An 88120-nucleotide genomic window follows, 5' to 3' on the forward strand; every position below is an offset into this window, starting at 1 on the left:
GGCGTACCGGTGCGTCGTTCTCCCCGCCAGCCACCGTACCGCCCCCTTGCCCCGGGTGGTGGTCGCGCGCGTCGGGGGCACAGGGCAGGATGGGTGGCATGAGCGAGCGGAGCGGCGTGCCCGGCCAGGGGCTGGCGAAGGGGCTGGCGGTAACGCTGAAGACGATGACCCGCCGTTCGACCACCCAGCAGTACCCGGACGTGGCCCCCGAGCTGCCACCCCGCTCGCGCGGGGTGATCGCGCTGCTGACGGAGAACTGCACGGTCTGCATGCTCTGCGCCCGGGAGTGCCCGGACTGGTGCATCTACATCGACTCCCACAAGGAGGAGGTGGCGGTGCCCGGCGCCGCCCGCCCCCGCCAGCGCAACGTGCTCGACCGGTTCGACATCGACTTCTCGCTCTGCATGTACTGCGGCATCTGCGTCGAGGTCTGTCCGTTCGACGCGCTCTACTGGTCCCCGGAGTTCGAGTACGCCGAGTACGACATCAAGGACCTGCTGCACGACAAGGACCACCTCGGCGAGTGGATGGCCACCGTCCCGCCGCCGGCGGCCCACGACCCGCAGGGCGAACCGTCCAAGGAGGAGACCACCGCCGCCCGCAAGGCGGCGTCCCCCGCCGCGCGTCCGGCCCCTTCCCCGGCGCGGTCCGAGCCCCGCGCCGAGCAGGGCGGAGGCGCGACCTCATGACCGGTGCGGACGTGCTGCTGCTCGCCCTCGGTGCGGTGGCGGTCGGGGCCGGCGCGCTGGTGGTGGGCACCCGGCACCTGGTCCGGGCCGGCCTCTGGCTGGTGGTCTGCCTGGGCGCGCTGGCCGGTGACTACCTGGTGCTCACCGCCGAGCTGGTCGCCTGGGTGCAGGTGCTGATCTATGTCGGCGCGGTGGTGGTGCTGCTGCTCTTCGCGGTGATGCTGACCCGGGCCCCGATCGGCGCCTCGGACGACCTGGACCGGCCCGGCTGGCCGGCCGCGCTGATCGGCGGCGGCAGCGGGTTGGGCCTGGCCGTGCTGCTGGTCGACGCGTTCCGCTGGTCCCGGGTCGAGCTGCCCGCCGCGGGCACCGCCGACCGCCTGGGCGAACAGGTGTTCCGTTCCTGGGTGCTGCCGTTCGAGGTGCTCTCGGTGCTGCTGCTCGCCGCGCTGGTCGGTGCGATCGTGCTCTCCCGCACCGACATCGGCCGGCCCGGCACGACGACGGCCGGCGCCCCGGCCGGTCACGGCCGGCCGTCGGGCGGCCCGCCCGTGCGGCGCGAGCCGACCGACGCCAAGGTCACCGTCGGCGACGAGGGCGGTCGCGCGTGAGGCCGGTCATCCCGTATGTCACCGCCGCGCTGCTCTTCGGCCTCGGCGTCTACGGCGTGCTGCGCCGGCGCAACGCCGTCCTGGTGCTGATGGCCGTCGAGCTGATGCTGAACGCGGTCAACCTGATCCTGGTCACCGCCGACACCATGGTCCGGGCCCAGCTCCCGCACGCCGGCCAGGTTTTCGCGCTCTTCGTGATCGTGCTCGCCGCCGCCGAGATCGGCGTCGGGCTGGCCATCGTGCTCCAGCTCTACCGGCTGCGGGCCAGCGTCGCGGTGGACGACGTGCCGTTGGCCGAGCCGCCGCTGCCCGTGTCCACCGGAGGGGCGGTGCCGGGAGCGGCCGTCGACGGGCCGGAGGGAGACAAGTGACCGGACTGCTCGCGGTGGCGCTGCCGGGCGTACCCCTGCTCGTGGGTCTGATCGGGCTGCTGCTGCCACCGTCGCCGCGCGGCGCGACGACCGGCGAGGACCCGGCCCGGCGAGTGGCGATCGCGCTCGGCGTGTCCGGCGCGGCGGTGGCCCTGCTGGCGGCGGTGGTGCTGCTGGTCCGGGTGGGTCACCCGGTCGAGGGCTCCACCACCTGGGTGGACCTGGGCGGGCCGGCGGTCACCTTCGGCTACCGGCTGGACGGGGTGGCGGTGCTGGTCGCCACGGCGGTGACCGCGGTGGCCCTGGCCGTGCAGGTCTATTCGATCGGCTACCTGAAGCGCGGCCCGCACGACGACGTCGAGGTGGACCACCGCTACCCGCCGTACGCCGCGCAGATCAGCCTCTTCACCGCCGCGATGCTGACCGTGGTGGTCTCCGGCGACCTGATCCTGCTGCTGGTCGGCTGGGAGGTGATGGGCATCTGTTCCTATCTGCTCATCGCCCACGACCGGCGGCTGGCCGAGGCACCGGCCGCCGCGGTGAAGGCGTTCCTGGTGACCCGGGTCGGTGACGTCGGTTTCCTGCTCGGCATCGCGCTGCTCGGCGTCGGCGCCGGCAGCTTCCGGATCTCCGACGTGCTCGCCCACGACTACCCGGCCGGAATCCTCACCGCCGCCTGCCTGCTGCTGCTCGCCGGGGTGGCCGGCAAGAGCGCCCAGTTCCCGCTGCACACCTGGCTGCCGGACGCGATGGCCGGCCCCACGCCGATCTCCGCCCTGATCCACGCCGCCACCATGGTCGCCGCCGGGGTGTACGTGGTGGCCCGGCTCTTCCCGCTCTTCGAGCGGGCCCCGGCCGCCCTCGCCGTGCTCGGGGTGATGGCGGCGGTCACCCTGCTGCTGGGCGCGTTCGCCGCCACCGCACAGGACGACATCAAGCGGGTGCTGGCCTGGTCGACGGTCTCCCAGATCGGTTACATGACCGGGGCGCTCGCCGTCGGCGCGCCCGCCGCGGCACTGTTCCACCTGCTCACCCACGCCGCGTTCAAGGCGCTGCTCTTCCTCGCCGCAGGCGTGGTGATCCACGCCGTCGGCACCACCCTGATGTCGCGGATGGGCGGCCTGCGGACCGCCATGCCGATCACCTTCTGGTGCATGGTGATCGGTCTCGGCGCGCTCGCCGGGCTGCCGCCGCTCTCCGGTTTCTGGAGCAAGGACGGCGTGCTCGCCGCTGCCGAGGCCACCGCACTGGAGGGCACCGGCCCGAGCTACGCCTGGGTCGGCTGGCTGGTCTGGCTGGCCGGGCTGCTCGGCGTCGCGGTCACCGCCTGGTACGCCACCCGCCTGCTGCTGCGTACCTTCTTCGGCGTGGCCCGGCTGCCGCTGACCCACCCGCACGACCCGCCGGCGGTGCTGCGCTGGCCGGTGCTGCTGCTCGCGGTCCCCGCCGCGCTGCTCGGCCTGGCCGCCTTCGCGCCGTGGTTCGCCGACCGCCTCCGCGTTCCGGCCGACCGCACCGGGGAGGCCGTCGAGCTGGTCCACCTCGCGCCGAACCTGGTGCTGCCGCTGGTGCTGCTGCTGGTCGGGTCGGGCGTCGCCTGGGCCGGCTGGCGGCGCGACCCGGCCGCCGACCCGGCCCGCTTCCTGGGTCCGCTGCGGCCGGTCTTCGCCCGGGCGTTCCGGCTCGACGACGTCCAGGACGCCCTCGTCGTACGCCCGACGACCGCGCTCGCCCGAGCCGTGCGCACCGGGGACGAGCTGGGGGTGGACGGCCTGGTGGAGGGGAGCGGCCACGCCGCCGTGGGGCTGGGCGGCGGGCTGGCCGCGCTGCACCGGGCGGCGCTGCCCCGCGCGGCGGCCGGCGTGCTGGCCGGTGCGCTGCTGATCGGCCTCGCCGTCGCACTGATCGGGGTGGCGACATGAGTTTCGGAGAGTTCCTGCTGGTCGCGGTGCTCGCGGTGCCCGCGCTGGGTGCGGTCGCGACCGTCGCCACCCCGGGCGACCGGGCCGGCCGGCTGGCGGGCACGGCCGCCGCCGCACTGACCCTGCTCGCCACGCTGCCGCTGGTCGGCGGTGACCACGGCTGGTTCGGTTACGGCCCCCGGCCGGCCGTGCAGCCCTGGCACCAGCTCGACCTGCCCTGGGTGCCCGGCCTGGACCTGCGTTTCCACCTCGGCGTGGACGGAATCTCCTGGCCGCTGGTGGTGCTCACCGCGCTGCTCACCCTGCTCTGCTGCGGATACACGCTGTGGCGGGTGCCCGAGGGTGGCGGCAGCGGCCGGGCCCTGGTCGCGCTGCTGCTGGTGGTCGAGGTGGGCATCCTGGGCACCTTCCTCGCCCTCGACCTGGTGCTCTTCTTCCTCTTCTTCGAGGTCGTCCTGCTGCCGATGTACGCGATCATCGCCGGCTGGGGCGGCGACGACCGGCGACGGGCGGCCCGCAAGTTCGCCCTCTACACCCTCTTCGGCTCGGTGCTGCTGCTGGTCGGTGTCTACGTGGTGGTGGCCGCCGCCGGCACCGCCGACCTGGTGGCGCTGACCGGCGGCGCGGGGCTCTCCCGGGGCACCCAGCTCGCCGCGTTCACTTTGCTGGCGCTCGCCTTCGCGGTGAAGAGCCCGCTCTGGCCGCTGCACTCCTGGCTGCCCGACGCGCACACCCAGGCGCCCACCGTCGGCAGCGTGATCCTCGCCGGGGTGCTGCTCAAGATGGGCACGTACGGCCTGATCCGGGTCGCGGTCGGGGTGGCCCCGGAGGGCGCCCGCTGGGCCGCCCCGGTGCTCGGGGTGCTCGCCGTCGCGGCGATCCTCGTCGGCGGCCTGGTCTGCCTCGCGCAGGACGAGCTGAAGCGGCTGATCGCCTACTCCAGCGTCGGACACATGGGCTTCGTGCTGCTCGGGGTGGCCACGCTCACCGCCACCGGCCTGGAGGCCGCGCTGATCGGCAACATCGCGCACGGCGTGATCACCGGCCTGCTCTTCTTCCTGGCCGGGGCGATCAAGGACCGTACGCACACCGGATCGCTCGCCGAGCTGTCCGGGCTCCGGGAGACCGCGCCCCGGCTGGCCGGGCTGCTCGGCTTCGCGGCGGTCGCCTCGCTGGGGCTGCCCGGGCTGGCCGGCTTCTGGGGGGAGGCGTTCGCCGTGGTCGCCGCCGTCCGGCGGGGAGGTGGGTTCTGGGTCACCCTCGCGGTGCTGGCCGCGCTCGGCGGGGCGCTGGCGGCCGCGTACTTCCTGCGGCTGCTGCGCCGGGTCAGTCACGGTCGGCCCAGCCCGGCGGTCGGGCGGCTCGCGCCGGGGCTGGCCGGGGCGGAGCTGACCGCCTGGGCTCCGCTGGTGCTGCTCGCCCTGGCCGTCGGCCTGGCCCCGGCACTCGTGCTGTCCTACGCCGCCGGCCCGGTCAACGCCCTGCTGGCGGTCTTCGATTGAGCGCGAGGAGTGCGGCGCAGCGGAGCCCCGCGGCCGCGAACGAAGGTGAGCTCCCATGAGTCTCGTGCAGAGCGTTGACCACGTGGCGCTGCTGCCGGCATACCTGGCCGGCGGCACGGCCGTGCTCGTGCTCCTGGCCGACCTGCTGGTGGCCCGCGCCGCTGCCACCGTGGCCGTGGCCGCGGCCGGCGCGGCGGCCACCGCGCTCGGCGCGGCCCTGGTCGGCACGGGCGGCGAGCGGCGCACCTTCTGCGTCGGCGCCGACTGCTCGTACGTGTACGGCGGCAGGGCCGCCCTGGTCGCGACGGTCTTCGCCCTGCTCACCCTCGGCGTGCTGGCGCTGTCGGTCCCGCTGCTGCGGGCCGGCCGGACCCCGGTGGGGGAATACTGCTTCCTGCTCGCCTGCGCGATGGCCGGCGGCGTGGTGCTCGGCGCGGCCGGCGATCTGATCACCCTGATCGTCGCCCTGGAGACGCTCACCCTGCCGCTCTACGTGCTGGTCGGGCTGCGCCGCGGCAGCCTGGCCGGGGCCGAGGCGGCGGTCACCTTCTTCGTGGTCAGTGTGGTGGCCGCCACGGTGGCCCTGCTCGGCGCGGCGCTGCTCTACGCGCTGACCGGGGCCCTGCACCTGGACCGGCTCGGCGCCATCCTGGCCGGCCGGGAGGACCTGCGCGACCTGCCGCTGACCGCGGTCGCGGTGGCGCTGCTGGTGGCCGGGCTGGCGTTCAAGATCGCCGCGGTGCCGTTCCACGCCTGGGCGCCCGCCACGTACGACGGCGCGCCGCTACCGGTGGCCGCGTACCTGTCGACCGCCTCGAAGCTGGGCGGCGTGGTGGCTCTGCTCGCGGTGGTGCAGCGGGCGCTGCCGGCCACCGTGACCGGCCCGGTGCTCGCCGCGCTCGCGGTGCTCACCATGACGGTCGGCAACCTGGTGGCGCTGCGCCAGCGGCGCACGGTCCGGCTGCTCGCCTGGTCCTCGGTGGCCCAGGCCGGCTACATCCTCGCCCCGCTGGGCGCGCTCGCGCTGGCCGGCGGTCGCACCGCCGACGCCCGCGCCGAGGCGTACGCGGCGGCCGTTGCGTACGCTGTCTTCTTCGTCCTGCTGGAGCTGGCCGCCTTCGCGGCGGTGGTGGCGCTGCGCCCGGCGGACGGCGACGGTGGTGCCCTGGCCGACCTGCGCGGGGCGGCCCGCCGGCACCCGTGGGTGGGCGGCGCGTTCGCGCTCGCCCTGATCGGGCTGGCCGGCCTGCCGCCGGGCCTGGCCGGGTTGTTCGCCAAGGTGACCGTGGTCCGTGCGCTGCTGGCCGGGCACGCGGGCTGGCTCGCCCTGGTGGTGGCGTTGAACGCGGTCATCGGCCTGGCCTACTACCTGCGCCTGGCCGCCACCCTCTACGCGGCACCCGGACCGGTCCCGGCCCGCCCGGCGCGGGTGGTGGTCGTGGCCCTCGGGGTCGCCACCGCGCTGGCCGTGGTGGTCGGCTTCGCCCCGCAGTTGGTGCTCGACGCGGCGGTTCGCTGAGGCCCGGCTCAGCCTGTTCCCAGGAATTCCCAGCCAACTCTCAGCCATGGGCAGGATGGTTGACGGGTACCGGTGGTGTTGAACCGGTCAGCGGGTCCCCGCGCGGGTCCGCGCACCGAAGGAGCGATCGTGCATCACAACCGTCTGAAGACCGCAGCGCTGCTCGGCCTGTTGACCTCGCTGATCCTCGCGGTCGGCTACTGGTTCGGGGGGAGCGGCGGCCTCGTCATCGCCGTCGTCGTCTCGTTGCTGATGAACGGCGTCACCTACTTCTACTCCGACAAGCTCGCACTGCGCTCGATGGGGGCGCAACCGGTCAGCGAGGCACAGTTCCCCGAGCTGTACCGGATGGTCCGTGAGCTGTCGACCCAGGCGGGCCAGCCGATGCCCCGCCTCTACGTCAGCCCCACGTCGCAGCCCAACGCGTTCGCCACCGGGCGCAACCCGCAGAACGCGGCGGTCTGTGTGACCCAGGGGATCGTCGAGATCCTCGACTACCGCGAGCTGCGTGGCGTGATCGGGCACGAGTTGTCGCACGTCTACAACCGGGACATCCTGATCTCCAGCGTGGCGGCCGGTCTGGCCGGCATCATCACCATGCTGGCCAACATCGCCTGGTTCATCCCGCTGGGCTCGTCCGACGACGAGGACGGCCCGAACCCGGCGGTGCTGCTGCTCACCATGATCCTCGGCCCGATCGCGGCCACCCTGATCCAACTGGCGATCAGCCGCAGCCGTGAGTTCCAGGCCGACCAGTCCGGTGCCGAGCTGAGCCGGGACCCGCTGGCCCTGGCCAGCGCCCTGCGCAAGATCCACATGGGTACGCAGATGCGCCCGCTGCCCCCGCAGGGCCAGCTCACCAGCACCGCCCACCTGATGATCGACAACCCGTTCAAGCGGGGCGGCGGCATCGCCGCGCTGTTCGCCACCCACCCGCCGATGGAGCAGCGGGTGGCCCGGCTGGAGCAGATGGCTCGCAACAGCGGGCCGGTGCAGTTCCAGCGCTGACCGACCGACGACTGTGCCCGCGTCCCCCGGACGCGGGCACAGTCGTGTCTCAGGAGGTCGCCTCGGGCAACCGGTCCGGCCGGGTGAGCAGCACGGCGGCGAGCAGCACCACCCCCGCCACCAGGTAGGCGGCGGCTGGGCTGAACAGCTGGGCGGTGCTGCCGAGCAGGAAGATCCCGCAGCCGGCCACGACGATGTTGGCGGCCACGATGGTCGCCTCCACCTGCCCCATCCGCTCCCGCGGCGCCAGCCGGGCGAAGGTGGCCTGCGCCCCGATCAGCCAGCCGCCGCCGGCGCCGATCAGCGCGTTCGCCCCGGCCAGCGCCCAGGACGGCGCGTTGAGGCCGACCAGCGCGGCGGCCAGCAGCAGCGCCACGCCCAACCCGGCCGCGGCCGCCACCTGGCCGGTCACCCGGGCCAGCCAGGCCCGCCGCCCCGCCATCAGCACGAAGACCGCGCCACCGAGCGCCGAGGCGGCCAGCACGACCGGCCGCCACCCGTCGCGGGCCAGTTCCGGGGCCAGGGTCTCCGGCAACGCACCGGAGATCATCGTGGCGAGGGTGAGCACGGCGACGCCCCGCAGCACCGGGTGACCGACGATGGTGCGTACGCCGGCGTTGGCCGGCGGGCGGGCACGACGCTCGCCCCTGCCGGCCGGGAGTCCAGCCAGCACGACTGCGGCGATCAGGAACGACACCAGGTCGATCAGGAGCGCCACCCGGGCACCGAGCGCCACGGTCACGCTGGCCCCGGCGAGCAGGCCGGTCACCTGGCCCACCTGGTTGGCAAAGGCGGAGAGGCCGAACAGCGGCAGGCGCAGCGGGGTGTCCACCGCCTCGGCGGCGATCGCCACGTTGACGCTGGCGTACGCGGCCCGCACCGCGCCCAGCAGGCCGGCGGCGACGATCGCCGGCAGCGGCTGGGGCACCACGGTCGGAATCGCGATCACCACCGCGCCGGCCAGCGAGAGCCAGACCAGCATGGTGCGCCGGGCCGGCACGTCGAGCCAACCGCTGAACACGGTCGCGACCAGCAGCGCGGGCAGCGTCCGGGCGGCGTACACGGCGGCCGGGCCGAGCACCGAGTGGGTCTGGTCGTACGCCAGCAGCAGCAGCGCGGCCAGCCCGACGAAGTCGCCCAGCTCGGAGATGCCTCGTGCGGTGACCAGTCGCGACGCGACCGGGTGGCGGAACAGTGCCCGGTAGCCGGGCGGCGGTGCGAGTCGTTCGTCGGCGTCCGTCATCAGCTCGGCTGGTCCGCTTCCTCGGCTCCGATCGGCTGGTAGTTGGCGTTCTCCCGCAGCCGGCGGGCCTGCTCCCGCCGGTAGGTGCTGCGCAGTTCCGGGTCCTGGCGGCGGCGGCGCAGCGAGACGAGCTCACGCCACACGTCGTCCGGCCACTCCGCGAGGCCCTGCCCGGTCACCAGCTCGGCCTTGCGGCTCGCCTCCAGCACCGACCGGTGCACCGGTTGCAGGCACATGAGGGGGATGTTCCGATAGAAGCGCACCACCTGGCCGGGCTCGGTGAGGCGCATGATGGTCGGCAGGAACGAGGTGTACCAGTCGGTCTCCACCACGCCCTCGTAGAGCTGCACCCCGCGCTGGGCGGGCCAGTTGGGCACGCCCCGGGCCAGCAGGCACCAGCCCGGCGAGGTGCGGGCCACCACGCCGGTCACCATCTCGATCGTGTTCGAGGCCCGGGGGTCGGCGTCGAGGAACGGCAGGGTGCCGCCGTACCGGTCGAAGATGTCCAGGTCGGCCCGGAACCGCTCGGGGACGTCCGCCAGCTGGGTGGCCGCGTCGGGCAGCCGGGCGTCGTACCCGCCGGCCAGCGAGCGCCAGCCGACCGGCTCGTTCTCCTCCAGCGGGCTCCACTCGGTCTCGTGCCCGTCCCAGCACAGCGCGAAGTCCGCGGGCGGGTAGACGTACCAGCCGAGCCCGGACCCGGCCGCCACCGGAGGACAGTGCTGCACCGCCCGGACCGGCAGTGAACCCCGGACGCTGGAGGAGGCGGCCTCGGCGGGCCGGGCGTCGGGGTACAACGAGTAGATCTCTACCCGCAGCGGTTCGATGGCGGTGCCGGTCACCGGGGCCTCCGTGCGTCATCGGGGCGGAGCCTGTCCTGGCATGGACTCGGGTCGATCAGAAACTACCCTGTGACGCTCACGGGGGCAGCCCCGGTCCGGACCGGCGGTGTGAGCGAGCCGACCATCCCGGCGACGATCTGCGGCGTTAGGGTCGGAAGGGTTCCCACCCGTTACCTGTTCCGCACCGGAGGTGCACCCGTGGCCGCACTGCGCCAATATCTGGGGGTCTGGCGGATCCCCGGCGCGCCGATGCTGCTGGTCCTCGGCATCATCGGCCGGCTCGGGATCGGCATGACCCCGCTGGCGCTGCTGCTCGTGGTCGAGCAGGTGACCCACCGGTACTCTCTCGCCGCGATTGCCGGCGGCACCTACGCGCTCTGCGGTGCCGCGCTCAGCCCGGTCGCCGGACGGATCGCCGACCGCGTCGGCCCCACCCCGGTGCTGCTCGCCACCGCCGTCGCCCACCCGCTGGCCCTCTTCGGGCTGCTCTGGGCCAGCGGGTCCGGGGCCGGCAACCTCGCCCTGATCTACCTGGCGGCCGGGGTCGCCGGGGCCACCTACCCGCCGCTGACCGCCGCCATCCGAGGTGCCTGGAACGACCTCACCGCCCCCGCCTCCGGCCGGTCCCACCTGCGCAACACCGCGCTCGCCGCGGAGACCTCGCTCTTCGAGGTCGTCTTCGTGCTCGGCCCGCTGCTGGTGGCCGGGTTCGTGCTGTTCGCCGACGCCGCCGCCGCGCTGGTCGGGTCCGCCGTGGTCACCCTGGTCGGGACCACCGCCATCGCGCTCGGCCGGGTGATGCGGGGCTGGCGCCCGCACCCGCACGAGGACCACGCCAAGGGGCTCGGCCCGCTGCGGGTCGGCGGCTTCCCGGCCCTGCTGCTCTGCGTCGCCAGCCTCGGCGTGGCGTTCGGTGCCGCGGGCGTGATCGTCCCGGCGTTCGCCGGGACCGCCACCGCCGACGACCCGGAGAGCCTCGCCGGCGTGCTGCTCGCCGTCTGGGGCATCGGCAGCGCCGTCGGAGGCTTCTGGTTCGGCGTACGTCGGCCGGCCGCCAACATGACCCGCCAGTTCGCCTGGCTGCTCGGCGCGGTGGCGGCCGGCTTCGCCGTGTACGCGGTGATGCCCACGCCGCTGGCGCTCGGCGCCGCGCTGGTGCTCGGCGGTGCCACCATCGCCCCCGCGCTCACCCTGGAGAACACCCTGGTCGGCCGGATCGCCCCGGCCGGCATGCTGAACGAGGCGTACACCTGGGTGGTCACCATGTCGGTGGCGGCGAGCGCGGCCGGGGGCGCGGTGGCCGGGCTGATCGTCGACCACGCCGGCGGCGTGCCCTGGGCCTTCCTCTTCGCCGGGGCGGCGGTCGCCGTCGGGGCCGCCGTCGCCGCGCTGCCCGCCGGCCCGATCGCCCGCGCCGAGGCCGCAGCGGTACGCGTCGAGCAGTCGCTCGCCGCCTGACCGCTCACCGAGCGGCGGCGGGTCACCGGGGATCAACGCCGCCTCGGCGGGTACAACCCCGGAATGTTCGTCTTCTTCTCGAACCGGATCGGTTGCCTCGGCTCGATCCTGGTCAGCGCGATCATCACGGTGATCCTGCTGCTGATCTTCGCGCGCTGAGTCCGGCATCAGACCTCGGGCCGGCCGCGCTGGGGAGTGCCGCCCCTACGGTCTACCGCGAGACCCGTGAGATCTTCGAGCTGTCGGACGACCGAGTCGATCGGTGCCGAGGCGTCGATCTCAGTGGTGGCGGTGGCCCGCAGTTGCGGCTCGACGACGGCCAGGTGCTCCAGGATGGCGGCCCGTTCTTCGGGTCGCTTGCCGTAGGGGTTGTTCGTGCGGGTGGCGATGCGGGTCAGCAGCACGTCGGCGGGGGCGCTGAGCAGGACGATGTGGTCGAACTGCGGGTAGAACCTGCCCTGGTTGCTCTTGCAACCGGCCACGAACAGGTTGCCGGTGCGGTGGCGGGCGAGTAGGTCGCCGATGGCCTGCTCGCGCCAGATCCAGTCCGACGATCCGTCCGGCAGCGTCACCCAGTGGCTCCACTGGTCGGTGTCGGTATCGACGGTGCGGTGTCCGCGCGAGGCGAGGATCTGCAGCACGGTTGACTTGCCGGTGCCCGACATCCCGGTGATCAGGACCTTCGCCATGCCGTGAGCTCAGGCCGCTTGCGTTGACGAACCAGCCGGCTTCGCTCTGGCGGCCGGGGCCGGTCGTGCCAGTTCCCGTCGCATGGCGGGAAGCCCGTGGTCCAGCAGCGCGGCTACCACGCTCTTTCCGACTGCGTCTGGGTCGCTGTGCCGATCCAGCCGCCACCATTCATCCCGGCCAGAGGGCATGAGCCGCCCGATGCGGTGATTCCAGACCAACGGCCCGTAGAAGGTGTTCGGGGATGGCTCCTTGGGGAGATGCGGCCGCTCACGGCGAGCCGACTCCCACGCAAGCCTGCCGACGACGCAGAGGTTCACCGTGAACTCGACCAGATCGGCATGGTTGTATTGCGAAGACCGGAATCCGATCCGCGCCCACGTCGTCTCGCCATCCAGCCGATACCGCGTGCCGGAGCCCTTGAGACCGGCGCCTCGCAACGCCGGGGCCACGACCAGGCGCAGCATCTCCCGGAGCGTGTCCTGAGCAGGCGCCACTGCGCTGAACCTCCTGGTGCAGCCTTCGCCGGACGGCCGCTTCTGGCCGCCATCGGTCCGCGACCCACCTTGCCAGGCCGTCGCCAGGTCGTCGATCGTCAGTCAGTGATGACGAACGACGACCGTTGGCGACGATGCCCGCCGCCCAGGTCACAGTAGGTGACCGGACAGTGCGGTTGAGGCCTACCGGTAGTTGGTGAACTGAAGGGCGATTCCGAAGTCCTCGCCCTTGAGCAGCGCGATGACGGCCTGGAGGTCGTCCTTCTTCTTGCCGGTGACCCGGAGCTGGTCGCCCTGGATCTGCGCCTGGACGCCCTTCGGGCCCTCGTCCCGGATCTTCTTGCTGATCGACTTGGCCTTGTCCGAGTCGATGCCCTGGATCACCTTCGCATCGATCTTGAAGATCTTGCCCGAGGAGCGCGGGTCGCCGGCGTCCAGCGACTTGAGCGAGATGTTTCGCTTGACCAGCTTCTCCTTGAAGACGTCCAGGGCGGCCCGGACCCGCTCCTCGGTCTCCGCCTGGAGGCTGATCGCCTCCTCCCCCGACCAGGAGATCTCCGCCCCGGTGCCGCGGAAGTCGAACCGCGTCGCGAGCTCCTTCTCCGCCTGGCGGAGGGCGTTGTCGACCTCCTGCCGGTCGACCTTGCTCACGATGTCGAACGACGGGTTCGCTGCCATGCTCATGCTCCTGCTGTCCGGCGGTCTGTCCTGTTCCGTCCCCCGCTGACCAGCGGTGGGACCCCCTGACGGTACCCGGTTGCGGTAGTCCCGGGGGCAACCGCTATCCTTGCTTCCGCTGCCGCGTTCTACGCGGTGGCACGCCCTGGCGGGTTGCCCGAGCGGCCAATGGGAGCGGACTGTAAATCCGTCGCGAAAGCTACAGAGGTTCGAATCCTCTACCCGCCACCAGGGACTGGCAAAGGCCCCTGACCTGCGAAAACGCAAGTCAGGGGCCTTTGTCGTCTCTCGTCGCGGTTGACCGTTGTTGCCCCTGCTCGACCGGCCGATCGGGCACGCAACGGGCACGTTGGATCATCGGTTCCCCGAGAATCACGGATCACGCCCCCGGTACTCGATCTCGCGCGTGGCGGGGGGTGGGTCGCGGGGGACTTTCTCCATCCAGTCCCGGGATCGCTCCGGGGACCTTCCATACCCACCCCCCGTGGCCGCGCTGTCCCATGAAGGGTGGCTGAGACCGGCCGGGTTAGGAGCACAGGGTACGTGCGGTCTCCGACAATCAGCAGGCGGGTGCTGGTACCGGGCTTCGCCGGAGTGGGCTGCATTCAGTGCCGAAGGGGGGAGCCGTGATCGTCGACCACCTTGCCACGGCACTCGTCACAGCGATAACGACCTTGGTCGAGCAGCGGTTGCCGCGGAGCAGGCCTCATACACGTGGTACGACACCGACCATCGGCACGCCGGCCGGGTGTTCAGGAGGTCAGTTCTTGACGTCCACCGTCGGCGGGTTGTCGTTGGTGGTTTTCGATACGAGTACCAGCTGATACGTGGACAGCGTGCCCGGCGCGATCCACGACCACGGGCCATGCGGCTCCACCGCGCGCATCTCCTTGGCTAGGGCCTGCCCGGTGTCCGGGTCGATGATCAGACGCACCTCAAAGCGGCCGTTCCCGGGGCTGTCCTGCGTGAACGCGATCGCCTGCCCGGGCCGGCCGTGCATGTCGTGCACGACTCCCAGCCCGCGCACCCGGGGCAACGTGGCGAGCATGCGGTATGCGGCGGCGCGAACCTCGTTGCTGACTGGCAGGTCGATCACCACGTGGGCGGCGACGGTGAGCAGCCACTGGTCGCGGTCGGTGGGCATGTCGCTGCCTCCCCCGTCAAAGCGGCTGAGCAATGCGCCGCGGAGGGCAACCGGGTCAGTCGGCAGCGCATCGAGTTGTGCCTGCGACACGTTTCGGTCGCCGAGGGCGAAGAGGTGCGCTGCGTCGACCGTGTTGCCGTGGACCTTGCCTGGGGCGATCTGCAGGTCGAACGGCTTCGGCTTGGTGATCCTTATGACGGCCGGGGACCCGTTGCGGCGCCAGGCGGCCTCATCACTTGGCGTGGCGGGCGCAGCGCCGAGCGACTGCGCAATAACCCAACTGGGCGCGGCGCTGGAGCGGGCCAGCCAGTACTGGCTACCGCTCCTGTCGAACATGGTGTACGTGCCGTCGGCGGCCTCGATCGGCACCGCGAAGCCGCTCTCCGTCTGGATGGTCAGATAGCGCCCGCCGGCCGGCGGGGCTTTGTCGCTGCGTTCGGCTGCCACGAGCAACAACCGGCTAGCATCCATCGGCCTCTGCGGGGCCGGCGACGCCATACCGGGTGCGGCATCGGGTGCATTGCGAGGAGCGGCGCCTGGCACGGCCACGGCCACCGCGACGGCGGTGACGGCCGCCGCGGCCACCCCCACCGACCCGAGCAACGCCACCCGCCGACGCCTGGGCCTGCGGAGCTGGTCGAGCGCGGCGCGCCCTTCGGCGGCCGAATCGTTGGCCATGATGCCGGCAACGGCTCGTGCGGTGTGCTCGGCCCCGTTCGGTGGTGGGTCCAGTCGTGCCGGCCGGGCCTTGGCAAGCAGGTCCACAACATTTGGTGAGCGGCTCATCGGATGGACTCCTTTGGGACGAGTGTGGCGGCGGGTCGAGGCAATTCCGGTTCGGTGGCGGCAGCCATGGCGTCCTTCAAGTGACGCCGGGCGCGATGCAGTCGCACGTAGTACGTCGCTGTAGAGCAGCCGAGGACCCGAGCTGCGTGACCTGGCGCCAGCCCATGCCAGGCAACCAGCGTCAACAATTCGCGGTCGCCGTCGGACAATTGGGCCAGAGCCGTGAGCACCGCAGCCCGCTCGGCGACGCCGTCTGCCACGTCGGCGACGGAGAACTCCTCTTCGGTGATCCACGCGCGCATTTCGGCAGCGACGGCCTGCTGCCGTTCCTCCGCGCGGTATCGCTCACTCACGACGTTGCGGGCGACGGCAAGCAGCCATGGCAGCGGCGTTGCCCTCGGCAGCTCCGGCAGCCGCCGCCACGCCACCAGGAACGTCTCGGCCACGACCTCATCGGCCAGCTGACGACCGGCGCGCGTGACGGCATACGCATACACCTGCCGGTAGTGCGCCTGGTACACAGCGTTGAAATGATCGTCCGGTTGGGGATCTGGCACTGGCTTCGGCCCTTCCTGTCAGAGTTTCTCCGTCACCAGGAAATGTCTCGGGCGCGCCGTTTCTTACATCGGCCACCGTTTTCGACCCGGTCACCTCCGGGAGGTAGGCATCGGACCATGTCCTAGCCTGCTCTCCCCGTGTTGTCGGTGATCCTTCAGGCCGTCGCCTCGCTGATGATCTTGCGGACGTCGTGGGGGTGACATGCCGGGCAGGTTTGGATCCCAGTGGCCGTCCTGGGCCGCCCCTCCGTGAATTCGTTGCCCTGGCCGGCAGGGGTCTTCGATCGAAGGCATCCGCGGCGGAGACGGTCGGGGGTGAGTCGGTTGGACCGGCGGGGCTTCCAGGAGAGCCGCTGCGATATCTGATCGGGTGGGCACGGTGAGCGCGACTCCTGACTGACTCAGATGGCGCCGGTGAGCTGTGCCCTCCGGCATCCTGGTGCCCATGAACGTCGAGAACGGGTGAGAGCGTGTCCGCCTGGCCCTGGTCATCTCCGGACTCGTCACCGGGTCACCTCACTGGCCCAGGGGTGACGCGCGGGGCGGGGCGTGGGGTTCGGGCCGGCTGACTGTCCACCCGTGAGCTGCGTCGGTCGGGAATCCGGCCGCTGATCCTCGGCGGCCTGCTGTCGCTCACCGTCGCGGTCACCGGGCTCATGTTGCAGGCACTCTTCACGTGAGCCGAGCCGGCTCGCCGCGTCACGGCAGCCCGAGCCGGCAGGGCGTCACTCGCCCTCGTCCGGGTCGTTCGGCTCGTGCCAGCGGGCTCGGTAGGCGGCCTCGTGCGCCTCGTGGCTGGCCCGTTCCTCGAGGATCAGCCGGCGCAGCGCCGTCCTGCCTTCCCCGAAGATGACCACCTCGGCGGCCACCATGCCCACGCAGATGGCGGTCAGCAGTGCCATGGTTGCCAGCGCCGGTAGCCGGTCGACCAGCGGGGGGCAGATGGCAAGCAGCCCTAGCGTGGCCACCCGGGTCCAGCTCAGGGTGTGCAGGGTCCGCCACTGGAAGAGCATGTTGCCGACGAGATACAGGAACACGCCGCCGAAGAGCAGCGGCTCGGCGGGGCCGCGTGCTGGTAGCAAGTTGGATACGTTCGGGTTGGTGATCTGGCTGACGATCTCCTCGGCGCCGAGTGCGAAGAGGATGATGCCGGCGATCATCGGCAGGTAGCAGTACGCGTAGGCGTCCCGGGCCATGGTGACCCGGGGGTGACCCTGTGCCGCGTGCAGGGTGATCCGGGCGGATGGCCCGATCATGTCGTAGTGCGCCCACCAGAGCGCGGCGGTGAAGAAGATGCCGAGCACCGCCGCACCCACGGCCGCCGGTGTGGGCGGCTGCCCGATCAGGTTGCTCCCGACGCCGACCGAGATGACCGACTCGCCCAGGGCGATGATCAGGATCAGGTCGTACCGTTCGGTCCAGTGCTCGGCCGAGGCGACGTCCCAGCCCCAGGTGCCGAGTTGGCCGCCGCCGTATTGGAGCAGCACGACCAGGGCCCACAGCCCGTCCCGGACGAGTGGCGCCGCGGCGGAGCCGTCCAGGGCCGTAGGGATCAGCGCGGCGGCGAGCAGCAGCAGGGTGCTGCCCACCAACTCCGGGGCGAACCGCAAGAACTGCCGGCGATCGTTCGGGCTGTCCCGCACTGCGTAGAGGAAGAGCAGCAGGTGCACCAGGCGGAACACGATGTAGCTGACCGCAGCCACAATCGGCCCGGCGGCGCCCCGCACATCCCGGAACGCCTGTGGCAGCGACAGGGCGAAGGTGAACAGTGCCGCCATGCCGACTGTCATCAGCACCGGCACGAAACCCTCGCCGAGCCGGACCCGGGCGGCGACCAGGCTGTGCAACACCCACGCCCACCAGAGCACGGCGAGGACCAGCAGGGCGTGAAACAGCGCCCCGCCGGTGACCTCCCGCGCCGTGGACCGGGTGATGATGAAGAACGAGAAGACGAAGACCAGGTCGAAGAAGACCTCGAACCGGTCCACCCGGGCCGCGGGGGCCACCGGCACCGCCGGCCCGAGACTCCTCCCGAAGCCGCTCACCGGACGAGTCTTTCAGCGGCCGGGCGTACCCGCGTCGGATTCCGATACAACGAAGGGCGTCAGAGCCCCAGCTCGGCCTCGAAGTTGCCGGCCTCCAGCCGCTCCTTGACCGCGACGAGGAAGCGGGCCGCGTCCGCGCGGTCGATCAGCCGGTGGTCAGCGTGGACGAGGGCCTGGATGTCGTGCTGAACCTGCCAGATGTTCACGTCCATCCGGCGAGGACCCAGCCGGCAGGAATTAGTGCGAATCGGACTGGCGGGGCCGCCCTGTTGGCACTGAGCTGAGTCACCGCGGCTTGCCCCTCACGTCCTGGTTCTCATCGTTGGCAGCCGTCGGCCCCGCACGTGCACCCCGCACCACGGAGGCAGTTCGACGGACCACACACGCCACCCGCCGTTGTCCTTGCGCAGCTCCCACCGCTACGGATGATCGTCGCCTGCGAGCAGGTGCGGGTGGTGGTCGAGTAGCCGCACGAGCGCCGGCGGCACCGGCGCGTCTCGCGTGGCCGCCCTTGCTCGGTGTTTCAGCCCCCGGTCCTCGGCGGTGTCGTTCCCGTCGCCCACTCCCGGCCCGCGCCCACCGTCGAGCCGGTCTGGTGCAGCACGCCCCACCCCCGCGCGCTGGGCGGGCAGCTCGTCCTCGTCTTCCCGCAGGTGGAGCACTTCCTCCGGCCGCAGCGCGGCGTAGGACATGCATCCGAAGAACGCTTCCAGCTCGGGCACGGTGCGCCCACCTCGGGATCGATGGCTCTTCGTTGGCTGACGGCACCGGCCGGGGGATGGGCCGTTCGACGTGAATGAGTGGAACCATCCGCTGGTGCTCCGGTGATATCCAGGTATGGTGGTCTATGTGTCGGAGTCGACGGCGTCCTCCGACTGTGTGCCGCGGGATCGTGGCGCGGCGCCAGGGTGAGCAGGATTTTCATGGGGTTTGATCTGTTCGTGGTGAAGGTCGGATTCCGCAGTGGACGAAGTGGTTAGCGGCTCGTCGCCCCCTGATCTCGCTGGCCGTTCCCCCGGGACTCTGGACCGAACGGCGGAACCTTCGCGACGGTCGGTTCGGGGCTGCTTCCACAGCTTTTCTGGGTGCCGGCCCTGTGGCACGATCGTGGAACCTGCACCATCCCTGTGACTCATCCCCGACAGGAGCAAACATGTCTGGTCGTAGGCTGGGCCGGCTGATTGGCTCGTTCCTGACACTCACGGCTATACTCGGCGGCATCGTCGTGGCCGGTGGTGCCCAGGTGGGCGAGGCGCGGGCCTTGGACTTCGTCTGGAACATGCCTTCCCCTCGCTGACGGATCAGCTTCCCGCTGAGGCAGTCGAGGGGCCGACGAAGGGAACGGCATGACGGGACCGGGCACCAGGCGTTCCCGTTCGACGGATCACGCCTGGCTGATCACCGGCCCACTGTTCCTGTTTGCCGTCGTGTGCTCGACGGTCACGAGCCTGATCGCCCGCCCGCCGTTCGGTGACTGGCCGCTGGCTGTGCTGCTGCTGGTCGTGATGGTGGCTGCCGGGTTGCCGCTGCTCAACTTCACCGTCCGGCGCCAGTCGGTCGGTGTAGCCCTCACCGAGATCCCGCTCGTCCTCGCGTTCTATCTGATCCCACCGCTCACGGTCGTCGTCATCTACACCCTGGCGGCGGTCGCCACTCATCTGTGGCATCGGATGGGCACCACCAAGCTGTGGTTCAACGTGGCCCGGGCGGCCGCAGGGTCCTCCCTGGCCGTCCTGCTGCTACAGGCGTTCCCGCCCGTCGAGGGAGTCGGGCCGCGTACCTGGCTGACGCTCTTCACGGTCGCCATCATGGTGAACCTGGTCAGCATCACCTCGATAGCCGGCATGTACACGCTCCTGCAGGGCTGGCAGACGGGCTGGGATGCCTTCCGGAGGTCGCTGCCGCTGTTCATCGCCCCGGCCATAAACATCGTTGCCGGCCTGATCATCCTGATCCTGATCGACTCCAACTGGTGGTCGCTGCTCCTGTTGGCGGCGCTGACCGCCGCGCTGACCCTGGTTTACCGGGCGTACGCCCAGTTCTTCCGGCAGCACCGGACGCTCGCCGACATGTACGAACTGAGCCGAGCGGTCGGTGGCAGCGGTCAGGACGGTGCCCTCGCCGACGCCCTGCTCCCGCGGGTGCGCACCCTCATGCAGGCGGAGTACGCCACTCTCTGGCTGCCCGCCCAGGGCCGGCATCCGGAGGTCCTGCTGACCTCCCGGATCGCCGACTCCGGGCTGCTCGATGTGGCCCCCACCCCGCCCGCGCTGCGGGAGCGGGTCCGCCAGGAGGGCCAAACGCTCGTCCTGGGGCGTGGTCCGGTCTCCGACGCCGGGCTGCGTGCCGCGTTGTCGGACCAGGGTGTCAAGGATGTGATCGCTGTCCCGCTGCGGTCGGGCCAGGCGGTCGTCGGCACGCTGGAGGTGGCCAACCGGCTCGGCGCCAGCAACTCCTTCGTGCGGACTGACGTGCCGCTGCTGGAGACGGTTGCGGCGCACGCCGCCGTCGCCCTGGAGAACGCCCGTCTGGTCGACCGGCTCCGACACGACGCCGACCACGACACGCTGACCAAGCTGCCCAACCGGCGGCGGGTCACCGCGGCGGTGGCTGAGGCGGTCAAGATCGCGGTGCCGGGCGAGGTGGTGGCGCTGCTGCTGTTCGACGTCGACCGGCTGCGCCAGGTCAACGAGTCGCTCGGCCACGCGGCCGGTGACAAGGTCCTCGTCGAGGTCGCCAAGCGGCTGTGCGCCTGTGTGCCCTCCTCGGCGCTGGTCGGCCGGGCCGGCGGCGACGAGTTTCTGGTGACGCTGCGCCTGGAGAGCGCCGAGGCGGCGTTGGAGTTGGCTGGGCAGCTGCGCGAGCAGATCCGCGACGAGATGGTCTTCGGCGCCCTCACCCTGGACGTGAACACCGCCGTCGGGGTGGCCGTGCACCCGGATCACGGCAGCGACGCGGTGACCCTGCTGCAGCGGGTGGACCTGGCCGCGACGGCGGCGAAGTCGGTCCCGGGCAGCGTCCTGCCCTACAGCCCGGCGCTGGAGTCTCGGTCGCTGCGTCGGCTGGGCCTCGCCGGTGATCTGCGCCGGGCCTTGAACGACGGCGAGCTGGAGGTCTACTTCCAACCCAAGGTGACGCTGCGGGACCGGCGCCTGATCGGGGTGGAGTGCCTGGCCCGCTGGGAGCACCCGGCCCACGGCGCGGTGGCCCCGGAGGACTTCGTCGCGGTGGCCGAGCACACCGGCCAGCTGGGCCGGCTCACCGAGTTCGTGCTCCGCGAGAGCCTGCGGCGCAGCCGGGACTGGGGCCACGGGGAGCAGCCGCTCGCCGTGGCGGTCAACCTGGCCGCCCGTACCCTCACCGACCAGCACTTCCCCGCGCTGGTACGGGAGCTGCTCGAGGAGTACGGCGTACCGCCGCAGCGGCTCACCCTGGAGATCACCGAGTCCGGGGTGCTGGACGGCACCGAACGTCCGATACCCACCCTGCGGCGCCTGCGCGACCTCGGTGTCCGGCTCTCGGTGGACGACTTCGGCACCGGGAACTCGTCCCTGGCCCAGCTGCGCCGGCTGCCGGTGCACGAGGTGAAGGTCGACCGCTCGTTCGTGCAGGGGATGGCGACCGATCCGGGTGACCTGGCGATCGTGAACGCCGTGGTGACCCTCTCTCAGCAGTTCGGCCTGGCCGTGGTGGCCGAGGGCGTGGAGAGCGAGCTGACCCTGGAGCTGCTCCAGGACATCGGCTGCGAGATCGGCCAGGGTTTCCTGTTCAGCCGGCCGCTGCCGTACGAGCGGCTGGAGGCCTGGTACGGCGCCCAGATCGACCCGGAGGCCAGCCCCGCCGGCGAGCTGCCTCGCCTGCGCGTGGTGCCCTGAGCTGCGCCGACGGGGCACGGGGGGATCCGATTTCACCTCGGCGGCGAGGTCGTGTACTGTTTCTCCTGCGCGACACCCCACGGGGTGATCGGGTAGGCCCCCTTAGCTCAGTCGGCAGAGCGTCTCCATGGTAAGGAGAAGGTCTACGGTTCGATTCCGTAAGGGGGCTCAAAGGGTCCGGCTGGACCCGCCACGGCGGTGTAGCTCAGATGGCAGAGCAAGCGGCTCATAATCGCTGTGTCGCCGGTTCAAGTCCGGCCACCGCTACTCTCGTCCTCCGGGCATTCCGGTGGTCGGTGGGTTGGGCGCCGCAGGCGCCCACTTTGCATGTCCGCGCAGCCAGCGCGTAGGCTGATGCGCCGTAGTTGTTACCCGTTAGCGAGGAAGGCACTCCGCCGTGGCGAAGGCGACCGATGTCCGGCCGAAGATCACTTTGGCGTGTGTGGAGTGCAAGGAGCGCAACTACATCACGCGCAAGAACCGTCGTAACGACCCGGACCGCATCGAGCTGAAGAAGTTCTGCCCGCGCGACGGCCGGCACACGGTCCACCGCGAGACCCGCTGACCCGTAGCCGGCCCTGCCGGCGCGGTCCCACAGCATCCCGAAAGCCGATCCGCACGGACGGCGGCCCCGAGCCGCTGGCCCGTCCGGGTCGGCTTTCGCGTGTTCCGTGTAGGTTCGCGGCATGTCCCTGGACCCGTCCTTCGTCGGCCGGACGTACCCGCCGACCGCCCCCTACCAGGTGGGCCGAGAAAAGATCCGCGAGTTCGCCACCGCCATCGGCGCCACCGACCCGGCGTACCACGACCCGGAGGCCGCCCGGTCGCTCGGCCACCCTGACGTGGTGGCCCCACCGACCTTCCCGGTGGCCCTGACCATGGCCGCCAGCCGGCAGATCATCGAGGACCCGGCGCTGGGCGTCGACTACAGCCGGGTCGTCCACGGCGACCAGCGCTTCGCGTACACCCGGCCGGTGGTGGCCGGGGACGAGCTGGTCTGCGTCAACACCATCGAAGAGGTCAACAGCCGGGGCGGGCACGGCTTCCTGACCACCCGCACCGACGTGCGCACCGTCGCCGGCGAGCAGGTGGTGGCCGTCTGGTCCAAGATCGTCGTACGCGGGGAGGCCTGACCGTGGAACTGCCCACCCAGACGTTCCGGGTGACTCGCGCGGACCTGGTCCGCTACGCGGGCGCCTCGGGCGACTTCAACCCGATCCACTGGAGCGACCGCACCGCCACGAAGGTGGGTCTGCCCGGGGTCATCGCCCACGGCATGTTCACCATGGCGCTGGTCGGCCGGGCGGTCACCGCCTGGGCCGGCGCGCCGGACGCGGTGGTCGACTTCGGTGTCCGGTTCACTCGCCCGGTGGTCGTTCCGGACACCGACGAGGGCACCGAGATCGAGGTCAACGCTGTGGTCAAGGAGGTCACCGAGGCGGGCCTGACCAGGCTCGACATCACCGCGACCTGCCTGGGGGAGAAGGTGCTGTCGCAGGCTCGGGCGACCATCCGGACGCCCGGCTGACCAGCCGGTCGACGCGCTAGGAGCAGACCGGTTGGGAAAGTCGCCCGACTACCCGTACACTGGTCCGCCGTGGGGCAAGTGACCCCGCCCGGCACCTCGTGCTCGGGTGGGGTGGGTTGCCGCACAGGGGTGTAGCTCAATTGGCAGAGCAGCGGTCTCCAAAACCGCAGGCTGCAGGTTCAAGTCCTGTCACCCCTGCGCCTCAGGCCTGACCGTTCCCGTGGGTCGCGCCGTCGTACGGCGGCGTTCGGCTCGTGGTGGTGGCACCGGCGGGGTGGTTCCGAGGCATTCGGGCCCTCCCGGTCGGTCCGCCGGCCGCGGCCCGTCGCGGGACGGTTTGGTCCGGCCGGCGTGACCACACGCCGCGCACGCTCATCGGCGTGCGACCCGAGATCCCGCACGGAGGGCGAAGTGGCCGAGAACAAGCGGCGCGGCGAGGACGCCGGCGACGAGCGTCTGCCGGAGGACGCGGTCGTCGACGACACCGCCGACGACGACACGGCCGACGACGACGCCACCGGCGCGGACGAGTCGGTCTCCCGGGGCGGCACCGCCACCCGCAAGCGGGCGCGCGCTGAGTCGACCGAGGGCCGGAAGACCCGTAAGGACACCGAGCGGATCGGGCTTTTCGCCCGCATCGCGCGGTTCTTCCGCGAGGTCGTGGCTGAGCTGCGTAAGGTCATCTGGCCGACCCGCAAGGAGCTGCTGACCTACACGGCTGTGGTGGTCACCTTCGTCGCGGTGATGCTGGCGATCGTGGCCGGCCTGGACTACGGCTTCGCGAAGGCGGTGCTGTTCGTCTTCGGCAACCCCAGCTGACGGGCCAACAGCGATAGTGACGGAAGTGAGCGAGCGTGCCTGAGTACGACGAGACCGCCGAGACCCGGGGCGAGCAGTCCACGGTGGCGACGGCGGCCAACGATGAGTCGGTCGAGGCCGCCAGCGAGCCGGAATTCCCGACCACTGAGCCTGCCCCGGACGAGCACTTCGACCCGGTCGCCGAGCTGCGCCAGAAGCTGCGCTACGCCCCCGGCGACTGGTACGTGGTGCACTCGTACGCCGGTTACGAGAACAAGGTCAAGACCAACCTCGAGACCCGGATCACCTCCCTCGACATGGAGGACTTCATCTACCAGGTCGAGGTGCCGACCCGGGAAGAGGTCGAGGTCAAGAACGGCAAGCGGTCGCAGGTCCAGGCGAAGGTCTTCCCGGGCTACATCCTGGTCCGGATGGAGCTGACCGCGGAGTCCTACTCCTGCGTCCGGAACACGCCCGGAGTCACCGGCTTCGTCGGCGCGACCGACCGGGCCGACCGGCCGGCGCCGCTGAGCCTCGACGAGGTGCTGAAGTGGCTGGCCCCGGCGGTCGAGACCGAGCAGAAGAAGGCGAAGCCCGAGGTCAAGGTCCTCGACTTCGAGGTCGGCGACTCGGTCACCGTCACCGACGGCGCCTTCGCGTCGCTGCCGGCGACGATCAGCGAGATCAACGCCGATCAGCAGAAGCTCAAGGTGCTGGTGTCGATCTTCGGCCGGGAGACCCCGGTCGAGCTCAACTTCAACCAGGTCACCAAGATCTGACGTACGACGCACCGGCGGTGGGCTCCCGGCCTGCCGCCGGTTTGTCGTTTCGCCGTCCTGCCGGACCTCGGCCGATGGGGCGGTGGACGGTTGCGCTACCCTAGAACGTCGGCTGTCCGCACCGCGCTGACCGTGCGCGCCCGCGGGCCGGCGAAAATCCCAGTTCCAAGCCCCAGGAAGAGACATGCCTCCGAAGAAGAAGCTCGTCAAGACGTTCACGCTTCAGCTGCCGGCGGGCCAGGCCACCCCGGCGCCGCCGGTCGGCCCCGCGCTCGGCCAGCACGGCGTGAACATCATGGAGTTCTGCAAGTCCTACAACGCGCAGACCGAGTCGCAGCGCGGTGACATCGTCCCCGCCGAGATCAGCGTCTACGAGGACCGCACCTTCACCTTCGTGCTGAAGACCCCGCCCGCCGCCCGGCTGCTGATCAAGGCCGCCGGCGTGCAGAAGGGCTCGGGCGTCCCGCACACGCAGAAGGTCGGCTCGGTGACCCGCGCCCAGCTGCGCGAGATCGCCGAGAAGAAGATGGCCGATCTCAACGCCAACGACGTCGAGCAGGCTGAGAAGATCATCGCCGGCACCGCCCGGTCGATGGGCCTGACCGTCTCCGACTGACCTCTCGGTCACCGCTCCACCCGATCAGTTCGTGGGAGGGCCGCGGACGCCGCGCGCCCGCCATAGACCACAGGAGTAACGAGAAATGCAGCGCAGCAAGAGCTACCGCAAGGCCGCCGAGGTCATCGACCGGTCGAAGCTCTACTCTCCCGCCGAGGCCGTCAAGCTGGCCAAGGAGACCACCAACGTCAAGTTCGACGCCACGGTCGAGGTCGCCATGCGCCTCGGCGTCGACCCCCGCAAGGCGGACCAGATGGTTCGCGGCACGGTCAACCTGCCCCACGGCACCGGTAAGACCGCCCGCGTGATCGTCTTCGCCGCCGGCGCGAAGGCCGAGGAGGCCGCCGCCGCGGGTGCGGACGAGGTGGGCACCGACGAGCTGGTCGCCCGTATCCAGGGCGGTTGGCTGGACTTCGACGCGGCGATCGCCACGCCCGACCAGATGGCCAAGATCGGCCGGATCGCGCGGATCCTGGGCCCGCGCGGCCTGATGCCGAACCCGAAGACCGGCACGGTGACCATGGACGTCACCAAGGCCGTCACGGACATCAAGGGCGGCAAGATCACCTTCCGGGTGGACAAGCACTCCAACCTCCACCTGATCATCGGCAAGGCCTCGTTCTCCGAGTCCCAGCTGATCGACAACTATGCGGCGGTGCTGGACGAGGTGCTGCGCTCGAAGCCGTCCGCGGCCAAGGGCAAGTACCTGAAGAAGGTCACCCTCACCACCACCATGGGCCCGGGCGTCCCGGTCGACCCGAACGCGGTGAAGAACCTGACCGAGGCTTCGGCCGAGGCCTGAGCACGACTGCCCTGACGGGGCCCCGCCACCCACGTGGCGGGGCCCCGTTCGGCTTTCCGCCGTGGCAGGCTCGTCCCATGCGACTGGAGGACGTCTCGTTCCGGTACCACCGGCGTGGCCCGTGGGTGGTGCGTGAGGCAGGCGTACGGATCGGCCCGGGCGAGGTGGCGGTGGTGCTCGGGCGCAACGGCGTGGGCAAGTCCACCCTGCTCCAACTCGCCGCGGGGGTGCTCCGGCCGACTCGCGGCCGGGTGGTCGACCGGCCCGGGGTCGTCGGCTGGGTGCCGGAGCGGTTCCCGGCCGACCAGCCGTTCACCGTGGCGCGTTACCTCACCGCGATGGGGCGGGTCGCCGGCCTCTCCGGGCCCGCGGCCGATCGGTCGGTGCGGCGCTGGGTCGATCGACTCGGCCTGGCCCGGTTCCAGGACGTCGGGCTGCCCCAGCTGTCGAAGGGCACCGCCCAGAAGGTCGGTCTGGCCCAGGCGATGCTGCGACCGCCCGGCCTGCTCGTCCTCGACGAGCCCTGGGAGGGGCTGGACGCCGCCGCCCGCGACCTGGTGCCGGAGGTGATCGACGAGGTGCTGACCGACGGCGGCATCGTGCTGGTCAGTGATCACCGGGGTGAGACGGTCCGGCTGCCCGGTGCCCGGCAGTGGACGGTCACCGACGGCACGGTGAGCGAGCAGGAGCCGTCCGGGGGCGGAGGCATGGCGGTGGTCGAGCTCGCGGTCCCGGGCGCCCGGGTCGCGGCCGCCGTCGCCCGGTTGCGCGCCGACGGGCACCACGTTCTCCGGGTACGCGACCACGCCGGCCCGCCTCCGGCCACGCGGCCCGATCACGACTCCCCATCCGCCTCCGGCGAACCACCGCGCGACGGCGCGGGCGCGCGACCCGACCCGGTCGCCGGCCCCGTCTCACCGGTCGGCGCCGTGGCGACGCCCACCGGCGGGGCTGGCGGTGCCGGTCCCGCCCCGGAGGTGGCCCGGTGACCGCGCTGGTCCGGCTGCGCCTGGCGGGCTTCCTGCGTACCGGACGGGCGCTGGCACCGGTCCTGGCCGGCCTGCTGGCCCTCGGCGTCCTCTACGGTGGCGGCCGGGCCCAGCCGGCGGAGGCGTACGGCGTCTCGGCGGTGGTGCTCTTCCCGGTGCTGGCCTGGCAGACGAAGATCCTGCTGGACGTGGAGCCGGACGTGCAGCGCAAGCTGGCCCGGGTGGTGGTCGGTCCGGCCCGGGAGCCGGCCGCCGGCCTGCTCGCGGCGGCGGTGGCCGGGCTCGGCACCGTGGCCGTCGCGCTGGTCTTCCCGTGGCTGGTCGGCGGGGTGACCGGCGAGGCCTCGCTCGGGGGCCGGTCGGTGCTCGCCGGGATCGCCCTCGGTGTCTGGGCCCACCTGCTCGCCCTGCCGGCGGCGGTGGCGCTGGGCGCCCTGGCGAGCCGGGCGATCACCCGCAGCGCCGGCTACGGCGTCGCCGTGCTGGTCCTGGGCGCGGTCGGCGCCCTGGTCCTCGGGCTGTCCGGCTCGGTGGCGCCCTGGCTGGTGCCGCCGGTGCTGCCGACCGCGCGGGCGCTGACCGGTCACCTGGCGGCCTCCACCGGCCTGCTGTTGACCGGTTGGGCGCTGGCCTGGTCGGCGGTGGCGCTCGCCGGCTACGCCCGGGGTCGCCGCACCCGCGTCTGAGCCCCGGCCGGTCCCCGGGTGGCGGCGGTGACCGGGCGCACGTCGGGGGCGATTTGGCGTTGCCGGGACACGTCGCGTAACCTTGTGCCGTAGTTCCACCCAGAGACCGCTGGTCACCGTGCCCTGGCACGGTCGAAGGTCCCGCGATGACGGGCGACCTGCGCAGGGCGGCAAGCGAAAATCGGTGCTGTGTGTGGTCCGCCGACCGCGCCCATTGTGCCGGCCCTCGCCCCGTGCGCCCTGCGCCGGGGCTTTTCTCGTTGTCGTGATGCCTCCGCCGCCGTCGCGAGCCTCCGCTCGTCGCCGGCGTACCAGCTCCGAGTAACGAGAGAGGAGGGACATGGCGGACAAGCCGATCCGGGCCGACAAGGCCACGGCCGTCGCCGAGCTGACCGAGAGCTTCCGCAACGCGGGGGCGACCGTGCTGACCGAGTATCGCGGGCTCACGGTTTCGCAGCTCACCCAGCTGCGGCGCTCGCTCGGCAAGGAGACCAGCTACACGGTCGCGAAGAACACGCTGGCCAAGCGTGCGGCGACCGAGGCGGGCATCTCCGGCCTCGACGAGCTGTTCACCGGTCCTACCGCGCTGACTTTCGTTTCGGGCGACGTCGTCGAGGCGGCGAAGGGGCTTCGCGACTTCGCGAAGGCCAACCCGAAGCTCGTCATCAAGGGCGGTGTCTTCGAGGGCAAGGCCATTTCCGCGGCCGAGGTCACGAAGCTCGCCGACCTGGAGTCCCGTGAGGTGCTGCTGGCCAAGCTGGCCGGCGCGATGAAGGGCAACCTGAGCAAGGCCGCGGCCCTGTTCCAGGCTCCGCTCTCCAAGGCCGCCCGTGCGGCGGCCGCCTTGGCGGACAAGCGCGAGAAGGAGGGCGCCGAGGCGGCCTGAGGCCCCGCGGCGCACCCACGTTCTTAGTTAAACCATTCAGGAAAGGACGCCAGACATGGCGAAGCTCAGCACCGACGAGCTGCTCGACGCGTTCAAGGAGATGACGCTGATCGAGCTCTCCGAGTTCGTGAAGCAGTTCGAGGAGACCTTCGAGGTCACCGCCGCGGCTCCGGTCGCGGTGGCCGCCGCCGCCCCGGGTGCCGCGGCCGCGCCGGCCGAGGAGGAGAAGGACGAGTTCGACGTCGTCCTCGACGCCGACGGTGGCAAGAAGATCCAGGTCATCAAGGTCGTGCGTGAGCTGACCGGCCTGGGCCTGAAGGAGGCCAAGGACCTGGTCGAGGCCGCGCCGAAGCCGGTTCTGGAGAAGGTCAACAAGGAGACCGCCGAGAAGGCCAAGGCCAAGCTCGAGGGCGAGGGCGCCAAGGTCACCCTCAAGTGACCTTGAGGTCGATCTGACGCGCGTCCGGCTCGCGTGAGCCGGGGCACACACCGCGTCGTGGCGGGCGGTGATCCGGGAACGGATCGCCGCCCGCTGTGGTTGGTGGTGCCCGGTGGCAGTGGCGTGAGCAGCGCGTCCGGCGTCCGGCGCCCGGTCCTGTGGCGGCGTCCGTGGGTAGCCCGTCGGTGGGAAAGACGCTCCGACCGGTAACCGGCCCTTGACGCGGACCGGGCTGGCAGGCACGCTGGCACCAGCAAGACCTTCCGCGCTTGCAACGGCCACCTCTCGGGTATGACAGCGGCAGCACCACCGCCGCGAGACCCGAGCGGCCCGGCAGGAACGTCGCGTTCCGAGCGGCCCGGTAGACCGGATTTTCCGAGTCCCGAGGCAGGTTCCGCGACGACCTGCGGGGTGGGCTGGACAGCGGTTAGCCTCTCGGCTACACTGCTAGTTTGCGCTGCCTTCCGACTTGACCCCTGCTCGGAAATGTCCGTTTACGGCTATTTCTGGTGGGGTCATTGGAGTGCACGCGTACCAGCCGTTATGCAGCACCGGTCCTCGGAAGGACGCATCTTGGCAGCTTCCCGCCCTGCGAAGACCAGTCGTACGTCGAGCGCTTTCGCGCCCCGCCGAGTTTCTTTCGGCAGGATCACCGAACACCTCGAGGTCCCCAACCTCCTTGCCATCCAGAACGAGTCCTTCGACTGGCTGGTCGGCAACGAGGCTTGGCAGGGCCGGTCGGCGGACGACCCGCACGCACGCTCGGGTCTCGCGGAGATCCTCGACGAGATCAGTCCCATTGAGGACTTCTCCGGCACCATGTCGCTCTCCTTCTCGGCTCCGCGCTTCGACGAGGTCAAGGCCTCGATCGAGGAATGCAAGGAGAAGGACCTGACCTACTGCGCCCCGCTGTTCGTGACGGCGGAGTTCACCAACAACACCACCGGCGAGATCAAGAGCCAGACGGTGTTCATGGGTGACTTCCCGATGATGACGCCGAAGGGCACCTTCATCATCAACGGCACCGAGCGCGTGGTGGTCAGCCAGCTCGTCCGCTCGCCGGGCGTCTACTTCGACAAGCAGCCGGACAAGACCTCCGACCGCGACCTCTCCAGCGTCAAGGTCATCCCGAGCCGGGGTGCCTGGCTGGAGTTCGACATCGACAAGCGCGACACGGTCGGCGTCCGCATCGACCGTAAGCGCCGGCAGGCCGTCACCGTTCTGCTCAAGGCCATCGGGTGGTCGGCGGAGCAGATCCGCGAGAAGTTCGGCTGGTCCGAGCTGATGATGACCACGCTCGAGAAGGACCACATCGGCGGCCAGGACGAGGCGCTGCTGGACATCTACCGCAAGCTCCGTCCGGGCGAGCCGCCGACCCGCGAGAACGCCCAGACCCTGCTCGACAACCTCTTCTTCAACCCGAAGCGGTACGACGTCGCCAAGGTCGGGCGCTACAAGTTCAACAAGAAGCTCGAAGTGGACGTGCCGATCACCACCGGCACGCTGACCGAGGACGACATCGTCGCCACCGTGGAATACCTCTGCCGGCTGCACGCCGGTGAGGAGGGCTACGAGGCCGACGACATCGACCACTTCGGCAACCGTCGCCTGCGTACCGTCGGCGAGCTGATCCAGAACCAGGTCCGGGTCGGCCTGTCCCGGATGGAGCGCGTCGTCCGGGAGCGGATGACGACCCAGGACGTCGAGGCGATCACGCCGCAGACCCTGATCAACATCCGCCCGGTGGTGGCGGCGATCAAGGAGTTCTTCGGTACGTCGCAGCTGTCCCAGTTCATGGACCAGACCAACCCGCTGGCGGGCCTGACCCACCGGCGCCGGCTGAGCGCGCTCGGCCCGGGTGGTCTGTCCCGGGAGCGGGCCGGCTTCGAGGTCCGGGACGTGCACCCGTCGCACTACGGCCGGATGTGCCCGATCGAGACGCCGGAAGGCCCGAACATCGGTCTGATCGGCGCCCTGTCCACCTTCGCCCGGGTCAACCCGTTCGGCTTCATCGAGACGCCGTACCGGAAGGTCGTCAACGGTCGGGTCACCGACCAGATCGACTACCTGACCGCGGACGAGGAGGACCGGTTCGTCAAGGCGCAGGCCAACGCCCCGCTGAAGTCCGACGGGTCGTTCGCCGAGGACCGCGTCCTGGTCCGCCGTAAGGGCGGTGAGACCGAGGACGTGCCGCCGGAGGCCGTGGACTACATGGACGTCTCGCCGCGGCAGATGACCTCCGTCGCGACCGCGATGATCCCGTTCCTCGAGCACGACGACGCCAACCGTGCGCTGATGGGCGCCAACATGCAGCGCCAGGCGGTGCCGCTGGTCAAGGCAGAGTCCCCGCTGGTCGGTACGGGCATGGAGTACCGCGCGGCCGTGGACGCCGGTGACGTCGTCGTCGCCGAGGTCGGCGGTGTGATCGAGGACCTCTGCGCGGACTACATCACGGTCCACCAGGACGACGGCCACCGCCGGACGTACCTGCTGCACAAGTTCCGCCGCTCCAACGCCGGCTCCTGCGTCAACCAGAAGCCGGTCGTCTTCGAGGGCGACCGCGTCGAGGCCGGCCAGGTCATCGCCGACGGTCCGTGCACCGACGAGGGCGAGATGGCGCTCGGGCGCAACCTGCTCGTGGCGTTCATGACCTGGGAGGGCCACAACTACGAGGACGCGATCATCCTGTCGCAGCGCCTCGTGCAGCAGGACGTGCTCACCTCGATCCACATCGAGGAGCACGAGGTCGACGCCCGGGACACCAAGCTCGGCCCGGAGGAGATCACCCGCGACATCCCGAACGTCAGCGAGGAGATGCTCGCTGACCTCGACGAGCGCGGCATCATCCGGATCGGCGCCGAGGTCGTCCCCGGCGACATCCTGGTCGGCAAGGTCACCCCGAAGGGTGAGACCGAGCTGACGCCCGAGGAGCGGCTGCTCCGCGCGATCTTCGGGGAGAAGGCGCGTGAGGTCCGGGACACCTCGCTGAAGGTGCCGCACGGTGAGACCGGCACGGTCATCGGCGTGCGTACCTTCTCCCGCGAGGACGGCGACGAGCTGCCCCCGGGCGTCAACGAGCTGGTCCGGGTCTACGTGGCCCAGAAGCGCAAGATCCAGGACGGTGACAAGCTCGCGGGCCGCCACGGCAACAAGGGCGTCATCTCCAAGATCCTGCCGATCGAGGACATGCCGTTCCTGGAGGACGGCACCCCGGTCGACATCGTGCTGAACCCGCTCGGTGTGCCGTCCCGGATGAACATCGGCCAGGTCCTGGAGACCCACCTCGGGTGGGTGGCCAAGACCGGCTGGAGCGTCGACGGCGACGACGCCGAGTGGAAGCGCCAGCTCCGCTCGATCGACGCGCACGAGTCCGAGCCGGACACCAACGTGGCCACCCCGGTCTTCGACGGTGCCCGCGAGGAGGAGATCTCCGGTCTGCTCGCGTCGACCCTGCCCAACCGGGACGGCAAGCAGCTGATCGGTTCCTCGGGCAAGGCGCAGCTGTTCGACGGTCGCTCCGGCGAGCCGCTGCCGGACCCGATCGCGGTCGGCTACATCTACATCCTGAAGCTCAACCACCTGGTCGACGACAAGATCCACGCCCGGTCGACCGGCCCGTACTCGATGATCACGCAGCAGCCGCTGGGCGGTAAGGCGCAGTTCGGTGGCCAGCGCTTCGGTGAGATGGAGTGCTGGGCGATGCAGGCGTACGGCGCCGCATACGCCCTGCAGGAGCTGCTGACGATCAAGTCCGACGACGTCCTCGGCCGGGTGAAGGTCTACGAGGCGATCGTCAAGGGCGAGAACATCCCCGAGCCGGGCATCCCGGAGTCGTTCAAGGTGCTGCTCAAGGAGCTGCAGTCGCTGTGCCTCAACGTTGAGGTGCTCTCCAGCGACGGTGTGGCCCTGGAGATGCGCGAGACCGACGACGAGGTGTTCCGGGCCGCGGAGGAGCTGGGCATCGACCTGTCCCGGCGCGAGCCGAGCTCGGTCGAAGAGGTCTGAGGCGAGCGGTCGGGAGCCGGTCCGCCGGCTCCCGACCCCGCCGGTTAGCTAAGCAGTACAGACGACGACATAGGGGACATAGTGCTCGACGTCAACTTCTTCGACGAGCTGCGCATCGGCCTCGCCACCGCTGACGACATCCGTCAGTGGTCCCACGGCGAGGTCAAGAAGCCCGAGACCATCAACTACCGCACCCTGAAGCCGGAGAAGGACGGGCTCTTCTGCGAGAAGATCTTCGGTCCGCAGCGGGACTGGGAGTGCTACTGCGGTAAGTACAAGCGGGTCCGCTTCAAGGGCATCATCTGCGAGCGCTGCGGCGTCGAGGTGACCCGCTCCAAGGTTCGCCGGGAGCGGATGGGTCACATCGAGCTGGCCGCTCCGGTGACCCACATCTGGTACTTCAAGGGCGTGCCGAGCCGGCTGGGCTACCTGCTGGACCTCGCCCCGAAGGACCTCGAGAAGATCATCTACTTCGCCTCGTACGTCGTGACGAGCGTGGACGCCGAGGCGCGTCACCGCGACCTCTCGACCATCGAGAACGAGATCCTGGCCGAGAAGCGGCAGTCCGAGAACAGCCGCGACTCGGAGATCGAGAAGCGGGCCGCCAAGCTCGAGGCCGACCTGGCCGAGCTGGAGGCCGAGGGCGCGAAGGCGGACGTCCGGCGCAAGGTCAAGGAGGGCGGAGAGCGCGAGATGCGCCAGATCCGCGACCGGGCCCAGCGCGAGATCGACCGCCTCGACGAGGTTCTCGACACCTTCCGCAAGCTCGAGCCGAAGCAGCTGGTCACCGACGAGCTGCTCTACCGCGAGCTGCGGGACCGGTTCGGCGAGTACTTCACCGGCAGCATGGGCGCCGAGGCCATCAAGGCGCTGGTCCAGAACATGGACCTCGACGCCGAGGCCGAGAGCCTGCGCGAGACCATCCGCTCCGGCAAGGGGCAGCGGAAGATCCGGGCGCTCAAGCGGCTGAAGGTCGTCGCGGCGTTCCAGAACACCCGCAACTCGCCGCTCGGCATGGTGCTGGACTGCGTCCCGGTCATTCCGCCGGACCTGCGTCCGATGGTGCAGCTGGACGGTGGCCGCTTCGCGACCTCCGACCTGAACGACCTGTACCGCCGGGTGATCAACCGGAACAACCGCCTCAAGCGGCTGATCGACCTCGGCGCGCCCGAGATCATCGTCAACAACGAGAAGCGGATGCTCCAGGAGGCCGTCGACGCGCTGTTCGACAACGGCCGTCGTGGCCGGCCGGTCACCGGTCCGGGTAACCGCCCGCTGAAGTCGCTCTCCGACATGCTCAAGGGCAAGCAGGGCCGGTTCCGCCAGAACCTGCTGGGCAAGCGCGTCGACTACTCCGGCCGTTCGGTCATCGTGGTCGGCCCGAAGCTCAAGCTGCACCAGTGCGGCCTGCCCAAGCAGATGGCGCTGGAGCTGTTCAAGCCGTTCGTGATGAAGCGGCTGGTCGACCTCAACCACGCGCAGAACATCAAGTCCGCCAAGCGGATGGTCGAGCGGCAGCGGCCGGTCGTGTGGGACGTGCTGGAGGAGGTCATCGGCGAGCACCCGGTCCTGCTGAACCGGGCGCCGACCCTGCACCGGCTGGGCATCCAGGCCTTCGAGCCGCAGCTGGTCGAGGGCAAGGCCATCCAGATCCACCCGCTGGTCTGCACCGCGTTCAACGCCGACTTCGACGGTGACCAGATGGCGGTCCACGTGCCGCTGTCCGCCGAGGCCCAGGCCGAGGCGCGGATCCTGATGCTGTCGTCGAACAACATCCTCAAGCCGGCCGACGGCAAGCCGGTCACCATGCCCACCCAGGACATGGTCATCGGCCTCTACCACCTCACCCACCTCACCCCGGGTGGCAAGGGTGAGGGCCGGGCGTTCAGCTCGGACGCCGAGGCGCGGATGGCGTACGACAACGGCGAGCTGCACCTGCAGACCCCGGTCAAGATCCGGCTGCGCGACGTCGTCGGGGTCGACAACGGCGCCGGCGCCGAGCCGTGGGTCGCGCCCGAGGGCTGGGTCGAGGGCGAGCCGGTGACGGTGGAGACCACCCTGGGCCGGGTCCTGTTCAACGAGACGCTGCCGCCGGGCTACCGCTTCGTGAACTACGAGATCCGCAAGGGCCAGCTCTCCGCGATCGTCAACGACCTCGCCGAGCGCTTCCCGAAGGTGGCCCTCGCGGCCACCCTGGACGGACTCAAGGAGGCTGGCTTCCACTGGGCCACCTGGTCCGGCGTCACCATCGGTATGGAGGACGTCATCGCTCCGCCGCGCAAGCGGGAGATCCTGGAGCGGTACGAGAAGGAAGCCGACCGGATCGACAAGCAGTACCAGCGTGGTCTGATGACCGCCGAGGAGCGCCGCGGCGAGCTCATCGAGATCTGGACCAAGGCGACCAACGAGGTCGCCAAGGAGATGGACACCGCGCTGCCGCAGGAGAACCCGCTGTGGAAGATGATCAACTCGGGCGCCCGCGGTAACCTGCTCCAGCTCCGGCAGATCGCGGCGATCCGCGGTCTGGTGGCCAACCCGAAGGGTGAGATCATCCCGCGGCCCATCAAGGCCTCGTACCGGGAGGGTCTGTCCGTGCTGGAGTACTTCATCTCCACGCACGGTGCCCGTAAGGGTCTCGCGGACACCGCCCTGCGTACCGCCGACTCGGGTTACCTGACCCGTCGTCTGGTGGACGTCTCGCAGGACGTCATCATCCGCGAGGTGGACTGCGGCACCGACCGCGCCATCCCGATGCAGATCGGCGAGCGGCTCGACGGCCAGCTGGTCGTGCACGAGCACGCCGAGACCAGCGTGCACGCCCGTACGCTGGCCGACGACATCAAGGGGCCGGACGGCACCGTGGTGGCCGAGCGGGGCCAGGACATCAACTCCATCGGGGTCGACAAGATCGTCGCGGCCGGGGTGGAGTCCGTCCGGGTGCGCAGCGTGCTCACCTGCGAGTCGAAGCTGGGCGTCTGCGGTGCGTGCTACGGCCGTTCGCTGCCGACCGGCAAGACCGTGGACGTCGGCGAGGCGGTCGGCATCATCGCCGCCCAGTCGATCGGTGAGCCGGGTACGCAGCTGACGATGCGTACCTTCCACACCGGTGGCGTCGCGGGTGAGGACATCACCCAGGGTCTGCCCCGTGTCCAGGAGATCTTCGAGGCCCGGATCCCGAAGGGTAAGGCGCCCATCGCCGACACCCCGGGCCGGATCCGGATCGAGGACGGCGAGCGGTCGCGGAAGATCATCGTGGTGCCGGACGACGGCAGCGACGAGATCGTCTACGACAAGATCTCCAAGCGGGTCCGCCTGCGGGCCCACGACGGCGATCACGTCGAGGTCGGCGAGAAGCTCACCGAGGGCACCATCGACCCGCACGAGCTGCTGCGCATCCTCGGGCCGCGCGCGGTCCAGGTCCACCTGACCCAGGAGGTCCAGGAGGTCTACCGCTCGCAGGGTGTGCTCATCCACGACAAGCACATCGAGATCATCATCCGCCAGATGCTCAAGCGGGTGACGGTCATCGACTCCGGCTCGACCGAGTTCCTGCCGGGCGTGCTGGTCGACCGGGCGCTGTTCGAGTCGGAGAACCGCCGACTCGTCTCCGAGGGCGGCGAGCCCGCCGCGGGTCGCCCGGTGCTGATGGGTATCACCAAGGCCTCGCTGGCCACGGACTCCTGGCTGTCGGCGGCCTCCTTCCAGGAGACCACCCGGGTGCTGACGGACGCGGCGATCCACGCCCGCAGCGACTCGCTGATCGGCCTCAAGGAGAACGTGATCATCGGTAAGCTCATCCCGGCCGGTACGGGCATCAGCAAGTACCGCAACATCCGGGTCGAGCCGACCGAGGAGGCGAAGGCCAAGGTCTACTCGATGACCGGCTACCCGGAGACCGACTACGGCTTCGGGCCGGCCAGCGGCCAGGCGGTGCCGCTGGACGACTTCGACTTCGGGTCGTACCGCTAAGCACCAGCAACGACGAGGCCCCCGGCGTCCGCCGGGGGCCTCGTCGCGTCTTCGGGTGCGCCATATGAAGAGATGTCTCTCGAGAGAAAGCTCTCGAGAGAATATTCTCGAAGACATGGAGACGGACGGACCGCGCACCCTCACCGACGCCCGCGAGCTGCGGGCGCTCAGCCATCCCGTGCGGCTGGCCCTGATGGAGGCCCTGGGCGCCGGCCCGCTGACCGCCACCCAGGCCGGCGAGCTGATCGGGGAGAGCCCCACCACCTGCTCGTTCCACCTGCGGCAGCTCGCCCGCTACGGCTTTGTGGCGGAGGCCGGCGGCGGCCGCGGCAGGGCCCGGCCCTGGCGGCTGACCCGCCCGGGCTGGTCCGCGCCGGCCCGCCCGGACGACCCCGACTGGACCCGCGCCTCACAGGCCCTCGACCGTGTGCTGCTCGACCGGTACGTCCAGCGGCTACGCCGCTTCCTCGACGACGCTCCCACCTATCCCCGCGAGTGGTACGAGGCGGCCACCGGGCAGCAGCACCTTTTCCACCTCACCGCGGCGGAGCTGGCCGAGTTCGTCGCCGCGTACCAGGACCTGGTGGCCGGGTTCACCGCGCGGTTCGACCGGCGGCGCACCGAGGCCGCCGCCCGCCCGGCCGGGGCGCTACCGGTCGAGTTGCTCTTCTTCGGCTACCCCGCCCAGGCCCCGGAGGCGTCGGATGTCGACGAGACGCCTGCTCGCTGACCGGCGCGCCCGCCGCTACCTGGCCGGGCAGACGCTCTCCCTGATCGGCGACAGCTCGATGTGGCTGGCCTGCGGCATCTGGGTGAAGGATCTGACCGGCAGCGACGGGGCAGCCGGTATGGCCTTTCTCTTCTTCACCCTGCCGGCGTTGCTGGCGCCGCTGGCCGGTCTGCTCGCCGACCGGGTGCCGCGCCGCCGGCTGCTGGTGGTGGCGAACCTGGCCGGCGCCGCTGTGCTGCTGCCGCTGCTGGCGGTCCGCGGTCCCGGCCAGGTGGCCGTGATCTACGCGGTGATGTTCCTGTACGGCTGCCTCAACCTGGTCATCGCGCCGGCGCAGTCCGCGCTGCTGGTGAGCCTGCTCCCCGGTGAGTTGCTGGCCAGCGCGAACGCGTTCCTGCGTACGGTTCGGGAGAGCCTGCGTCTGCTCGCCCCGCTCGCCGGTGCCGGCCTGTACGCGCTGCTCGGTGGGGCGGCGGTGGCCCTGCTCGACATGGCGACCTTCGTCGCCGCGGCTGCGCTGCTGCTGACGCTCCAGGTCCCGGATCCCACTCCGCGACGTCCGGACCGCACCGGTGGCCTGCTGCGGCACTGGGCGGCGGAGGCGACGGCCGGAATCCGGCACCTCGCCGGCCACCTGCTGCTGCGCCGGGTGGCGTTGGCCACCGCGGTCCTCGCCCTGGTGCTGGGCTTCAGCGAGTCCACCGCGTACGCGGTCGTCGACCGAGGGCTGCACCGGGACCCGGAGTTCCTCGGTGTGCTCCAGGCGGCGCAGGGGCTCGGAGCCGTCCTCGGCGGGCTGGCCAGCGCCGCTGCGGTCCGTCGGTTCGGCGAGGTACGCGTCGCCGCGGCGGCGTTCCTCGCCTGGGCGGCGGGAGCCGCGCTGGCCGCCGCACCGCTGCTCGGCCCGGTCCTGGTCGGCCGGGTGAGCTCCGGCGCCGGGCTGACCGTCATGGCGATCGCGCTGCTCACTCTCCTCCAACGCAGCGCACCCGAACGGCTCCAGGGCCGCGTGTACGCCGGCTTCGAGCTGACCACCACTGTCCCGCAGACCGCCTCGATCGCGCTCGGGGCGTATCTGATCGGGGTGATCGACTACCGGGCGGTGCTGCTGACCCAGGCTGCCGTTGTGGTCTCCGCCGCGCTGCTGCTGCTCCGTGCCGACCGGCTGGCCCCGCCACCGTCGGTTCCGTCGGTCCACGAGCCCGCCCCACCGGCGGCCGAGCCGACCGAGACCGTCGGTGCCGACCGTTAGGGCCACCGCATGCCAGGCTGGTCTGCTCCCGCTGACCGGCGGACCGGGTGGGGTGGGGGCATGATGGGGGCATGACGACCGCGCCCGGGCAGGTGCCCGTCGCCCACCAGGCGTTGCGCCATCCGCTCGACCCCGATCCGGTCCGCTCGACGAAGGCCCGCGCGGTCTTCGCCCTGGGGCTGATCGGGGCGTTGACCGGGTTCTTCGTCGGCGGAGTGGTGCCCTCGACCATCGCGCTGTGCCTTGCGCGGCAGGCCCGTCGGGAGGCGTACGCCTCGGGCGGGTTCCTCACCGGCGGGGACCGGTTGCGGCGCGGGGAGCAGCTGGCCTGGGCGGGCCTGGTCCTGGCCGCGGTCGCGGTGGTCGCGGCCGTGGTGATCGGGGTGGTCCGGCTCGCCGACGCTCCCTTCGGGCACGACTACGCCCCGAACTTCGACTGACCGAGCGGGGGAAGCGGCTCGCGCCCGGCCCCGCCGCCGGGACCCGCGACGGTAGCCTGGCCGATGTCCGCCGGGTGGCGGGCGAGCCATGTGGACAGGAGGCGCTCGTGACGGAACCGGCCCCGCCGCCGGAAGGCGACCCGACCCGGTCCGTCACCGGGCCCAACCCCGCCGGGTCGACGCCGGGCACCGAGCCCGCAAGCCCGTGGGCCGTGCCGGGTGCCGGGGCCGACGAGGGGCCGAGCGTGCCGCCAGAGGTCGCCAGCGTCGGGTACGCTCCGCCGCCGGTCGCCCCGCACCCCGTGCCGACCGGCCCGTATCCGCCCGTCGGGCAGCCGGCCCCGGGCACCCCGGCCGGGTACGCCGGCCAGCCCACCGGGCCCTACGCGCAGCCGGGGTACGGGCCGTACCCCGGGCCGCAGCCGGCCCCCGGCGGCGGGTGGCCCGCGCCCGGGGCGTACCCGGGGAATCCGCCGGGCTTCCCCGGGGGCCCGCCCTACGGCGGCGGCTGGGCCCCGGCGCCGCCGGCGGCCGGCCCGCGCCCGGGCGCGGTGCCGCCGCCCCCGCGAGAGGCCCCGCGCCCGCCGAAGCGGGTCGACCCGGTGCCCGGCACCCCGTTCGGCGTGGTCCACCTCGACGTGCCCCCGGTGACCTCCGGGCTCGCCGTCGGCGCGCTGGTGAGCGGGATCGCCTCGATCCTGGTCTCGCTGCTGGTCTTCTGCTTCGGCATCGCCGGGCCGAAGCCCGGCGGCGCCTGGGCCGCCGGGGCGTTCACCGTGCTCGGCGCACTCGGCGGTAGCGCCGCGATCGTGGCCGGCCTGCTGGCCCGCCGGCAGATCCGGCGGCCGGCGCCGCCGCCGGCGGTCCGGTTCACGGGGCGCGGCCTGGCCGTGGCGGGCCTCAGTTGCGGGGGAGCGGGCCTGCTGCTCAGCCTGCTCGGGCTCGCGGTGGCGCTGGTGGTGCAGATCACCTGACCGGTGCCGCCCGGTCGATGGCCCTCGGTGACCTGGCGCGACCGGCGCACCCGGGGGTCCGGTGTCGGGGCGGCCCCTGGGCCGCCGGGTCCGCCGATGGGGAAACCGGTACACTGGTCACCGTAGGTGCCCGACACGGGCGGGCAGGCACGACGGGATCGGCCGGTGGATCGCGGAGCGGTCCTCCCGAGCCGCTCCGTTTTGACCTGCGCGGCTGTGGTAGGTACCCTTTCCGCTTGTGCCCGGGCAAGCCCGGGCAATGCGTGCGTGCGTTGGAACCGGTCCTCCGGTGATCGCGCGGCGGCACGAACAAAGCCCAAGATCCGGCATTCGGAGCTCCGTGTGCCGGTGACAGGAACTCCGGTACGACGCGCGAGCGGCGCACCGGACCGCGATCGGGGCGACACGCCCGACCGCGGGTGCTGGGACTCCCGTCAGGTGGTCCCAGTTGGAATGTAGGAGAGCCGTCCATCAGGCCGGCTAGAGCAGTCGGCGCGGTCGCTTCACGGCGGCCGAAGGGAGCGGAGAAACCCGGTGCCCACCATCCAGCAGCTGGTCCGAAAGGGCCGCCAGGCCAAGACGACCAAGACCAAGACCCCGGCGCTGAAGGGGTCCCCCCAGCGGCGCGGCGTGTGCACCCGCGTGTACACCACCACCCCGAAGAAGCCGAACTCGGCGCTGCGCAAGGTCGCTCGTGTCAAGCTCAGCAGCCAGATCGAGGTGACCGCCTACATCCCGGGCGTCGGCCACAACCTGCAGGAGCACTCGATCGTGCTCGTTCGCGGTGGTCGTGTGAAGGACCTCCCCGGCGTGCGCTACAAGATCGTCCGCGGCTCGCTGGACACCCAGGGTGTCCGCAACCGCAAGCAGGCGCGCAGCCGTTACGGCGCGAAGAAGGAGAAGAGCTGACATGCCGCGTAAGGGACCCGCTCCGCGGAAGCCGCTGGTCGCTGACCCGGTGTACAACTCGCCGCTGGTCACCCAGCTGGTGAACAAGATCCTGCTGCGCGGCAAGCGCCAGCTCGCCGAGCGCATCGTGTACGCCGCGCTCGAAGGCTGCCGTGAGAAGTCCGGCACCGACCCCGTCGTCACCCTGAAGCGCGCGATGGACAACGTCAAGCCGACGCTGGAGGTGCGCAGCCGCCGGGTCGGTGGCGCCACCTACCAGGTGCCGGTCGAGGTCCGTCCGGCCCGGGCGACCACGCTCGGTCTGCGCTGGCTGGTGACCTACTCCAAGGCCCGTCGCGAGAAGACCATGGTCGAGCGGCTGATGAACGAGCTGCTGGACGCGAGCAACGGCCTCGGTGCCGCCGTCAAGCGGCGCGAGGACACCCACAAGATGGCCGAGTCCAACAAGGCCTTCGCGCACTACCGCTGGTAACACCCTGGTTCCGGCGCCCACGAGGCGCCGGAACCGCCACCAGTTGTGTCGAGACGACGATAAGTAGGGATTGAAGTGGCCGCCGCAGACGCGCTCGCCAACGTACGCAACATCGGCATCATGGCCCACATCGATGCCGGTAAGACCACCACCACCGAGCGGATCCTGTTCTACACCGGTATCACCTACAAGATCGGTGAGGTCCACGAGGGCGGTGCCGTCATGGACTGGATGGAGCAGGAGCAGGAGCGTGGTATCACCATCACCTCCGCTGCCACCAAGTGTGAGTGGAAGGGCCACACGATCCAGATCATCGACACGCCCGGCCACGTCGACTTCACGGTCGAGGTCGAGCGGTCGCTGCGGGTGCTGGACGGTGCGGTGGCCGTTTACGACGGTGTCGCCGGTGTGGAGCCGCAGACGGAGAACGTCTGGCGCCAGGCCGACAAGTACAACGTCCCCCGGATGTGCTTCGTCAACAAGCTCGACCGGACCGGCGCCGACTTCTTCCGCTGCGTGCAGATGATGATCGACCGGCTCAACGCGACTCCGCTGGTGCTCCAGATCCCGATCGGCGCCGAGGCCGACTTCATCGGTGTGGTCGACCTGATCGAGATGCGCGCCCTCACCTGGCGCGGGGAGACCCAGAAGGGTGAGGACTACGCGATCGAGGAGATCCCGGCCGACCTCGCCGACTCCGCCGCCGAGTGGCGCGAGAAGCTGATGGAGACCCTCGCCGACGTCGACGACGCGGTGATGGAGAAGTACCTGGAGGGCGAGGAGATCTCCGTCGAGGAGATCAAGGCCGCCATCCGCCGGGCCACCATCGCCGGCAAGGCCAACCCCGTCTTCACCGGCACCGCCTTCAAGAACAAGGGCATCCAGCCCATGCTCGACGCGGTCGTCGCGTACCTGCCGTCGCCGCTGGACATCCCGGCCATCGAGGGCACTGCGACCGACGGCGAGACGCCGATGCAGCGGAAGCCGTCCACCTCCGAGCCGTTCGCCGGCCTGGCCTTCAAGATCCAGACCGACAAGCACCTCGGCAAGCTCACCTACGTCCGGGTCTACTCCGGCGTGGTCGAGTCCGGGACCCAGGTGGTCAACTCCACCAAGGACCGCAAGGAGCGCGTCGGCAAGATCTACCAGATGCACGCCAACAAGCGGGAGGAGCGCAGCTCCGCCAAGGCTGGCGACATCATCGCGGTGCAGGGTCTCAAGCAGACCACCACCGGTGACACGCTGTGCGACCCGGCGAACCCGGTCATCCTGGAGTCGATGACCTTCCCGGAGCCGGTCATCGAGGTCGCCATCGAGCCGAAGACCAAGGCCGACCAGGAGAAGCTCAGCACCGCCATCCAGCGGCTGGCCGAGGAGGACCCGACCTTCCGCGTCAAGCTGGACGAGGAGACCGGTCAGACGGTCATCTCCGGCATGGGCGAGCTCCACCTGGACATCCTGGTCGACCGGATGCGCCGCGAGTTCAACGTCGAGGCGAACATCGGTAAGCCGCAGGTGGCGTACCGCGAGACCATCCGCCGCAAGGTGGAGAAGATCGAGTACACCCACAAGAAGCAGACCGGTGGTTCCGGCCAGTACGCCCGCGTGATCGTGAGCATCGAGCCGCTGCCGCTGGACAACGACTCGCCGACCTACGAGTTCGCGAACGCCGTCACCGGTGGCCGCATCCCCCGGGAGTTCATCCCCTCGGTGGACGCGGGTGCCCAGGACGCGATGCAGTACGGCATTCTCGCCGGCTTCCCGCTGGTGGGTGTCAAGCTGACGCTGCTGGACGGCCAGTACCACGAGGTCGACTCGTCGGAAATGGCATTCAAGATCGCCGGCTCGATGGTGATGAAGGAGGCGGCCCGCAAGGCCGACCCCGCGCTGCTCGAGCCGATGATGGCCGTTGAGGTCACCACTCCCGAGGAGAACATGGGTGACGTCATCGGCGACCTCAACTCCCGGCGGGGCATCATCCAGGCGATGGAGGAGCGTCACGGCGCCCGCATCGTCCGGGCCCTGGTGCCGCTGTCGGAGATGTTCGGCTACGTCGGCGACCTGCGGTCGAAGACCCAGGGCCGGGCTAGCTACAGCATGCAGTTCGACTCCTACGCCGAGGTTCCGCAGAGCGTGGCGAAGGAGATCATCGCCAAGGCGACTGGTGAGTGACGCTCACCTGAGCTGATCCGATGGTTCGAGGCCGGCCGCGGGAGGGAACTCCCGCCCGCGGCCACCTCGATCGGGTTGCATGAGACCGGGCCTGTAGGCTTCATCGCCGCAGAACCCACAAAGGCTCTCCGGCCGTCAGGTCGGAAAGGCTGTCGACAGAGTCCTAAGCGCCGACCCGGCGCACCGGGGCGAACGAACCAAGAAAGTCCACAGGAGGACACCAGTGGCGAAGGCGAAGTTCGAGCGGACTAAGCCGCACGTCAACATCGGCACCATTGGTCACATCGACCACGGTAAGACGACGCTGACGGCGGCCATCACGAAGGTCCTGCACGACCAGTACCCGGACCTGAACCCGTACACGCCGTTCGACGAGATCGACAAGGCGCCGGAGGAGAAGGCCCGCGGCATCACGATCTCGATCGCGCACGTCGAGTACCAGACCGAGGCGCGTCACTACGCGCACGTCGACTGCCCCGGTCACGCCGACTACATCAAGAACATGATCACCGGTGCCGCCCAGATGGACGGCGCGATCCTGGTGGTGGCGGCGACCGACGGCCCGATGCCGCAGACCCGCGAGCACGTGCTGCTGGCCCGTCAGGTCGGCGTGCCGTACATCGTCGTGGCGCTCAACAAGAGCGACATGGTCGACGACGAGGAGCTCCTGGAGCTCGTCGAGCTCGAGGTCCGCGAGCTGCTCTCGTCGCAGGAGTACCCGGGTGACGACCTGCCGGTCGTCCGGGTCTCGGCGCTGAAGGCCCTCGAGGGTGACCCCGAGTGGGCCGGCAAGCTCATGGAGCTGATGAACGCCGTCGACACCGCGATCCCGCAGCCGGAGCGCGAGACCGAGAAGCCGTTCCTCATGCCGATCGAGGACGTGTTCACGATCACCGGTCGTGGCACCGTCGTCACCGGTCGCGCGGAGCGCGGCATCCTCAAGCCGAACGAGGAGGTGGAGATCGTCGGCATCCGCGAGAAGTCGATGAAGACCACCTGCACCGGCATCGAGATGTTCCGCAAGCTGCTCGACGAGGCCCGGGCCGGCGAGAACGTCGGTCTGCTCCTGCGCGGCATCAAGCGCGAGGACGTCGAGCGCGGCATGGTCGTCATCAAGCCGGGCACCACGACCCCGCACACGGAGTTCGAGGCGACGGTCTACATCCTCTCCAAGGAGGAGGGTGGCCGCCACACCCCGTTCTTCCAGAACTACCGTCCGCAGTTCTACTTCCGGACCACGGACGTCACCGGCGTCGTCACGCTGCCCGAGGGCACCGAGATGGTCATGCCGGGCGACAACACCACGATGACCGTGAAGCTGATCCAGCCCATCGCGATGGAGGAGAACCTCAAGTTCGCGATCCGGGAGGGTGGCCGTACGGTCGGCGCGGGTCGCGTCACCAAGATCATTAAGTGAGCTGGGTAACCCCGATTAGCGTCGCCGCCGGTCGTGCGGCATACTAGTCAGGTTGCGTAACGACGGTCAGTCGCCTGCGTCCGGTGCAATGCTGGACCTCCGGGTGACCGACAGTCTCGCGTAGGGTGGTTGATCGCCCCTGGCGGTCAACCACCCTCGCGCGGCGTCCAGGTCGCGGTAACGCGATCGGCGCCATGACCCACCGCGTGGTCGGAGAACCGCTTCGGAGTCCCGGGGCGGAGCCCGGCCCACGGGCGCGACACGCCCGACCGCGGGGGTCGGCGGAAGTGGGCCTGTGCCAGCCGGTACAGGCGCCCGCAACACAGCGGCATCGAGAGAAGGAACAGAAGCCACCATGGCGGGACAGAAGATCCGCATCCGGCTCAAGGCCTATGACCACGAGGTCGTCGACTCCTCGGCTCGGAAGATCGTCGAGACGGTGACGCGTACCGGGGCGCAGGTCGCTGGCCCGGTGCCGCTGCCCACGGAGATCAACCGTTTCTGCGTTATCCGCTCGCCGCACAAGTACAAGGACTCGCGCGAGCACTTCGAGATGCGCACGCACAAGCGGCTGATCGACATCATCGACCCGACCCCGAAGACGGTCGACTCGCTCATGCGCCTCGACCTGCCGGCTGGCGTCGACATCGAGATCAAGCTGTAGGGACCGGACAAATGGACAGGCAAGTCAAGGGGATCCTGGGCGCAAAGCTCGGCATGACCCAGGTCTGGGACAACAACCGCGTTGTTCCGGTGACCGTGGTTCAGGCCGGCCCGTGCGTCGTGAGCCAGGTTCGTAGCGCCGACAAGGACGGTTACTCCGCGGTCCAGCTGGCGTACGGGGCCATCAACCCGCGCAAGGTCAAGAAGCCGATCGCCGGGCACTACGCCAAGGCCGAGGTCGCGCCGCGCCGACACATCGTCGAGCTGCGCACCGTCGACGCCGCGGACTACTCGCTGGGCCAGGAGGTCACGGTCGAGGAGTTCCCGGCCGGCGTCACCATCGACGTCACCGGCAAGACCAAGGGCAAGGGCTACGCCGGCCCGATGAAGCGGCACGGCTTCCACGGTCTGCGCGCGAGCCACGGTGTCGAGCGCAAGCACCGCTCGCCGGGCTCCATCGGCGCCTGCGCGACCCCGGGTCGCGTCTTCAAGGGCACCCGGATGGCCGGTCGGATGGGTGGCGTGCGCTACACCGTCCAGAACCTGACCGTTCAGGCCGTCGACACCGAGAACAACCTCCTGCTCGTCCGTGGCGCCATCCCCGGCCCCAAGGGCGCGCTGGTCCTGGTCCGTACCGCGGCCAAGACCAAGGCGAAGAAGGGCGGTGTGGCCAAGTGACCACCGTTGACGTCCTCAGCGTCGAAGGCACCAAGAGCGGCTCCGTCGAGCTGCCGGCCGACATCTTCGACGCCCAGGCCAACATCGCGCTGATGCACCAGGTCGTGGTGGCTCAGCTCGCGGCGGCCCGGCAGGGCACGCACAAGGCCAAGACCCGCGGCGAGGTCTCCGGTGGAGGCAGGAAGCCGTACAAGCAGAAGGGCACCGGTCGTGCCCGCCAGGGCTCGACCCGCGCGCCGCAGTTCGCCGGCGGTGGCGTGGTCCACGGCCCGGTGCCGCGCGACTACAGCCAGCGCACCCCGAAGAAGATGAAGGCTGCCGCCCTGCGTGGCGCCCTCTCGGACCGGGCCCGCGCCGGCCAGGTGCACGTCGTCGAGGCGTTCGTCTCGGGCGAGAAGCCGTCGACCAAGGCCGCTCTGGCCACGCTGGCCAAGCTGACCGACGCCCGTCGCGTCCTGGTCGTGCTGAGCAGCACCGACGAGCTCAACTGGGTGTCGCTGCGCAACGAGCCGCGGGTGCACCTGATCGAGGCCGGCCAGCTCAACACGTACGACGTGCTGGTGGCCGACGACGTGGTCTTCACCAAGGAGGCCCTGGACGAGTTCCTGGGCGTTCCCGCCGAGACCACCGAGGAGGGTGGCAAGTGAGCACGATCGCCGATCCGCGCGACATCATCGTCGCGCCGGTCGTCTCGGAGAAGAGCTACAGCGAGCTGAACCGCAACTGGTACACCTTCCTGGTGGACCCGGACGCGAACAAGACCGAGATCAAGATCGCTATCCAGCAGATCTTCAACGTCCGGGTCCTGACGGTCAACACGCTCAACCGCGAGGGCAAGCGCAAGCGGACCAAGACCGGGTTCGGCAAGCGCAAGGACACCAAGCGGGCGATGGTGAAGCTGGCTGACGGTGACCGTATCGAGGCCTTCGGCGGCCCGGTCAGCTGAGGGGTGTAGACAATGGCTATCCGTAAGTACAAGCCGACGACGCCGGGCCGGCGTGGCTCGAGCGTCGCCGACTTCGCCGAGATCACCCGGTCGACGCCCGAGAAGTCGCTGCTGGCTCCGCTGCCGAAGAAGGGCGGGCGCAACGCCCACGGCCGGATCACCGCGCGGCACCAGGGTGGTGGCCACAAGCGCCAGTACCGCCTGATCGACTTCAAGCGGGTCGACAAGGACGGCGTGCCGGCGAAGGTCGCCCACATCGAGTACGACCCGAACCGCACCGCGCGTATCGCGCTGCTGCACTACGCCGACGGCGAGAAGCGCTACATCCTCGCGCCGAAGGACCTGAAGCAGGGCGACACGGTGGAGTCGGGCCCGGGCGCCGACATCAAGCCGGGCAACAACCTGCCGCTGCGCAACATTCCGGTCGGTACCACCATCCACAACGTGGAGCTGCGTCCGGGCGGCGGCGCGAAGCTGGCCCGTTCGGCCGGCGTCGGCATCCAGCTGCTCGGCCGTGAGGGCGCGTACGCGACCCTCCGCATGCCGTCCGGTGAGATCCGGCGGGTCGACGTGCGCTGCCGCGCCAGCGTCGGCGAGATCGGCAACGCCGACCAGTCGAACATCAACTGGGGTAAGGCCGGCCGGATGCGGTGGAAGGGCAAGCGCCCGACCGTCCGTGGTGTCGCGATGAACCCGGTTGACCACCCGCACGGTGGTGGTGAGGGTAAGACCTCCGGTGGTCGCCACCCGGTCAACCCGCAGGGTAAGCCCGAGGGCCGCACCCGTCGTAAGGGCCAGCCGAGCGACCGGCTGATCGTCCGCCGCCGCTACGCCACCCGCAAGCGCGGCTAACAGGAGAGCTGACAGATGCCTCGCAGCCTGAAGAAGGGCCCGTTCGTCGACGACCACCTGCTCAAGAAGGTGGAAACGCAGAACGACAAGGGCACCAAGAACGTCATCAAGACCTGGTCGCGGCGCTCGACGATCATCCCCGACATGCTCGGGCACACGATCGCCGTGCACGACGGACGCAAGCACGTCCCGGTGTTCGTGACCGAGGCCATGGTCGGGCACAAGCTCGGCGAGTTCGCGCTGACCCGCACGTTCAAGGGTCACGAGAAGGACGACCGGAAGAGCCGCCGGCGCTGACGCCGCGGGCATACGGATAGAGGAACAAGGGGTTACAGCGATGCCAGGAAAGGGCGACGCTCCGGTGCTTCCGGGCGCGCGGGCGGTTGCGCGGCACGTGCGCATCTCGCCGATGAAGGCGCGCCGGGTGGTCAACCTCGTCCGCGGCCTGCCCGCGAAGGAGGCGCTCACGGTGCTGCAGTTCGCGCCGCAGGCTGCGAGCGAGCAGGTGTACAAGGTGCTCGCGAGCGCGATCGCCAACGCGGAGAACAACGAGCGGCTGGACCCCGACGCGCTGCTCGTCAGCGAGGCGTTCGTCGACGAGGGCCCGACGATGAAGCGGTTCCAGCCGCGGGCGCAGGGCCGGGCGTACCGGATCCGCAAGCGCACCTGCCACATCACCGTGGCGGTAGAGGCGGTGGCGCCGGCCGCGGCGAAGAAGTCGGCGAAGAAGGCCGCTCCGGCCAAGCAGGCCGAGGCCGCCGAGGGGCAGAGCAACACGGAGGGTGCCGAGTAATGGGTCAGAAGGTTCACCCCACTGGGTTCCGGCTCGGCATCTCGACCGACTGGAAGTCCCGCTGGTTCGCGGACAAGCTCTACAAGGACTACGTCGGCGAGGACGTCAAGATCCGCCGGATGATGTCCAAGGGGCTGGAGCGCGCCGGCATCTCCAAGGTCGACATCGAGCGCACCCGGGACCGGGTCCGCGTCGACATCCACACCGCCCGGCCGGGCATCGTCATCGGCCGTAAGGGTGCGGAGGCCGACCGGATCCGGGGCGAGCTGGAGAAGCTCACCGGCAAGCAGGTCCAGCTGAACATCATCGAGGTGAAGAACCCCGAGTCGGACGCGCAGCTGGTCGCCCAGGGCGTTGCCGAGCAGCTGTCCAGCCGGGTCAGCTTCCGTCGGGCCATGCGCAAGTCGATGCAGTCCGCGATGAAGAACCCGGTCTGCAAGGGCATTCGGGTGCAGGTCTCGGGCCGTCTCGGCGGCGCCGAGATGAGCCGGACCGAGTTCTACCGCGAGGGCCGGGTTCCGCTGCACACGCTGCGGGCCAACATCGAGTACGGCTTCTTCGAGGCCCGTACCACCTTCGGCCGGATCGGCGTGAAGGTCTGGATCTACAAGGGCGACGCCGTCCCTGGCCGGGAGGCTCCGGCCGAGGCCGGTCCGTCCCGCCCGCGCCGTGACCGTGGCGACCGCCCCGAGCGGCCCCGCCGTGGCCGGTCGGGTTCGTCCGGCACGACCGCCGGTGGCACCGAGGCCGGCCGGGCTGCCGCGACCACCATCGCGCAGCAGGCCGAGACGCCGAGCGGCGAGCCGGTGGATGCTTCCGCCGTCGCCGCCGCGGCAGAAACGCAGCAGGAGGGCTGACAGATGCTGATGCCGCGCAAGCCCCCGAAGGGCTTCCGCAAGCCGCACCACCCGGACCGCCACGGCGCGTCCAAGGGTGGTAACCGGGTGGTGTTCGGCGAGTTCGGGATCCAGGCTCTCGAGCCGGCGTACGTGACCAACCGCCAGATCGAGTCGGCGCGTATCGCGATGACCCGCCACATCAAGCGTGGCGGCAAGGTCTGGATCACGATCTTCCCGGACCAGGCCCTCACCAAGAAGCCGGCGGAAACCCGAATGGGTTCCGGTAAGGGCTCGCCCGAGTGGTGGGTCGCCAATGTCAAGCCGGGACGGGTTCTCTTCGAGATGTCGTTCCCGAACGAGCAGATCGCGCGTGAGGCGATGCGTCGCGCGATCCACAAGCTCCCGATGAAGTGCCGCATTGTTACGCGCGAAGTGGGTGAATCCTGATGGCAGCGGGCGTCCAGGCCTCCGAGCTGCGTGAGCTCTCCGAGGAGGAGTTGGTCACGAAGCTGCGTGAGGCGAAGGCGGAGCTGTTCAACCTCCGCGTGCAGGCCGCAACCGGGCAGCTGGACAACAACCGGCGGCTGCAGGTCATCCGTCGGGAGATCGCCCGGATCTACACGATCATGCGTGAGCGTGAGCTGGGTCTCTCGGCCGCGCCGACTGAGGTGACTGCATCATGAGTGAGAACACCACCACTACCGCCGCCGCGCGGGCCCGCCGCAAGGTGCGTGAGGGCCTCGTGGTCAGCGACAAGATGGACAAGACCGTCGTGGTCGAGGTCGAGGACCGGGTCAAGCACGCGCTGTACGGCAAGATCATGCGCCGGACCAGCAAGCTGAAGGTGCACGACGAGCAGAACTCGGCCGGCATCGGCGACCGGGTCCTGATCATGGAGACCCGGCCGCTGTCCGCCACCAAGCGGTGGCGGCTCGTGGAGATCCTCGAGAAGGCCAAGTAGCGAAGGCTCGAGCTCGGCCGCATCGGTCGGGCGCAGGTTCCGCCAGGCTCCGGCCGCCCTCGGGCGGCCGGAGAACCGGCAGACATAGGAGATAGACGTGATTCAGCAGGAGTCGCGACTGCGCGTCGCCGACAACACGGGTGCCCGGGAGATCCTGTGCATCCGGGTTCTCGGTGGCTCCGGTCGGCGCTACGCGAGCATCGGCGACGTCATCGTGGCCACGGTCAAGGACGCGATCCCCGGTGCCGGTGTGAAGAAGGGCGACGTCGTCAAGGCCGTCGTCGTTCGCACCGCCAAGGAGAGGCGGCGGCCGGACGGCTCGTACATCCGCTTCGACGAGAACGCCGCCGTCATCATCAAGGACGGTGGGGACCCGCGCGGTACCCGCATCTTCGGCCCGGTGGGTCGCGAGCTGCGGGACAAGCGGTTCATGAAGATCATTTCCCTCGCGCCGGAGGTGTTGTGACCGTGAAGGTCAAGAAGGGCGACACGGTCGTCGTCATCGCCGGCAAGGACAAGGGTGCCAAGGGTAAGGTCATCGCGGCCTACCCGCGGCAGGACAAGGTCCTGGTCGAGGGCGTGAACCGGGTCAAGAAGCACACCCGCATCAGCACCACCCAGCGTGGCGCCAAGACCGGTGGCATCGTCACCCAGGAGGCCCCGATCCACGTCTCGAACGTGCAGGTCCTGGACTCCGACGGCAAGCCGACCCGCGTCGGTTACCGGATCGACGACAACGGCCAGAAGGTCCGCATCGCGCGTAGCACCGGTAAGGACCTGTGATGACCACGGCTACCGAAACGAAGACCATGCCGCGCCTCAAGGAGCGGTACCGCAACGAGATCGTGGCCGAGCTGCAGAAGCAGCACAACTACGGCAACCCCATGCAGGTGCCGCGGCTGGTCAAGATTGTCGTCAACATGGGTGTCGGCGAGGCCGCCCGGGACGCCAAGCTGATCGACGGCGCCGTCCGCGACCTGGCCACCATCACCGGCCAGAAGCCGCAGGTGCGGCGGGCGACCAAGTCCATCGCGCAGTTCAAGCTTCGCGAGGGCATGCCGATCGGCGCGAAGGTCACCCTGCGCGGCGACCGCATGTGGGAGTTCCTGGACCGGCTGCTGTCCATCGCGCTGCCGCGTATCCGCGACTTCCGCGGCCTGGACGGGCGCAAGCTCGACGGGCACGGCAACTACACGTTCGGTCTGACCGAGCAGTCGGTGTTCCACGAGATCGACCAGGACAAGATCGATCGCCAGCGGGGCATGGACATCACGGTGGTCACGACCGCCACGACCGACGACGAGGGCCGGGCGCTGCTCAAGCTCCTGGGCTTCCCGTTCAAGGAGAACTGAGATGGCCAAGAAGGCGCTGATCATCAAGGCGGCCGCGAAGCCGAAGTTCTCGGTTCGCGCTTACACCCGCTGCCAGCGGTGCGGGCGTCCGAAGGCGGTCTACCGCAAGTTCGGTCTCTGCCGGGTGTGCATCCGGGAGATGGCCCACCGCGGTGAGCTGCCCGGCGTGTCCAAGGCTTCCTGGTAACTAGCCCGGCGCGCTTCGCGCGTCAGCTGAACTGTCTCTTCGCCGTAGGCCCCGGGCCTGGCCCGGGGAACCGCGGCGAGAAAGGTTGACGAATTTCATGACGATGACCGACCCGATCGCAGACATGCTCACGCGTCTGCGTAACGCCAACCAGGCGTACCACGACCGGGTGACGATGCCCTACTCGAAGATCAAGGCGAACATCGCCGAGGTCCTCAAGGCCGAGGGTTACATCGCCACCTGGTCGGTCGAGGAGCCCGAGGAGGGCGCCGTCGGCAAGCGACTGGTCGTCGAGCTGAAGTACGGCCAGAACCGGGAGCGGAGCCTGGCCGGCATCAAGCGCGTGTCCAAGCCCGGTCTGCGGGTTTACGCCAAGTCGGACGGGCTCCCGCGGGTGCTCGGCGGGCTGGGCGTGGCGATCATTTCGACGTCCCAGGGGCTGCTCACCGACCGGCAGGCCCGCAAGCGGAGCGTTGGCGGGGAAGTCCTCGCCTTCGTCTGGTAACGGGAGACAGGTAGAAATGTCGCGTATTGGACGTAAGTCGATCCCGGTGCCAGCCGGCGTCGACATCACGATCGACGGCCAGACCGTCAAGGTCAAGGGCCCGAAGGGCGAGCTGAGCCACGTGCTGGCCGAGCCGATCACGGCGGAGCGGGGCGAGGACGGCGCGCTGCACGTCAACCGGCCGAACGACGAGCGCAAGGCCAAGGAGCTGCACGGCCTGAGCCGTACGCTGGTGGCCAACATGATCGTCGGTGTGACCGAGGGCTACCGCAAGAGCCTCGAGATCGCCGGTACCGGTTACCGGGTGACCGCCAAGGGCAAGGACCTGGAGTTCGCGCTCGGGTTCTCGCACCCGGTCCTCGTGCCGGCGCCGGACGGCATCACCTTCACGGTGGAGAAGCCGACGCTGTTCCACGTGGCCGGCATCGACAAGCAGCAGGTCGGCGAGGTCGCCGCCAACATCCGGAAGATCCGCCCGCCGGAGCCCTACAAGGGCAAGGGCGTGAAGTACCAGGGCGAGGTCATCCGCCGTAAGGCTGGAAAGGCAGGTAAGAAGTGAGCGCCACGCTGCTCAAGCGCCGCCGCGGCGTCGCCGCCAAGCGTGCCGTCGGGCGTGCGCGTCGGCACTTCCGGGTCCGCAAGAACATCAGCGGCACCTCCGAGCGCCCCCGCCTGGTGGTCACCCGTTCGCTGCGGCACATCGTCGCCCAGATCGTGGACGACACCAAGGGGCACACCCTGGCGTCGGCCTCGACCATGGACGCCTCGCTGCGCGGCGCCGAGGGCGACAAGAGCGCCCTGGCCGGCAAGGTCGGCGCCCTGCTCGCCGAGCGGGCCAAGGCCGCCGGCGTCTCGAAGGTCGTCTTCGACCGCGGTGGCAACCGGTACGCGGGGCGGGTCGCCGCGCTTGCCGACGCCGCCCGCGAAGCCGGGCTCGAGTTCTAGAAACCCCGTCACGAGAGAGAAGGAAGGCTGCTGATGCCAGGTCAACAGCGCCGTGGCGGCGGGTCCGGTGGCAACGAGGGTGGTCGCCGCGACAACCGCCGTGAGGGCGGTCGCGGAAACGCGCCCGTCGAGAAGACCCCGCACCTTGAGCGGGTCGTCGCGATCAACCGCGTCGCCAAGGTCGTGAAGGGTGGTCGTCGCTTCAGCTTCACCGCCCTGGTGATCGTGGGCGACGGCGACGGCACCGTCGGCGTGGGCTACGGAAAGGCCAAGGAGGTGCCCGCGGCGATCGCCAAGGGTGTCGAGGAGGCCAAGAAGCACTTCTTCAAGGTGCCCCGGATCGGCGCCTCGATCCCGCACCCGGTGCAGGGCGAGGACGCGGCCGGCGTGGTGCTGCTCAAGCCGGCCTCGGCCGGTACGGGTGTCATCGCCGGTGGTCCGGTGCGTGCCGTCCTGGAGTGCGCGGGCATCCACGACGTGCTCTCCAAGAGCCTCGGCTCGTCCAACCCGATCAACATCGTGCACGCCACGGTGGCGGCCCTGAAGGCGCTCGAGTCGCCGGAGGCGGTCGCGGCCCGTCGTGGTCTGCCGGTCGAGGACGTCGCGCCGGCCGCCATGCTGGCGTCGCGGGCGGGGGTGGCTTCCTGATGGCGCGCCTGAAGGTCACCCAGCTCCGGTCCGAGATCGGGGCCAAGAAGAACCAGCGTGACTCGCTGCGTTCGCTCGGCCTCAAGCGGATCAACGACGTGGTGGTCAAGGAGGACCGGCCGGAGATTCGCGGCATGATCTTCGCGGTCAACCACCTCGTGAAGGTCGAGGAGGTCGAGTAATGACGATCAAGGTCCACCACCTGCGCCCGGCGCCGGGGGCCAAGACCGACAAGACCCGGGTGGGTCGCGGTGAGGGCTCCAAGGGCAAGACCGCCGGTCGCGGTACCAAGGGTTCCAAGGCCCGGAAGAACATCTCGGCGGCGTTCGAGGGTGGGCAGATGCCCATCCACATGCGCCTGCCGAAGATGAAGGGCTTCAAGAACAAGTTCAAGGTCGTCTTCCAGGTGGTCAACCTGGACCGGCTCGCCGAGCTCTTCCCGAACGGCGGCCAGGTCGGCCCGATCGAGCTGGTCGAGGCCGGCGCGGTCCGCAAGGGCCAGCCGATCAAGGTGCTCGGCACCGGCGACCTCGGCGGCGTGGCTCTCCAGGTGTCGGCGCACGGGTTCAGCGCGTCGGCCAAGGAGAAGATCACTGCGGCCGGTGGCTCGGTCACCGAGCTGTAGGGCATGGCACGTGGCGCCCGCTCAGTCGTCCGTACTGGGCGGGCGCCACGGTCTACCCGGCGAATGTGCGCCGGGTAACATCGGATTCGTTTTATGTAGCCGGGCGCATCTGCCCCGACCGGGATCGGGCTGTTAGAGTCCCTTCCCAGCTATGGATTTCGGGCACCGGCCCGGCACCCACCCCACCCCGCCAGGGATCACCGGCGGCCCGCCTCGCGCAGGAGGAAGAAGTTGCTGTCCGCCTTTCTCAGTGCGTTCCGAACGCCTGACCTGCGCAAGAAGCTGCTGTTCACGGTAGGCATCATTGCGATCTACCGGCTCGGCGCGACCCTGCCCAGCCCAGGTGTCTCGTACGGCAACGTCCAGAAGTGCCTCGACGCCATCCAGGGCGGCGGCACCGGCGTGCTGAACCTGCTGGACCTCTTCTCCGGCGGCGCATTGCTGCAGCTGTCGGTCTTCGCGCTGGGCATCATGCCCTACATCACCGCGTCGATCATCCTGCAGCTGCTGACCGTGGTCATCCCGCGGCTGGAGCAGCTCCGCAAGGAGGGCCAGGCCGGCCAGGCGAAGATCACCCAGTACACCCGCTACCTGACCCTGGGCCTGGGCATCCTCCAGTCCTCGGCGTTCGTGGCGCTGGCCCGCTCCGGGCAGCTGTTCCAGAACCGCTGCGACCAGTGGCCGATCGTCCCGCGGGACACCGGCATCCCGGACTGGCTGACCCTGGGCATCCTGGTCATGACGATGACCGCCGGCACCGGCGTGGTCATGTGGCTCGGCGAGCTGATCACCGACCGGGGCGTCGGCAACGGCATGTCCGTCCTGATCTTCACCTCGATCGCCGCCCGGCTCCCCAGCGAGGGCTGGAAGATCAAGACCACCAAGGGCTGGGGCATGTTCGCCCTGGTGATCGTGCTGGTCCTGGTGGTCATCTGCCTGGTCACCTTCATCGAGCAGGCGCAGCGCCGGATCCCGGTGCAGTACGCCAAGCGGATGATCGGCCGGCGGATGTACGGCGGCACCTCCACCTACATCCCGCTGAAGGTGAACCAGGCCGGCGTCATCCCGGTCATCTTCGCCTCGTCGCTGCTCTACCTGCCGACGCTCGCGCTCCAGTTCTTCGACCAGACCAACCCGGGCAAGACCCAGGCCTGGATCCAGAACCACATCGTGAAGGCGAGCGCGCCGGAGCACATCGCGATCTACTTCCTGCTGATCATCTTCTTCACGTACTTCTACGTGTCGATCACGTTCAACCCGACTGAGGTCGCGGACAACATGAAGAAGTACGGCGGTTTCGTCCCGGGCATCCGCCCCGGCAAGCCGACCGCCGAGTACCTCGACTTCATCCTCAGCCGGATCACCCTGCCGGGCGCGGTCTACCTGGGCGTCATCGCGATCCTGCCGAACTTCTTCTTCATCTGGCTGGACAACCAGCAGTTCCAGAACTTCCCGTTCGGCGGTACCGCGGTGCTCATCATGGTCGGCGTCGGTCTGGAGACCGTGAAGCAGATCGAGAGTCAACTCATGCAGCGGAACTACGAAGGGTTCCTGCGGTAGATGCGACTCGTTCTGGTTGGCCCGCCGGGGGCGGGCAAGGGCACACAGGCGGAGTTCATCGCCGCGCACCTCTCCGTGCCGAAGATCTCGACCGGTGACATCTTCCGGGCCAACGTCTCCCAGGGCACGCCCCTGGGGGTCGAGGCCAAGCGGTACATGGACGCCGGCAAGCTGGTCCCGGACGAGGTCACCATCAACATGGTGCGCGACCGGCTCGCCGAGCCCGACGCCAGCGAGGGCTTCCTGCTCGACGGTTTCCCGCGTACGACGCCGCAGGCGGCAGCGCTGGACAAGCTCCTTGCCGACCTCGGCACCGCGCTGGATCTGGTGCTGGAGCTGGTCGTCGACGACGACGAGGTGATCCGGCGGCTCTCCGGCCGGCGTACCTGCCGCGGCTGCGGCAAGATCTGGCACGTGGAGTTCGACGCCACCACGCGGGAGGGCATCTGCGACCGGTGCGGCGGGGAGTTGTTCCAGCGGGACGACGACAAGCCGGAAACCATCGCGGCCCGGCTCCGGGAGTACGCGGAGAAGACCGCGCCGCTGGTCGACTACTACGGCGCCCAGGGCAAGCTGGTCGGCATCGACGCGACCGGGCCGGTGGAGGACGTGACCGTCCGCGCCATCGACGCCCTGCGGTCGTACGGCGGCTGACGTCCCGCCCGGGTTCCGGCGGATAGAGTGCGAACAGCGGGGTACGTCCCGACGTACCCCGCTGTTCCGCGCAACGAAAGGTAACGCCTCCCATGCGTCGTCCCCAGCTGGACATCCAGCTGAAGACCCCCGACCAGATCGAGATGATGCGGGCCGCCGGTCTGGTGGTGGCCCGTGCGCTGCGTCTGATGCGGGAGGCGGTCGCCCCCGGGGTGAGCACCGCCGACCTTGATGCGATCGCCGAGTCCACCATCCGTGAGGCCGGCGCCGTCCCGTCGTTCAAGGGCTATCACGGCTACCCGGCGTCGATCTGCTCCTCGGTGAACGAGCAGGTGGTGCACGCCATCCCGTCGCCGAAGCAGGTGCTCCGCGAGGGTGACCTGATCTCGATCGACTGCGGGGCGGTGCTGAACGGCTGGCACGGCGACGCCGCCATCACCGTCGGAGTCGGCGAGGCCGACCCGGCCCTGCTGAAGATGGCCGCGGTCGCCGAGGACGCCATGTGGGCCGGGATCGCCGCGGCTGCCCGGGGCGCGGCCAGCGGGAAGGGCCGGCTCACCGACATCTCCCACGCGGTGGAGAACGCGGTCCGCAAGGGCGGCCGGTACGGCATCGTCGACGGGTACGGCGGGCACGGCATCGGCACCGAGATGCACCAGGACCCGCACGTGCTCAACCACGGGCGCCCGGGTAAGGGCCCCCGGCTGGTGCCAGGCATGGCGCTCGCCATCGAGCCGATGATCACGATGGGCTCGCCGCGTACCGCCGAGCTGGACGACGGCTGGACCGTGGTGACCCGGGACGGGTCGATGGCGGTGCACGTGGAGCACTCGATGGCCCTGCTGGACGACGGCGTGTGGGTGCTGACCGCCGAGGACGGCGGCCGGGCCCGCCTCGGTGACCTGGTCACCTCCCGCCAGCCGGCGAGTTCCCCGGCGCTCTGACCGGGCTCCGGCCCGCCCGTCCGGTCGCCGGGACCAGTTCGACGGATCGGTAAGCGGCGGTGTGTCGCGTACCTCGCCGGCTGTCGGAAGGTCGGGTCCGCGCCGGTGGCGTAACGGTGTCATGCTTGCCGTCATGGACGGGCGCGACGGGATGCGGGCGGCTGACACGGACCGGCAGGCGACGGCGGAGCGCCTCCGGGTGGCCCTCGAGGAGGGCCGGCTCGACCTGCACGAGTACGACGAGCGCCTGCAGCGGGCGTACGCCGCGAAGACCTACGGCGAGTTGGACGCGGTCGTGGTCGACCTGCCCGGGGCGGCTCCGGCGGAACGGTCGGCGGTGGCGCCGCGCCCCACTGGGGCGGCCGGAGGGCCTCCGGCCCCGGTCGCCGAGGACCCGGCACCGGCCGGCGCCCCCGGTGTGCGGCGGTCCTGGCTGATCAACCTGTGGCTGCCGTGGCTCCGGGTGGCCGGGATCATGACCGCGATCTGGCTGTTCTCCACGATGGGTAGGGGAGGGTTCGTCTACTACTGGCCGGTCTGGGTGCTCGGGCCGTGGGGCGTGGTGATCCTGATGCAGACCGTTGGCGGTCTCGCCTCCGGTGAGCCGCAGCGGGCCGTCGAGCGGAAGCGCCGCCGGCGGGCCGAGCGGGACGAACGCCGCCGGGCCCGCCGGGAGGGGCGCGTCGACGGTGGGCGCGGCGAGCCGCCGGTCCTCCCGAACGTATGACGAGCGCCACAGTTGGCGGGGAAAGGCCTTGGGGCGCCCCTCCGGTCGGGTGCCGTGCGGGCGGTCGGTTTGGCGACTGCGCGCAGGCGGGCGTACACTTTCTGATCGGCGCACAGCGTCCACTCCGGCATGCCCACCAAGCGCTTCGGTGGGACTCGGAGCCGCGGCTGGCGCGGGTTTCCTGATCTTGGTCAGTTCACCCGTGTAAGACGTTGTGGGCCGTCCGGAGCAACCGACGTCAGGACAGCGGAGGACATGCCGAAAAAAGACGGAGCCATCGAGATCGAGGGTCGGGTCATCGAGCCCCTGCCGAACGCCATGTTCCGGGTGGAGCTCGCGAACGGCCACAAGGTGCTGGCTCACATCAGCGGCAAGATGCGGCAGCACTACATCCGCATCCTGCCGGAGGACCGGGTCGTCGTCGAACTCTCGCCGTACGACCTGACCCGCGGGCGCATCGTCTACCGCTACAAGTAAGCCTGACGGCGGCCGGGGCGTCCCGTGTCCGTCTTCGACGTCCGGCGTCGCGCTACGTCGCGCCTCCGGGCCCAGATGGGAAAGTAAGGCAACCGTGAAGGTCAAGCCGAGCGTCAAGAGGATCTGCAACAAGTGCCGGGTGATCCGCCGGCACGGCCGGGTCATGGTCATCTGCTCCGACCCGCGCCACAAGCAGCGCCAGGGCTGAGTCGTTCCCGCCGACCGTGACGAGCGGCGGCGGAACTCCGTCCGGGCCGCAGATCCCGACAACACATCACCAGCTCGTCCCAGCCGCGAGCGGTACGCAACGCGTATCCCTCGTGGTTGACCCCCGGTCGGAGGCCGGGGCCCGCTCGGGCAGCGACCGATCCCGGTCGCCGGCGCTCACCGCGCCGGAAGGACAGGGACGGTCGGTAGCGGGGTGGGACGGGTCCACACCTCCGCCACAACATCACGAGGAGTACGCCCGCACATGGCACGTCTAGTCGGCGTGGACCTCCCCCGCGAGAAGCGGCTGGAGATCGCGCTCACCTACATCTTCGGGGTCGGCCGTACCCGCGCCCTGGAGACGCTCGCCGCCACCGGCATCTCGCCGGACAAGCGTGCTCGGGACCTCACGGATGAGGAGCTGGTCCAGCTCCGTAATCACATCGAGGCCAACTACAAGGTTGAAGGTGACCTGCGCCGCGAGGTCGCCGCTGACATCCGCCGCAAGGTCGAGATCGGCTGCTACGAGGGCATCCGGCACCGCCGGGGCCTGCCCGTGCGTGGCCAGCGGACCAAGACCAACGCGCGGACCCGGAAGGGCCCGAAGCGGACCGTCGCCGGCAAGAAGAAGCCCGGCAAGAAGTAACTAGGAGCGCACAGACTTATGCCACCGAAGGCTCGTGCCGGAGCCGCTGTCAAGAAGGTCCGGCGCAAGGAACGCAAGAACGTCGCCCACGGGCAGGCGCACATCAAGAGCACCTTCAACAACACCATCGTGTCCATCACGGACCCGACCGGTGCGGTCATCTCCTGGGCCTCCGCGGGCCAGGTGGGCTTCAAGGGCTCCCGCAAGTCGACTCCGTTCGCCGCGCAGCTGGCCGCCGAGGCCGCCGCGCGTCGGGCCATGGAGCACGGCATGCGCAAGGTCGACGTGTTCGTCAAGGGTCCCGGCTCCGGCCGGGAGACCGCCATCCGTTCGCTGCAGGCCGTGGGCCTCGAGGTCGGTCAGATCTCCGACGTCACCCCGCAGCCGCACAACGGATGCCGTCCGCCGAAGCGTCGCCGGGTCTGAGAGGTTAGAGAGAGATGGCTCGTTACACCGGTGCTGACTGCCGCCGTTGCCGGCGGGAGAAGATGAAGCTGTTCCTCAAGGGCAGCAAGTGCGATGGTCCGAAGTGCCCGTTCGAGTCCCGGCCGTTCCCGCCCGGGCAGCACGGCCGCGGCCGCACGAAGGAGACGGAGTACCTGCTCCAGCTCCGTGAGAAGCAGAAGGCCCGCCGGGTCTACGGCGTGCTGGAGAAGCAGTTCCGCGGTTACTACGAGGAGGCCGTGGGCAAGCAGGCCAAGACCGGTGAGGTCCTCCTGCAGATCCTCGAGTCGCGGCTGGACAACGTGGTCTACCGGGCTGGCTACGCCAAGTCCCGGGACATGGCCCGTCAGCTGGTCAAGCACGGTCACTTCACGGTGAACGGCAAGAAGGTCGACATCCCGTCGTACCGGGTCAAGGAGCACGACATCGTCGAGGTGCGTGCCAAGAGCAAGGAGCTCACCCCGTTCCTGGTGGCGCAGGGTGAGGCCGGCTCCAAGACCGTCCCGGCGTGGCTGGAGGCGATCCCGAGCCAGCTGAAGATCCTCGTGCACTCGCTCCCGGCCCGCCAGGTGATCGACACCCAGGTCCAGGAGCAGCTGATCGTCGAGCTCTACTCGAAGTAAGGGCTCGTTGCGGTGGCCCGTCCTCCGGGGCGGGCCACCGGAACAGTTTGTGTCGTGGGCGTCATATAGCGGGCGCCCCGGAAGAGAAGAGAAAAGATGCTCATCAGCCAGCGACCGACTCTCTCCGAGGAGTCGATCAACGAGACCCGGTCCCGGTTCACCATCGAGCCGCTGGAGCCGGGCTTCGGCTACACCCTGGGCAACTCGCTGCGGCGTACGCTGCTGTCGTCCATCCCGGGTGCGGCCGTCACCTCGATCAAGATCGACGGTGTCCTGCACGAGTTCACCACGATCCCCGGGGTCAAGGAGGACGTGGTCGAGCTCGTCATGAACATCAAGGAGCTCTGCGTCAGCTCCGAGCACGACGAGCCGGTCAGCATGTACCTGCGCAAGCAGGGCCCGGGCGACGTGACCGCCGGCGACATCCAGCCCCCGGCCGGTGTCTCGGTGCACAACCCGGACCTGAAGCTCGCCACCCTGAACGGCAAGGGCCGGCTCGACATGGAGCTGACCGTCGAGCGGGGTCGCGGCTACGTCACGGCGGCGCAGAACAAGCAGGCGGGCGCCGAGATCGGCCGGATCCCGGTCGACTCGATCTACTCGCCGGTGCTCAAGGTGACGTACCGCGTCGAGGCGACCCGTGTCGAGCAGCGGACCGACTTCGACCGGCTGATCATCGACGTCGAGACCAAGCCGTCGATGGGCCCGCGTACCGCGCTGGCCTCGGCCGGCTCGACGCTGGTGGAGCTGTTCGGGCTGGCCCGGGAGCTGGACGAGACCGCCGAGGGCATCGACATCGGGCCGTCCCCGCAGGACGCCCAGCTGGCGGCGGACCTGGCTCTGCCGATCGAGGAGCTGGACCTCACCGTCCGCTCCTACAACTGCCTCAAGCGCGAGGGCATCAACTCCGTTGGTGAGCTGATCGGGCGTACCGAGGCGGACCTCCTCGACATCCGGAACTTCGGTCAGAAGTCGATCGACGAGGTCAAGATGAAGCTCGCCGGGATGGGCCTGGGGCTGAAGGATTCGGCTCCGAACTTCGACCCGGCGCACGTCGTGGACGCCTTCGGCGAGGCCGACTACGACACCGACGACTACCGCGAGACCGAGCAGCTCTGAGTCCGGCTGCCGCCACATCTGAGGAGCACCAACAATGCCCACGCCCACCAAGGGCCCCCGCCTCGGCGGCAGCCCCGCGCACGAGCGGCTGATGCTGGCCAACCTGGCCATGTCGCTGTTCCAGCACGGCAAGATCCAGACCACCGAGACGAAGGCCCGGCGGCTGCGTCCGCTGGCCGAGCAGCTGATCACCAAGGCCAAGCGGGGCGACCTCGCCTCGCGTCGGCGGGTGCTGGCCGTCGTCAAGGACAAGGACGTGGTCTACAGCCTGTTCGACCAGATCGCGCCCCGGTACGCCAACCGCAACGGTGGTTACACCCGGATCGTGAAGACCGGCCCGCGCAAGGGTGACGCCGCTCCGATGGCGATCATCGAGCTGGTGGAGGAGCTTCAGGTCGCCGAGCCGAAGGCGAACAAGAAGACCGCCGCCCGCAAGGCCGCGCAGCAGGACAAGGTCGAGGCCCTGGCCCCGGCCGAGGAGACCCCGGCGGCCCCGGCCGACCAGGACTCCGAGCCGCCGGTGCACGCCTCCGGTGACACCGTGCAGGCGCGCGAGGACGACGACGAGGCCAACGAGAACAAGGCCTGAGCAGAGGCAGTAATCGTCGGGCCCGGCACCCCTTTCTGGGTGCCGGGCCCGACGGCGTCAACGGGAGGTACGAGGTGGACGAGCGGATCCGGCTGCGGCTGGACGTCTCGTACGACGGCACCGACTTCTCCGGCTGGGCCGCCCAGCCCACCCGGCGTACGGTCGCGGGGGTGCTCGTCGAGACGCTGGACCTGGTCCTCGGTGCCGGCACCGCCACCGGGCTGACCGTGGCCGGGCGTACCGACGCCGGCGTGCACGCCACCGGTCAGGTCGCTCACCTCGACCTGCCGGCCGAGGTCTGGCGGCAGCACGACGGAAGACTGCTGCGCCGGCTGGCCCGGCTGCTCCCGCCCGACGTGCGGGTACGCGCGATGACCGAGGTGCCGGCCGACTTCGACGCCCGCTTCTCGGCCACCTTCCGCCGCTACGAGTACCGGGTCACCGACGCCCCGTGGGGGGCCGAGCCGTTGCGCCGGAAGGACACCCTGGCCTGGCCCAGGCCGCTCGACCTGACGGCGCTGAACGCCGCGGCGGCGGGGCTGGTGGGGGAGCACGACTTCGCCGCGTACTGCCGGCGCAAGGAGAACGCCACCACGCTGCGCGAGGTGACCCGGCTGGACTGGCGGCGGGAACCGGACGGGATCCTGGTGGCCACGGTGCGAGCCGACGCGTTCTGTCAGAACATGGTCCGCAGCCTGGTCGGTGCGATGCTGGTCGCGGGGGACGGCCGTCGGCCGGTCGAATGGCCGGCCAGCCTGCTGACCCGGCGGGAACGATCCAGTGAGGTGACCGTGGCGCCGGCGCACGGGCTGTCCCTCGTCGAGGTCGGCTACCCGGCGGACCCCGCCGAGTACGCCCGCCGCGCCGCGCTCACCCGTCGGCTCCGTGTCCCGGTCGCCGAGGGCTGACCGTACCGGCGGCTGAGTGCCGGTGGGCGGCGGAAGTCCCTCGGACCCGCGACGACGTGCCCGCCGCGGGCCGACCACCTGGCTGGTCCCGCCTCATCCGTCGAACGGCCCGCCGCCCCCGGGTGGGGACGACGGGCCGTCGTGTCGTGCTCAGTTCCCTGTCGAGTTCCGGTTGCCCGTGCCGCTCTGGCTGGCGGTGCCGTCCGTCGCGCCCGCGGGCTGGCTGGTCACCCCGCCGTTGCTCCGGCGCTCCAGCACACCGCGGTTCAGGTACACCTCGATCATGTCGTACAGGATGTCGCGGCTCTTGGTGTCGGTGGAGCTGATCCGCTCCCCGTCGGCGCGGGTGACCAGACAGTAGGCGAGGTAGTGGCCGCGAACCTGCCAGCCGACCCGGGCGGCTGCCGTGGCCACGTTCTCGGTGTCGCTGCCGGCCGCCATGCCCTGGAACCGGCCCTGGCGCTCGTCGAGCACTTGCCGGACGCGGTCCCGGGCTCGCTGGGCGCTGGCCGTGTCGGTGAGGTTGAACAGCCCGGTGGTGAGCAGGAAGCCACCGTCGGGGGAGCGGAGGGTCGCCCGGACCACCTGGTTGCAGCCGAGGCGGACCAGCAGGTCGCTGACCTCGCCGGTCGCCGCGACCGCGCAGCTCGCACTGGACTGCGTCTTGAGCACCTGGTAGGCCGGCCGGCCGTCGGCGACCACCAGTTCCTTGCCGGGGAAGACCTCCTTGGCGGTGAGCGCCACCTGGTCGGTGTCCCGGGAGTCGAGGTCGGTCCGATCGTCGGCGGCGGCGGACTGGTCCACCACGGGCTGGTCGGTCGACTGGGCGGCCGGTGGTGTGACGGTCCGGTCCTGGACTATGGCGGTGACGGCCAGTCCGCAGAGAGCGAGCAGCACCAGCACGGCGGCGCCGCCGATCAGCACCTGCCAGGCCCGGCCGCCGCCGCGCCTGTGGTCGGCAGGGCGGGGTCGGGACAGGTCCAGCGGGTCGGTCGTACGGACGACCGGGCTCGGAGGCGCCGACACCGGGGGTGGCTCGGCGGCCACCGGGGCGGTGGCCACCGGGGGTGGCTCGGCGGGCACCGGGGGCGGCGGGACCGTGCCTCGGGGCGCGGCCGCCGGTGGGGCCGGCGACAGGCCGACGTCGACGGCCGGCCGGGCGGCCCGGACCGGCGGAGGCAGCGACGGGGTGGGGAAGCGGGACGGCGAGGGGCCCGTGGGCGGAGGCGCCGGTGCGCGGGACACGGACCGGTTCGACTCGGGCCTCGGGTACTCCAGGAAGGCGTCCTCATCGGACTCGTACCGATACACCATGTCGCATACAGTAAGACCAATTATTCCTTTAGAGGGTAATATCGGGAAATTCTGGCGGAGTGGCGTCCGTTGTTTCCCGTCGCACCGTCGCCGGCGCCGTTCCTGGGCCGGTGCGACAATGCCCGACGTGACCGGCGACCACTACTTCACCGCTGAACCCACGACCCCCGCCCAGCCGCGCGAGGTCGTATTCTCCGTCGCCGGGCGCGACTACGCCCTCGCCTCGGCCGGCGGCGTCTTCTCGGCCGACCGCCTCGATCCCGGCACCGCCGTGCTGCTGCGCAAGGCCGAGCTGCCGCCGGCCGACGCCACCGGGCCGTTCCTCGACGTCGGTTGCGGCTTCGGGCCGATCACCTGCGTACTGGCCACCTCCGCGCCGTCCGCCACCGTGTGGGCGGTCGACGTGAACGAGCGCGCCCGCGCCCTCACTGCCGCCAACGCCGCCCGGGTGGGGGCCGCGGAGCGGGTCCGGGTGGTCGCGCCGGACGACGTACCGGCCGACGTCTCCTTCGCCCAGATCTGGTCCAACCCGCCGATCCGGATCGGCAAGGCGGAGCTGCACGAGCTGCTGCTGCGCTGGCTGCCCCGGCTCGCCCCGGACGGAGTGGCCTGGCTGGTCGTGGCCCGGCACCTCGGCGGCGACTCGCTGCACCGCTGGCTGGTCGAACAGGGGTGGCAGGTCGAGCGAAACGCCAGCCAGAAGGGCTACCGGGTGCTGCGGGTCACCCGGTAATCGAGTGTCGTCCGGCCCGCTCTCTGGGGCAGGATGCCCGCGTGGGTTACGTGGACGTGGCAGGAGCCGGGCACATCCTCCCGGACGGCCGGGAACTCTTCTCCGAGGTGTCGTTTCGGGTCGGCGAGGGGGCCAAGGTGGCGCTCGTCGGGCCCAACGGCGCCGGCAAGACCACCCTGCTCCGGATGGTCGCCGGTGACCTGCCGGTGAAGACCGGGGCGATCGCCCGGTCCGGTGGCCTCGGCGTGATGCGGCAGTTCATCGGCATGATCGGGGACGAGTCGACGCTCGCCGACCTGGCGCTCTCGCTCGCCCCGCCGGCGCTGCGCGACGCCGGCCACCGCCTCGCCCAGACCGAGGCGGCCATGCGGGCGGCCGAGGTCCGCGGCAAGTACAGCACCGCCGCCGGCAAGGCCCAGCTCGCGTACGCGGACGCCCTGGCGGCCTGGGGCGAGGTCGGCGGGTACGACGCCGAGGTGCTCTTCGACACCGTCGCCACCATCGTCCTCGACCTGCCGTGGGACGCCGCCCGGGAGCGTCCGGTGCGGACCCTCTCCGGCGGCCAGCAGAAGCGCTTCGCCCTGGAGTTGTTGCTCCGGGGCACTGAAGAGGTGCTCCTCCTCGACGAGCCGGACAACTTCCTCGACGTGCCGGGCAAGCGTTGGCTGGAGGCGCGGCTGCGCGAATCCGGCAAGTCGGTGCTCTACGTCTCGCACGACCGGGAGTTGCTGGCCCAGACCGCCGACCGGGTGGTCGCCGTCGAGGGCGGCAGCGCCTGGGTGCACCCGGGTGGCTTCGCCACCTGGCACGAGGCGCGGGTGGCCCGGCACGCCCGCCTCGACGAACTCCGCAAGCGGTGGGACGAGGAGCATCAGAAGCTGCGCGAGCTGGTGCTGATGTACAAGCAGAAGGCCGCGTACAACGCCGACATGGCGTCGCGGTACCAGTCGGCGCAGACCCGGTTGCGCAAGTTCGAGGAGGCCGGGCCGCCGCCCGTACCCCCGAAGGACCAGGACATCCGGATGCGGCTGGCCGGCGGACGGACCGGCAAGCGCGCGGTGATCGCCGAGCAGCTCGGGCTGGACGGCCTGACCTACCCCTTCGACCTGGAACTCTGGTACGGCGACCGGGTCGCCGTGCTCGGCGCGAACGGCACCGGCAAGTCGCACTTCCTCCGGTTGCTGGCCCGCGGCGGCACCGATCCGAACCCGGCAGACGTCCCGGTCGACGGCGCGGCACTCGCGCCCGTCGCGCACGACGGGGTGGTCCGCCTCGGCGCGCGGGTACGGCCCGGCCACTTCTCGCAGACCCACGACCGGCCCGAGCTGATGGAGAAGACACTCGTCGACATCCTGTGGCGGGGCGACGAGCACCGGGCCGGGATGGACCGGCACGCGGCGATGGCCGCGCTCAGCCGCTACGAGCTGGCCGGGCAGGGCGACCAACGCTTCGGCACCCTCTCCGGCGGGCAGCAGGCGCGCTTCCTGGTGCTGTTGCTGGAGCTCTCCGGCGCGACCCTGCTGCTGCTCGACGAGCCCACCGACAACCTCGACCTGGCCTCCGCCGAGGCGCTGGAGGCGGGGCTGGCCGCGTTCGAGGGGACGGTGATCGCGGTCACTCACGACCGCTGGTTCACCCGCTCCTTCGACCGCTTCGTGCTCTTCCGGGGCGACGGCGAGGTGGTCGAGACACCCGAACCGGTCTGGGACATCGGATGATCGACCACCGGCTGTCGGGCGATCTCCCGTCGGCGGCTCCGTCCGTGGCCCGGCAGCGGGCGGCATAGGGTGGATCTCGTGACTGAGATGACCTACCGCCGGTTGGGCGACTCCGGGCTCGTGGTGTCCGTGGTCGGCATCGGCTGCAACAACTTCGGCCGCAAGCTCGACCTCGACGGCACCCGCGCCGTGGTCGACGCCGCACTCGATGCCGGGATCAACTTCTTCGACACCGCCGACATCTACGGCGAGCCGCAGGGCGGCTCCGAGGAACTGCTCGGGCAGGCGCTCAAGGGCCGCCGGGACGACGTGGTGGTCGCGACGAAGTTCGGCATGGACATGCACGGCCTGAACGGCCCCGATCACGGTGCCCGGGGCGCCCGCCGCTACATCGCCCGGGCGGTCGAGGCGTCGCTGCGTCGGCTCGGCACCGACCACATCGACCTCTACCAGATGCACGAGCCCGACCCGGGCACCCCGATCGACGAGACCCTCGCCGCGCTGGACGACCTGGTCCGCGCCGGGAAGGTCCGCTACCTCGGCAACTCGAACTTCGCCGGGTGGCAGATCGCCGACGCCGACTGGACCGCGTCCTCCCAGGGCCGCACCCGGTTCATCTCCGCCCAGAACCACTACTCGCTGCTGGAGCGCAGCGTCGAGGCCGAGGTCATCCCCGCCTGCGAGCGGTTCGGCCTGGGCATGCTGCCGTTCTTCCCGCTGGCCAACGGCCTGCTCACCGGCAAGTACAAGCGGGGCGAGGCGCCGCCCGCCGGCAGCCGGCTCTCCGGCGGCGGCCGGTACGCCGAGCGGCTCGCCGCCGCGGACTGGGACACCATCGAGGCGATCGAGGCGTACGCGGTCGAACGGGGGTTCACCATGCTCCAGGTGGCCATCGGCGGGCTGGCCGCCCGGCCGGCGGTGACCTCGGTGATCGCTGGCGCCACGACGCCCGAGCAGGTACGCGCCAACGCCGAGGCCGGCACCTGGCAGCCCACGGACGAGGACCTCGACGCCCTCGACGCCATCTTCTGACCGCCCCCGGCCCCGCTGCCCCGGGCCCCGCCGCCCCGGCACCGCGTGACGGTGCCGGGGCGGTGTGCTGTTCCGGCCGGCGGCACCGTGCGGCCGGCGAAGGTCAGTCGCGGTGGTGGCGGCCGCTGCGCAGCATGCCGGTGCCCTCCGGGTCGGCGTCCGAGGCGAGGCCGGCGACCCAGTCGACGTACTCCTCGTCCTGTGCCGGCAGCGGCTCTGACGCACTCTCGGCCCGGTCGGCGCCGCCGTCGTCGCCGTCGGCCCTGGCCCGGTTCCGCCGGAACAGACCACGCCGGGGCTTCGGCGTGCCGCCGCCCGGCTCCGTACTTTCCTCGTGACTGGCGGGGTCCGTCGTCCCGCGCTCGGTTCCGTCGCCGTGCCCGCCGTCGGACGGGTCCGACGAGGGGGCGCCCGGAGCGGCGTGCCGGGCGGTGGCCAGGGCCTCCCAACCGGATGCGCTGGTGAGGTCGGGCAGGGCGCGGTGGCGCGGACGCGGGGCGGGCTCGACGCGGGTCTCGTCCGCCGGCACGCCGGCGCTCTCCGGGGTGCCGGCCGTGCCGGCCGTGCCGGTCGTGCCGTGCGGGTCGACCGGCCTGCTCGGTGCGATCGGCCAGGCCGGGCGCACGTCGCCCGGCCGGTTTGTCACGTCCTCGAAGATCGGGACGCGAGAGCGGGGCGCCCCCGGTGCCTGGCCCGAGCCGCCGAGTTCGGGCCCGGCCGGCTCAGGGTCGGAGAAGAGGTAACCGCGGGTGCCTCGTCGGCCTTCAGCGGTCGTCGCGTCGGCCTCGGCGGCGGCCGGTTCCGGCCCGGGGGCGGGCGCCGCCACGGTATCGGGCCGTTGCGGCACGTCGACTGCGGCGGGCGGGTCGGCCGGCGTCGGCCCGGCCGGTTCCCCCACGCGGGCCAGCCCGGTGGCAGAGCTGGTACGACCCTTGCGTCCCCGCTTGGACCGGGGGCCCGGGTCGGCCGGCGGGGCGCCGGCGTCGGCCCGCGGTGCGTCGGCCCCGGCCGGGGCGAGGGCGGCCGCGTCGACGGTGGGCGAGGAAGGCGTTCCATGGCGGGACCGGCGGCGCGTGGAGCCCCGCGGGGGGGACCCCGGCGGCAGTTCGTTCCCATCCGTCCGCGGTGACGTCTCGTCGGCGGGCAGGTCGTGGCCGGGTCCGACGCCGGCCGCTGCCGGGGCCGGGTCGGCGAGCGGCCCGGTGCCTGCCGGCTCCGGCGTGGCGGCCGGCACCGACGCCGGCGACCCGCTCGGCTCCGAAACGGTCGTCGCGGCCTGCTCCGAACGCCGCGGCGGCCTGGCGCCGGTAAGCCTTTCCCGAGCAGGAGCAGGAGCCGATGCGGTCGCGGCCGTGGCGGAGGTTCGCGCTTCCGGGCCGGGGGGCTGGGCGACGGCCGGGCGACCGGCGGCGAGCACGTCGATGGCGGAGGTCCGCCGGCCCGTGGACAGCAACCCCGATGCCGGCAGGCCGCGGGTCAGTTCGGCGGCGTCGCGCCAGGTGGCCGACTCGTCCGCGCCCTCCGCGATCGTCTCGGCACCCTGCGGGGCAGCCGTGTCCGATGTGCGGGGCGAGGCGGTCTCGGTGCCCGGGGCGGCCGGTTCCGGTGCGGCGGTCGAGGCGGTCTCGGCGGCCGGGGTGGGAGCGCCGGCCGGGGTGTGGTCGGCGGAGGTGGTGGCGCCGGCGGCCGTCCGGCCGGCACGTGGCGGCCCGGCCGGAACCGGAGTGACACCGGAGCCGGGGCTCACCGGCCACTCCCAGTGGGCGGGAGCAGGGGGGACGGCACCGGGTGCGCCCGCCTCCGGTGCGGCCCCGGCGAGGCCGAGCTCGCCGCGCGTACCGCCGGTGGCAGGCACCGATCCGGCGGCCGGATCCACGGCGGGCGGCGACGGGGCGGCGTGGTCCCGACCCGCGGCGGGCGCGGCGTCGGCCGGGCCGACCGCGGGCGACGGAGGCAGGGGCTGGAGGATGTCGGTGGGCTCGAGGGCGCCGGTCCCGGCCGCCGCGGCCGGCCGGCGCAGCGCCGTGGCGGCGGTCGAGCCGAGCGCGCCGGCGGCGACCGCGATCAGGGCACCGTAGTAGGGAGCCAACTGGTACCGGTCGGCCGCGCTGCCCGGGCCCGCGGTCAGGTAAGCAAAGGCCAGCAGCACCGGCCCGGCCGCCCCGGCCGCGCCGCCGACCAGCGGAAGGTGCCCGCGCCGGCGAGCCAGCGCACCGACCGCCGCGCCGGCGAGCAGGGCGACCAGGGGCAGGATCAGCATGGCCAGGCGCTGTGCCGTTTCGGCACCCAGCCCGGACGGTTCGAGGACCCCGAGGCGGACGGTGAGCAGCGGCCCGGCCGAGACCGCCGACGGCGCGGCGGAGACCAGTGCGAGCAGCCAGACAGCCGCCGCGGTGAGCGCGATGTTCCACCCGAACGGCGGTTTGAGCAGGACGGCGATCGCGGCGCCTGCCCCGACCACCGCGCCGAGGATCGCGCAGATGCCGATCGCCCACACCGGATCGACGGTGCCGCCGAGTTCGGCGGCACGGGCCGGCTGCATGCAGAGCGGTGCGACCACGATCGCGCCCAGCGCGGCACCGCCGGTGACGGCAAGCTGCTCGGCGGTGCTGCCCGAGAGTCCGTCCCGGCGGGCGAGGCGTTCGGTGAGGACGGCGCCGATCACCGCGGCACCCGCCGCGAACCAGCCGATCCAGGCGAGCTGGGCGGGCCACCGGTTGACCGAGCCGTCGGTGAACGCGCCGTCGAGGCGCACGACGCCGAACCCGTAGGCGATGCCGAGCTGGCCGGCCCCGGCCAGCACGCTCACCCCGAGCGCCGTGAGCAGAAGCCTGCCCCACGTCCGAAAGGCCATGTCGGGCACGTTACGGCCCGGTGCCCCCGATCGCCACCAATGCCACCGCGCGGCGCGGCGCGGTGTGCGTGGAAGGACTACTTCAGTTCGACCAGGCGGGCCAGATAGGTCGTGTCCCCGACGTTGGTCAGCATGTGCACCGCGCCGGGGTCGCGGTAGACCACCCCGCCGGTCGGCTCGTCGGCGTCGATCGTGGTGCCGTCGATGGTCTGCACGACGTTCTTCGCGCCCTGGATCGCCACCACCAGGTACGGGTGGTCGTGCCGGTGCAGGGGCTGCCGCTCGCCCGGTTCCAGGCGGATGTGCCAGACGCGGACCTTGTCGTTCTCGTAGACGATCTCCTGGCCCACCGGGCCGAGTTCGAGGTCGGTCGAGAGGTCGGTCATCGGGTTCCCTCCAGGTGGGGGAGCACCTCGGCGGCGATGAGCTCCAGGTGGTCGAGGTCGTCGAAGTCGAGCAGGCGCAGGTGCACCCGGGTGGTGCCGATCGCGGCGAACTCGCCGAGCCGGTCGACGAGCTGAGCGGCGGAGCCGATCACCGGATCCTCCGGCGGGAGGGCGCTCTTGACGTGCAGCGGCGCGGCCCGCCGCTGCGCCTCCGCGTCGGTACGCCCGATCGCCACGACGATCCCGGCCGAGAGCACCAGCGGCTTCCGCCCCGATCCGGTGCGCCCGGTCCGGTCGCACGCCTCGCGGACCCGTTCGTACGCGGCGGCCGTCTCGGCGACGGTCTTGAACGGCATGTTGAACTCGTCGGCGTACCGGGCGGCCAACTCGGGGGTGCGCTTCGGGCCCCGCCCGCCGACGATCACGGGAGGGCCGGGCCGCTGCACCGGCTTGGGCAGCGCGGGCGCGTCGAGTAGCTCGTAGTGCTCGCCCTTGAAGTGGTACGTCTCGCCGGTCGGGGTGGCCCACAGCCCGGTGACGATCTCCAGCTGCTCGGCCAGCCGGTCGAACCGTTCGCCGACCGCCGGGAAGGGGATGCCGTACGCGGTGTGCTCCCGCTCGTACCAGCCGGCCCCGATGCCCAGCTCGACCCGACCGCCGCTCATCTGGTCCACCTGGGCCACCTGCACGGCCAGCGGACCGGGCAACCGGAAGGTGGCCGAGGTGACCAGGGTGCCCAGCCGGATCCGGGAGGTCTCCCGGGCCAGCGCGGCGAGCGTCAGCCAGGCGTCGGTGGGGCCGGGCAGCCCCGCCTCGTCGCCCATCGACCGGTAGTGGTCGGCCCGGAAGAAGCCCTCGAAGCCGGTCTCCTCGACCCGCCGGGCGAACCGGAGCTGGTCGTCGTAGCTGGCGCCGCGGTGCGGCTCGGTGAACACCGACACCCGCATGGTCACCGTCCTCCCGCGCCGGCCCGAGCCGCCGTCTCCGTCGGGTCGGCCCACCTCGACGCGTCAGCCGGGTCGGCCGGTGCGGGTTCGTCCGGGGTGTTTCGCTCCATCAGCAGCTCGTGCAGGTCGGCGCTGATCCGGGCCACCTCGGCCAGGTGCGCGTTGCGACCCAGGGTGCGCGGGCGGGGGACGTCGACCTCGACCACCTGGCGGATCCGGCCGGGGCGCGGGCTGAGCACGACCACCCGGTCGGCGAGCAGCACCGCCTCGTCGATCGAGTGGGTGACGAAGACGATGGTCGCCTTCGTCTCCATGTGCACCCGCTGGAGCTCGCCGGAGAGCTCCTCCCGGGTGAGCGCGTCGAGCGCCGAGAAGGGCTCGTCCATCAGCATCACGCGCGGCTCGCCGATCAGTGACCGACACAGCGAGACCCGCTGCTGCATGCCGCCGGACAGCTCGTGCGGCAGGCGCTTCTCGAAGCCGCCCAGCCCGGCCATCTCCAGCAGCTCGCGGGCCCGGTCGCGGTGCTTGCTCCGGCGCCAACCGAAGATCTCGACCGGGAGCAGGACGTTGTCCAGGACCGACCGCCAGGGCAGCAGCGCCGGCCGCTGGAACAGCATGGCGATGTCGCGGCGGGGCTTCGTGATCGGCGTACCGCCGACGGTGATCTCGCCGGCGGTGGCCGGGAGCAGCCCGGCGATCATGCGGAGCAGGGTCGACTTGCCGCAGCCCGACCGGCCGAGGACGGCGACGAACTCGCCCTCCGCGACCTCGAGGTCGATGCCACGCAGCGCCTCGACCCGGCCCGAGCGGCCGTCGAAGGTGCGGGACACCCCGGACAGTCGGATCATCTCCGGTGGCTCCCTTCCGTGGCGCGAACGCGAGCCGGGCTAGCGTAGCGGGTCGGTCCCTATAGCACCGTCAGGGGTGGACTGCAGTGCCGTTTCCGTTGGAACAACTTCGTTTCCGTACCGCAACCCTTGCGCCGACCGGTGTCCATCGGCCTTCTCGTACGCTGTTGCGCGCGAAGAGTCCCCTCACGACGGTTCCGTCGGCTGACCCTCCTGCCGGCCCCGTCGGACCCACGACCCGTCCGGGCGAGCATGGCCTGGTCGGAAAGGACATGGTGCACTGATGAGAAGGCTGACCCGTACGGTCGCCGCCGCCGCGCTGACCGCCGCCCTCGCCCTGGCCTCCGGTTGCAGCAGCGGTTCGGACAAGTCCGAGGACGCCAAGAACGCGGGCGGTGCCCTGGAAAAGGTGACCTACCTCACCTCGTTCGGCAACTTCGGGCGTGACTCGTACGCCTGGGTGGCGAAGGAGAAGGGCTTCTTCAAGGAGGCCGGCTTCGACGTCGACATCAAGCCCGGGCAGGGCACCGGCCAGGTCATCCAGACCATCACCGGTGGCCAGGCCGACTTCGGCCCGATCGACCTGACCGGCGGCATCCTCCAGATGGGCAACGGCCAGGCCAAGGACTTCGTCGCGGTGGCGGCGATCCAGCAGCGCACCATGGCCGCGATCGTCTCGGTCGAGGGTAAGAACATCGCCACCCCGAAGGACCTGGAGGGCAAGCGGCTTGCCGACACCAAGTTCTCCGTCGTGTACAACCTCTTCCCGACGTACGCCAAGCTGGCCGGCATCGACGCCAGCAAGGTGACCTGGGTCAACGGTGAGGCGCAGAGCCTGATCGGCGATCTCGCCGCCGGCAAGGTGGACGGCATCGGCCAGTTCGTGGTCGGCCAGCCCACCGTCGCGACGGTCACCAAGAAGAACCCGGTCGTGCTGCCCTACAGCAACGTGATGCAGGACCTCTACGGCAACGCGCTGATCACCTCCAGCAAGATCGCCAAGGAGAAGCCGGAGATGGTGAAGCGCTTCGTCGCGGCGCTGCTCAAGGGCCTGGAGTACGCCCTGGAGCACCCGCAGGAGGCGGCGGAGATGCTGAAGAAGAACGTGGACGCGACGGTCCCGGCGGCGGCCGCCGCCGAGCTGGAGCTGATGGCCGCGTACGTCCGGTCCAGCAACTCCGGCACCGCGATCGGCACCCTGGACAGTGGCCGGGTGGCCAAGTCCATCGCGCTGCTCCAGGGCGCGGGCGCGCTCAAGCAGGACCTGACCCCCGACCAGATCATCGACATGAACCTCGCGCCGAAGGCCTGACCGGCCGACTCGGAATACGGGGGTGCGGCCCGCCGGGGTTCCGGCGGGGCGCACCCCCCTTCGCGTGCCGGTCGTCGGGCCGGCCGAGAGAGGAGGACCCCTTGACGCAGTTGACCGAGACCAGCACCGGGGCGCCTGCGCCGCAGCCGCCGGCGCAGACCCAGGCCGTTCCGCGCCGGTCGGGCGTACGCCCGGCCGTGGTGCTGCTGCCGGCGCTCGGGCTGGTGATCACGGTGGCGGCCTGGTGGCTGGTCACCTCGGGCCTGCAGCTGATGCACCCGGCGTTGCTGCCCCCGCCGCAGTCGGTGTGGCGTTCGCTGACCGGGTCGGCCCACGTGCTGCTGCCGGCGCTGGGGATCACCACCTGGACGACCCTGCTCGGCTTCCTGCTCTCGTCGGCCGCCGGCGTGCTGATCGGGATGGCCCTGGCAGCCTCCCGCCAGGTGGAGCGGATGTTCGCGCCGCTGCTGGTGGCGGTCAACGCGGTGCCGAAGATCGCCTTCGGGCCGCTGCTCGTGGTCGCCGTCGGCTGGGGGCAGAAACCCATCCTGACCATGGTTTTCCTGCTCTGCTTCTTCCCGATCGTGCTGTCCACCGCGACCGGGCTGACCACCACCCCGGCCGACCTCGCCGAGCTGGGCCGGTCGCTCAACGCGTCGTGGTGGCAGGCGTTCCGGAAGGTGCGCTTCCCGGCCGCGCTGCCGCAGATCTTCGTCGGGTTGAAGGTGGCCATGCCGCTCGCCGCGATCGGTGCCGTGATCGGGGAGTTCTACTCGGACCGGCCCGGGCTGGGCCAGCAGATCATCCAGTACAACGGCATCGGCGACTACCCGACGGCGTGGGCGGCGATCGTGCTGGTCGGGCTGATGAGCATCCTGCTCTACTCCGCCCTCACCCTCGTCGAACGCCTCGCCCTCCCCTGGGTCCAAGCCACCACCTCCGCCCGCTGACCGCAAGACACCGACGAAGGTGACCCGTCGACAGTGGAGCACCGCCGACCGTAGACACCCGAGTTCAGCCAAGCGGGCGGACGGCAAGGACCACCGAAGGTGTGGCCCGACCGCAACCGGCGCAGGGATCAAGCCTGACCGCCCGGAGCCGGTTGTGGTCGGGCCACACCACCAAACGCAACCCCGCTAGCCAGCCAGCCGCCAGCGCCCCCCACGCGCCACCAGCGCCGTCAGCGCCTGCGGCATCAGACCGGAGTGGTTGTCCGGGGTCATCCGGATCGGGCCGGAGAGGCCGTCCAACTGCGAGGTCTCCAGCACGTCGCGCAGGGCGTCCCGGCCCGCCGCGCCGGTCTTGCCGCCGGCGCGCAACTCGGCGTCCGTGATGAGCTGGACCGCGTCGGCGGCGAACGACGAGGAGCCGTGGTAGCCGCCGAAGCGGGCGGTGTAGTCCTGGAACCACTGCCGGCGCGCGGCCTTGGCCGGGGTGGTGGCGATGACGTCGTCGATCACCATGGTCTGGGTGAAGATCAGCGTGGCCCGCTCCGTCGACCGGGCCGAGGCGCCGAGGAAGAGGTCGCCGGCCGCCGCCGCGTCGAAGAAGAGCGATCCGGCGAAGCGGTCCTGCCGGGCGCTGGCGGCCGCCAGCGAGGCCTGCTCGGACGAGGCCCAGACGATCAGCGCCTCCGGCTTCTTCGCGACCAGATTGGTGACCTGACTGCTGACGTCGGTGTCGCTGGGGCGCACCGACTCGACGCGAAGCAGTTTGACGCCGGACTTGGCGAACTCGCGGCGCAGCGCGACGAGCCCTTCCTCGCCGTAGCTGTCGGCGCTGTGCAGCACGGCCACCCTGCTGATTTTGTTTCGAGCCAGTTCGGTGGTGAGGGTGGCGGCGCTGTCGGTCGCGTTCGGGGCCAGCTTGAACAGGTATCGGCGCTGGGCGACCGGTTCGGTGACGGCGCTGGAGGAGGCGAGCGCGATGGTCGGAACCCGCTTGTCGCCGATCGTCCGGGCGGCGCCGGTCGCGCATTCGTTGCAGCCGCCCATGATGATGGCGCTGACGCGCGGGTCGCTGCTGAAATCGTTGATGTTGCGCAAGGACTCGGCGGCGTCGGAGCGGTTGTCCTTCACCTTGAGTTCGATCCTCCGGGCACCGAGTGCGCCGGAGGAGTTCAACTGATCTCGCTTCAGTTCCAACGCCCGTTGGTACACCTTGCCGACAGGTGCGAAGGCGCCGGAGAGTTCGAGGTCCGCAGCGATCACGATCGGGCTGGTGTCCTGCTGCTCCCCACCGAACTGGCATCCGGTGAGCGTGGTGGCCAGTACGGCCGATGCGAGCGCCGCGATGCTCGCGGAGCGGATGGGGCTCAACTCAGTCCTCCAGGTGCGGCGCGGGCAGACGCCCGATCACCGCCGCTCATCCGTCCTCAGTAGAGGAACGGGATTGGTGTGCCGTACGGTGTGCGCGAAGCCTGCAAAACCTTGCCAATGCCGGGCCCTGTGGTCAAGCGCGGATGCCGGGGAGCGGCTTTCGGGACGCTGCGTCCCACATGTTGGGGGCGCCGAAAGTCAACCGGTAATCACTGCGCAGATACGACTGACCACTCTGGAGTCACATGCCCTGTTCAGGGGCCTGTGGAAATGAAGGTATTAGTTGACCGGAGCACGGGTTGAGTCCCCGCCGACCGTTTCCTGCCTCACCGCGGCTTCCCAAACGGGATCTTCTCTGATGAAATCGCGGCCGTGCCGCGCGTGGCGCCGGCCGCTGCACCAGGCACGGGGCGGCGGGGCGGGCGTGGAAGATACGACGGAGGCGATGTCGTGAGCAGCGGACCTACGACCCTGCCCGAGAGTCCCGACGCCAACCAGCGGAAGCGGCGGGGGCTGCCTCGGCTGCGCGATGCGCGGATCCGCTCCAAGCTCGCCCTCATCCTGGTCGTTCCGGTAGCCGCTGTCATCGCTCTGGCAACGATCCGACTCGTCTCGGTGGGCCAGGGCGCGTACGAGGCCAGCCAGGTCCGGTCGCTGACCGCGCTGTCGATCGAGGTCTCGGCGCTGGCCCAGGACCTGCACAAGGAGCGGATGGCGGCGGCCGCATACCTGGCCGAGTCGGATCCGAAACCGGACGGCTACAACCTGCGGGTCCGGCGTACCGACGAGCGGATCGCGGCGTACCGGAGCGAGCGGGGGCGGCTCGGCGACCTGCCGACCTCGGTCCGGGACCGGCTCAAGGCGATCGACGACCACCTGGCCGCACTGAACGGCACCCGGCAGGAGGTGCTGGACCGGCAGCAGATGCCGGTGGCCGAGGCGATCCTGCGCTACGGCATCGTGGTCGACGACCTCGTCGCGTACGGCGACACGCTGGCCCAGCAGCCCGGCGCGGAGGGCATCGCCGACGCCCGCCGCGCGGTGGCCGCGTTCTCCCACGCGAAGGCGGAAGTCGCCGAGGAGCAGGCGGTGGTCTTCACCGCGCTCTCCACCGGGCGGCTCGACGAGGAGCAGTTCTCCTCCTTCCTGGCGACGCTGACCGGTCAACAGGAGGCGCTGCTCTCCTTCTCCCGGGCCGCGGAGCCGGCGCAGCGGGCGCTGGTGGAGAGCACCGTCTCCGGCGACGCGGTGCAGCTTGCCGACCGGGTGGCGAATGACCTGTCCCGCTCGGTCGGGCAGGCTCCGCTGGTCAAGGAGGACGCCGCCGCCGCCGGCATCGGCGCGGTCAACGACCTGATGCGCTGGGCCGAGATCCAGCTGCAGGAACGGCTGCTCGCCGACGCCGACGCGGTCCGGGCCGCCGTGGTCCGGCAGGCCGTCGTCGAGAGCCTGCTCGTCCTGCTCACGCTGGCCATCGCCGTGACGCTGGCGGTGGTGCTCGCCCGCTCGCTCAACGAGTCGCTGCGCCGGCTGCGTGAGGGCGCCCTGGCGGTGGCGAACCACGACCTGCCCGACGCGGTGAGCCGGCTGCAGAACGTCAACGCGATCGGCGACGGCGGCGTGGACGAGATCGTCCAGCAGGTCCGGGACCCGATCAAGCTGACCAACCGCGACGAGGTCGGCCAGGTGGCGGCGGCCTTCAACGTGGTCCACCGGGAGGCGGTCCGGGTGGCGGCCGAGCAGGCCGCGCTGCGGACCAGCGTGTCGGCGATGTTCCTCAACCTGGCCCGGCGCTCGCAGAACCTGGTCGACCGCATGATCGGGGAGCTGGACGCGATCGAGCGCGGCGAGGAGGACCCGAAGCGTCTCGCGCAGCTCTTCGAGCTCGACCACCTGGCCACCCGGATGCGCCGCAACGACGAGAACCTGCTGGTGCTGGCGGGCGCCGATTCGGCCGTGCCGCGCCGGGACGACGCGCTCCTGGTTGACGTGCTGCGGGCCGCCCAGTCCGAGGTGGAGCTCTACAACCGGATCGAGTTCGGCACGGTCGACACGGACATCTCCGTTGCCGCGCACGCGGTCAACGACGTGGTTCGCCTCGTCGCCGAGCTGCTCGACAACGCCACCCGGTTCTCGCCGCCGAACACCACCGTGGTCGCCGACGGCCGGCGGATCCGGGACTACGTGCTGATCCAGGTCGAGGATCGCGGTCTCGGGCTCACCGACGAGCAGCTCGACTCGTTGAACCGGCGGCTGGCCGCGCCGCCGACGGTCGACGTGGCCGCGTTCCGGCTGATGGGCCTGGCGGTGGTGAGCCGGCTCGCCTCCCGCTACGGCATCCGGGTGGAGCTGCGGCACAACGCCGAAGGCGGCACGGTCGCCCAGGTGACCCTGCCGACCGCCGCCGTGGTGCTGCCGGCGAACCGGGGCCAGGCCGCGCTGTCCCGGCCGCGGCAGCCGCTCGCCGTCGAACAGTCCCCGGCGAGCCAGGTCGGCTCCGCCGCCGACTCGCTGGCCGACCTGGGACGAGGTGCCACGGCGACGCTCACCGACCAGTGGCGGAGCACCACGCCGTCGCCCGCCCGCTGGCAGGTCGCCGGCGAGGCGCGGGACACCGGTCCGGCCGTGCAGTTGGGGGGTACGGCCGGCGTGCTGCCGAGCGTCCCGGCGCCCGCGGCGCCGGCCCCCGTCTCCGGTGCCGGCTGGTCGGGTGGCCCCGCTGTCGCGCACCCCGCGCTCGACCCGCTGCCGAGGCGGAGTTCGGGCGGCGAGCCGGCCGCTCCGATCGACCCCGCTGCGGCGGCCCCACCGGCGTACCCGCCTGCGCCGGCGTACCAGCCGGTCGCGGCGGCCCCGTCGGCACCGGCCGCGCCCCGGTCCGAGCTGCCGGGCGAAGCGCCGATCTTCCGGGAGATGGAGGCGGTCTGGTTCCGCTCGCACGGCGAGGACGAGACCACGATCTTCGCCCGGCCGCAGTTCGACGAGGAGCCGGCGCCCGCCGCCGCGGCTTCGCGGCGGCCGCTGCCGACGCGTACCCCGGGCGCCCAGGCGTCGGGGTTGCCGACGCCCCCGCCGTACAGTCCGCCGGCGGTGCCGTCCGCACCGCCGGCCGCCGTACCCGCGTCGACGGCGCGGGGTGACGCGGACGCTTGGCGGACGGCGGCTGACGAGGGCTGGTCGCGGGCCAGCCGGGCCGCGGAGCCCGGCACCGGCGGCACCACCCGCTCCGGACTGCCGAAGCGGGTGCCGCAGGCCCAACTCGTGCCCGGCGGCATCGAGCCCAAGGGCGGCCGGTCCCACGTCCGGCGTACGCCGGACGACGTACGCGGCCTGCTGTCGGCCTACCACCGCGGTGTGCAGCGGGGGCGGACGGCCGGCGCGGACCTGAACAGCACCTCGACCAAGGAGACGAACCGATGAACAGGCCAGCGGCCATGCAGGACATGGGTTGGCTGCTCACCAACTTCGCCGACAGCGTGGCGGGCATCGCCCACGTGGTGGCGGTGTCCGCGGACGGGCTGCTGCTCGCCTCCTCCCGCGACCTGCCGGCGGATCGAGCCGACCAACTCGCCGCGATCACCTCCGGCGTGGTGAGCCTGACCGAGGGCGCCGCGCGGATGTTCAGCGCCGGCGGGGTGCTCCAGACGGTCATCGAGATGGACAGCGGATACCTCTTCCTCATGTCCATCAGCGACGGCTCGTCGATGGCGGTGCTGGCCGCCCGCAGCTGCGACGTGGGTCAGGTGGGCTACGAGATGGCGCTGCTGGTGGAGCGGGTCGGCCAGGCCCTGGTTCCGCTGCCGAGGGATGCCGTCCGGTCCTGACCGGGCGTTCGACGTGACCAGGTGAGGCGGAGCCGGCCCGGCTCCGTACGGAGGGAGGTGATCGCGGGATGGAACCACGGCGGGATCCGCGCGGGGCGTTGGTGCGACCGTACGCGGTCACCCGTGGCCGCACCGAGCCGCTGCAGAACATCGCGCTCGAGGCGGTGCTGTCGGCCAGTTTCACCCAGACGGCCGAGGCGCGGTTCGCCGGGCACGACAAGTACCGCATCGCCTCGGTCTGCGAGAACCGGGCGCAGTCGCTGGCGGAGATCGCCGCGTACACCCGGATGCCGCTCGGGGTCACCCGGGTGCTGGTCGCCGACATGGTGGCCGAGGGCCTGCTGTCGCTACACACTGCCGCTCCCGCGACGGGGTTCCAGGAGCGGATGAACCTGCTTGGAAGGGTGCTAAGTGGACTTCGCGAACTATGACCCCGCGGGGGTGAACCGCAGCCGGGAGATCATCTCCGCGAAGATCGTGATCGCGGGTGGCTTCGGGGTGGGCAAGACCACCCTGGTCGGTGCGATCTCCGAGATCACCCCGCTGACCACCGAGGCCCTGATGACCGCGGCCGGGGTGGGCATCGACGATCCGTCGAAGGTGCCCGGCAAGGAGACCACCACGGTCGCCATGGACTTCGGCCGGATCACCATGGCCCAGGATCTGATCCTCTACCTGTTCGGTACGCCCGGTCAGACCCGCTTCTGGTTCATGTGGGACGAGATCATCCGGGGTGCGGTGGGCGCGGCGGTCCTGGTGGACACCCGGCGGATCAGCGACGCCTTCGCCCCGCTGGACTACTTCGAGAACCGCAACGTGCCGTACGTGGTGGCGCTGAACCGGTTCGACGGAGCCCCGCTGTACGAGGTGGAGGAGGTCCGCGAGGCGCTGGCGATCTCGCCGGACGTGCCGCTGGTGTTGTGTGACGCCCGGCAGCGCGACTCGGTCAAGCAGGTGCTGGTGACCGTCGTCGAGCACGCCATGCTGCGCCTCCAGGCCGAGCACGAGCGCGGTCAGACGGCCGCGGTCGGCTGACCACCCGGGGCCCCTCCGCCGGCGTCAGGAAGGAGACGGCACGCCACTTCAGGCGTTGGCCAGGCCCTTCCGATCAGTCCACCCGGAGCCGGTAGCCGCGCTTGACCACGGTCTGCACCACGCGGGGGGCGTGCAGGCCGACCCGTAGCCGGGCCACCGCCATCTCCACCGCGTGCTCGTCCGCGCCCCGCGGCAGCGTACGCAGCAGGGCGGTGCGGGACAGCACCGTCCCGGGCGACGCGGCGAGCGCCCGCAGCACGGCCATCGGTGCCGGCGCGAGCGGCCGTAGTTGCCCGTCCACCACCGCCGCGTGCCCGCGCAGGGTCAGCAGGTGCCCGCCGGCCGCCACGGTCACCGTCCGGCGGGGCAACTCGTCGACGATCGTCCGGACCAGTGCGCCGAGCCGAGCCCGGCTCGGCGCGCTCACCGGCACTCCCAGCCGGACCAGGGGCTCGGCGGTGACCGTGCCGACGCAACCGGCGAGCACGTCACCCCGCAACGCCGCCAGCACCGTCTCGGTACGGTCCCCGGCCGCCCGCAGCAGCGCCTCCGCAGCCGGGGCGGAGGTGAACGTGACCGCGTCGACCATCCGCCCCGCGACCAGGTCGATCAGCCGGTGCAGGGGCGCCGGGTCAACCGGCGGCGCCCACCGGTAGACCGGCACCTCGATCACGCCGGCCCCCGCCGCCTCCAACGCCTCGGTGCACTCCGGCTGCCGCCCGCCGTGCAGCTGCATGGCGATCACCCGGCCGGCCGCCCCGCGCCGGACCAGGTGGTCGATCACCTCGTCGCAGCTCTCGGAGGCCGGGGACCAGTGCACCCGCAGGCCGGCGGCCCGGACCGCGCCGGTCGCCTTCGGGCCGCGTGCCACCACGTACGACCGGGAGAGCACGTCGCGGAGGGGCCCGGCCAGCCCCCACCCCTCGGCCGCCTCCAGCCAGCCGCGCATCCCGATGCCGGTGTTGGCCAGCAGGACGTCCGGCGGGTGATCCAGGCACGCCCGGGTGGCCTCGCGCAGGTCGGTGTCGTCGGCCAGCGGCACGATCCGCAGGGCCGGGGCGAGCACCACCCGTGCTCCGCGTCGCTGGAGCAGCGCGGCAAGCTCGTCGCGCCGCCGGTCGGCGGTGACCCCGATGGTGAAGCCGGCCAGTTCCTCCCGGATGACGTCGGCGGTGGTGCGGGGCGGCCTGACGGGGTGTACCCCTGATCGCGTCGCCGCGCGCGCACCGTCCGTCATGTCGGGAAAGCGTGCCGGCGGGCGGTTTCCGGTCCGGGTCCCTCGTGTTTCGGTCCGGTCACGGGTGCCGCGCCGCGCGGGAGCGACGGGCCGGGCCGCTGGGCTTAGAGTATGAGATTCCTGTCCTGAATATCGGGAGGCGCGATGAGTGTGGCGGACGCGTTCGACGCGGTGGCGGGGAGCTACGACGAGTCCCGGCGCCGGCTCGTGCCCTGCTTCGACGCCTTCTACGGCACCGCGGTCGAGGTGGCCGCGCCGCCGCTGCGGGCAGCGCTCGCCTCGGGGCGTACCCCCCAGGTGCTGGACCTGGGCGCGGGCACGGGCCTGCTCTCCCTGCTGCTCGCCGCGGCGGTCCCGGGCATCCGGCTGACCCTGGTCGACGGCGCGCCGGGCATGCTGGCGGTGGCTGCCGGCCAGCTGGCCGCCCGGGGTGTGCCGCACCGCACGGTGCTCGCCGACCTGGCCGACCCGCTGCCCGCCGGCCGGTACGACGCGGTGGTCTCCGCCCTGGCCATCCACCATCTCGACGACGACGGCAAGCGGGCGCTCTACCGGCGGGCGGCCGAGGTGCTGGCGCCCGGCGGGGTGTTCGTCAACGCCGAGCAGGTGGCGGGCCCGACTCCGGCGCTGGACCGGCGCTACGACGAGGTCTGGACGGCCCGGATCACCGAACTGGGCTCGGACGCCGAGGAGATCGCCGCCGCGCGGGAGCGGATGCGCCACGACCGGCCGTCGCCGGTGGCCGACCAGTGCCGCTGGCTCACCGACGCCGGCCTGGCCGACGTGGACTGCTTCTTCAAGGAGTGGCGGTTCGCCGTGTTCGGCGGCTGCCGCCCCTGACCGGGGCACCCGGCGTGGCGGGGGTGTCCGGTTCGTCGACGGGTGCACGCGGGGATGACTACCGGTCATACCAACGGGTAATCTCACCGGCATGACCGCCAAGGTGACATTGTCGTTCTCCGACGAGACGATCGAGGAGGCGCGCCGGTTCGCCAAGCGGGAAGGGCTCTCCCTCTCCGCCTGGATGGACCAGGCCGCTCGGGAGAAGGCGCTGCGCGAGGTCTTCACCGCGCACGCCGCCGCCGTCGGCCGCGCCGGGCTGGACCTGGAGGCCGCCGCCCTGGCCGACGCGCAGGAGGCCGCGATGGTCGACGACGCCCTCTTCGGCGGACGTCCGCGTGCTGCGTAGGGGAGAGGTCTGGCGCGTCTGCGGCGCCAGGGAACGGCTCGGGCTGGTGATCAGCTCCGACGTCTACAACTCCACCGACGTGCCGATCGTGATCGTGGCCGAGGTGGTCGAGGAGTCGCTGCTGCGGGACTCGCCCCTGGCCGTACCGATGGGTGGGTACGTGGTGATGCCCGATCGGCTCTCCTCACCCATGAAGAAGTGGTTCACCGAGTGTGTGGACGTGGCCGACACCGAGACCATGCAGCGGGTGAACCGGGCGCTGCGCATCCTTCAGGAGCTCTGACCGGCCCGATGGCCGATGGCCGGCCGTGCGCCAGTGACCGGTGACCTGGGTGGGTGGCCACGGCCGGGCCCGCGTAGGCTGTCCGCGTGTGACCTCCGTCATGGTGAAGGCGCGGCCTACGCGGGGTTGGACCCCGTTTTGACCTGCCGCCGGGCGGCCGGGTATCGTTGCCTGCTGTTGTACGACATTCAGAGGCGTGCCGTATCAGGTACGCTTGGTCGTTCGTGCGCGCTGGTTCGGCTGGGAAGCCCTGGTCACCTCGGCGCGCGACCCCAGACCGACGACGAGACAAGGTAGACCTGTGCGTACGTACAGCCCGAAGCCGGGTGAGATCGAGCGTCAGTGGCACGTCATCGACGCCTCTGATGTCGTGCTGGGCCGCCTCGCGACCCACGCCGCCACGCTGCTGCGTGGCAAGCACAAGCCGACTTTCGCGCCGCACGTCGACACGGGCGACTTTGTCGTCATCGTGAACGCGGGCAAGGTCGCGCTGACCGGCAACAAGCGCCAGCAGAAGATCGCCTACCGCCACTCCGGTTACCCGGGTGGTCTGAAGCAGGTCGGCTACGACGAGCTGCTCACCAAGCGTCCCGAGCGGGCCATCGAGCTGGCCGTGAAGGGGATGCTCCCGCACAACAAGCTCGGCCGTCAGATTCTCAAGAAGCTGAAGGTCTACGCCGGTGCCGAGCACCCGCACGGCGCGCAGCAGCCGGTGCCGTTCGAGATCAAGCAGATCGCGCAGTGAGCGCGGGCGAAGGAATCAGCATGACCGACATCACCGCCACCGAGGTTGCCCCTGAGGCCACCGAGGCGCCGGCGCCCGTCGCCCGCGCGCCTCGTGGCGACCGCCCGATCCAGACCGTGGGTCGGCGCAAGGAGGCCATCGTCCGGGTCCGCATCGTCCCCGGCAGCGGCAAGATCACCTGCAACGGCCGCGACCTCGAGGCCTACTTCCCGAGCAAGGTGCACCAGCAGCTCATCAAGGACCCGCTGGTGACCGCCGAGAAGGCCGAGGCGTTCGACGTGATCGCCAACCTGCGTGGCGGCGGCACCACCGGCCAGGCCGGCGCGCTGCGCCTCGCCATCGCCCGGGCGCTGATCGTGAGCGAGCCGGACGACCGCCCGGCCCTGAAGAAGGCCGGCTTCTTGACCCGTGACGCCCGGGTCAAGGAGAGCAAGAAGTACGGCCTCAAGAAGGCCCGTAAGGCTCCTCAGTACTCGAAGCGCTGATCACCAACAGCGCCTTGTACTTCTGACGGACGGCCGGGTCCGCCTCCCTCCCGGGGGAGGTGGCCCGGCCGTTTCGCTTCTCCTCTCAACGGCAGTCCATCGGAGGTTGGCGGGTATGGGCCGGTTGTTCGGCACGGACGGCGTACGCGGGCGGGCGAACGCGGATCTCACCCCGGAGTTGGCGCTCGCGGTGGCGGTCGCCGCCGCCCATACGCTCGCCGAGACGGACAAGAGCCATCCGCCGCTCGCCGTGGTCGGCCGGGACACCCGGGCCAGTGGCGAGATGCTGGAGGCCGCCGTGGTCGCCGGGCTCACCAGCGCCGGCGCGAACGTGGTGCGGGTCGGCGTGCTGCCCACCCCCGCGGTCGCGTTCCTCACCGCCGAGGCCAAGGCCGACCTGGGTGTGATGCTCTCCGCCTCGCACAACCCGATGCCGGACAACGGGATCAAGCTTTTCGCCGCCGGCGGGCACAAGCTGCCCGACGAGATCGAGATGCGGATCGAGGCGGCCGTCGAGGCGAATGCCACCACCGCCTGGGAGCGCCCGATCGGCGCTGGCGTCGGCCGGGTGCACGACCTGCTCGACGGCGCCGACCACTACGTCCAGCACCTGGTCGGCAGCGTGCCGCACCGGCTGGACGGGATCAAGATCGTGGTCGACTGCGCCAACGGCGCCGCCGCCGAGGTCGCTCCGGTGGCGTACCGGGAGGCCGGCGCCGAGGTGATCGCGATCTGCGCCGAGCCGGACGGGCTCAACATCAACGACGACTGCGGCTCCAACCACCTCGACGCGCTGCGGGCCGCGGTGGTGGAGCACGGCGCGCACCTGGGCATCGCCCACGACGGGGACGCCGACCGCTGCGTCGCGGTGACCGCCGACGGCGACGAGGTCGACGGCGACCAGGTGATGGCGATCCTGGCCCTGGCCATGCGGGAGGCCGGCGAGCTGACCCGGGACACCCTGGTCGCCACCGTGATGAGCAACCTCGGCCTGAAGCTCGCCATGTCCGCCGAGGGCATCCGACTGCTCGAGACCAAGGTCGGTGACCGGTACGTGCTGGAGGAGCTGCGCGCCTCCGGCCTCGCCCTCGGCGGCGAGCAGAGTGGACACATCGTCATGCCCGCGTACGCCACCACCGGCGACGGGGTGCTCACCGGCCTGCACCTGATGTCCCGGATGGCGGCCACCGGCCGGTCTCTCGCGGACCTGGCCGCCGTGGTCACCAGGCTGCCCCAGGTGCTGATCAACGTGCCGGTGGGCGACCGGACCGTGGGCGCCACCGCGCCGGCCGTCCGCGCCGAGGTGGAGCGGGCCGAGGCCGAGCTGGGCGGCACCGGCCGGGTGCTGCTGCGCCCCTCCGGCACCGAGCCGCTGGTCCGCGTCATGGTCGAGGCGGCCACCGAAGCGACCGCCCGTTCCGTGGCGGAGCGGATCGCCGAGCAGGTGCGCACCGCCAGCCCGACAGCCTGACCGCACGCCGAGCCCGGTGCAGGCCCGCCCGTGCCGGGCGGCAGGTCCGCACCGGGTCGGTCTACAGCCGTAGCCGGGTCGCGCGGTCGTAGGTGTCGGCGGGGTCCTCGCCGTCGGTGAGGTTGAGGTCTTCGACGATGCGGCCGTCGCCGAGGCGGACGAGGCGGTCGCAGCGGGCGGCGATGGCTCGTTCGTGA

The 88120-nt window shown here is 71.0% G+C and carries 95 protein-coding genes, 4 tRNA genes and 1 pseudogene (1 of these 100 running past the window's edge); 82 read left to right on the top strand and 18 right to left on the bottom strand.

What is annotated here, in order from left to right:
- A protein-coding gene (locus ACNAVT_RS17130; RefSeq protein WP_416297418.1) for a hypothetical protein crosses the window boundary here: on the bottom strand, positions 1 to 81 show its 5' portion. Its footprint begins 183 nt before the window's first position; only the first 81 of its 264 coding nucleotides appear in the window; the start codon lies at positions 79 to 81; its stop codon lies off the left edge, out of view.
- Positions 82 to 98: 17 nt separating this feature from the next.
- On the opposite strand from ACNAVT_RS17130, the gene ACNAVT_RS17135 reads away from it, so the two are divergent.
- From ACNAVT_RS17135 to htpX, 7 genes are all read left to right on the top strand, one after another.
- A complete protein-coding gene (locus ACNAVT_RS17135; RefSeq protein WP_416297420.1) occupies positions 99 to 689 on the top strand; it encodes a NuoI/complex I 23 kDa subunit family protein in 591 nt (196 codons plus the stop codon).
- A complete protein-coding gene (locus ACNAVT_RS17140) occupies positions 686 to 1300 on the top strand; it encodes an NADH-quinone oxidoreductase subunit J (RefSeq protein ID WP_416297422.1) in 615 nt (204 codons plus the stop codon). Before ACNAVT_RS17135 ends, ACNAVT_RS17140 begins: the two co-directional genes overlap by 4 nt.
- Positions 1297 to 1671, top strand: a complete 375-nt coding sequence (nuoK, locus tag ACNAVT_RS17145) for an NADH-quinone oxidoreductase subunit NuoK (RefSeq protein ID WP_416297424.1) — start codon at positions 1297 to 1299, stop codon at positions 1669 to 1671. The genes ACNAVT_RS17140 and nuoK overlap by 4 nt, the downstream gene beginning before the upstream one ends.
- On the top strand, positions 1668 to 3593 hold the full coding sequence (locus ACNAVT_RS17150) for an NADH-quinone oxidoreductase subunit L (protein ID WP_416297426.1): 1926 nt from the start codon (positions 1668 to 1670) through the stop codon (positions 3591 to 3593). Before nuoK ends, ACNAVT_RS17150 begins: the two co-directional genes overlap by 4 nt.
- Positions 3590 to 5095 (top strand): complex I subunit 4 family protein, encoded by a 1506-nt coding sequence (locus tag ACNAVT_RS17155; RefSeq protein ID WP_416297428.1) that lies wholly within the window; start codon positions 3590 to 3592, stop codon positions 5093 to 5095. Before ACNAVT_RS17150 ends, ACNAVT_RS17155 begins: the two co-directional genes overlap by 4 nt.
- Before the next feature lie 55 nt (positions 5096 to 5150).
- The gene (locus tag ACNAVT_RS17160; protein WP_416297430.1) at positions 5151 to 6614 is read left to right on the top strand and encodes an NADH-quinone oxidoreductase subunit N; all 1464 of its coding nucleotides are present in this window, start codon (positions 5151 to 5153) and stop codon (positions 6612 to 6614) included.
- A 129-nt stretch (positions 6615 to 6743) separates the two neighbouring features.
- Positions 6744 to 7622: a zinc metalloprotease HtpX gene (gene htpX, locus ACNAVT_RS17165; RefSeq protein ID WP_416297432.1), complete on the top strand. Its 879-nt coding sequence runs from the start codon at positions 6744 to 6746 to the stop codon at positions 7620 to 7622.
- 49 nt (positions 7623 to 7671) lie between these two features.
- Here the strand turns inward: htpX and ACNAVT_RS17170 are convergent, their stop codons facing one another.
- Positions 7672 to 8865, bottom strand: a complete 1194-nt coding sequence (locus tag ACNAVT_RS17170) for an MFS transporter (protein ID WP_416297434.1) — start codon at positions 8863 to 8865, stop codon at positions 7672 to 7674.
- Positions 8865 to 9707 (bottom strand): DUF6065 family protein, encoded by an 843-nt coding sequence (locus tag ACNAVT_RS17175; RefSeq protein WP_416297436.1) that lies wholly within the window; start codon positions 9705 to 9707, stop codon positions 8865 to 8867. The genes ACNAVT_RS17170 and ACNAVT_RS17175 overlap by 1 nt, the downstream gene beginning before the upstream one ends.
- Positions 9708 to 9905: 198 nt before the next feature.
- Here ACNAVT_RS17175 and ACNAVT_RS17180 point away from each other — a divergent pair, with 198 nt between their 5' ends.
- Positions 9906 to 11165, top strand: coding sequence for an MFS transporter (locus ACNAVT_RS17180; protein ID WP_416297438.1), 1260 nt, complete (start codon positions 9906 to 9908; stop codon positions 11163 to 11165).
- Positions 11166 to 11332: 167 nt separating this feature from the next.
- On the opposite strand, the gene ACNAVT_RS17185 is transcribed toward ACNAVT_RS17180, so the two are convergent.
- From ACNAVT_RS17185 to ACNAVT_RS17195, 3 genes are all read right to left on the bottom strand, one after another.
- Positions 11333 to 11854: an AAA family ATPase gene (locus ACNAVT_RS17185; protein ID WP_416297440.1), complete on the bottom strand. Its 522-nt coding sequence runs from the start codon at positions 11852 to 11854 to the stop codon at positions 11333 to 11335.
- A gap of 9 nt (positions 11855 to 11863) precedes the next feature.
- A complete protein-coding gene (locus ACNAVT_RS17190) occupies positions 11864 to 12319 on the bottom strand; it encodes a DUF4304 domain-containing protein (RefSeq protein ID WP_416297442.1) in 456 nt (151 codons plus the stop codon).
- A gap of 213 nt (positions 12320 to 12532) precedes the next feature.
- On the bottom strand, positions 12533 to 13027 hold the full coding sequence (locus ACNAVT_RS17195; RefSeq protein WP_416297444.1) for a YajQ family cyclic di-GMP-binding protein: 495 nt from the start codon (positions 13025 to 13027) through the stop codon (positions 12533 to 12535).
- A 147-nt stretch (positions 13028 to 13174) separates the two neighbouring features.
- Between ACNAVT_RS17195 and ACNAVT_RS17200 the strand changes: the two genes are divergently transcribed.
- Positions 13175 to 13258, top strand: a tRNA-Tyr gene (locus tag ACNAVT_RS17200).
- A gap of 529 nt (positions 13259 to 13787) precedes the next feature.
- Here the strand turns inward: ACNAVT_RS17200 and ACNAVT_RS17205 are convergent.
- The 5 genes and pseudogenes from ACNAVT_RS17205 to ACNAVT_RS17225 all read right to left on the bottom strand — a co-directional run bounded on the left by ACNAVT_RS17205 (position 13788) and on the right by ACNAVT_RS17225 (position 18281).
- A complete protein-coding gene (locus ACNAVT_RS17205) occupies positions 13788 to 14957 on the bottom strand; it encodes a CU044_5270 family protein (RefSeq protein WP_416297446.1) in 1170 nt (389 codons plus the stop codon).
- Positions 14954 to 15478, bottom strand: a complete 525-nt coding sequence (locus tag ACNAVT_RS17210; RefSeq protein ID WP_416297448.1) for an RNA polymerase sigma factor — start codon at positions 15476 to 15478, stop codon at positions 14954 to 14956. The genes ACNAVT_RS17205 and ACNAVT_RS17210 overlap by 4 nt, the downstream gene beginning before the upstream one ends.
- 761 nt (positions 15479 to 16239) lie before the next feature.
- Complete coding sequence (locus tag ACNAVT_RS17215) at positions 16240 to 17559, bottom strand: low temperature requirement protein A (protein ID WP_416297450.1); 1320 nt, start codon at positions 17557 to 17559, stop codon at positions 16240 to 16242.
- A 59-nt stretch (positions 17560 to 17618) separates the two neighbouring features.
- Positions 17619 to 17720: pseudogene (locus tag ACNAVT_RS17220) on the bottom strand (2-oxo acid dehydrogenase subunit E2); the annotation flags it as partial.
- Between the two features lie 258 nt (positions 17721 to 17978).
- Complete coding sequence (locus ACNAVT_RS17225; protein ID WP_416297451.1) at positions 17979 to 18281, bottom strand: hypothetical protein; 303 nt, start codon at positions 18279 to 18281, stop codon at positions 17979 to 17981.
- A gap of 624 nt (positions 18282 to 18905) precedes the next feature.
- On the opposite strand from ACNAVT_RS17225, the gene ACNAVT_RS17230 reads away from it, so the two are divergent.
- The 58 genes from ACNAVT_RS17230 to truA all read left to right on the top strand — a co-directional run bounded on the left by ACNAVT_RS17230 (position 18906) and on the right by truA (position 64189).
- Complete coding sequence (locus ACNAVT_RS17230; RefSeq protein ID WP_416297453.1) at positions 18906 to 21434, top strand: putative bifunctional diguanylate cyclase/phosphodiesterase; 2529 nt, start codon at positions 18906 to 18908, stop codon at positions 21432 to 21434.
- Positions 21435 to 21530: 96 nt separating this feature from the next.
- Positions 21531 to 21603, top strand: a tRNA-Thr gene (locus ACNAVT_RS17235).
- 25 nt (positions 21604 to 21628) lie between these two features.
- A tRNA-Met gene (locus ACNAVT_RS17240) sits at positions 21629 to 21701 on the top strand.
- Between the two features lie 130 nt (positions 21702 to 21831).
- A complete protein-coding gene (rpmG, locus tag ACNAVT_RS17245; protein WP_007073056.1) occupies positions 21832 to 21999 on the top strand; it encodes a 50S ribosomal protein L33 in 168 nt (55 codons plus the stop codon).
- Between the two features lie 121 nt (positions 22000 to 22120).
- Positions 22121 to 22567 (top strand): FAS1-like dehydratase domain-containing protein, encoded by a 447-nt coding sequence (locus ACNAVT_RS17250; RefSeq protein ID WP_416297455.1) that lies wholly within the window; start codon positions 22121 to 22123, stop codon positions 22565 to 22567.
- A 2-nt stretch (positions 22568 to 22569) separates the two neighbouring features.
- Positions 22570 to 22962 carry a MaoC family dehydratase gene (locus ACNAVT_RS17255; protein WP_416297456.1) on the top strand — a complete coding sequence of 131 codons (393 nt, stop codon included), beginning with the start codon at positions 22570 to 22572 and terminating at the stop codon, positions 22960 to 22962.
- Positions 22963 to 23087: 125 nt separating this feature from the next.
- Positions 23088 to 23160: transfer RNA gene (locus tag ACNAVT_RS17260), tRNA-Trp, on the top strand.
- Between the two features lie 213 nt (positions 23161 to 23373).
- On the top strand, positions 23374 to 23781 hold the full coding sequence (secE, locus tag ACNAVT_RS17265; RefSeq protein ID WP_416297458.1) for a preprotein translocase subunit SecE: 408 nt from the start codon (positions 23374 to 23376) through the stop codon (positions 23779 to 23781).
- Positions 23782 to 23816: 35 nt separating this feature from the next.
- Entirely contained in the window at positions 23817 to 24539 is a 723-nt protein-coding gene (gene nusG / locus ACNAVT_RS17270) for a transcription termination/antitermination protein NusG (protein ID WP_416297460.1), read from the top strand.
- A gap of 184 nt (positions 24540 to 24723) precedes the next feature.
- On the top strand, positions 24724 to 25155 hold the full coding sequence (gene rplK, locus ACNAVT_RS17275; RefSeq protein WP_416297462.1) for a 50S ribosomal protein L11: 432 nt from the start codon (positions 24724 to 24726) through the stop codon (positions 25153 to 25155).
- 85 nt (positions 25156 to 25240) lie between these two features.
- Positions 25241 to 25957: a 50S ribosomal protein L1 gene (rplA, locus tag ACNAVT_RS17280; protein WP_416297464.1), complete on the top strand. Its 717-nt coding sequence runs from the start codon at positions 25241 to 25243 to the stop codon at positions 25955 to 25957.
- A gap of 77 nt (positions 25958 to 26034) precedes the next feature.
- Positions 26035 to 26946: an ABC transporter ATP-binding protein gene (locus tag ACNAVT_RS17285; protein WP_416297466.1), complete on the top strand. Its 912-nt coding sequence runs from the start codon at positions 26035 to 26037 to the stop codon at positions 26944 to 26946.
- Entirely contained in the window at positions 26943 to 27632 is a 690-nt protein-coding gene (locus ACNAVT_RS17290) for a hypothetical protein (protein WP_416297467.1), read from the top strand. Before ACNAVT_RS17285 ends, ACNAVT_RS17290 begins: the two co-directional genes overlap by 4 nt.
- A 340-nt stretch (positions 27633 to 27972) precedes the next feature.
- A complete protein-coding gene (rplJ, locus tag ACNAVT_RS17295) occupies positions 27973 to 28518 on the top strand; it encodes a 50S ribosomal protein L10 (RefSeq protein ID WP_089005205.1) in 546 nt (181 codons plus the stop codon).
- Between the two features lie 55 nt (positions 28519 to 28573).
- A complete protein-coding gene (gene rplL, locus ACNAVT_RS17300) occupies positions 28574 to 28957 on the top strand; it encodes a 50S ribosomal protein L7/L12 (RefSeq protein ID WP_416297469.1) in 384 nt (127 codons plus the stop codon).
- 573 nt (positions 28958 to 29530) lie between these two features.
- Positions 29531 to 32962, top strand: a complete 3432-nt coding sequence (locus tag ACNAVT_RS17305; protein WP_416297471.1) for a DNA-directed RNA polymerase subunit beta — start codon at positions 29531 to 29533, stop codon at positions 32960 to 32962.
- A gap of 81 nt (positions 32963 to 33043) precedes the next feature.
- Positions 33044 to 36931 (top strand): DNA-directed RNA polymerase subunit beta', encoded by a 3888-nt coding sequence (locus ACNAVT_RS17310; protein ID WP_416297473.1) that lies wholly within the window; start codon positions 33044 to 33046, stop codon positions 36929 to 36931.
- Positions 36932 to 37046: 115 nt separating this feature from the next.
- Positions 37047 to 37661, top strand: coding sequence for an ArsR/SmtB family transcription factor (locus tag ACNAVT_RS17315; RefSeq protein WP_416297475.1), 615 nt, complete (start codon positions 37047 to 37049; stop codon positions 37659 to 37661).
- A complete protein-coding gene (locus ACNAVT_RS17320; protein WP_416297477.1) occupies positions 37636 to 38913 on the top strand; it encodes an MFS transporter in 1278 nt (425 codons plus the stop codon). The genes ACNAVT_RS17315 and ACNAVT_RS17320 overlap by 26 nt, the downstream gene beginning before the upstream one ends.
- A gap of 71 nt (positions 38914 to 38984) precedes the next feature.
- Entirely contained in the window at positions 38985 to 39353 is a 369-nt protein-coding gene (locus ACNAVT_RS17325) for a hypothetical protein (protein ID WP_416297479.1), read from the top strand.
- Between the two features lie 602 nt (positions 39354 to 39955).
- On the top strand, positions 39956 to 40327 hold the full coding sequence (locus ACNAVT_RS17330; RefSeq protein WP_416297549.1) for a hypothetical protein: 372 nt from the start codon (positions 39956 to 39958) through the stop codon (positions 40325 to 40327).
- 534 nt (positions 40328 to 40861) lie between these two features.
- Positions 40862 to 41236 (top strand): 30S ribosomal protein S12, encoded by a 375-nt coding sequence (gene rpsL / locus ACNAVT_RS17335; RefSeq protein ID WP_007465318.1) that lies wholly within the window; start codon positions 40862 to 40864, stop codon positions 41234 to 41236.
- A gap of 1 nt (position 41237) precedes the next feature.
- Positions 41238 to 41708 carry a 30S ribosomal protein S7 gene (gene rpsG / locus ACNAVT_RS17340; RefSeq protein ID WP_091079418.1) on the top strand — a complete coding sequence of 157 codons (471 nt, stop codon included), beginning with the start codon at positions 41238 to 41240 and terminating at the stop codon, positions 41706 to 41708.
- Positions 41709 to 41783: 75 nt separating this feature from the next.
- On the top strand, positions 41784 to 43880 hold the full coding sequence (gene fusA / locus ACNAVT_RS17345; protein ID WP_416297480.1) for an elongation factor G: 2097 nt from the start codon (positions 41784 to 41786) through the stop codon (positions 43878 to 43880).
- Between the two features lie 223 nt (positions 43881 to 44103).
- On the top strand, positions 44104 to 45297 hold the full coding sequence (tuf, locus tag ACNAVT_RS17350) for an elongation factor Tu (protein ID WP_416297483.1): 1194 nt from the start codon (positions 44104 to 44106) through the stop codon (positions 45295 to 45297).
- 355 nt (positions 45298 to 45652) lie between these two features.
- Positions 45653 to 45961, top strand: a complete 309-nt coding sequence (gene rpsJ, locus ACNAVT_RS17355; protein WP_007073037.1) for a 30S ribosomal protein S10 — start codon at positions 45653 to 45655, stop codon at positions 45959 to 45961.
- Positions 45962 to 45972: 11 nt separating this feature from the next.
- Complete coding sequence (gene rplC / locus ACNAVT_RS17360; protein ID WP_416297485.1) at positions 45973 to 46638, top strand: 50S ribosomal protein L3; 666 nt, start codon at positions 45973 to 45975, stop codon at positions 46636 to 46638.
- Entirely contained in the window at positions 46635 to 47285 is a 651-nt protein-coding gene (rplD, locus tag ACNAVT_RS17365; protein ID WP_387274857.1) for a 50S ribosomal protein L4, read from the top strand. The genes rplC and rplD overlap by 4 nt, the downstream gene beginning before the upstream one ends.
- Positions 47282 to 47584 (top strand): 50S ribosomal protein L23, encoded by a 303-nt coding sequence (gene rplW / locus ACNAVT_RS17370; RefSeq protein WP_357541183.1) that lies wholly within the window; start codon positions 47282 to 47284, stop codon positions 47582 to 47584. Before rplD ends, rplW begins: the two co-directional genes overlap by 4 nt.
- Positions 47585 to 47596: 12 nt before the next feature.
- Positions 47597 to 48436, top strand: a complete 840-nt coding sequence (gene rplB, locus ACNAVT_RS17375; RefSeq protein WP_416297488.1) for a 50S ribosomal protein L2 — start codon at positions 47597 to 47599, stop codon at positions 48434 to 48436.
- 15 nt (positions 48437 to 48451) lie between these two features.
- Positions 48452 to 48733: a 30S ribosomal protein S19 gene (gene rpsS / locus ACNAVT_RS17380; RefSeq protein ID WP_358069119.1), complete on the top strand. Its 282-nt coding sequence runs from the start codon at positions 48452 to 48454 to the stop codon at positions 48731 to 48733.
- 40 nt (positions 48734 to 48773) lie between these two features.
- Positions 48774 to 49229, top strand: a complete 456-nt coding sequence (gene rplV / locus ACNAVT_RS17385) for a 50S ribosomal protein L22 (RefSeq protein WP_416297490.1) — start codon at positions 48774 to 48776, stop codon at positions 49227 to 49229.
- Positions 49229 to 50086, top strand: a complete 858-nt coding sequence (gene rpsC / locus ACNAVT_RS17390; protein WP_416297492.1) for a 30S ribosomal protein S3 — start codon at positions 49229 to 49231, stop codon at positions 50084 to 50086. Before rplV ends, rpsC begins: the two co-directional genes overlap by 1 nt.
- A 3-nt stretch (positions 50087 to 50089) precedes the next feature.
- Positions 50090 to 50515: a 50S ribosomal protein L16 gene (gene rplP / locus ACNAVT_RS17395; protein WP_073834927.1), complete on the top strand. Its 426-nt coding sequence runs from the start codon at positions 50090 to 50092 to the stop codon at positions 50513 to 50515.
- Positions 50515 to 50751, top strand: coding sequence for a 50S ribosomal protein L29 (rpmC, locus tag ACNAVT_RS17400; RefSeq protein WP_416297494.1), 237 nt, complete (start codon positions 50515 to 50517; stop codon positions 50749 to 50751). Before rplP ends, rpmC begins: the two co-directional genes overlap by 1 nt.
- On the top strand, positions 50748 to 51029 hold the full coding sequence (gene rpsQ, locus ACNAVT_RS17405) for a 30S ribosomal protein S17 (RefSeq protein ID WP_357338687.1): 282 nt from the start codon (positions 50748 to 50750) through the stop codon (positions 51027 to 51029). Before rpmC ends, rpsQ begins: the two co-directional genes overlap by 4 nt.
- A gap of 97 nt (positions 51030 to 51126) precedes the next feature.
- Positions 51127 to 51495 (top strand): 50S ribosomal protein L14, encoded by a 369-nt coding sequence (gene rplN / locus ACNAVT_RS17410; protein ID WP_007465279.1) that lies wholly within the window; start codon positions 51127 to 51129, stop codon positions 51493 to 51495.
- On the top strand, positions 51492 to 51812 hold the full coding sequence (gene rplX / locus ACNAVT_RS17415; RefSeq protein WP_007465276.1) for a 50S ribosomal protein L24: 321 nt from the start codon (positions 51492 to 51494) through the stop codon (positions 51810 to 51812). Before rplN ends, rplX begins: the two co-directional genes overlap by 4 nt.
- Positions 51812 to 52381: a 50S ribosomal protein L5 gene (gene rplE, locus ACNAVT_RS17420; protein WP_073834925.1), complete on the top strand. Its 570-nt coding sequence runs from the start codon at positions 51812 to 51814 to the stop codon at positions 52379 to 52381. Before rplX ends, rplE begins: the two co-directional genes overlap by 1 nt.
- Position 52382: 1 nt before the next feature.
- The gene (locus tag ACNAVT_RS17425) at positions 52383 to 52568 is read left to right on the top strand and encodes a type Z 30S ribosomal protein S14 (RefSeq protein WP_007465272.1); all 186 of its coding nucleotides are present in this window, start codon (positions 52383 to 52385) and stop codon (positions 52566 to 52568) included.
- A gap of 97 nt (positions 52569 to 52665) precedes the next feature.
- A complete protein-coding gene (gene rpsH, locus ACNAVT_RS17430; RefSeq protein ID WP_013288624.1) occupies positions 52666 to 53073 on the top strand; it encodes a 30S ribosomal protein S8 in 408 nt (135 codons plus the stop codon).
- Between the two features lie 16 nt (positions 53074 to 53089).
- Complete coding sequence (gene rplF / locus ACNAVT_RS17435; protein ID WP_091198285.1) at positions 53090 to 53632, top strand: 50S ribosomal protein L6; 543 nt, start codon at positions 53090 to 53092, stop codon at positions 53630 to 53632.
- Positions 53629 to 54018: a 50S ribosomal protein L18 gene (gene rplR, locus ACNAVT_RS17440; protein ID WP_416297499.1), complete on the top strand. Its 390-nt coding sequence runs from the start codon at positions 53629 to 53631 to the stop codon at positions 54016 to 54018. The genes rplF and rplR overlap by 4 nt, the downstream gene beginning before the upstream one ends.
- Before the next feature lie 33 nt (positions 54019 to 54051).
- Positions 54052 to 54666 carry a 30S ribosomal protein S5 gene (rpsE, locus tag ACNAVT_RS17445; RefSeq protein ID WP_073834922.1) on the top strand — a complete coding sequence of 205 codons (615 nt, stop codon included), beginning with the start codon at positions 54052 to 54054 and terminating at the stop codon, positions 54664 to 54666.
- Positions 54666 to 54848, top strand: coding sequence for a 50S ribosomal protein L30 (rpmD, locus tag ACNAVT_RS17450; RefSeq protein WP_416297502.1), 183 nt, complete (start codon positions 54666 to 54668; stop codon positions 54846 to 54848). The genes rpsE and rpmD overlap by 1 nt, the downstream gene beginning before the upstream one ends.
- Positions 54848 to 55291 carry a 50S ribosomal protein L15 gene (rplO, locus tag ACNAVT_RS17455; RefSeq protein WP_416297503.1) on the top strand — a complete coding sequence of 148 codons (444 nt, stop codon included), beginning with the start codon at positions 54848 to 54850 and terminating at the stop codon, positions 55289 to 55291. The genes rpmD and rplO overlap by 1 nt, the downstream gene beginning before the upstream one ends.
- Positions 55292 to 55522: 231 nt before the next feature.
- Entirely contained in the window at positions 55523 to 56851 is a 1329-nt protein-coding gene (secY, locus tag ACNAVT_RS17460; protein WP_416297506.1) for a preprotein translocase subunit SecY, read from the top strand.
- Complete coding sequence (locus ACNAVT_RS17465; protein WP_089005222.1) at positions 56852 to 57505, top strand: adenylate kinase; 654 nt, start codon at positions 56852 to 56854, stop codon at positions 57503 to 57505.
- 92 nt (positions 57506 to 57597) lie between these two features.
- Positions 57598 to 58449, top strand: a complete 852-nt coding sequence (map, locus tag ACNAVT_RS17470) for a type I methionyl aminopeptidase (RefSeq protein WP_416297508.1) — start codon at positions 57598 to 57600, stop codon at positions 58447 to 58449.
- A 133-nt stretch (positions 58450 to 58582) separates the two neighbouring features.
- Positions 58583 to 59176 carry a DUF1707 SHOCT-like domain-containing protein gene (locus ACNAVT_RS17475; protein ID WP_416297510.1) on the top strand — a complete coding sequence of 198 codons (594 nt, stop codon included), beginning with the start codon at positions 58583 to 58585 and terminating at the stop codon, positions 59174 to 59176.
- 255 nt (positions 59177 to 59431) lie between these two features.
- Positions 59432 to 59653 (top strand): translation initiation factor IF-1, encoded by a 222-nt coding sequence (infA, locus tag ACNAVT_RS17480; protein WP_007073013.1) that lies wholly within the window; start codon positions 59432 to 59434, stop codon positions 59651 to 59653.
- Between the two features lie 94 nt (positions 59654 to 59747).
- Positions 59748 to 59861, top strand: a complete 114-nt coding sequence (gene rpmJ, locus ACNAVT_RS17485) for a 50S ribosomal protein L36 (RefSeq protein WP_043965539.1) — start codon at positions 59748 to 59750, stop codon at positions 59859 to 59861.
- 264 nt (positions 59862 to 60125) lie between these two features.
- Positions 60126 to 60506, top strand: coding sequence for a 30S ribosomal protein S13 (gene rpsM / locus ACNAVT_RS17490; RefSeq protein ID WP_416297512.1), 381 nt, complete (start codon positions 60126 to 60128; stop codon positions 60504 to 60506).
- An 18-nt stretch (positions 60507 to 60524) separates the two neighbouring features.
- Positions 60525 to 60932, top strand: a complete 408-nt coding sequence (gene rpsK, locus ACNAVT_RS17495) for a 30S ribosomal protein S11 (RefSeq protein ID WP_007073011.1) — start codon at positions 60525 to 60527, stop codon at positions 60930 to 60932.
- A 14-nt stretch (positions 60933 to 60946) separates the two neighbouring features.
- Entirely contained in the window at positions 60947 to 61573 is a 627-nt protein-coding gene (gene rpsD / locus ACNAVT_RS17500; RefSeq protein ID WP_416297515.1) for a 30S ribosomal protein S4, read from the top strand.
- 96 nt (positions 61574 to 61669) lie between these two features.
- On the top strand, positions 61670 to 62692 hold the full coding sequence (locus ACNAVT_RS17505) for a DNA-directed RNA polymerase subunit alpha (RefSeq protein ID WP_013735931.1): 1023 nt from the start codon (positions 61670 to 61672) through the stop codon (positions 62690 to 62692).
- Positions 62693 to 62726: 34 nt separating this feature from the next.
- On the top strand, positions 62727 to 63281 hold the full coding sequence (gene rplQ, locus ACNAVT_RS17510; protein ID WP_416297517.1) for a 50S ribosomal protein L17: 555 nt from the start codon (positions 62727 to 62729) through the stop codon (positions 63279 to 63281).
- A 74-nt stretch (positions 63282 to 63355) separates the two neighbouring features.
- Positions 63356 to 64189: a tRNA pseudouridine(38-40) synthase TruA gene (gene truA / locus ACNAVT_RS17515; protein ID WP_416297519.1), complete on the top strand. Its 834-nt coding sequence runs from the start codon at positions 63356 to 63358 to the stop codon at positions 64187 to 64189.
- A gap of 150 nt (positions 64190 to 64339) precedes the next feature.
- Here truA and ACNAVT_RS17520 read toward each other — a convergent pair whose 3' ends face one another.
- A complete protein-coding gene (locus tag ACNAVT_RS17520; RefSeq protein WP_416297521.1) occupies positions 64340 to 65503 on the bottom strand; it encodes a hypothetical protein in 1164 nt (387 codons plus the stop codon).
- 127 nt (positions 65504 to 65630) lie between these two features.
- On the opposite strand from ACNAVT_RS17520, the gene ACNAVT_RS17525 reads away from it, so the two are divergent.
- The 3 genes from ACNAVT_RS17525 to ACNAVT_RS17535 all read left to right on the top strand — a co-directional run bounded on the left by ACNAVT_RS17525 (position 65631) and on the right by ACNAVT_RS17535 (position 68986).
- Entirely contained in the window at positions 65631 to 66236 is a 606-nt protein-coding gene (locus ACNAVT_RS17525; protein ID WP_416297550.1) for a class I SAM-dependent methyltransferase, read from the top strand.
- A 41-nt stretch (positions 66237 to 66277) separates the two neighbouring features.
- Entirely contained in the window at positions 66278 to 67954 is a 1677-nt protein-coding gene (locus tag ACNAVT_RS17530) for an ABC-F family ATP-binding cassette domain-containing protein (protein ID WP_416297523.1), read from the top strand.
- A 69-nt stretch (positions 67955 to 68023) separates the two neighbouring features.
- A complete protein-coding gene (locus tag ACNAVT_RS17535) occupies positions 68024 to 68986 on the top strand; it encodes an aldo/keto reductase (RefSeq protein WP_416297524.1) in 963 nt (320 codons plus the stop codon).
- A gap of 103 nt (positions 68987 to 69089) precedes the next feature.
- On the opposite strand, the gene ACNAVT_RS17540 is transcribed toward ACNAVT_RS17535, so the two are convergent.
- From ACNAVT_RS17540 to ACNAVT_RS17555, 4 genes are all read right to left on the bottom strand, one after another.
- The gene (locus ACNAVT_RS17540) at positions 69090 to 71840 is read right to left on the bottom strand and encodes a hypothetical protein (RefSeq protein WP_416297526.1); all 2751 of its coding nucleotides are present in this window, start codon (positions 71838 to 71840) and stop codon (positions 69090 to 69092) included.
- Between the two features lie 77 nt (positions 71841 to 71917).
- Complete coding sequence (locus ACNAVT_RS17545) at positions 71918 to 72226, bottom strand: cupin (protein WP_416297528.1); 309 nt, start codon at positions 72224 to 72226, stop codon at positions 71918 to 71920.
- Positions 72223 to 73173: an LLM class F420-dependent oxidoreductase gene (locus ACNAVT_RS17550; protein ID WP_416297529.1), complete on the bottom strand. Its 951-nt coding sequence runs from the start codon at positions 73171 to 73173 to the stop codon at positions 72223 to 72225. The genes ACNAVT_RS17545 and ACNAVT_RS17550 overlap by 4 nt, the downstream gene beginning before the upstream one ends.
- Positions 73174 to 73175: 2 nt before the next feature.
- Entirely contained in the window at positions 73176 to 74024 is an 849-nt protein-coding gene (locus ACNAVT_RS17555) for an ABC transporter ATP-binding protein (RefSeq protein ID WP_416297530.1), read from the bottom strand.
- A gap of 283 nt (positions 74025 to 74307) precedes the next feature.
- Here ACNAVT_RS17555 and ACNAVT_RS17560 point away from each other — a divergent pair, with 283 nt between their 5' ends.
- Both ACNAVT_RS17560 and ACNAVT_RS17565 read left to right on the top strand, forming a co-directional pair.
- A complete protein-coding gene (locus ACNAVT_RS17560; RefSeq protein ID WP_416297532.1) occupies positions 74308 to 75336 on the top strand; it encodes an ABC transporter substrate-binding protein in 1029 nt (342 codons plus the stop codon).
- A 110-nt stretch (positions 75337 to 75446) separates the two neighbouring features.
- Entirely contained in the window at positions 75447 to 76286 is an 840-nt protein-coding gene (locus ACNAVT_RS17565) for an ABC transporter permease (RefSeq protein ID WP_416297552.1), read from the top strand.
- 186 nt (positions 76287 to 76472) lie between these two features.
- Here ACNAVT_RS17565 and ACNAVT_RS17570 read toward each other — a convergent pair whose 3' ends face one another.
- Positions 76473 to 77654 carry an ABC transporter substrate-binding protein gene (locus ACNAVT_RS17570; protein WP_416297534.1) on the bottom strand — a complete coding sequence of 394 codons (1182 nt, stop codon included), beginning with the start codon at positions 77652 to 77654 and terminating at the stop codon, positions 76473 to 76475.
- A 450-nt stretch (positions 77655 to 78104) separates the two neighbouring features.
- Here ACNAVT_RS17570 and ACNAVT_RS17575 point away from each other — a divergent pair, with 450 nt between their 5' ends.
- From ACNAVT_RS17575 to ACNAVT_RS17590, 4 genes are all read left to right on the top strand, one after another.
- Positions 78105 to 81074 carry a nitrate- and nitrite sensing domain-containing protein gene (locus tag ACNAVT_RS17575; RefSeq protein ID WP_416297535.1) on the top strand — a complete coding sequence of 990 codons (2970 nt, stop codon included), beginning with the start codon at positions 78105 to 78107 and terminating at the stop codon, positions 81072 to 81074.
- The gene (locus tag ACNAVT_RS17580) at positions 81071 to 81478 is read left to right on the top strand and encodes a roadblock/LC7 domain-containing protein (protein WP_073834895.1); all 408 of its coding nucleotides are present in this window, start codon (positions 81071 to 81073) and stop codon (positions 81476 to 81478) included. The genes ACNAVT_RS17575 and ACNAVT_RS17580 overlap by 4 nt, the downstream gene beginning before the upstream one ends.
- Before the next feature lie 68 nt (positions 81479 to 81546).
- Positions 81547 to 81909: a DUF742 domain-containing protein gene (locus ACNAVT_RS17585; protein WP_416297538.1), complete on the top strand. Its 363-nt coding sequence runs from the start codon at positions 81547 to 81549 to the stop codon at positions 81907 to 81909.
- Positions 81890 to 82513 carry a GTP-binding protein gene (locus tag ACNAVT_RS17590; protein WP_416297540.1) on the top strand — a complete coding sequence of 208 codons (624 nt, stop codon included), beginning with the start codon at positions 81890 to 81892 and terminating at the stop codon, positions 82511 to 82513. Before ACNAVT_RS17585 ends, ACNAVT_RS17590 begins: the two co-directional genes overlap by 20 nt.
- A gap of 73 nt (positions 82514 to 82586) precedes the next feature.
- Here ACNAVT_RS17590 and ACNAVT_RS17595 read toward each other — a convergent pair whose 3' ends face one another.
- Positions 82587 to 83675: a uroporphyrinogen-III synthase gene (locus ACNAVT_RS17595; protein ID WP_416297554.1), complete on the bottom strand. Its 1089-nt coding sequence runs from the start codon at positions 83673 to 83675 to the stop codon at positions 82587 to 82589.
- A gap of 219 nt (positions 83676 to 83894) precedes the next feature.
- On the opposite strand from ACNAVT_RS17595, the gene ACNAVT_RS17600 reads away from it, so the two are divergent.
- The 6 genes from ACNAVT_RS17600 to glmM all read left to right on the top strand — a co-directional run bounded on the left by ACNAVT_RS17600 (position 83895) and on the right by glmM (position 87923).
- Complete coding sequence (locus tag ACNAVT_RS17600) at positions 83895 to 84590, top strand: class I SAM-dependent methyltransferase (RefSeq protein ID WP_416297541.1); 696 nt, start codon at positions 83895 to 83897, stop codon at positions 84588 to 84590.
- Between the two features lie 91 nt (positions 84591 to 84681).
- The gene (locus ACNAVT_RS17605; protein ID WP_416297544.1) at positions 84682 to 84939 is read left to right on the top strand and encodes a DUF6364 family protein; all 258 of its coding nucleotides are present in this window, start codon (positions 84682 to 84684) and stop codon (positions 84937 to 84939) included.
- Positions 84929 to 85222, top strand: a complete 294-nt coding sequence (locus ACNAVT_RS17610) for a type II toxin-antitoxin system PemK/MazF family toxin (RefSeq protein ID WP_416297546.1) — start codon at positions 84929 to 84931, stop codon at positions 85220 to 85222. Before ACNAVT_RS17605 ends, ACNAVT_RS17610 begins: the two co-directional genes overlap by 11 nt.
- Before the next feature lie 301 nt (positions 85223 to 85523).
- On the top strand, positions 85524 to 85967 hold the full coding sequence (rplM, locus tag ACNAVT_RS17615; RefSeq protein ID WP_091198201.1) for a 50S ribosomal protein L13: 444 nt from the start codon (positions 85524 to 85526) through the stop codon (positions 85965 to 85967).
- Positions 85968 to 85987: 20 nt separating this feature from the next.
- Entirely contained in the window at positions 85988 to 86452 is a 465-nt protein-coding gene (gene rpsI, locus ACNAVT_RS17620) for a 30S ribosomal protein S9 (RefSeq protein ID WP_030501567.1), read from the top strand.
- Positions 86453 to 86567: 115 nt separating this feature from the next.
- Positions 86568 to 87923 (top strand): phosphoglucosamine mutase, encoded by a 1356-nt coding sequence (gene glmM / locus ACNAVT_RS17625; protein WP_416297547.1) that lies wholly within the window; start codon positions 86568 to 86570, stop codon positions 87921 to 87923.
- The last annotated feature ends 197 nt before the right edge of the window (positions 87924 to 88120 follow it).

Source organism: Micromonospora sp. SL4-19, assembly GCF_047921475.1.
Classification (GTDB): Bacteria; Actinomycetota; Actinomycetes; order Mycobacteriales; family Micromonosporaceae; genus Micromonospora.

What these genes read in the sequence shown, in the direction of transcription:
- rpmD (WP_416297502.1), top strand. Translation starts at nt 54,666, where the DNA reads ATGGCGCGCCTGAAGGTCACCCAGCTCCGGTCCGAGATCGGGGCCAAG.
- ACNAVT_RS17185 (WP_416297440.1), bottom strand. Translation starts at nt 11,854, where the DNA reads ATGGCGAAGGTCCTGATCACCGGGATGTCGGGCACCGGCAAGTCAACC.
- ACNAVT_RS17545 (WP_416297528.1), bottom strand. Translation starts at nt 72,226, where the DNA reads ATGACCGACCTCTCGACCGACCTCGAACTCGGCCCGGTGGGCCAGGAG.
- ACNAVT_RS17230 (WP_416297453.1), top strand. Translation starts at nt 18,906, where the DNA reads ATGACGGGACCGGGCACCAGGCGTTCCCGTTCGACGGATCACGCCTGG.
- rpsS (WP_358069119.1), top strand. Translation starts at nt 48,452, where the DNA reads ATGCCTCGCAGCCTGAAGAAGGGCCCGTTCGTCGACGACCACCTGCTC.
- ACNAVT_RS17550 (WP_416297529.1), bottom strand. Translation starts at nt 73,173, where the DNA reads ATGCGGGTGTCGGTGTTCACCGAGCCGCACCGCGGCGCCAGCTACGAC.
- rpmC (WP_416297494.1), top strand. Translation starts at nt 50,515, where the DNA reads ATGGCAGCGGGCGTCCAGGCCTCCGAGCTGCGTGAGCTCTCCGAGGAG.
- map (WP_416297508.1), top strand. Translation starts at nt 57,598, where the DNA reads ATGCGTCGTCCCCAGCTGGACATCCAGCTGAAGACCCCCGACCAGATC.
- ACNAVT_RS17505 (WP_013735931.1), top strand. Translation starts at nt 61,670, where the DNA reads ATGCTCATCAGCCAGCGACCGACTCTCTCCGAGGAGTCGATCAACGAG.
- ACNAVT_RS17315 (WP_416297475.1), top strand. Translation starts at nt 37,047, where the DNA reads ATGGAGACGGACGGACCGCGCACCCTCACCGACGCCCGCGAGCTGCGG.
- glmM (WP_416297547.1), top strand. Translation starts at nt 86,568, where the DNA reads ATGGGCCGGTTGTTCGGCACGGACGGCGTACGCGGGCGGGCGAACGCG.
- rpsQ (WP_357338687.1), top strand. Translation starts at nt 50,748, where the DNA reads ATGAGTGAGAACACCACCACTACCGCCGCCGCGCGGGCCCGCCGCAAG.
- ACNAVT_RS17580 (WP_073834895.1), top strand. Translation starts at nt 81,071, where the DNA reads ATGAACAGGCCAGCGGCCATGCAGGACATGGGTTGGCTGCTCACCAAC.
- ACNAVT_RS17160 (WP_416297430.1), top strand. Translation starts at nt 5,151, where the DNA reads ATGAGTCTCGTGCAGAGCGTTGACCACGTGGCGCTGCTGCCGGCATAC.
- rpsI (WP_030501567.1), top strand. Translation starts at nt 85,988, where the DNA reads ATGACCGACATCACCGCCACCGAGGTTGCCCCTGAGGCCACCGAGGCG.
- ACNAVT_RS17560 (WP_416297532.1), top strand. Translation starts at nt 74,308, where the DNA reads ATGAGAAGGCTGACCCGTACGGTCGCCGCCGCCGCGCTGACCGCCGCC.
- rpsM (WP_416297512.1), top strand. Translation starts at nt 60,126, where the DNA reads ATGGCACGTCTAGTCGGCGTGGACCTCCCCCGCGAGAAGCGGCTGGAG.
- rplV (WP_416297490.1), top strand. Translation starts at nt 48,774, where the DNA reads ATGCCAGGAAAGGGCGACGCTCCGGTGCTTCCGGGCGCGCGGGCGGTT.
- ACNAVT_RS17155 (WP_416297428.1), top strand. Translation starts at nt 3,590, where the DNA reads ATGAGTTTCGGAGAGTTCCTGCTGGTCGCGGTGCTCGCGGTGCCCGCG.
- rplA (WP_416297464.1), top strand. Translation starts at nt 25,241, where the DNA reads ATGCAGCGCAGCAAGAGCTACCGCAAGGCCGCCGAGGTCATCGACCGG.
- ACNAVT_RS17555 (WP_416297530.1), bottom strand. Translation starts at nt 74,024, where the DNA reads ATGATCCGACTGTCCGGGGTGTCCCGCACCTTCGACGGCCGCTCGGGC.
- ACNAVT_RS17425 (WP_007465272.1), top strand. Translation starts at nt 52,383, where the DNA reads ATGGCCAAGAAGGCGCTGATCATCAAGGCGGCCGCGAAGCCGAAGTTC.
- ACNAVT_RS17250 (WP_416297455.1), top strand. Translation starts at nt 22,121, where the DNA reads ATGTCCCTGGACCCGTCCTTCGTCGGCCGGACGTACCCGCCGACCGCC.
- rplC (WP_416297485.1), top strand. Translation starts at nt 45,973, where the DNA reads ATGGACAGGCAAGTCAAGGGGATCCTGGGCGCAAAGCTCGGCATGACC.
- ACNAVT_RS17135 (WP_416297420.1), top strand. Translation starts at nt 99, where the DNA reads ATGAGCGAGCGGAGCGGCGTGCCCGGCCAGGGGCTGGCGAAGGGGCTG.
- rplP (WP_073834927.1), top strand. Translation starts at nt 50,090, where the DNA reads ATGCTGATGCCGCGCAAGCCCCCGAAGGGCTTCCGCAAGCCGCACCAC.
- ACNAVT_RS17600 (WP_416297541.1), top strand. Translation starts at nt 83,895, where the DNA reads ATGAGTGTGGCGGACGCGTTCGACGCGGTGGCGGGGAGCTACGACGAG.
- infA (WP_007073013.1), top strand. Translation starts at nt 59,432, where the DNA reads ATGCCGAAAAAAGACGGAGCCATCGAGATCGAGGGTCGGGTCATCGAG.
- ACNAVT_RS17325 (WP_416297479.1), top strand. Translation starts at nt 38,985, where the DNA reads ATGACGACCGCGCCCGGGCAGGTGCCCGTCGCCCACCAGGCGTTGCGC.
- rplQ (WP_416297517.1), top strand. Translation starts at nt 62,727, where the DNA reads ATGCCCACGCCCACCAAGGGCCCCCGCCTCGGCGGCAGCCCCGCGCAC.
- ACNAVT_RS17475 (WP_416297510.1), top strand. Translation starts at nt 58,583, where the DNA reads ATGGACGGGCGCGACGGGATGCGGGCGGCTGACACGGACCGGCAGGCG.
- rplJ (WP_089005205.1), top strand. Translation starts at nt 27,973, where the DNA reads ATGGCGGACAAGCCGATCCGGGCCGACAAGGCCACGGCCGTCGCCGAG.
- ACNAVT_RS17520 (WP_416297521.1), bottom strand. Translation starts at nt 65,503, where the DNA reads ATGGTGTATCGGTACGAGTCCGATGAGGACGCCTTCCTGGAGTACCCG.
- rplE (WP_073834925.1), top strand. Translation starts at nt 51,812, where the DNA reads ATGACCACGGCTACCGAAACGAAGACCATGCCGCGCCTCAAGGAGCGG.
- rplB (WP_416297488.1), top strand. Translation starts at nt 47,597, where the DNA reads ATGGCTATCCGTAAGTACAAGCCGACGACGCCGGGCCGGCGTGGCTCG.
- ACNAVT_RS17605 (WP_416297544.1), top strand. Translation starts at nt 84,682, where the DNA reads ATGACCGCCAAGGTGACATTGTCGTTCTCCGACGAGACGATCGAGGAG.
- rplF (WP_091198285.1), top strand. Translation starts at nt 53,090, where the DNA reads ATGTCGCGTATTGGACGTAAGTCGATCCCGGTGCCAGCCGGCGTCGAC.
- rpsE (WP_073834922.1), top strand. Translation starts at nt 54,052, where the DNA reads ATGCCAGGTCAACAGCGCCGTGGCGGCGGGTCCGGTGGCAACGAGGGT.
- rpsD (WP_416297515.1), top strand. Translation starts at nt 60,947, where the DNA reads ATGGCTCGTTACACCGGTGCTGACTGCCGCCGTTGCCGGCGGGAGAAG.
- rpsK (WP_007073011.1), top strand. Translation starts at nt 60,525, where the DNA reads ATGCCACCGAAGGCTCGTGCCGGAGCCGCTGTCAAGAAGGTCCGGCGC.
- ACNAVT_RS17465 (WP_089005222.1), top strand. Translation starts at nt 56,852, where the DNA reads ATGCGACTCGTTCTGGTTGGCCCGCCGGGGGCGGGCAAGGGCACACAG.
- rplO (WP_416297503.1), top strand. Translation starts at nt 54,848, where the DNA reads ATGACGATCAAGGTCCACCACCTGCGCCCGGCGCCGGGGGCCAAGACC.
- ACNAVT_RS17205 (WP_416297446.1), bottom strand. Translation starts at nt 14,957, where the DNA reads ATGAGCCGCTCACCAAATGTTGTGGACCTGCTTGCCAAGGCCCGGCCG.
- rpsH (WP_013288624.1), top strand. Translation starts at nt 52,666, where the DNA reads ATGACGATGACCGACCCGATCGCAGACATGCTCACGCGTCTGCGTAAC.
- ACNAVT_RS17285 (WP_416297466.1), top strand. Translation starts at nt 26,035, where the DNA reads ATGCGACTGGAGGACGTCTCGTTCCGGTACCACCGGCGTGGCCCGTGG.
- ACNAVT_RS17170 (WP_416297434.1), bottom strand. Translation starts at nt 8,865, where the DNA reads ATGACGGACGCCGACGAACGACTCGCACCGCCGCCCGGCTACCGGGCA.
- ACNAVT_RS17585 (WP_416297538.1), top strand. Translation starts at nt 81,547, where the DNA reads ATGGAACCACGGCGGGATCCGCGCGGGGCGTTGGTGCGACCGTACGCG.
- ACNAVT_RS17140 (WP_416297422.1), top strand. Translation starts at nt 686, where the DNA reads ATGACCGGTGCGGACGTGCTGCTGCTCGCCCTCGGTGCGGTGGCGGTC.
- ACNAVT_RS17195 (WP_416297444.1), bottom strand. Translation starts at nt 13,027, where the DNA reads ATGGCAGCGAACCCGTCGTTCGACATCGTGAGCAAGGTCGACCGGCAG.
- rplL (WP_416297469.1), top strand. Translation starts at nt 28,574, where the DNA reads ATGGCGAAGCTCAGCACCGACGAGCTGCTCGACGCGTTCAAGGAGATG.
- rpsJ (WP_007073037.1), top strand. Translation starts at nt 45,653, where the DNA reads ATGGCGGGACAGAAGATCCGCATCCGGCTCAAGGCCTATGACCACGAG.
- ACNAVT_RS17190 (WP_416297442.1), bottom strand. Translation starts at nt 12,319, where the DNA reads ATGCTGCGCCTGGTCGTGGCCCCGGCGTTGCGAGGCGCCGGTCTCAAG.
- ACNAVT_RS17540 (WP_416297526.1), bottom strand. Translation starts at nt 71,840, where the DNA reads ATGGCCTTTCGGACGTGGGGCAGGCTTCTGCTCACGGCGCTCGGGGTG.
- ACNAVT_RS17320 (WP_416297477.1), top strand. Translation starts at nt 37,636, where the DNA reads ATGTCGACGAGACGCCTGCTCGCTGACCGGCGCGCCCGCCGCTACCTG.
- rplK (WP_416297462.1), top strand. Translation starts at nt 24,724, where the DNA reads ATGCCTCCGAAGAAGAAGCTCGTCAAGACGTTCACGCTTCAGCTGCCG.
- rpsC (WP_416297492.1), top strand. Translation starts at nt 49,229, where the DNA reads ATGGGTCAGAAGGTTCACCCCACTGGGTTCCGGCTCGGCATCTCGACC.
- rpsG (WP_091079418.1), top strand. Translation starts at nt 41,238, where the DNA reads ATGCCGCGTAAGGGACCCGCTCCGCGGAAGCCGCTGGTCGCTGACCCG.